Below are 110,288 nucleotides of genomic sequence, written 5' to 3' on the forward strand. Positions count from 1 at the left end.
CGAAATCGTGTTTTCCGCCCCGCATCCTGACTTCGGCGACGCCAGCCTGCGGGCCATGCGCGACTGGCGGTACACCCCGGCCACCATCGACGGCGAGCCGGTCGTGCGTGAGGCCGTCTACACCCAGTTCGAATTCATGATGAGCGACTGATCATGCTGGCCGCCGCCTTCGTCTCGCTTGCGCTTCAGACCGCGCCGGAGCCTGAGGCCGCTTATGCAGCCTGGCGGTCGGGCGATCTGACCGAGGCGGGCCGGGCGGCGCTCGACGCCCTGACGGCGCTCGAGGCCGAGGCCTGTTCCATCGGGCCGGACGGGGCGCGTCTGGCCTATATGGTCGGCACGGCGGCGGCGTTCGGTCTGATCGAGGATGAGCCTTACAGTTACTGGTTCTGGGCGGCGCGGCGCATCGACGCTGCGGCGGGCGGGCTGAACCATGCCCGGCTGGAAGCCGCTGAGCGCATGAGCGGGGAGCCGGGCCGGGACCCGTCGCTCGACAGCCGCTTCGCCCGCTCGCGCTATCTCGCCAGAGGCCTGAAGGCGGATGCGTGCGCGACCTCTTCCGGCGCGCTTGCCGATCCCGCACCCGGCGACGGCCCGGCGGCCTATCTCGCCGTCCTCGTCGAGCCCGGCCGGGCGGGCGAGGTCAGGCGCGCCGAGACGTTGCTCGCCTACCCTGAACGCGAAGGCGAAGCGCTGGCCGGGGCGATAAGGGGGGCGTTCCTTCCACTCACCGGCCATGGCGAGCGCTTCATCACGTTCGACCCGTGCGCGGCGTTCTTCGACGAGGTCATGAACCGCGTCGAGATCTGCCGGGACTGACATCACGCCGCAGGCGCTTGGCGTGGCGGGGGTTTCGGCTTAAGTCCGCCGCCATGACGATCTTCGACCCCTCTCTCATCGCGCGCGCTTACGGGTTTCTGGCCGCCCGGCCCAGGGCGGTGCTCGCCGGCGCCGCGCTCTACGCCGCGCCCTTCACGGTGCAGTCCTGGGCCACGGCCATGGCCGCATCCGGGGCGGGCTGGGCGCCGCCTCTGGTGATCGGCTTCGGCCTGCTCGCGTTCGCCGCGTTCGTCTGCGCGATCGCCGGCTGGGGCGCCGCGCTTCTGGGGGGGGGCGATGCAGGTCCGCGCTTCGGCAAGGACGCGCTGAGGCTTGGCTGGGTCGCGGTGCTGATCCTGATCCTGATCTTCACCGTGCTGGGCACGGCGCTGCTGGCGGTGGTGTTCATGCTCGCCGCGCTGGCGCTGATCAATGTCGACGCCAGCGTCGAGCCGCCGCAGGGCTTCGTCGACATCTTCGCGCTCTACGGTCCGGGAGAGACCGCCGTGGCGGTGGTCATCTCGGCGGTCTACGCCCTGTTCAGCGTCTGGTTCTTCTCCCGGCTCGCCCTGGCCTATCCGGCCACCGTGGCGGCGGGCCGGATCCGGGTGCTAAACGCCTGGCCGCTTTCGGGCCGGGGCCGGGCGGTGGAGATCGTGCTCACCGTTCTGGCTGCGACGCTGCCCGGCGCGGCGGCGCTCTGGGCGCTGAACGCCGGATTTGCGGCGGCCGCCGGCTTCTATCCCGCCGCCGCTCAGAGCGCGGTGACGGAGCAGGGCGTTCTGATGATGAACGCGGCGTTTTTCATGATGTCGGCCTTCGTCTACGGGATGTTCAAGATGGCGCTGGTCGGCGCGCCGCTCGCTGCGGCGCTGGTCGCGCTCTACGTTAAATATTCGAAAGACGACGCGAATTCCGCTTCGGCTCCGCAGACGGGCGGGGATTGATCGGCTAGACTGCAGGTTCCGATAATTCCGGGGGGCGATTACGGGACCGCCATGAGCAAGCCGAACTATCAATTCATCGACGCAACCTTCTGGTTTTTCAAGACCTTCGGTCGCCGGCCGCTGTCGGTATTGTGGATCGCGTTCTGGCAGGTCCTGCTTTATGCGGGCCTGTCGGCACTGGTCCTGTGGCTACTCTGGCCGTTCTTCGAATACCTGGTCGAACTGTCCATAGCCGGCGAAGAGCCGGAGCCTTCTGAAATGCTCGCCCGGATGGGCGGCGTGATGGCTGCTTACCTGTTGGCGATGCTAGGTTTTCTGGTTTCAGCCCTGATGATCCAGGCGGCCTGGCTGAGGCTGATGACGCGCGATGAACTCGCCGCCGTCATCCCCTTCCGCTTCGGTTCGGACGAGCTGCGCCTTCTCGGCGTGAACGTGCTTTTCATCGTGTTTAACGTCCTGGCCTGGACGGCGGTGACCGTGGTGTTCATCGTGCTCAACGGCGCCCTGTTCGCCGCTGCCGGAGAGGACGCCGGAGCAGGCGCAGTGGTGGGCGGTGCGCTGGGCAACACGCTGCTCGTCCTCGTGGTCGTGGTCGCCGCGATCATCCTGATGATCCGCTTCGCCGCCGCGCCTGCGATGAGCATCCGGGACAACCGCTTCCGCCTGTTTGAGAGCTTCACGGCGACCGGCGGAATCACCGGCGGCATGTTCCTGTCCTATCTCCTCCTGATCGTGCTGATCTTCGGCGTGTTCCTCCTCGTCTCGGCGGTTCAGCAGGTGGTCGGCCTCCTCATGGCGGCCGACCTCGTCGGTTCGCTTACGGCGCTGGAGAACGAGGAGGACCCGGCGGTCGTGTTCTCGATCCTCGCCGAGGCGTTCACCCAGCCGGGCGCGCTGATCGGCTTCGGGGTGATCATCCTGATCCAGGTGATCGCCCAGGTGCTGGTCGATGCGAGCTGGCACGGCGTGGGCGCTTACGCCGCGGTGCGTCACGCCGGCGATCTCGACGGGACGCAGGAGGCCGTGAGCGCGCCCGCGGGCTCGGTCGGCGGCGCGCCCTCGGAAGGCTGACCATGACCGATCCGATCCCCGCCCGCGCCCGCTTCAGCGCCGGCGCAGCGCTCGGCTACGCCTGGGTGATTTTTCGCAGCCGGCCAGCGAGCTTCTTCAGGCTCTGGATGCTGCACGCCCTGCTGTTCGCCGCCTACAATCTCGCGGTTTACGCGGTGATGGGCACGGCCGGGCTTCAGACCGGCGGATCTGAGGCCGACCAGTTCGCCGCGCTCATGCGGGCGAACGCCTACATCATGCTCGTCTCCCTGGGGGGCGTGATCGTGACGGTCTGGATCGAGGCCGCCTGGCTCGATCTGTTTCTGAACCGGCCGGTGAAGCTGCTTCCCGGATGGGGCGTGTATTTCAAGCTGCTGGCGGCGTTCCTGATCGTCTTCGCCGTTTTTCTGGGCGGTTATCTCGGGACGGTGTTCCTCGGGGTGATCGTGATCGCCGTCGCGGCCGGGCTGGGCGGCGCCGGACCGGCGATCGCGCTGGGCGCAGCCGTTCTCGCAGGCTTCATCGCCTTCCTCGTGCTCGTCCTGATGCGTTTCACCGCCCTGCCGGCGCTGGCGGCCGGACGCGACGAGGTGGCGCCGGGCCGCGCCTGGTCGCTGACGAGGGGCCGGATGGGAGCGCTTTTCCTGGCCTGGCTCGCCTACGGCGTCATCTACCTGATCGGTTTCGCGGTCATGTCGATCCTGCTGCTCGCGCTGCCGGTCAGCCCGCTCGAGGCGCTGGGCGCCGCCCTGGAGAGCCCTGCGGACCCGATGGCCCAGTACGAGATCTACGCCCGGCTCCTCACCCAGCCCGGCGCCGCCGTGGCGACCTTTTTCGGCCTGCTCGTCATGAATCTGGTCTTCGTGCCGATCATGGCGATCGCGCGGGGGATCGGCGTACGGCTCGCGCTCGAGGATGCGGAGGCGCAGGCGTGAGATCGGTGCTCTACGCGCCCTGGCGGGAGGGCTCGCGCGCCACGCCCGGATGGGCGGCGCTCGGCCTCACGCTTCTCGGGTTCGCGCTGTCGAACATCCCCGTCATCGCCGGTGCGGCGGTCTACGTGGCCGCGCAGATCGCCGGCGGCGCCAGCCCCGACGCGGCGCAGGCCGCGATGACGGAAAACACGCTGACGGTCCTTTTGCCGCTGATCGCGGTCCAGTTCGCGGTCTGGGGCGGGCTGACCCTTCTGTGGGTGAAGCTTTACGAGCGCCGCAGCCTCGCCTCGATCGGGCTTTCCCTGCGCGGCGCGCTGGGCGGTTACGCCTCGGGCCTTGTGTGGGGCGTGGGGCTGGTGATGGTGGTCGGCGCGGCCGCCGCGACGCTGTCCGCGCTCACCGGCGGCGCGTTGCTCGAAGAGGGCGGCGCCGGGACCCTCGCCGCGCCGGCGGGCGCGGCCGTGCTCGCCGTGCTGGCGGGGTGCAGCGTGTTTCTGATCCAGGGCGCGATGGAGGAGGTGATCTTCCGCGGCTGGCTGATGAGCACGCTGGCCGCGCGCTGGGGCCTCAGGGCGGCCGTCGTCGTCTCGAGCGTCTTCTTCATGATCTTCCACGCCCATGTCTTCGTCTCGGGGCTGTGGTTCGGGCTCGCCGCACTGACAGGGCTCGGGCTCACCGGGCTCGTCTTCGCGCTTTTGTGCGTGTTCACCCGCTCGCTGTGGGAGGCGCTCGCCGCCCACGGCGCGTTCAACTTCGCCGCGGTCGCCGCGCCGACGCTGGGCATGCTCGCCTCAGATCCGACTCTCACCGCGAAGGCCGCCTTCGCCGAGGTGTTCGGCCGCGCCACTGGCATGGCCGGCGTTCAGGCGGGAGCCGAAACATGGGGGCAGGCGTTGGCTGCAGGTGCGGTCTGTGCGGTGCTCGCCGCCATGATCGCCCGGCGCGCGAAGCGCGCCTGATCTGAAGCGGCAGGCGAGGTGACGCCATGGGCGCGACCGCGAGCGGTGCGGACGGCCGGGACGAGGGGCGCGAAGACGAACAATCGGTCGGCGACCCCGAGGAGGCCCGGCAGGCCGAACAGGCCGAACGCGAGTCCGAGCATGACGAGAACACGCTCGAAGGCCTGATGCAGTCTCTGTGCGAAGAGGCGGGAGAGGGCGGCGAGATCTGCGTGGACGACATCCTCGACCGGCTGGCGCACCGCTCCTACGGCCCGATCATCCTGATCCCCTCGCTGATCGCTATTTTCCCGGTGATCGGCGCGCTGCCGCTGGTCAGCTACACCATGGCGCTGCTGATCTTCCTGATCGCGATCCAGGCGGCGGTCTCCAAGCAGAAGCTGTGGCTGCCCGGACCGCTCAGGAAAGCGCATTTCAAGCGCGACCAGTTCAGAAAGGGCCTGGACAAGGCCCGCCCGGTCCTGCGTTTCGTGGACGGGTTCATCGCGCGGCGGCTCACCTTCGCCTTCAAGAAACCCTGGCCGATGGTGGTGATCTGGCTGTGCGCGGCGCTGGGCGCGCTGATGCTCGTCTACGCCTCGGTTCCCGGCGGGGTGATGGTGCCCGGCGTGGCGCTGGTGCTTTTGAGCCTGGGGCTCACCACCCATGACGGCCTCGTCGTCGCGCTCGGCGCCGCAGCCGGTCTCGCCGCGATCATCGGCAGCGGCTGGCTCGTAATGATGATGCTTTAGGCGCCTACCCCGCCAGCTTCGCCTGACGCGCCCGGTCGCGCTCCAGAAGCGGTTTGAGGTAGCGGCCGGTCCAGCTGGCCTCCACGTCCGCCACGTCCTCGGGCGTGCCGCAGGCGACGATTTCGCCGCCGCCCGACCCGCCTTCGGGCCCGAGATCGATGAGCCAGTCGGCGGTCTTGATGACGTCGAGATTGTGCTCGATCACCACCACCGTGTTGCCGGCGTCGACGAGCTCGTGGAGCACTTCGAGCAGCTTTCGGACATCCTCGAAATGAAGCCCCGTTGTGGGCTCGTCGAGGATGTAGAGCGTGCGGCCGGTCGAGCGGCGAGCGAGCTCTTTTGAAAGCTTCACGCGCTGGGCCTCGCCGCCGGAGAGCTGGGTGGCGGGCTGGCCGACCTTGACATAGCCCAGGCCCACGCGCTGCAGCGTCTCCATCTTCTCGCGCACGCTGGGCACGGCCTTGAAGAACTCGGCGGCCTCCTCGACGGTCATGTCCAGAACGTCGGCGATGGACTTGCCCTTGAAGGTGACTTCCAGCGTCTCGCGGTTGAAGCGCGCGCCGTGGCAGACGTCGCACTCGACGAACACGTCGGGCAGGAAGTGCATCTCGATCTTCACCACACCGTCGCCCTGGCAAGCCTCGCAGCGCCCGCCCTTCACGTTGAAGGAGAAGCGCCCCGGCTTGTAGCCGCGGGTCTGCGCCTCGGGCAGCTGGGCGAACCATTCGCGGATCGGGGTGAAGGCGCCGGTGTATGTCGCCGGGTTCGAGCGCGGGGTGCGCCCGATCGGGGACTGGTCGATGTCGATGATCTTGTCGAGCTGTTCGAGCCCTTCGACCGTGTCGTGCTCGGCGGGCACCGAGCTCGCGCCCGACAGCCGGCGCGCGGCGGCCTTGTAGAGGGTCTCGATGGTGAGCGTCGACTTGCCGCCGCCCGACACCCCGGTCACGCAGGTCATCACGCCCAGCGGGAAGGCCGCGTCGACGTTCTGCAGATTGTTGCCCTTCGCGCCCTTCACCGTGACCGCGCGCTTGAGATCGACCGCGCGGCGGCGCTCGGGCAGGGGCACCATGCGCTTGCCAGACAGGTACTGGCCGGTCAGCGATTTCGAATTGGCGGCGACTTCTTCAGGCTTGCCCTCGGCGATGATCTCGCCGCCGTGCACGCCGGCCGCCGGGCCGAGATCGACCACGTAGTCGGCGGTCTCGATGGCTTCCTCGTCGTGCTCGACGACGATGACGGTGTTGCCGAGATCGCGCAGGCCGCGCAGGGAATCCAGAAGCCGCGTATTGTCGCGCTGGTGAAGCCCGATGGAGGGCTCGTCGAGCACGTAGAGCACGCCGGTCAGGCCCGACCCGATCTGGCTGGCCAGGCGGATGCGCTGGCTTTCCCCGCCCGACAGCGTGCCCGAGGCGCGGCTGAGCGAGAGATAGTCGAGCCCGACATCGACGAGGAATTTCAGCCGGTCGCGGATCTCCTTGAGGATCCGCCGCGCGATCTCCTGATCCTTGGGCGAGAGGGTGGATTCGACAGTGTCGAACCAGTCGCGCGCCGCCTTGATCGACCGCTCGCCGGCTTCGGAAATGTCGCAGCCTGCGACCTTCACCGCCAGCGCCTCGGGCTTGAGCCGCTTGCCGCCGCAGGTTTCGCAGGGCTGGGAGGACTGGAAGCGCTGCAGATCCTCGCGCACCCAGCTCGAATCCGTCTCCCGCCAGCGCCGTTCGAGATTGGGGATCACCCCCTCGAAGCTCTTGGTGGTGGAGAACTGCCGAAGCCCGTCCTCGTAGGTGAACTTGATCTTGTCCTTCGTGCCTTCGAGCACGGTGCGGCGGAATTTCTCCGGCAGGTCGCGCCAGGGCTCGAACATCGAAGCCTTGTAGTGGTCCGCCAGCGCCTGAAGCGTCTGCTGGTAGAGCTTCGAGGTCGCCCGGCTCCACGGCGCGATCGCTCCGTCATAGAGCGACTTGTCGCGGTCGGGCACGACCAGGTGCTCGTCGAATTTCAGGTTCGCGCCGAGCCCGTCGCAGGACGGGCAGGCGCCGAACGGGTTGTTGAACGAGAACAGGCGCGGCTCGATCTCCTCGATCGTGAACCCGCTGACCGGGCAGGCGAATTTTTCGGAGAAGACGATCCGGTCGCTCTTCTCGTACGAACCGTGATCTGAGGCGAATTCCGCCACTGCAATCCCGTCGGCGAGCCGCAGCGCGGTCTCAAGGGAGTCGGCGAGGCGCTGTTCGAGGCCGTCCTTGACGACCACCCGGTCCACGACGACGTCGATGTCGTGCTTGTATTTCTTGTCGAGCTCGGGGGCGTCCTCGATCTCATAGAAGGCGCCGTTGACCTTCACGCGCTGGAAGCCCTGCTTCTGAAGCTCGGCGAACTCCTTGCGGTACTCGCCCTTGCGGCCGCGGACGATGGGCGCGAGCAGGTAGAGCCGGGCGCCGTCCTCGAGCCCCATCAGCCGGTCGACCATCTGGCTGACCGTCTGCGCGCTGATCGGCTCGCCGGTGGCCGGGGAGTAGGGCACGCCCACCCGCGCCCACAGAAGGCGCATATAGTCGTAGATCTCGGTGACCGTGCCGACGGTGGAGCGCGGGTTCTTCGAGGTGGTCTTCTGCTCGATGGAGATCGCCGGGCTGAGTCCCTCGATGGAATCCACGTCCGGCTTGCTCATCAGCTCCAGGAACTGACGCGCATAGGCCGACAGGCTCTCCACATAGCGGCGCTGGCCCTCGGCGTAGATCGTGTCGAAGGCCAGCGAACTCTTGCCCGAACCCGACAGCCCGGTGAACACGATGAGCTGATCGCGCGGCAGATCCATGCTGACGCCCTTGAGATTATGCTCGCGCGCGCCGCGCACGGAGATCGATTTGAGCGGCTCGGCCATGAAGAAATCCGTATCTGAAGGTATCGGGTCTTAACTAGTCGCGCGCGGGTTCGTTCGCCACCACGAAGCTGTGGAGCACCGCCGCGGCCCCGTTGCCAGCGGGGGCGGGCTGGTGTTCGTTAACGAGCGACTCGCGCGCGTTGACGCGCGGAACAGAATGTGAACAAATATCGCGGACGCGACAAGCGCCGAATGAACGGCGAGGGAGTGACGGACATGGCGGGCAGTCTCAACAAGGTGATGCTGATCGGAAATCTGGGCGCGGACCCCGAAGTGCGCCGGCTCAATTCTGGCGACCCGGTCGTCAATCTGCGCATCGCGACCTCGGAGACCTGGCGCGACAAGTCCACCGGCGAGCGCCGCGAGAAGACCGAGTGGCACAATGTCTCCATCTTCAACGAGAACCTCGCCAAGGTCGCGGAGAACTATCTGAAGAAGGGCTCGAAGGTCTTCATCGAGGGCCAGCTTCAGACCCGCAAATGGCAGGATCGCGACGGCAATGACCGTTACACCACCGAGATCGTCCTGCAGAAATACCGCGGCGAGCTGACCATGCTCGACGGTAAGAACGACGGCGGCGGTGGCGGCCGGTCCTACGACGACGACCGCGGCGGCTCGTCCTATGGCGGCGGAGGCTCCGGCGGCGGCCGCTCGAACGATCGCCCGCGCGAGGACTTTTCGTCCGATACGCTGGACGACGACATCCCGTTCTGAGACCAGGGCGAGAGAACGAAGGACGGCGCCCTCGCGGCGCCGTTCTTCGTTTGGACAAACCGGCGCGAGGACCGAAGGAGCGTTCGTTGATCAGGATCGTCTTCGCCGCGCTCGCCGCGCTTTGTCTCGGAGCGACCGCTTCCGCAGAAGCCGGGCCCGGTTCCGGGGCGCTCGATCCGGTCCTCGCCGCAGAGGGCGCGACCGGCGCGATCCTCGTGCGGCGGCTGTCGGACGGGGCGGAGTGGACCGGAGGCGGCGCGAGGGTGGAGCGGCGCATGCTGCCCGCCTCCACGTTCAAGATCGCGAACTCGCTGATCATTCTCGAAACCGGGGCGATCGCCGATACTGACACCGACCTCCTCGTCTGGGACGGGGTCGAGCGCTCGGCGGGCTGGGACGCAGACCAGACGCTGCGCACCGCGTTCCGCCGCTCGGCCGTGTGGGCCTACCAGCACTGGGCGCGCGAGGTCGGCCATGAACGCATGGGCGAGCTGTTGGCGAGGCTGGACTACGGAAACGCCGAGATTGGCGGGCTGGAACAGGTCGATCTGTTCTGGCTCGAGGGCCCTCTGCAAATATCAGCGCGCGAGCAGGTCGATTTTCTTCAGCGCCTGCACGCCCGCGCCCTGCCGCTGAGCGCGGAGAGCCAGGACGCCGTCATCGACATCATGCGTCATCGCACCGGCGATGGCTGGACGCTCTTCGCCAAGACCGGCTGGGCGATCCGCACCGAGCCCAATCATGGCTGGTATGCCGGCTGGCTCGAGGCCGGTGAAGGCGAGTCCGCCGAAACCTGGTTGTTCGCAGTGAACGTCGATCTCGACTGGAAAACCGGCGAGGGCGCTTTGCGCGAGCGCCTTGCGCACGCTGCGCTGGTCGAGGCCGGTGCGCCCGCGAGCGTGCATCCGGGCACGCCCTGATCGACGTAAAGCGAGCTTGACCCTCGGCCGCCGCGCACGTAAAGTCTGCTTGTCTTTCGATGAGCGACGGGAGGGCGCTTTGAAACGGATCGAGCATTCAGCTGTGCGCGGCGCGACGGCCGCGATCGCCGCCTTCGTGTCGATGATCGCGATCGCAGCCGTTTCAGCCCCGCGCGACAGCGTGATCGAGGCGGCCGGTCCTGCGCTCGGCGGGCTCATCGCGCTCTTCCTGCCCGGCGTGATGGCGGTGATCGCCGTCCTGCTCAGCCGGCTCGCAGAGCGGCGCATGCCTGCGCCCGAACTCAGCGGCTTCCTTGTGATGCTGGTCCTCGCCGCGGTGACGGGCGCGACCCTGACCGCTTTGAACGACCTGTTCGCGCGGGTCGGCGCTTTCGGATTCGCCGTTCCCGAGCGGCTGGGCGCGGCGGAGATCGCGGGCTTCGCGCTCGCCGCGATCGCGCTTCTCATCGGGCTTGTGACCGGCGGGCAGGCGATCCAGCCGAAGTCCGAGCTTTCCGGTCATGACCGGCGGCAATTCGTCTGGGCGGCGCCGGTGTTGATCGCCGAAGGCGCGGCGCTCGCCGCGCTCACGCTCGCCCGGCTGGTCGACTGGACCGCGCCGGGGACTGTTCACGCCGTCCTTGCGGGCGTCTTCATCGCGGGGCTGGTCGCTGCGGCGGTGTTCACGGCGGCGAGCTGGCGCACCTACGACGAGGCCGAGCGTGCGTTCAGCCTCAGGCACGGCACGCTGAGTGCGGTTATCGTGTTTTTCCTGGCGCTGGCCTGGGCGTTCGCGGAGACGGCGATCGGCGCTCCGCAGCTGGACGCCTACACCGCATTGCTGGTCCTGCTTGCGGTCTCGATCCTGGCGCTGTTCGCCTTCCCGGCCGAGCTCGCCGCGCTCTGGGCCGAGCCTGAAGAGGCCGAGCAGGCCTAGGGCCTGAACACCTGCACCGCCGCGCTGGTGCGGTTTCCGCCCGCGGCTTCCGCGCCGGCGATCGTGTAGATCGCATCGTCTCGGGCGACCGCGCCGAGACCATGGCGGGGCGAGGGCATGTCGCCCAGCTCCTCCCACCGGTCGGTCGCGGCGTCGTAGGCGCGGACCTGGCGGTAGACCCCGCCGCCGGAATTGTCGAACCACTCCCCGCCGAACACGTAGAGCCGGTCGCCGAGCACTGCGGCGGCCAGTCCGCCCGCGCCGCGCGGGCCTTCGACCGGGTCGGGCAGGGGCGCGCGCGCCTCCCAGCGGTCTTCCGCCGGATCGTAGACCTCGTGGTTGGCGACATTGCCGCCGGTGACGGTCCGGCCGCCCACAACGTGCAGCCGGCCCCCCAGCACTGCGCCCGCAGCAGAATTGCGCGCGGTCGGCGCCGGGGCGGCGGTGGTCCAGACGCCTGCCGCCGTGTCCAGCACCACGTGGGCGTTGGTGTCGGCATGGTCGGGCCAGTTCCGGTTCGACAGTCCGGCCGGCCGCCGTCCGGTCACGACATGGATGCGCCCGTTTATGCTGGCGGCGACGGTTTCCGCATAGGGGGTGGGCAGGTCCGGCCCGGCGCTCCACCGGTCCCGGCTTTCGTCATAGATGCGCACCGCGTCGGTCATCGACCAGGCGCCCCCGTTCGCCGCGGTGAACCCGCCTATGGCGTAAAGATACCCCTCCGCCGCGGCGAGATTGGGATGATGGGTCGGCACTGGCAGTCGCGCGCGCCGGCGCCATTCGGTAGCCCCAGGGGTCAGCGCGAACACCTGATCGGTGATCCCGATCGATCCCGTGCCCGCGTCGGGCGTCAGCCCGCCTGCGACATAGATCGTCTGCCCCAGCAAGGCGGGATAGATTTCCTGCACCCGGGTCGGCAGATCCGGCGCGCTGGTCCATCCCGGCGCGAGCGCCTGCTCGGCGTAGTCCTGCCCGCGCGCGCAGGCGGCCAGCGCCAGGCTCGCGCCCGCCCCTGTCAGCGCGGCGCGCCTGGTAAAGCCGTTCATCTTCGCCCCGCCGCTCATGGTCAGTCCGCCGCTTCGATCACGCCGCACAGCACGCGCGCGCCCGCGCCGCCGATGGGCTGGCTGATCATGTCGTCGGGATTGGCGTGCATGACGAAGGCGGACCCGTCCGCGTCCAGAAGCGCGGGCGCGCCGGTCTGCCCGCCGATGGAGACGTTTTCGGTATAGGCCTGGGCGCGCAGCGCGCCGTCGGAATGGACCCAGAGATTGGGCAGGTCGGCGTTGTCGGGACCTTCAGGGTTCAGATAGCCGTGCGCGCTGCCGTCGACATTGATGTGCCCGCCCGAGCTGGTGAAGTCCTCGTTCGAACAATCGCCGATCTTGTGAAGATGCGCGCCGTGCCACTGTCCGCTCGACAGGCCGGGCACGTCGGCTTCGATGGTGAGCACCACGCCTTCGGGGCCCTGGACGAAGCGAACCGTGCCGACTTCGTCGCGGTCGCGATTGATCAGCGTGGCGGTGGCCTCGGCCGCGCCGGAGACCGCCTCGCCCGCCTCGCCGGTGTCCGCGCCGTGATCCATGTCCTGCATGGTCTCGGGCTGGGCGTCCGCCTCCTGGGTTGCGCTCTCCGCGCAGGCGGGCAGGGCGATGACTGCGCCGAGAACGGCGGCGGTGGAAAGAAGGGCGAGGCGGTTCATGAGCATGTCTCCCTGCGAGCTTTCGGGGGGAAGGGTATCACGCCGCAACGCGTTGACGAGGGCGAGGTTCGTTCCGCGCGTCTGTCCACACGCCGGCAGCCCCCGCCGTTTGCCGCCCGCCCGCCCGCTTGCTACACCGCTATGACAGACGCGCGCGCCTGATTCCGGGCGCGCCGGGCCTTCCATTCTTCGCGCCGAGACCGGGTCAAAACCCGGCGCGCGCCAGCGACGGACGAGACGGATTTGAGCGATCTTCCCCCCGAAGACCCGATGAACGAAGGCGGCCCGCGCGGCGGCGACACCGGTTCGCTGATCGCCATCGAAGACGAGATGAAGCGCAGCTATCTCGATTACGCGATGAGCGTGATCGTCAGCCGCGCCATCCCCGACGCCCGCGACGGGCTGAAGCCGGTGCACCGCCGCATTCTCTGGGCCATGCACGAGGGCGGATACACCAAGGACAAGCCCTACAAGAAGTCCGCCAACGTGGTCGGCGACGTGATGGGCCGCTACCACCCCCATGGCGACAGCGCGATCTACGACGCGCTCGCGCGCATGGCGCAGCCTTTCTCCATGGGGCTTAAGCTTCTGGACGGTCAGGGCAATTTCGGCTCGATGGACGGCGACCCGCCCGCGGCCATGCGCTACACAGAGATCCGGATGGATCATCCGGCCGAAGCGCTTCTGGCCGACATCGACAAGGAAACGGTCGACTTCGTCGACAACTACGACGGCTCCAAGCGAGAGCCGACCGTGCTGCCGGCGCGCTATCCGAACCTCTTGGTCAACGGCGCGGGCGGCATCGCGGTGGGCATGGCGACCAACATCCCGCCCCATAACCTCAACGAGATCGTCGACGCGACGCTGGCGATCCTGGACAATCCCGACATCACCGACGGCGAGCTTCTGGAGTTCGTGCCCGCGCCGGACTTCCCGACGGGCGGCGAGATCCTGGGCCGGTCGGGCGCGCGCAAGGCGCTGATGGAAGGCCGGGGCTCGGTGATCCTGCGCGGCAAGTGCTCGATCGAGCAGGTGCGCTCGGGCCGTGAGGCGATCATCGTTCACGAGATCCCCTATCAGGTGAACAAGGCCGTCATGGTCGAGAAGATCGCCGAGCTGGTCCGCGACAAGCGCGTCGAGGGCGTGGCCGATCTGCGCGACGAGTCCGACCGCTCCGGCGTGCGGGTGGTGGTCGAGCTCAAGAAGGACGCCAACGCCGACGTCATCCTGAACCAGCTCTACCGCTGGAGCCCGCTTCAGACCTCGTTCGGGGTGAACATGCTCGCCCTGATCGGCGGCCGGCCGCAGCAGGCGGGGCTGAGGACCTTCCTCGAGACCTTCATCGGGTTCCGCAAGCAGGTCGTCGTCCGCCGCACCAAGTTCGACCTCAAGAAAGCGCGCGACCGTGCGCACGTCTTGATCGGCCTCGGGGTCGCAGTCGCCAATATCGACGAGGTCATCCGCCTGATCCGCAGCGCGCCCGATCCGCAGACCGCCCGCGAGCAGTTGCGCGACCGCGCCTGGCCGGCCAAGGACATCACCGCGCTGGTCGAGCTGGTGGCCGATCCGCGTTCGAAGATCGTCGACGGCACCATCAAGCTCACCGAGGAGCAGGCCAAGGCGATCCTTGATCTGCGCCTGCACCGACTGACCGCGCTCGGCCGCGACGAGATCGGCGACGAAGCGAAAAAGCTCGCCGAGCAGATCGCCGACCTTCTGGACATCCTCAAGAGCCCGCACCGCATCCGCGAGATCATTCGCGGCGAGCTCGAGGAATCCAAGGCCAAGTTCGGCGTCGAACGCCGCTCGACCATCATCGAGGGCGATCTGGAGATCGAGGACGAAGACCTCATCCCGCGCGACGACATGGTCGTCACCCTCACCCATGGCGGCTACGTGAAGCGCACCCCGCTATCGACCTACCGGGCGCAGCATCGCGGCGGCCGGGGCCGGGCGGGCATGGCGATGAAGGACGAGGATTTCGTCGCCACCCTGTTCGTGGCCTCCACCCACGCCCCGCTTCTGTTCTTCAGCTCCGACGGCATGGTCTACAAGACCAAGACCTGGCGTCTGCCCGTCGGCGCGCCCAACAGCCGCGGCAAGTTCCTGACCAACCTCCTGCCGAGCCTCAACGAAGGCGCCTGGATCACTTCGGTGATGGCGCTGCCCGAGGACGAGGAGAGCTGGGACCAGTACGACGTGATGTTCGCCACCGCGGCGGGCACGGTGCGGCGAAACTCGCTGTCGGACTTCGTTCAGGTCAACCGCAACGGCAAGATCGCGATGAAGCTCGACGAGGAGACCGGCCGGATCCTCGACGTGCGCCTGTGCCGGCCTGATCAGGACGTGCTGCTGGTCACCGCCAACGGCAAGGCGATCCGCTTCCCCGTCACCGACGTGCGCGTGTTCGCCAGCCGCAACTCCACCGGCGTGCGCGGCATCCGCATGGAGGACGGCGACCGGCTGATCTCGATGGCGATCCTGAACGCGCTGGAGGTCAGCCGCGCGGAGGTGCGCGCCTATCTCAAGCAGCGCCGCGCCGAGCTCAGAAGCGACGCCGAGGACGAGCTCGAAACCGCAGAGGACGAGATCGAGACCGGCGAGGACGGCGAAGAGGAAGTCACCCTCTCCAACGTCCGCTACATGGAGATGAAGGCGAACGAGGAGCTGTTGCTGACCGTCGCCGAATCCGGGCTCGGCAAGCGGGTGATCTCGTATGAGTATTTCCGTCAGGGCCGGGGCGGTCAGGGCGTGTGGACCAAGGACAAGCGCTTCCCCGAACCGCTTTCGGCCTGCTTTGCGGTCGGCGAGGGCGACACGGTCATGGCCGTCACCGACGGCGGCCAGCTCATCCGCTTCCCCGTCGACACGGTGCGTATCGCCGCGCGCGCGACCAAGGGCGTGCGCCTGATCCGCCTGAGCGAGGGCGAGAAGGTCGTCTCCGTCGTCCGCGTCGCTGAAAGCGACGACGGCGAGGGCGGCGATCCTGAGGACGCGCCCGAAGACGCTCCGGCGGCGCCGAAGGGGCCCGAAGGGGAAGGCTGATGAAAAAGCGCGTCGCGCTCTATCCGGGAACGTTCGATCCCATCACCAACGGCCATCTCGACATCATCGGCCGGGCGGTGAAGCTCTATGACAAGCTGGTGATCGGCGTGGCGCTGAACAGCGCCAAGGGGCCGCTCTTCAGCTTCGAGGAGCGGGTGGAGATGGCGCGCGAGCTCGCCGAGTCCGTCGCCGACGGCACCGAGATCGAGGTGCGGCCCTTCGAGGGCCTGCTCATGCACTTCGCCGAGGAGGTGGGCGCGAACTCGATCATCCGGGGCCTGCGCGCGGTCTCCGACTTCGAATACGAGTTCCAGATGGTGGGCATGAACCAGCGCCTCAATCCGGACATCGAAACCGTGTTTCTGATGGCCGATCCCCGCCATCAGGCGATCGCCTCGCGCCTGGTCAAGGAGATCGCCAAGCTCGGCGGGCGGATCGATCCGTTCGTCCCGCCTCTGGTCAAGGACCGTCTTCTGGAGAAGTTCGCATGATCCGTCCTGTCGCGACCGGCCTTCTGGCCTGCACGAGCGCGCTCGCGCTTTCCGTTTCCGCCTGCGCCGAAAGCGAGACCAGCGAGACCGAAGCGATCGACGCCGCTGCAGCGGCCGCTGCGGCTGCTGCTGAAGCTGAAGCCGCCGTCCAGGACGCCGAACCGGCCGTCGAGGAAGGCCCTGCGCCGGGAGCGGACGCGATCGCGGCCGCGCCAGACAGCGCCTGGCGGACGGTCGATCCGGAAAATCTTCTGCGGATCACCACCACCCAAGGCGTGGTCTGGGTGGAGCTCGCCGACGCGTTCGCGCCGACCCACACCGCCCGCATGCGCGAGCTCGCGCGCATGGACTGGTACGACTTCAAGGTCTGGCACCGCGTGCTCGACGATTTCATGGCCCAGGGCGGCGGCGCGCTGGACAATCCGTCCGTGCAGCCCCCGACCCAGCCGATCGCGGCCGAGTTCACGATGCGGCGCAGCCCCGACGCGCTCGCGATCAGCGAACTCCAGGACCGGCCGGTCAATCCGCGCGCCCGCATGGGCATGGCGAAGGCGGGCTTCTGGAACGGCTTTCCGGCGATGACCCAGCCGGCCGCAGCAGCCGGGATCATGGGCGACGGCCGGGTGGAATCCTGGCTCGTGCACTGTGACGGCGCGGCCGCGATGGCCCGCACCGCCGATCCCAATTCCGCGAACGCGCAATTCTACATCGTCCGCGGCGAGGCCGAGCACCTGAACACCCAGTACACCGTCTGGGGCAAGGTCCGCGACGGGCTCGACGTGGTCTATGCGCTGGAAGAAGGCACGCTGGGCGAGGACGGCGGCTTCCGCCCCGACTTCATCGAGGACATCTCGGTGGCCAGCGACCTGCCCGCCGGCGAGCAGGTCACCGTTCAGGTGATGGACACCGACTCCGCCGCCTTCGCCGCCTATCTCGACGCGCTGCGCGGCGAGGACGGCGCGCTGCCCGATCTGTGCGAGATCACCGTGCCCTCGCGCGTCACCGAATAAGCAGAAAATTACTGGAGAGCCCGATGGCCGAGACCCTCATCCTGACCCTCGACGGCGGCGACGTCACGATCAAGCTGCGCCCCGACCTGGCGCCCAAGCACGTCGCGCGCATCGCCGAACTGGCCGGGGAGGGGTTCTATGACGGGCTGACCTTCCACCGCGTGATCGACGGCTTCGTCGCCCAGGGCGGCTGCCCGGAGGGGCGAGGCACCGGCGGCACCGGCAAGAAGATCCCCGCCGAGTTCAACGACGCGCCCCACGAACGCGGCGCCTGCTCGATGGCCCGCACGATGGATCCCGACAGCGCGGACTGCCAGTTCTTCATCTGCCTGGATGCGGTGCCCTATCTCGACGGCCAGTACACCGTCTGGGGCGAGGTGATCGACGGCATCGAACATGTCGACGCCCTGCCCAAGGGCGAGCCCCCGCGCAATCCGGGCAAGATCCACAAGGCGGTGGTGCAGTAGGGCTTACCCCTTCGCCGGCGCCGGTTGCGGGCGGGTGAAGAGGAGCTTTGCTTCGCTCGAGCCTTCGGCGTCGAAGCGATAGCCGGCGCGGTCGAAGTCTTTCAGCCGCGCCGGATCCTCGATGCGTTCGTCGATGATCCAGCGGGCCAGCATCCCGCGCGCTTTCTTGGCGTAGACCATGAGCGCGCGCAGCTGGCCGTCCTTCTCTTCCTTGAAGTCGACCTCGATCACCGGGACGCCGAGCGACTTCAGCCGGGCGGCCTTGGAATATTCGTTCGAGGCGAGGTTCACCACCGTGTCGGAGGCGTGGCCTTCGAGATCGGAGCGGAGCTGGCCGGCGATGTCGTCGCCCCAGAATTCGTAGAGATTGCCACCCTTCTTCGTCGACAGCCGCGTGCCCATTTCGAGCCGGTAGGGCTGGATCGCGTCGAGCGGGCGCAGCACGCCGTAAAGCCCTGAAAGGATGCGCAGGCGCTGCTGGGCCCATTGCAGGTCCTCCGCGCTCATCGAAGGCGCATCCAGGCCGCGATAGACCTCGCCGTCGAAGGCGAGGGCGGCGGGCCGGCCCTCGGTGCTTTCGGGATCGAACGCCTTGAATCGCTCGCGATTGAGCTCGGCGAGGTCGTCAGACAGCTTCATCAGCGATTTGAGCTTGGGCGCGCTCAGTGTCGCCGTAGTCTTCGACAGCTCCTTGGTGCGCGCGATCAGCGCGGGCCGGGTCATGGTCGGCGCGTGTCCGCGCTCAGAAAAATCCAGCTGCTTGGCCGGGGAGAGGAGAATCAGCATGGGTCGCCCTCCGGTTCGTGTCGCATCGAGATAAGCGCGGCGGGGCCGAAGGGCAAACCGTACCGGCGCGTGCGGGCGCGAGCGCGAAAAGATGAAATAAAGATATCCCGCTGAATGCGTGCTTGCATGAAAAGCATTTTCGGGTATTGTAGAGAAGCTATCGCTATTTCTATCGTGCTTCTGTTTTCCGTTATCCGGCTTCCAGTTGTCGATCAGACTGAGACAGCCGGGCCGCCGCATCCTGCGGGCGGCGACATCACAGGAGACACGGATATGGCCACCGGCACCGTGAAATGGTTCAACCCCACCAAAGGCTTCGGTTTCATCGAGCCTGAAGAGGGCGGCAAGGACGTGTTCGTTCACATCAGCGCGGTTCAGGCCGCCGGCCTGCACGGCCTCGATGACGGACAGAAGGTCAATTACGAGGTCGAATCCGGCCGCGACGGGCGTCAGTCCGCGACCAATCTGACCACGGCGTAATTAGCTGGTTGCGGAGGCGGCGTCCGCGCCGCCTCCGCATTCCGCTTCGGGGCGGGCTTTATTCATCCGGCCGCCTCCGGCCGTCAGGAGCCGACGATCTTGCAGACCAAATCATCCGTTTTCAAACCCACGAAACCTGAATCGCGCGCCGCCGAGACCGACCGGACGGCCAAGGCGATCATCGACGCCGAAGACGAGGCCCGCCGCGCCAAGACCGCCCGGCTGAGAGCCGCACGCCTGGCCCAGGAGGCCGAGGAGCGCGCCGCCGCGCCCGCGCCGGCCAAGGCGAAGAAAAAGGCGCCCGCCCGCAAACGCGCGGCGAAGACCTGACCTCACTCGGTCGGGGCGTTTTCCGACAACAGATCCGGCGCAGCCTCCTCGGCGCGCTCTTCCTCCACACGCCGCCTGATGGTTTCGTCAGGCCGGGTGTCGGCCGGCTCGCCTTTGGCGGCGGGCGGTGACGCCTTTTGCGTGGCGGGCCTGGTCGCGGCCTGCGCCGCGCTCGCTGCGCCCTGCGGCGGGGGCTGATCGAAGCGCAGCCGGTAGATCGGCTCGGGCAGGGTGAACCCGCCCGCTTCCAGAGCGGTCTTCACCGCGGCCAGGGCCGCCGACCGGCTTTTGAGAAAATCGGCCTGGTTCTGGTCGATCCAGCCTGAGAAATTCAGATCCAGCGTCGAAGCCCCGGCCTTCTCGATATGGCCCGCCGGGGCGGGATCGTCGCGTACGAAATCCAGCCCGTTCAGCGTTCTGAGTCCGAGCCGCACGGCCGCTTCGGCGTCGTCGGCGGCGTCCACGCCCAGCAGGAAATCGAAGCGCCGCTCGGCGTTGCGGGTGTAGTTCAGGATCACCGCCTTGAAGACCGCCGCGTTGGGGATGCGCAGATGATTGCCGTCGAGCGTCATCAGAACCGTCGCCCGCGAGGTCAGCCGGATCACCCGGCCTTCCTGCCCGTCGATGACCACGTGGTCGTTCGGCCTGAAGGGCTGACGCACGCTCAGCATGATCGAGGCGACATAGTTCTCGATCGTGTCCTTGACCGCAAAACCGAGCGCCAGTCCCGCCACGCCGGCTGCGCCCAGAAGCGCGCCCAGCACCGCGGTCGCGTCCAGAAGCGTCAAGGCGGCGACAAGTCCGAAGACGACCGCGGCGATCTTCACGGATGCGGCGACCAGCTCGGCGACGAATAGGTTCGGCGTGACGCGCCGCCAGAGCCCGCGCCGACCGGCGACGAACCAGCCGAGCCCCGCCACGAGGACGAAGACCAGCACCGCCAGCCCGACGAGCGGCAGGGCGCGGGCGGCCTCCCTGATGCGCTTCACCGTGTCGTCGAGCGCGGGATCGACCCTGCCGGCGACCGACACGTCGCGCTCAATGCTGTTCTCGACCGTCGCCACACCCTCGACCCGGCTCGCGAGGGTCTCGGCGCGCCGGGCGGCGTCTGCGGTGGCCGTCGCGCCGGTCAGGGTGACGACCCCTGCGTCGACTTCGGCGCGCACGCCTGACAGCGCGTCGATCTCGGAAAAGATGTCGGAGATGCGCCGGGCGATCGCCGCGTCCTCGTCCGCCGAACCGGCCGCTGCGATCGGCGGGCCGGGATCGGGTTCGGGCTCTGGCTCCTGGCTGAAGCCGGGCGCGGCGAACAGGAGAAAGGCGGTGAACAGGTGCAGAATGAAGCGCAGCATGAGCCGATAACGGCTCGACCCGGCGAAGGGTTGTCCGCTGAGGGCCGCTCCGGGCTCAGCCGCCGCCGATCAGGACGCGCGGGTTCATGATTCCCTTTGGATCGAGCGCGGCCTTGATCGCGGTCATCAGCTCGACCTCGACTGGCTTGCGGGCGCGCAGTTCGGCCTGCTTCAGGACGCCCACGCCGTGCTCGGCGCTGATCGAGCCGTGATGGCGGTCGACGAGATCGTAGATCCTGCTTGTCAGCGGTTTCACCGCGTCCAGGAAGTCCTCGTCTGCGCCGGGCTCACGGCGGGCGATGTTGAAGTGTACGTTGCCGTCTCCGACATGGCCGAAGGCGATGACCAGCACGTCCTCGCGCGCGCCCTCCGCTAGTGCGATCGCCTCGTCCATGAACGCGCCCATGGCCGAGACCGGGACCGAGACGTCGTGCTTGGCCGCCTTGCCGTGCGCTTTCTCGGCTTCGGGAATGGCTTCGCGCAGCGCCCAGAATTCCTTCGCCTGAGCTTCGGACTGGGCCAGAGCGGCGTCGGTCAGAAGGCCTTTCTCAAACCCGGCTTCGAGGGCTGTCTGCATCATCGCTTCGGCGCGGCCGGCTTCAGGGCTGGTCAGTTCGATCAGCACGGTCCAGCCCGGCGCGCCGTCGAGCGGCGGCCGCGCGCCGGGGACGTGGGCGTAGACGAGATCGAGGCCGGCTTTGGGCATCAGCTCGAAGGCTGCGACCTGTCCGCCGGTGGCGTCCTTCATGTGCCCCAGCAGGTCCACTGCCGCGCTGGGGCTCTCCACGGCGGCGACGGCCACCGCGGTCGAGGCGGGCCGGGGGAAGAGCTTCAGCGTCGCCCCGGTGACCACGCCCAGCGTGCCCTCCGCGCCGATGAACAGCTGTTTGAGGTCGTAGCCGGTGTTGTCCTTCCTCAGCCCCGCGAGATCGTTGATCACGCGCCCGCCCGGCAGCACGGCTTCGAGCCCCAGAACCAGCTCGCGCATCATGCCGTAGCGCAGGACGTGCACCCCGCCGGCGTTCGTGGAGATCAGCCCGCCGATCATCGCCGAGCCCTGAGAGCCCAGCGACAGCGGGAAAAGCTTGCCTGCGTCCGCGGCGGCGTTCTGAACGGTCTCGAGGATCGCGCCGGCTTCGCAGGTCAGGGACTCGTTGGCGGTGTCCACCGACAGAATACGGTTCATCCGCTTCAGGGAGATCAGCACCTCGCCCTGCGGCGTCGATCCGCCGACAAGCCCGGTGTTGCCGCCCTGGGGCAGGACGGAGATCCCGTGCTCCTGACAGACGGTCAGGATTTCGGCGACCTCCTCGGTGCTCGACGGCTTCAGAAGCAGCGGGCTCTCACCGCGATACCGGCCGCGCCAGTCGGCGACCAGCGGCGCGAGTTCCCCCGGATCGGCGGAGATCGCAGCGGCGGGCAGGGCGGCGGAGAACAGCGAGGAAAGGTCGGAAGCCATAGCCGCCATCATGGACGGCGCGACCGGCGCCGAACAAGAGGGCTAGAGCGGCGCCTTTTTCAGGACCGCCTGAAACCTCAGCGACGGCGCCCGGTCGGCGCGGCCTTCGAAGGCGTACTCGTCGCCGGTCTTGCGCCCTGTGAGGGTGAGGGTGAAATCCTCCACCTCGCCGAACACGCTCATCCGGTCCCTGTCGTGCTGACGCACGCGAAGCGAGACGGAGATCTTGCCGTCCTCGCCGGTGATCTTTCCGACGTAATACATGGCGGTGTCCCCGCCATAGACCTGGTCGCCGTCGACATAGATCACCCCCGCCGCGTCATCGAGCGGCGTTCTGAAGCGGGCGATGTACAGGCCGGTGTCCATGAGCATTCCGTATATCTGAGGTGTGCACGCTGATGCTACCAGAGCGCGAGTTAATCTTTCCTCGCCGAAGCGCGGCGAAGCCGGTCGTTGATCGCCTCGCCGAGCCCGTAATCGGGGATCGGCGCGACGGCTATGCAGGGCGCGGCACCGTCAAGGGCGCGCAGACCAGAGAACAGATTCGCAGCCGCTTCGGCCAGATCCCCCCTGGGTGAGAGGTTCATGACCCTGACAGCGTTAACAGAACGTTGTTCCCCGAAGGCCAGGAACGCTTCGTCCGGCTCGGGAGCGGACGCGTTCATCCGGACCGCGGAGCGTGGCGCGTAGTGACTTGTCAGCTGACCGGGCGCTTCGGGGCGATCGGAAGCCCCGGCGGCAAAGGAGAGCGCGTGCCCGCAGACCCGTTCGATCTCGGCGCGGGGCGTGCCGCCGGGGCGGAGCAGGCGGACCGGGTCGCCGGTGACCGCGACGATGGTGCTTTCCACCCCCACCGCGCACGGCCCGCCGTCGAGGATGAGATGGATGCGCCCTGACAGGCTTTCGGCGACGTGTTCGGCGCGGGTCGGGCTCACCGCCCCGGACCGGTTGGCGCTGGGCGCGGCGAGCGGCGCGCCGGCCGCAGCGATCAGGGCGGCCATGGCCGGAGAGGCCGGCGCGCGCACCGCCAGCGTATCGAGACCCGCCGCGGCGAGATCGCTCACCGGCGCATCAGGGCGTTTCGGCGCGACGATCGTGAGCGGGCCGGGCCAGAACGCCTCGGCGAGCCTGCGGCCCGTTTCAGGCAGGTCGACCAATCTCTCGGCGTGCGCGAGATCGCGGACATGGGCGATGAGCGGATTGAAGCGGGGCCGGCCCTTGGCTTCGTAGACCCCGGCGACGGCCTCGGCGTTCGAGGCGTCGCAGGCGAGCCCGTAGACCGTCTCTGTCGGAACCGCGACGCAGCCCCCGGCGCGCAGGATCGCCGCCGCCTCGTCGAGCGCGGCGGGATCGTTCGCGGGCCGGATCGGCGTCGTGTCGGGCAGAGGCGGTCTCATGGCGAGCGCATGTACGCCCCATGGACCGCCGGAGCAACGCCCGCCGCTACCCGGCGCGGTCGGCTTCGATGTGCAGATTGACCGTGACGCGGGGCCCGACATCCGACCAGCTCGACCCGCCGACGCCGAATTTCGCCCGCTCGATCGTGAACGAGCCGTCAGCTACGGCGCGGTCGCCGTCGATCTCGAGGGTGAAGGGCAGGGTCAGCGGCTGAGACTGTCCCTTGATGGTCAGCGTGCCGACCGCCTCGTAGCCGCTGTCGGTCGCGCGGATGTCCTCAGAGACGAAGCGCGCTTCGGGATGGCTCTCTACGTCGAGGCCCGCGCCGCTTTGCATGTTCGAGGCGTATTGCGCGTTCGACAATTCCGCCGACCCGGTGCGGACCGTCGCGTCGATGCGGGCGGCGTCGAGGTTTTCCGGATCCAGGGTGATCTCGGCGGAGAAGTCCTGAAACGCGCCGGTGAAGCCCGACCCGAACGCGGTCACTTCGAACCCGACCGTGCTGGCTTCGGTGTCGACCACCCAGTCGGTGGCGAAGGCCGGCGCGGCGAAAAGCGCGGCGGCGGCGAAGGCGGTGAGCGTGCGGCGCATGAGCGTGTCCTGAGTTCCTTGCGAGTGTTTCGCAACAGATACGCCGCTCGCGCCGCCGCGCAAGGCCGGGCACGGAAACGTGACGCTTCCGGCCCGGAAACAGACCTCAGGCGCGGTCCTGCCTGGGCGCGTTCAGGCCCGGGATCATCCGGGTCAGAACGCCGTCGCGGTCGAGGAAGTGGTGCTTGAGCGCCCCGCCGGCGTGAAGCGCCAGCAACACCAGGATCACCCAGCCCCCTGCGCCGTGCGCCGAGCCTGAAAACGCCTGAAAGTCGCTGGTCTGCGGCACGGGCAGCTTGGGCAGGGCGACCTCGTTGAACAGCAGGATCGGGAACGCATCCCCGAACGCCGACGCGGCGACATAGCCGCCCAGCGGCACGCCGATCATCACCGCGTAGAAGGCGACATGGGCGAAACGGGCGAAATACCGTTCCCAGGTCTTCATATGGCTCGGCAGCGCAGGCGGCTTGTGAGTCAGCCGCCAGGCGAGCCGGCCCAGCGACAGCAGAAGGATCAGGATGCCGACCGTCTTGTGCCAGTTATAGGCGGCGCCGACCTGCTCGAAGGTCGTCTCGCCGGTCGCCAGGCCCTCGCGCAGGCCTTCCATCCACCAGCCGAAGAAGACCATGCCGACCAGCAGGAAGGCGATGGTCCAGTGAAAGGCGATCGCGACCGCCGAGTAGCGGCCCGAGGGCGCGGCGGGAGAGGGGGCGACGGCGTCGGACATGAACGTCTCCTTCAGTCCTTCAGAAACTCGGCTTCGATTAGAACGCGGACTTCGTCGCCGATAAAGTTCCCCGGAAGCCGGCCGACGCCGAATTCGGTGCGGTTGATCGTCGCTTTGGCCTTAAATCCCGCTGCCCGCCGGCCTTCCAGCGGGTTGAAGACTGCGCCGTAAAACTCTGTTTCCAATACGACCGGCCGGGTTTCGCCCTTCAAGGTGAGCGTTCCATGGACGCGGCCGGTGGTCTCCCCGGTCACTTCGATACGGGTCGATTCAAACACGATTTCCGGACGGGCGCCGGCGTCGAACCAGCCCGCACCGCGCAGCGTCTCGTCGAAATCGGGATCGCCGGTGGAGACCGATCCGGCCTCCACGATCGCGGTGAGCTGCGCGGCCTCGGGGTTCGCCGGATCGAAATCGAGGCTCGCCCGCACCGTGTCGAAGCGGGCGGTGTACCAGCTCAGCCCCATGTGCCGGACCTGCCAGAGCACGCTGGTGTGCGCAGGATCGAGCGACCATTCGCCGGCGGGTAGCTCCGCCGGGTCGGTGCTGGGCGTGGAGACGCAGGCCGTCGCGCTGAAAACGGCGAGGCCGCTCAGGATTGCAGCGAGGCTGGATCGCATGTCGGACGTCCTTCGAGGCTTTGCGCAGTAAGCTAGCGCGGCCGCCTGCGGGCGCCACACCATGCTTGCCGACGCTCGGCCGGGGCGTATACACAGCCCGCCCATGGATATTTTCGCGCTCGCCTTCGCCAATCTCACCTCGCCGCCGGTGCTGTTCTTCGCGCTCGGCGTGTTTGCGGGCGTCGCGCGCTCCGATCTCAGCGTGCCCCAGGCGGTCGCCAAGGGGCTCGCGCTCTATCTGATGCTCGCGATCGGCTTCAAGGGCGGGGTGGAGGTCTCCAAGGCCGGGCTCAGCGTCGATCTTCTGCTCGCAGCCCTCGCAGGCGTGGTGCTGAGCTTCGCGATGCCGCTGATCGCGTATTTCCTCCTGCGCAATTTCACAAAGCTCGACCGGACCACCGCGGCCGCCAGCGCGGCGCATTACGGCTCGATCTCGGTGGTGACGTTCGTTGCGGGCTCGGAGTTTCTGACGCTCACCGGGCTCGTCTATTCAGGCCATATGGTCGCCGTGCTCGCGCTGATGGAGACGCCGGCGATTCTCACCGGGCTCCTTCTCGCGGGCCGCAGCACGGCGGGCGAGGACCAGTCCGCCCGCGGCGATCTCATCCGCGAGGTCGCGCTCAACGGCTCGGTCGTCCTTCTGATGGGCGCGTTCTTCATCGGCTGGATCTCCGGCGAGCCGGGCATGGCGCGCCTCGATCCGTTCGTGAACGGCATCTTCCAGGGCGTGCTGGCGCTGTTCCTGCTCGACATGGGCATTGTCGCCGCCAGGCGTTTGTCCGGCGCGAAGAAGCTCGGCGTGGCCGGCGCGATCTTCGGCGCGGTGATGCCGCCCATCGGCGCGACCTGCGCGCTCGGGGTCGCCGCGCTGATCGGCATGAGCCCCGGCGACGCCGCCGCCCTGATGATCCTTGCGGGCAGCGCGAGCTATATCGCGGTGCCGGCGGCCATGCGCATCGCGCTGCCGAAAGCGGACCCGTCTGTGTATCTGACGCTTTCGCTGGCGATCACCTTCCCGTTCAATCTCACCGTGGGCATCCCGCTATATGCGGCCGCGGCCCGGCTCGTGCTCGGAGGCTGAGAATGGCGCGCACCACCGCCAAGAAGATCATCGCCATCGTCGAGTCGCCCCATCTCAAGCGCCTCATCGAGATGCTGCGCAGCTGCGGCGTGGGCGGGTTCACCGTGCTTGAAGGCCGCGAAGGGTCCGGGCTGACCGGCGACTGGCGCAGCGAGGACATCGTCGCCGCCGCCGAGATGAAAATCGTGCTCTCGGTCATGAAGCCCGAGACCGCCGAGAAGGTCTTTGAAAAGGCCGGCCCCTTCTTCGAGCGCTATCCGGGCATCATCTACGCCCACGACGTCGAAGTGGTGCGCGCGCACCGTTTCTAGATCACGCCTGGGCGGACGCGGGGTTTCCCCACGCCTGTCATGGTGAAGAATCCCGGCAGGTCGCAACCGGTTTTGCTGGAAATCCCGGCGAAGCCTGGTCTAGAACCCCGCCAACCACAGCGCCCGCGTCCGCGATGCGCGTCACAAGAAACGGGGAGTGATGGCCTTGGCTCGAAGGCTGATCTACATCGTGCTGCTGACCGTGGTGCTGGCCGCGCTCTGGCTGCTGCTGTCGGGCAAGTGGACGCACATCCTGCTGCTCAGCGTCGGCGCCGCCTCGGTCGTCGCCTCGGTCTGGATGACCGTGCGCATGGGCGTTCTGGACGGCGAGGCCGCGCCCTTCGGCGGACTGCCGCGCTTCCTGAGCTACTGGATCTGGCTGGGCGGCGAGATCTTCAAGGCCAACATCGCAGTGGTGCGCCTGGCGCTGGCGCCGGATCTGAACATCAAGCCGGTGATGACCCGCGTGGCGGCCGGCCGGGGCAGCGATCTGGCCCGGACGACGTTCGCGAACTCGATCACCCTGACGCCGGGCACCGTGACCGTCGAGGTCGAGCAGACCGGGTTCCTGGTCCACGCCCTTGATGAAAACTTCGCCGATCAGGACGCGTTCCGCGACATGGAGCGCCGGTCTATCGGGGCGGCGGACAAGGAGGCGGGCGCATGATCATGTTCGCTGTCGATTTCGCCGTGGCGGCCATGCTGGCTGTCGGAATGGCGTTGATTCTCGCCCGGCTTTTCGTCGGGCCGACGCTGTATGACCGGGTACTGGCGGTGAACGCCTTCGGCACCAAAACGGTGCTGTTCCTAGTCGTGTTCGCGCTGATGGCCGGCGAGACCGCCGCGATCGACATCGCGCTGCTCTATGCGCTGGTGAACTTCATCGCGACGATCGCGATCCTGAAATTCTTCCGCTATCGCTCGCTCGAGGTCGCGCTCTCCCAGATGGCGCTGCGCCGCGCCGTGGACCGGGAGGACGACTGATGGCCGCGCTCATCATCGACGTCGCGTTGGACATCGTTTCGGCCACCCTGATGCTCACCGGAGCGGTCTTCGTCATGGCCGGCGCGCTGGGCATGCTGCGCCTTCCTGATTTCTACACCCGTCTTCACGCCGCCGGGGTCACCGACACGCTGGGCGCGGAGATGATCGTCATTGGCCTGATGCTGCAGACCGGCTGGTCGCTGGACACCGTCAAGCTCGCGCTTCTGGGCCTGTTCGTCTTCCTGACCAGCCCGACCGCGACGCACGCCACGGCCAACGCGGCCTACAAGGCGGGGCTCAAGCCCGTGCTGACCCGATTCCGGCCGCGCGGCGACGACGGAAAGGGAGGCGCGCGGTGACGTTCGACTATACCCAGATCTTCGATTACGCCCTCCTGCTGATGATGCTGGCGGTCGGTGTGGCCGTGATCCGGCTGAAGAACCTGTTCGCCATCGTCATGCTGACCGGCGTGTATTCGCTTCTCTCGGCGGCCTGGTTCGTGTCGCTGGACGCGCTGGACGTGGGCTTCACCGAAGCGGCGGTCGGTGCGGGCATCTCCACGGTGCTGCTGCTGGCGGCGATGCTTCTGACCGCGCGCGAGTGCGAACCGGTGAGCGCGATCCGGCACTGGGCGGCGCTGGCGGTGACGGGGGCTGCGGGCTTCGCGCTGTTCTACGCCCTGCCTGACATGCCCGAGTACGGCGCGCTCTCCAGCCCGGTCAATTCCGGCGTGGGCATGGAGTACATGATGCGCACCGCCGAGGACATTCACATCCCCAACGTCGTCACCGCGGTTCTGGGCTCCTACCGGGGCTTCGACACCATGGGCGAGGTGTTCGTGGTGTTCGCAGCCGGCGTGGGCGTGGCGCTGCTGATGGGCCTTTCGGGACGCCGCAAGGAAGGGGTCGACGAATAATGGCGCCGCACCTCATCCTGCGGGTCGTGGCCAAGCTGCTGATCCCGCTCATTCTCGTTTTTGGCTTCTACGTCCACTTCCACGCCAAGTACGCGCCCGGCGGCGCGTTCCAGGCCGGCGTGATCCTGGCCGCGGCGCTGATCCTTTATGCGCTGATCTACGGCATGGAGGCCGCCCGCAAGGCCGTGCCGCCCTGGGCGGCGCGCGTGACCATGGCGCTGGGCGCGTTCATCTTCGCGGCGGTGGGGTTCGTCTCGCTGGTCTTCGGGGAGAACTTCCTCGATTACGATCCCCTGCACCCCAATCTCGAACTCGCCCGCGGCCAGTATATCGGCATCGTGCTGGTGGAGATCGGCGTGCTGATGACCGTCACCGCGGTGATCATCGCGATCTTCTACGCCTTCGCCGGACGCAGCCCGGAAATCACCGAGGAGGATTGGTGAGATGATCGAGCTCGTCGCAGAGCGGCTGCCCTTCGTGGCGGCGATCATTCTGATGATGGTCGGCCTGTACGCGCTGATGGCCACGGGCAATCTGGTCAAGCGCATGGTGGGCCTGACCCTGTTTCAGACCTCGGTGTTCCTGTTGTTCATCGCCATGGGCAAGGTGTTCGGCGGCGGCGCGCCGATCCTCGACTACAAGAAGCTCAAGGCCGACTCGCTCGACCCCTCCACGCTTTACGCCAACCCGCTGCCGCAAGTGCTGATCCTCACCGCGATCGTGGTGGGCGTGGCGACGCTGGCCATGGGGCTGGCGCTGGTGGTGCGCATCCGGGAAGCCTACGGCTCGATCGAGGACGACGCGATCGCCGAGGCCGATTACGCCATCGAGCTCGAGAAGGGCGTGTAGGCCGTGTTCGATCCTGTGTTTCTTCCCGCCGCCATCGCGGCGCACGCGCCTGCGATCCTGGTCGCGGTGCCGTTGCTTCTCTCCACCGTCGCCGCCGCCCAGCCTTCGGGCAAGGTCGGCTGGGCGCTGGCGCTGACCGGCGTGTTCGTCGCGCTTCTGTGCGCGATCGAGCTCGTCTTCGCCACGCGCGCCGAGTTCGCCGTCGTCTCCTACGCCATGGGCGGCTGGCAGCCGCCCTTCGGCATCGAGTTCCGCATCGACGGGCTCAATGCCGCGATCCTGCTTCTGCTGTCCGTGATCGGCCTCCTGGCGCTGATCTTCGGCGCGGCCAGCGTCGAGGACGAGATCGGCAAGTCCAAGCGTTCGCTGTTCTACGCCGCCTTCCTGTTGTGCTTCTCCGGCCTGTCGGGGGTGGCGATCACCGGCGACGCCTTCAACCTTTTCGTCTTCCTCGAGATCAGCTCGATCGGCACCTATGCGATCATCGCCATGGGCTGGCGGTCCGACCGCCGGGCGCTGACGGCGTCGTTCGATTATCTCGTCATGGGCACGATCGGGGCGACCTTCTTCGTGATCGGGGTGGGCTTCCTGTACATGGCCACCGGCACGCTCAACATGGCCGACATGGCCGTGCGTATCGGCGAGCTCTCAGGCAATCGCGTCGTCGAGGTGGGCTTCGCCTTCATCCTGGTGGGCATCGGGCTCAAGGCCGCGCTTTTCCCGCTGCATCTGTGGCTGCCGAACGCCTACGCCTTCGCGCCGAACTTCGTGACGACCTTCCTTGCCGCGACGGCCACCAAGGTCGCCTTCTACGTCATCATCCGGTTCAGCTACGACGTCTTCACGATCGACTCCGGTTTCGTGGCGAACGCCATGACCTTCGTGATCACGCCGCTGGCCATCGCGGGCATGCTGATCGCCTCGGCCCAGGCGCTGTTTCAGGCCGATACGCGGCGGCTGCTCGCCTATTCCTCCGTGGCGCAGGTCGGCTACATGCTGCTGGGTCTGGGGATCGCGACCGGGGCCGGCGTCACCGCGGGCGTGCTGCACCTTCTCAACCACGCCCTGATGAAGGGCGCGCTGTTCATGGCGCTGGGCGCGTTCGCGATCAGCTACGGCGTGCGCCGGATCGACGACCTCAAAGGGCTCGGCCAGGCGATGCCGGCGACCAGCGCGGCCTTCACCATCGGCGCTCTCAGCCTGATCGGCGTGCCGTTCACGGTGGGCTTCATCTCGAAATTCTACCTCGTTCAGGCCGCGCTGGGCGCAGGCTGGTGGTGGGCGGTCGCGGCGATCCTCGCAAGCTCGGTGCTGGCGGTGTTCTATTGCTACCGGATGCTGGTCGCGCTCTGGGTCAGCCCGCCGCTCAGCCCTGAGCACCGGCCCAACGGGCATGTGCGCAAGGCCCCGATGACGATCCTCGTGCCGATGTGGATCCTCGCGCTCGCCAATCTGTGGTTCGGGATCGACGCCGGACCGATGGTCGATCTGGCCCGCACCGCGGCCGAAGCGGCGATCAACGGAGGGCTGGCGCGATGAGCTGGACGCCTGAACTCGCCCTCGCTCTGGCGCTGATCATCCCGCTTCTGGGCGGGGTGGGCGTGGTCGCGCTGGGCCGCTGGCCGAACCTGCGCGAGGCCTCGACGCTGATCAGCGCGATCGCGCTGGCGGTGGTGGTCGCCTATCTCGTCGAAGCCGCCTCCGAACGGCCCGAGATCACGCTGGTGGAGTTCGCGCCGGGCCTGACGCTGACCTTCGCGCTGGAGCCGCTGGGCGCCGTGTTCGCGATGATCGCGAGCGCGCTGTGGATCGTGAACTCGCTCTATTCGATCGCCTATATGCGCGGCAACAAGGAGCACGATCAGACCCGCTTCTATCTGTGCTTCACCATCTCCATCGCCTCGGCCATGGGGATCGCGCTCGCGGGCAATCTGCTCACCCTGTTCTTCTTCTACGAAGCGCTGACGCTGTCGACCTATCCGCTAGTCGCCCATAAGGGCGACGCCAAGGCCAAGAAGGGCGCCTCGATCTATCTGGGCATCCTGCTGGCGACCTCGATCGGCCTGCTGCTGCCGGCGATCTTCGCGACCTATTTCATCGCCGGCACGACCGATTTCGCCGCCGGCGGCATCCTCAGCCAGGCTGCGGGCCCGGTGGCCGGCTCGGTGCTGCTGGTGCTGTTCGCCTTCGGCATCGGCAAGGCCGCGCTCATGCCGATCCATCCCTGGCTGCCCAACGCCATGGTCGCGCCAACACCGGTCAGCGCGCTGCTGCACGCCGTCGCGGTCGTGAAGGCGGGCGTGTTCACCATGCTGAAGGTCTCGATCTACGTGTTCGGGCCTGAATACATGCAGACCTTGCCCGCCGCCGACGTTCTGGCCTGGATCGCGGGCGCGTCGATCGTGATCGCCTCGGTGATCGCGATGACCAAGGACAATCTCAAGAGCCGGCTCGCCTTCTCCACCGTCAGCCAGCTCAGCTACATCACGCTGGGCGCGATGCTGGCGAGCCCGGCCGCGCTTCTGGGCGGGGCGCTTCAGATCGTCATGCACGCCTGGGGCAAGATCACCCTCTTCATGACCGCCGGCGGGATCTACACCGGCACGAAGAAGACCGACATCAGCCAGCTCGACGGGCTGGGCTGGTACATGCCGGTCACCTTCGCCGCGTTCGGGATCGGCGCGCTGTCGATCATCGGGGTTCCGCCCTTCGGCGGGGTCTGGCCCAAAGTGTTCCTCATGGAAGGCTCCGCGCAGGGCGGTCAGCCCTGGCTGATCGCGGTGCTGATCGGCTCGACGCTCCTGAACATCGGCTATCTGCTGCCGGTGGTCATTCGCGGCTTCCTCAAGCCCAAGCCTGAACAAAGCCCGATGAAGCCCGGCCTGCCGCCGCCGCTCATCTGGATCGCGCCGCTGATCACCGCGGTCGGCACGATCGTGCTGTTCTTCTTCGTCGGTCCGATCATCGACTATCTCACGCCCGTCTTCACCACGGAGATGACGCCATGAGCGCGAAGCGTCCGACCGCGCCGGGTACGGTCCATCCCGTCGCGAAACCGTTCCAGCGCCTGTCCGGCGCGCGCACCGGACTGTTCGTCCTGGCCGCGCTCGTGCTCGTGCTTCTGATCAGCTTCGCGGTCGAGCTCGTGATGACCGGCGGCGAGGGCTGGTCGAAATACCCTGAGGTGCTCGGCGGCTACGAAGTCCTGCCCGGTCTCGCGCTGGCTGCGGCGATCCTGATCGGTTGGGCCGTGCGCGCGCTGATCTCCGCCTCGCCGGGCTTTTACGAGCGCGGCGACACCAAGACCCGCGACGGACTCACCGGCGGCACGGTGGGCCGTGCGGGCGAGGAAAGGAGCGCGCCGCGTGACTGACCTGTTCGGTTTCCTGCACGGCGTTTCGCCGGCCTGGCCGCTGATCCTGGGCGGAGTGATCGCGCTCGCGATTCCGTCTGCGCCGTTCCGCAAGCTCGTGATGATCGCAGCGCCCCTGGTAGCGATCGCGGCCTGGTTCGCCACGCGCGAGCCGGGCGTTTACGGGCTGATCGACATCGGCCCGCTGACGCTCGAGACCTTCCGCTATGACGCGCTGAGCCGGGTCTGGGCGCTGGTCTTCGTGCTGATCGCCTTCATCAACGGGATCTACGCCTTCCATGAGCGCGGCCGGTTCTCCGACGCCGCCTCGATGATCTATGCGGGCTCTGCGGTCGGCGCGGTGTTCGCGGGCGACCTTCTGACCCTGTTCTTCTTCTGGGAGATCACGGCCATTGCGTCCGCGCCGCTGATCTTCGCCGCCGGCGGTCCGGCCGCGCGGCGCGCGGGCCTGCGCTATCTCGCCATCCAGGTGCTCTCCGGCGTGCTGGTTCTGGGCGGGGCGACGATGTGGGCGGCCGAAACGGGAAGCTGGAGCTTCGAGGCGCTGAGCCTCGACAGCGCGGCGGGCTGGGCGTTGCTCGCCGGGTTCGGCATCAAGGCCTGCTTCCCGCTGATGCACATGTGGATGACCGACGCCTATCCCAAGGCGACCGCCTTCGGCGCGGTGGTGCTCAGCGCCTTCACCACCAAGATGGCGATCTACGCGCTCGCGCGCGGCTTCCCCGGCCTGGACCTCCTGATCTATGTCGGCGCCGTCATGGCGGCCTTCCCGATCGTGTTCGCGATCCTCGAAAACGATCTGCGGCGCACGCTCGCCTACGCCCTGATCAACCAGCTCGGCTTCATGATCGTCGGGGTGGGCATCGGATCGGAACTCGCGCTCAACGGCGCGGCGGCGAACGCCTTCGTCGGCGTGATCTACATGGCGCTGATGTTCATGGTCATGGGCGCGGTCCTCAAGCGCACCGGCACGGTCAAGGCGACCGAGCTGGGCGGGCTGTTCAGCGCGATGCCGCTGACGGGGATGTTCTCGGTGATCGGCGCGCTCGCCATTGTCGGGGCGCCGCTGTTCTCCGGCTTCGTGGCCAAGACGCTGATCCTGTCGAGCGTGCACTATGAGCACATCACCTGGCTCTACGTGCTTTTGATCTTCGCCTCGGCCGGCGTGATGGAGCAGAGCGCCTTCAAGGTCCCGTACTTCGCCTTCTTCGGGAGGAAGCGTGACTGGCGCGTGGCCGAGGCGCCGACCGGCATGCTGACCGCAATGGGGCTGTGCGCCTTCCTTAGCGTCTATCTCGGCGTCCATTACGAGGCGCTCTACGGCCTTCTGCCGTTCGAGATCGACTACAAGCCGTACAAGCTCGATTCCGTGGTGGGGCAGATCCAGATCCTGCTGTCTGGTCTCATCGCCTTCGCCGCGCTGATCTGGCTGAAGCTCTATCCGCTGAAGGACGACCGGACGATCCTCGATGCGGACTGGCTGTACCGCTATGTCGGCGACGGCGCGGCGCGCTGGGGCGCGGCGATGGGCCGGATCGTGGTGCAGTTCTTCGAAGCGCTGATCGGGGCGGGGATCAAGACGTTCAGCCGCAAGCTGTTCGCGGTGTTCAGCCCGGCCGGCGCGCTGTCGAAGGACTTCCCCGCCGGCCTGATGGCGCTGTGGACCGCAATCCTCCTGTTCGGGGTGCTACTGGTCGCCTACTTCTCCCCGTTGTAGATCGCTCGCGTGTGGGGCTAAACCTGAGGCCGAACTTAGGTGTCGCACACGGACAATAGGAAAGTTATCCTCACGTTCTTGTCCTGTTCCTAAGATGCCCCTCCATACGGGTATCTGACGGACGAGACATTCGGAGAGGATGACATGAACACCCGACGCGACGCCGAGGACCGGGCCAGGGCCCGCCTCGCGATACAGACGGTGGCCTATGCGCTGGGCGTGCCGGCCGAGGAGATCGCCGCGCCCACGCGGGGCTCCGCCCAGGCCGCCCTGGCCCGGCAGGTGGCGATGTATCTCGCTCACGTGGCCTTCGAGATGAGCCTGCAGCGCGCCGCCCAGGCCTTCGGCCGCGACCGCTCCACCGCCGCGCACGCCTGCCACCGCATCGAGGACCGGCGCGACGACGCCGCGTTCGACGCCTTCCTGGACGAGCTGGAAGCCTGCCTCAGGGCGGCGCCGGCGCCGGCTCTGAAGACGCTGGAGGCGGCGTGAGCGGCTGGCTGAAGCGTCTCGACGGGCCGGGCCGTGTGCTCGCCCCGCTCCCCGGCGGACGCAAGGGCTGGGGCGTGTTCGCCGGCGCGGACCGGCGCCGACGCCCGCTCGCCGTGGTCAAGGACGCCGAGGCGCGCGCCGCGATCAGCGACGGCGCGCTCGAAAAGACCGAAGCGGGCTATGCGCTCACCGGCGCGGGCCGGTCGAAAGCGGCGCGGGAGGGGGCGGGCGAAGGCCTCGCCTTTCTCGCCCAGCACGGCGGGCTGAAGCCCCGCGCGGTGATGGAGCCGTCAGGAGAGCGCACCGCGATCGCGCGGCCGGATTCGCCCTTGAAGCGCTATCTCGAACCGCGCGGCGGCAAGCCCGCGCTGCTCGACGCCGTGCATGCGGCGGCCGCCGACATCTTCGTGCGCGACTACGAACGCTCGGCGCTGCAAAGCCGGGTGACGCAGGACTGGTCGGGCACGCCGGGCGGCGAGACGCGCAGCGCGCCGAAGGATCGCGCCGAAGCGCCGGTCACCCGGCTGGACGCCCAGGCCCGCGTCATGGACGCGCTCGACGCGGCCGGGCCGGGCTTCGACCGGCTGATCCTGAACGTGCTGATCCGGGAGACCGGCATGCTCGCCGCAGAGCGCGATCTGGGCTGGCCCGAACGCACCGGCGCGGCGGCGCTGAAAATGGCGCTCGACAGGCTGGCGATCCACTACCGGCTGAAGCGGCCCGAGCGCGCCGCGCTCTGAGCCTCACCCTGCGGGCGGCAATCGCTCGAAGCTCTGCACCAGCGAGCCCGCCACCAGCCGCCAGCCGTCCACCAGGACGAAGAAGATCAGCTTGAACGGCAGCGAGATCACGATCGGGGGCAGCATCATCATGCCCATGCTCATCAGGATCGAGGCGACGACCAGATCGATGATGAGGAAGGGGATGAACAGCAGGAACCCGATCTCGAACGCGCGCCGAAGCTCGGAGATCATGAAGGCCGGCGCCACGACATGGACCGGCGTCGCCTCGGGGCTTTCGGGCTCCACGCCGGCGATGTCGAGAAACAGGGCGAGATCGTCCTCGCGGGTGTGGGCGAGCATGAAGCGCTTGACCGGCTGGGTGGTCGCGCCGAAGGCCTCCTCTGTGGTGATCCGCCCCTCGACCAGCGGCTCGATCCCCTCCTGATAGGCCTGGGTGAAGACCGGGGCCATAATGAAGGCGGTCAGAAACAGCGCGAGCGAGATCAGCACCGAGTTCGGCGGGGACTGCTGAAGGCCGATCGCGGTCCTCAGCAGAGACAGCACCACGATGATCCTGACGAAGCTGGTCGTCATGATGAGGATGGACGGCGCGAGGCTCAGCACCGTCAGCAGCGCGATCAGCTGCAGCACGCGCTCGGTCAGCGCCGTGCCTTCACCGAGATTGACGCTGATCCCCGGGGTCTGGGCGAGCGCAGGCGCGCTGAAAAGCAGTGCGAGGCCGAAACCGAAGCCGGCGAGGGCGAGCAGGCGCCGGGTCATTCCGCCGCCTCGCGAGGCGTTTCGGTCTCCGGGGCGTCGTCTTCGGCCTCGTCCGGCATGGCGGGCTCGAAGACGGGCTCGCGCCTGGCGGGCCGGGTCTCCAGCACCGTTTCACGCTCTGGGCCGAGCAGCAGGACGTGCTCGGTGTCGTCGGACCTGACGATCACCACCCGCCGGCGCGGATCGAGCACCAGGCTCTCGCGCACGGCGAGGCGGCGCTCGGCGCGCTCGCCGGGCACGAACCCGGGAAGGCCCATGGGCAGCCAGCCCTTCCGCAGGACGAGCGCGAACCCGCCCAGAAGGCCCAGCACCACGAGCAGCGCGGCGAAATAGCGTGAGAAATCGATCAGGTCCAAAGCGCCCGCCCTCTCGCTCGGCGCCCCGACACGATGCGCCAGCTTCGATCGGTACCGGGAGTCGGGCGGGGCTGTTAAGTCCGGTTAAGCGGCTCTTAACCGGCGAGGCGCAGGGTGAATCGCGAGTAACTCTTTGCGGGATTCGCCATGGCTTTCGACGACGTGTCCGTTCTGAACACCTTGCGCGGCGCGCTGGGCTTTCACAACGCCCGTCAGCGCGTGATCGCGGAGAATGTCGCGAACGCCAACACGCCGGGCTTCGTGCCTTCGGACATCTCCAAAAGCCAGTTCGAACGGGTGCTCGAATCGGGCGGCTCGCAAGCCGGCCGGATGAAGACCACCGATCCGCGTCATTATGGCGGCGGCACGTCGGGCGCTGCGGCGGCCTACTCGCCCGAGCGCCGGCCCGACAGCGAGACGACAGTGAACGGCAACGCGGTCGTCGTCGAAGAGCAGATGGTGCGCGCCAACGAGAACCGGATGCGCTTCGAGACCGCGCTGAGCCTTTACCAGAAGAGCCTGAACATGATCCGGCTGGCCGCACGGCCGCCGGGGCAGTAGGCGGGAGCTGAGCCATGGATAAAGCGTCCGAAACGCTGCAGATCGCCGCGGCCGGCCTCAGGGCCCAGGCCTCGCGCATGCGCGTCATCGCCGAGAACGTTGCGAACGCGGACTCCACCGCGCGCACGCCGGACGGCGATCCCTATCGCCGTCAGATCCCGGTCTTCGACGCGGTCATGGATCGCGAGCTCGGCGCCCGGGTCGTGCGCATGGACGACGTGCGCGCCGACCAGAGCGATTTCCGCCTCGTCTACGAACCCGGCCATCCGGCCGCGGACGGGGAGGGGTATGTGAAATACCCCAACGTCTCCAGCCTGATCGAGCTGATGGACATGCGCGACGCGCAGCGGTCCTACGAGGCGAATCTGACCATGGTTGAAGGCACGCGCCGGATGCTCGAGCGCACGCTCGACCTGCTGCGCCGCTAGGGAGCTAGACCATGGATCTCGCCGCGCTTCGCGCTTACGCCGCCGTCGCCCAGCAGGCCGGCCGCATCGGCGCGCCCAACCCGGCCGAAGAGGCCGCCCAGTCCGCCGTCGCGCCCGGAGCGCCGAATTTCGGCGAGATGGTCAAATCCGCCGTCGGCTCGGTGGAAGACAGCGTGCGCACCGCCGAGACGATGACCGCCCAGGCCGCGACCGGCCAGGCCGAGCTGGTGGACGTGGTCACCGCCGTGGCCGCCGCCGAGGTCCAGCTCGAAACCGTCGTGGCCGTTCGCGACCAGGTGATCCGCGCCTATCAGGAAATCATGCGCATGCCGATCTGATCGGTCATGTGACTGACGCAAAGGAAAAACCCCGCAGGCGCCGCCTGCGGGGTCTCATTAGGCCGATAGGCATGCGCTATCGCGCCGCCTTCACCTCCTCGATCCAGGCTTCGACGCGCTGTTCGAGCAGCGGCAGGGGCAGAGGCCCCGCGGTCAGAACGGCGTCGTGGAAGCCGCCCCAGCGGAAATCCTCGCCGAGCTCGGACTGGGCGCGCGCGAGCAGGTCCTGGATGGTGATCATGCCGATCTTGTAGCTCACCGCCTGGCCCGGCCAGACGATGTAGCGCTCGACCTCCGGAGTGATGTCGCCCTCGGTCATCGGCGTGTTCTCGAGCATGTACGCAATGGCCTCTTCGCGGGTCCAGCGATGGTGGTGGATGCCGGTGTCGACCACCAGGCGCACCGCCCTGAACACCTCGTAGGACAGCCGGCCGAAGTCCGAATACGGGTCCTCATAGAACCCCATCTCCTTGCCGAGCCACTCGGTGTAGAGCGCCCAGCCCTCGCCGTAGGCCGAGTTCCAGGCGAGCTTCTGGAACATGGGAAGGTCCTGCAGCTCCATCGCCAGCGCGATCTGGAAATGGTGGCCCGGCGCACCTTCATGCAGCGACAGGCTTTCAAGCAGGTAGGTGGGATTGTCCGCCATGTCGGCGAGGTTCACGTAGTAGTATCCCGGCCGCGAGCCATCGAGGGCCGGCTGGTTGTAGAACGCGCCGGTGGCGGTCGCTTCGCGCCAGGCTTCGACGCGGCGCACCTCGAGGCCGGCCTGGGGCAGGGTGTCGAAGTATTGCGGCGCGGCGGCCATGACCTCGTCGATCACCGCGGTGGCGCGGTCGAGATACTCCTGCCGGCCCTCGTCGGTGTTGGGCAGCTGGAAGCGCTCGGCGGTGCGCATGTACTCGAAGAACTCCTGTAGCGAGCCCTCAAAGCCCACCTCGGCCATGATCCCGCGCATCTCCTCGTGGATGCGATCGACTTCGGCGAGGCCCGTCTGGTGGATCTCTTCGGCGGTCATGTCCGGGAAGGTGGTGAACTGGGCGAGCGAGGCGGCGTAGGCTTCCTCACCGTTCGGCAGCTTCCAGACGCCGGCGCGCGTGTCGGCTTCGGCCTCCATCTCCGCAAGCGCGGCGATGTAGCGCTCGATCGCCGGGCGGAAGTTCTCCGTCAGCGCTTCACGCGCGGCGGCGAGCAGTTCGGCCTCGCGCTCCTCGGAGAGGTCCAGCGCGCCGACCTTTTCGGCGAAGTCCGCGTAGATCGCGTTGGGCTCCGCGCCGTCTTCATAGGGCGCGCCGGAGATCAGCGCGGTCGCGCTGGCGGTCAGGCGGGGATAGGCGAAAAGCGGCAGCCGCACGCCGTTCTCGGCGCGTTCGAGCGCGCGTGCGGTCAGAACATCGACCTGTCCGCCCATGCCCTCCAGCCGTGACACATAGGCCTCGGCGTGGGCCTCTTCGGCGACGCGGTGATTGTTGATCATGAAGGTGGCCAGCCCCGAGACCGCGTCCCCCATCGGCGAGAACGCGTAGCGGCTGTCGCGGACGGCGTGCTGGCGCGCCTCGTTCTCGGCCTGCAAAAGGAAGAAGTCGTAGGAGATCTTCGCCTGGTCGTTCAGCGAATCCCGGTCGAACCTCTCCTGCATGGTGCGGGCGTAGCCCTGCGTCCGCGCGAAATTTTCCTCGATCGCGGCGTCCGAGCTGTCGTCCCACTCGCCATAGTCCGGCCCGCCGATCATCCCCAGATACGTGCGCGCCTGCGGCGACCGGGCGATCTCTGCTTCGAAGATCTCCTGGAAGAAGGCGTAAAGGCGTTCGCTCTCGGTTTGCTCGGCGTTCTGTTCGGCGGCTGCGGCCGGGGCCTGAAGCGCAGCGGCGGCGGCGCCCGCCGTGTGTCCGTGGCTGTCGTCGGAGAAACCGGCGGCGGAGAGCAGCGCGGCTGCGGCCGCGCCGGTGAGAAGCGTCTTTAACATGAGTGTCTCCCCTTCGGGCGCTGAGCCCCGAATTCCATAATTTGTGTAGGGAGCTAAGCACGCGCCTCAGCGCAAAGGGAAGCGCCGGAGGCCGTTCCTGTCCGCATCTTAATGCATGCGCGATTAACCCGCCTTCAATCTTCGTTAACCGCGATGGTTAACCTTTGGTGCGGGCGCAGAATCCGCCCAAAGGTACCTGCGCGCCGGAGGTTCGGCGCGGCGAGCGGCGAGAAACGCCATGACGGCAGGCGAAGTCCTCGACATCGGCGCTGAAGCGATCTGGGTGATGCTGGCCATGGCCGCGCCGGTCATGCTGATCGGGCTCGCCGTCGGCGTGGTGATCGCGCTGTTGCAAGCGCTGACCCAGGTGCAGGAAATGACGCTGGTCTTCGTGCCGAAGATCATCGCGATCTTCCTGGCGCTTTTGATCTTCCTGCCGCTGATGGGCGCGCTTCTCGCCGGCTTCATGCAGACGATCGCCGACCGCATCGTGGCGGGCTAGGCCGATGGGCGGAACCGCCGTCTTCGGGTTCGACCTGCCCTACACGGTCTTCGCCGCCGCGATGGTGTTCGCCAGGCTCGGCGCGATCCTGATGCTGCTGCCGGGGATCGGGGAGACCTCGATCCCGCCACGCATCCGGCTGAGCTTCGCGCTGGCCTTCTCTCTCGTCATCGGCCCGGTGATCGCGCCGCAATTGCCTCCCGCGCCGGAAAGCCTCGTGGCGATGTCGGGTCTGATCGCGATGGAGGCGGTGATCGGCCTCATGGTCGGCGCCGCGGCGCGCTTTCTTCTGATGGCGGGCGCGGTGGCCGGTCAGGTGATCGGCTATCAGACCGGCTTGGCGATGGCGCAGAGCTTCGATCCCACGCAGGGCCAGTCCGGCGCCTTGCCCGCCCAGTTCCTGAACCTTCTTTTCATGGTGCTGATCTTTGCGACCAACCTGCATCATCTGCTGCTGCAGGCCGCCGCCGGGTCCTACACGCTGATGCCTGCGGGCGAAGCGCCGATGTGGGCGGACGCGGCGCAATGGGCGCTGGGGCTGTTCGCGGACGCCTTCCTTCTGGGCATGCAGATCGCCGCGCCGCTGATCGCCTTCGGGCTGATCTTCTATCTGGGCCTGGGCGTGCTCTCCCGGCTGATGCCGCAGGCGCAGATCTTCTTCATCGCCATGCCGCTGAACATCCTGGTGGGCTTTTCGATCCTGGCGATCACGCTGGGCGCGGTCGCTCTGGCGTTCCTCGACCGGTTCGAGCGCTTCGCCGTGACGCTGAGCTGACGCCATGGCTGAAGGCGAAGACAAGTCAGCCAAGACAGAACAGCCCACCGAGCGGCGCCTGAAAAAGGCCCGCGAGGAGGGCGACGTCCCCAAAAGCCAGGAGATTTCGGGCTGGTTCACGCTGGCCGCCGGGCTCGCCGTGTTCGCTTTCATGGCGCCGGCCGTCAGCTCCGACCTCGCGGGCGCGCTTCAGATCTTTCTCGCCCGGCCCCATGAGATGAGCCTTCAGTCCGGCGCCGCGCTGGAGCTCGCGGCCGCGACCGGCTTCCGGCTGCTGGTGATCATGGGCTTCGTGTTTCTCGTGCTCATGATCGCCGCAGCGGCGGGCAATCTCGTCCAGCACGGGCTGATGTTCACGCCCAAGAAGATCGCGCCCAAGCTCGACAAGCTGAACCCCGTCAACGGGTTCAAGCGCATGTTCGGGCCCGAGGGCTGGGTCAATTTCTTCAAGGGCGTGGGAAAGATGGTGCTGGTCGGCGCAGCGGTGGCCGTCGTGATGTGGCCGCGCCGCGACGAGCTTTCGGTCCTGCCTGCGCTGGCCCCGATCGGGCTTCTGCAGGAGATCTATTCGGCGTCGATCCAGCTGCTGATCGCCGCCCTGATCGTCTACGCGCTGATCGCGGCGGCCGATTTCGCCTTTCAGCGCCATCAGTTCATCGACCGCAACAAGATGAGCCTGAAAGAGATCAAGGACGAGTACAAGGAGACCGAGGGCGATCCCATGGTGCGCGCCAAGCTGCGCCAGATCCGTCAGGAGCGCGCGCAGCGCCGGATGATGGCCAAGGTGCCGAACGCGGCCGTGGTGATCACCAACCCGACGCACTACGCCGTCGCGCTGGAGTACGAGCAGGGCCGGACCCCCGCCCCGATCTGCGTGGCCAAGGGCCTGGACGCGGTCGCGCTGCGCATCCGCGAACTAGCCGAGGAAAACGATGTGCCGATCGTCGAGGACCCGCCGCTCGCCCGCGCGCTTCACGCCACAGTCGATTTCGACGAGCCGATCCCGCCCGAGCAGTACGCCGCCGTCGCCAAAGTGATCGGCTACGTCCTCAGCCTGAAAGGCGAGAATCGGAGCTAGGGCGGAGCGCGCGAAACTATGGTTAACTTCCGTCTATGATGCTTGAGGGCCGAATCGCAGTGTCTGGCCCGACCGGAGCCCGCCCATGACCGACGTCTCCGCCCGCCCCGAAACCGACGACGCGCAGGACGCGCCCGCTGAAACGCGCGCCGAGGCGCCCGCTCAGCCCGCCAGACCGCGCGAGGGGATGATGGCCCGGCCTCTGGTCCGGGTGCTGTTCTGGGCGGCGAGCCTGATGGCGCTGGCCGCAGCAGCGGTGGCGATCATCGCCGGCGCGGGTGCAGGCTGGCACGGCGTGGTGCTTCTGTCGGGCATCGCCTGCGTGGCGCTGCTTTTAATGTATGCGCTCGCCGCCGGTGAGGCCGCTGGACGCGCGCTCAACGCGCCCGCAGCGCCCGCCGCCGGCGCGCCCACGCTGGCGTCCGCCGCGCTCGACGCGATCTCCGATCCTGTGCTGGTCACCGCGCCCGACGGCCGACCGGTGCAGGCCAACGCCGCCTACCGCGCGCTGTGCGAAGCCGGTGATCCGGGCGCGGGCCTGGGCGTACTGAGCCCGCCCGAGCGGCTGTTCTCCGGTGCGGGCGCAGGCGCGATCTACCGGCTTGCGCGCGCTGCAGCGAACGGCGAGCGGGCGAGCGAACAGGTCGGCCGGCTGGAATTCGGTCCCGAAGGCGCGGCGGTCTATGTCGCCGAAGCCTCGCCGATGACGCGCGGCGGCGCCGTCTGGCGCTTCCAGGTCGCTCGTGACGAGGCCGGGTCTGCGGTCGATCACGCGCCGGACTGGGCCGAGCGCGCCCCGGTGGGCCTGTTTCTGGCCGACGCCGAAGGCCGGGTTCTGGGCGCGAACACGACGCTTCGCGGCTGGATCGGGGCGGGCGAGACCCAGCCGCTCAAGCTCAAGGATTTCCTGGCCGGCGACGGCGCGGCCGCCTTCGCCCGCTCGCGCGGGTCGGACGGCCCGGTGCGCCTGGACGCCCGGCTGGTCGCGCGCGAAGGGGTGGAGAGCCCGATCGTGCTCGGCATCGAATGGGGCGACGAGCGGCCTGCGCTCGCGCGCTGCGTGGTCTACGGGCTCAGCGCGACAGGCGCGCCTCCGGGGCTGGCTCAGATCGCCAGGACCTCCGGCGCGAAGCCCGGGCGCACTTTCGACGACATGTTCGCCTCCGCGCCCTTCGGCGTGGCGCGCCTGGACGCCGCCGATCCGATGAACGCGATGATCGAGGACGCCAACCCCGCGCTGCTTCAGCTTTCGGGCGGGGCGGCCGTTCCGGGAGCGAAATTCGCCGAGCTGTTCGAGGCCGGCGATGCGCTCGAAGCCGCCTTCGAACGGGCGCTGTCGGGCAGTGGCGAGCCTGGAGAGGCGCGCATGGGCCATGAAGACAAGCCCGTCCACGTCTTCCTCGCGCCCGCCCGCGGCGGCAAGCGCGCGGCTTATGTGGTCGACGTCTCGGCCTGGAAGGCGCTGGAATCCCAGGTCGCGCACGCCGGCAAGATGCAGGCGGTCGGCCAGCTCGCCAGCGGCGTGGCGCACGATTTCAACAACATGCTCACCGCGATCCGGCTCAATGTCGGCGAGCTGCTCAATCGCCATCCGGTCGGCGATCCGAGCTATCAGGACCTGCAGCAGATCAACTCCACCGCCGTGCGCCAGGCCGCCCTGGTGAAGAAGTTGCTCGCCTTCTCCTCCAAGCAGACCTTCCGCATGACCGTGTTCGACGTCGCCGACGTGCTGTCGGACTGCTCGGTCATGCTCGACCAGATCCTCGAAGAGACGGTGAAGCTAGAGGTTCGCCACGGCCGCGACCTGCCCATGGTCCGCGCCGACCGCAACCAGATCGACAACATTCTGGTCAATCTCGCCACGAACGCTCGGGACGCCATGAGGTCCAAGGGCGGCGGCACGCTGACCATCACCACCGAAGCGGTCGACGCAGAAGCCGTGCGCGCGGCCGGCGCGGCCGAGCCGCGCGAGGGCGCCTGGGCGGCGATCCATGTCGCCGACACCGGCTGCGGCATGGACGACGCCACGCGGAAGAAGATCTTCGAGCCCTTCTTCACCACCAAGGCGACCGGGGAGGGGACCGGCCTGGGTCTCGCCACCGTGTACGGCATCGTCCAGCAGTCCGGCGGCCATCTCGCCGTGCAGTCCGAGCCGGGCGTGGGCACCACCTTCTCGATCTATCTGCCCGGTCACGCGCCGACCGTGGAGGAAACCGCCGAGATCGAAGCGGAGACCGAGAAGAAGACCGCCGAACCCAAACCCGCCGACCTCGCGGGCCACGGCCGGATCCTGCTGGTCGAGGACGAGGACGCGGTGCGCGCGATCGCAGCCAAGACGCTGGCCCGGCGCGGCTATGAAGTGGTCGAAGCCTGTGACGGCGAGGAGGCGCTGGAGATCCTTGAGGAGAACCCCGGCACGTTCGATCTTCTGATCTCCGACGTGGTGATGCCCGGCATGGACGGGCCGACCCTGCTCGACGAAGCGCGGCCGCATCTGGGCGCCGCGCGCGTGGTGTTCATCTCCGGCTACGCCGAGGAGGAGTTCTCCGACCGGCTGTCGTCCGATCTCGATATCTCCTTCCTGCCCAAGCCCTTCGACATCCAGCAGCTCGCCGAGCGGGTGAAGACCGAGCTCGACGCGGCGCGCGCCTGAGCCGGGTGTTCGCCGGCCCTTTTAATGTTCCTGTTGCGTTCGCGGAACGAAACCGGTACGGATAGCTGCGTTGCCCGACTCGGGCGGAGCGTGGAATAAGGGTGAGGACGATGGCTCAGGCGAAGCTTCAAGTGGTGAAAGACGGCGACATGGACAAGCAGAAAGCGCTCGACGCGGCCCTCTCCCAGATCGATCGGGCCTTCGGCAAGGGCTCGGTGATGAAGCTGGGCGCCCGTCCGAACCAGAATATCGAGGCGATCTCGACCGGCTCGCTGGGTCTGGACATCGCGCTGGGCGTCGGCGGCCTGCCCAAGGGCCGGATCATCGAGATCTACGGGCCTGAAAGCTCGGGCAAGACCACGCTCGCGCTCCACACCGTCGCCGAATGCCAGAAGGCCGGCGGCACCGCCGCCTTCGTGGACGCCGAACATGCGCTCGACCCGATCTACGCCCGCAAGCTCGGCGTGGACGTGAACGAGCTCCTGGTCTCCCAGCCCGACGCTGGCGAACAGGCGCTCGAGATCGCGGATACGCTGGTGCGGTCCGGCGCGATCGACGTGCTGGTCATCGACTCCGTCGCCGCCCTGACCCCGCGCGCCGAGCTTGAAGGCGAGATGGGCGATTCGCTGCCCGGTCTTCAGGCCCGCCTGATGAGCCAGGCGCTGAGGAAGCTCACCGGCTCGATCTCGAAGTCGAACTGTCTGGTGATCTTCATCAACCAGATCCGCATGAAGATCGGCGTGATGTTCGGAAGCCCCGAAACCACGACCGGCGGCAACGCGCTGAAATTCTACTCCTCGGTCCGTCTCGACATCCGCCGCATCGGCGCGATCAAGGACCGTGACGAGGTCATCGGCAACCAGACCAAGGTCAAGGTGGTCAAGAACAAGGTCGCTCCGCCCTTCCGCGAGGTCGAGTTCGACATCCTTTACGGCGAAGGCATCTCCAAGACCGGCGAACTGCTCGATCTGGGCGTGAAGGGCAATATCATCGAGAAGTCCGGCTCATGGTATTCCTACGACAGCCAGCGCATCGGCCAGGGCCGCGAGAACGCGCGCAAATTCCTGATCGAGAACACCGAGATCGCCGACGCCATCGAGCGCAAGGTGCGCTCGAACGCCGGGCTCATCGCCGAGGAGATGCTCGGCGGGCCGGAACCTGACGCCGACGAAGGCCCGGACGAAGCGGTCGGCTAGGCTGTTATTTCAGCCACGGCGTGAAAATCTGGAACGCGCGCTTGGCGAAGCCGGGCGCGCGTTCGTATATGTGCGCCAGCAAATCGATGCGGGCGAGGCCCGCGACCCGACGTGAGCGCCGCGACGGCGCACGGAGAGCCTGATGACCGCCTTGCGCGACATTCGCCGCCAATTCCTCGACTTCTTCGCCGGGCAAGGCCATGACGTCGTTCAGTCCGCGCCGCTGGTGCCCCAGGACGATCCGACGCTTCTGTTCGTCAACGCCGGCATGGTGCCGTTCAAGAACGTGTTCACCGGCGTGGAGCGGCGTGACAATCCGCGCGCGGCGAGCTCGCAGAAATGCGTGCGCGCGGGCGGCAAGCACAACGATCTCGACAATGTCGGCTACACCGCCCGGCACCACACCTTCTTCGAGATGCTCGGAAATTTCTCGTTCGGCGATTACTTCAAGGCCGAGGCGATCGAGTATTCCTGGCGGCTGGTCACGCGCGAGTTCGGTTTGAACCCCGAGAAGCTTCTCGTCACCGTCTACGCCGACGACGACGAGGCGGCGGCGATCTGGAAGAAGGTCTCGGGCTTCTCCGACGACAAGATCATCCGCATCGCGACCAGCGATAACTTCTGGTCGATGGGCGACACCGGTCCGTGCGGGCCGTGCTCGGAGATCTTCTACGATCACGGCGACCACATCCCCGGCGGCCCTCCGGGAAGCCCCGACGAGGACGGCGACCGGTTCATCGAGATCTGGAACCTGGTCTTCATGCAGTTCGACCAGCAGGCGGACGGCTCGCGCAAGGACCTGCCCAAACCCTCGATCGACACCGGCATGGGCCTCGAGCGTATCGCCGCGGTGCTTCAGGGTGTGCACGACAATTACGACGTGGACCTGTTCAAGACGCTGATCGGCGCCTCCCAGGAGGCGCTGAAGTCGAAGGCCGAAGGCCCTCAGGCGGCGAGCCACCGGGTGATCGCCGACCATCTGCGCTCCTCGTGCTTCCTGATGGCCGACGGGGTCAGCCCGTCGAACGAAGGCCGCGGCTACGTGCTGCGCCGGATCATGCGCCGGGCCATGCGCCATGCGCACCTTCTGGGCGCGAGCGAACCGGTCATGCACACGCTCGCGCCGACGCTGGCGGCGGAAATGGGCGACGCCTTCCCCGAGCTCGAACGCGCGCTTCCGGTGATCACCGAGACGCTGCGTGCCGAGGAGGAGCGCTTCCAGCGCACGCTCGGCCGCGGGCTGAGCCTGCTTGAAGAGGCCGCCGAAGGGCTCTCCGAAGGCGAGGCGCTGCCTGGCGAGACGGCGTTCAAGCTCTACGACACGTACGGCTTTCCGCTCGATCTGACCCAGGACGCGCTGCGCGCCAAGGGCCTGACGGTGGACACCGCCGGGTTTGAAAAAGCGATGGCCAAGCAGAAGGCCGACGCCCGCGCGAGCTGGTCGGGCTCGGGCGATGCAGCGACCGAGTCGCTCTGGTTCGATCTCAAGGCCAGGCTGGCCGAAACCGGCTTTGTCGGCTACGCCGCCGAGGAAGCGAACGGCGCCTTGCGCGCGATCGTCGCCGGCGGCGCGGAAGCCGATCACCTGACCGAAGGCGAAGACGCCGCGCTCGTGTTCGACCGCACCCCGTTCTACGCCGAAGGCGGCGGTCAGATCGGCGATAGCGGCGTGATCGAGTTCGAGAACGGCGCGATCTTCCGCGTCTCCGACACGCAGAAGCGCGCCGGCGCGCTCTACGCCCATCTGGGCAGGCTGGAGGCGGGACGGATCGAGCCCGGTCTCGGCGCGGTGCTGAAGATCGACGGCGAGCGGCGGGCGAAGACCAAGTCCAACCACTCCGCGACCCACCTTCTGCACGCCGCGCTGCGTGACGTGCTCGGCCCGCACGTGACCCAGAAGGGCTCCTATGTGGGGCCCGACCGGCTGCGCTTCGACTTCTCGCACGGCAAGGCGCTGACCGCCGAGGAGACCGCTGCGATCGAAGCCCAGGTCAACGCGGTCATTCGCCAGAACGCGGCGGGCGATATTCGCGAGATGAGCCCTGACGCGGCGATCGAGGCCGGCGCGCTGGCCCTGTTCGGCGAAAAATACGGCGACAGCGTGCGCGTGCTGACCCTGGGCCGCGCGCTCGAAGACGGCGGCAAGGCCTATTCGGTCGAGCTGTGCGGCGGCACGCATGTCGCCCGCACCGGCGACATCGCGCTGTTCAAGATCGTGTCCGACAGCGCGGTCAGCGCCGGCGTGCGCCGCGTGGAAGCGCTGACCGGCGAAGCCGCCCGCCAGTGGCTGGAGACCGAAGCGGCCCGCGCGCGGGAGGCGGCGAACCGCCTGAAAGTGCCGACCGCCGAACTCGCCGAGCGCATCGCCGCGCTTCAGGACGAGCGCAAGAAACTCGATCGCGAGCTGGCCGAAGCGAAGAAGAAGCTCGCCATGGGCGGCGGTTCGGCTGCGGCCGCGCCGGGCCCTGAAGAGATCGCCGGGCTTAAATTCACCGGCCGCGTCGTCGAGGGCGTCGGCGGCAGGGATCTGCGCGGCCTCGTCGACGAAGCGCGCCAGGCCATGGGCTCGGGCGTTGCTGCGTTCGTGGGCGTGGTGGACGGCAAGGCGGCGCTGGCCGTGGGAGTCACCGACGATCTCGCCGGCCGGGTCGACGCGGTCGAGCTGGTCCGCGCCGGCTCTGCGGCCGTGGGCGGCAAGGGCGGGGGCGGCCGGCCCGACTTCGCGCAGGCCGGCGGCCCCGACGGCTCCAGGGCCGACGACGCGCTCGCGGCGATCCGTGAAGCGCTCGCCTCGGTCCCCGCGGCCTGAGCATGCGCAAGGCAAAGAGCGGCGGCGACGTTCAGATGACCGGCGACCGGACGGCCGCCCGGGAGATCGCCGCAGCACGCGCCGCCTTCAATCAGGCGCTCGCCGATCGCGATTACGGCGCCGTCGAAGCGGTGTTGTGCGCAGATTGCACGCTGACGCCCGGCGACGACGCCGCGCTCATCGACGGGCGCGAGGCCCAGATCGAGGCCTGGCGGTCGCTGGTTTCCCAGGCGCCGGACGTGGCCTATGTGCGCGCGCCCCGACGCATCGACGTCGCCGAGGACGGCCGTCTCGCCGCAGAGACCGGGCGCTGGCGCGGCGCCTGGTCGTCCGACGGCGTCGGGATGCGCTATTCGGGCGCCTATTTCGCCAAATGGCGCTTCGAGGCGGACGGCTGGAAGATCGCGTCCGAGGTCTTCGTCACCCTGTCGCGCGCCGCAGGCGCCGATTAGCCGCACGCCTCCGGCCGCACCGCTGATGCTCCGGGGCGGCGGACGCGCTAGGCTCCTAGCTGAGCGAATCCCGGGGGAGGGCCGCATGGCGGTCGAAGGTCATGACGTCTGGCTGAAGGACGCGGCGGTGTTTCTCGTCGCCGCGGGCGTCGTCGTGCCCGCCTTCAAGCGGCTGAAGATCTCCGCCGTGCTCGGGTTTCTCATCGCGGGCGTGGCGCTCGGGCCCTACGCGCTCGGCGGGCTCTCGGAGCGATGGCCGGTGCTGGACTGGGTGACCATCTCCAACCCCGAGGCCGCCGCACCCTTCGCCGAACTCGGCGTATTGTTCCTGCTCTTTCTTCTGGGTCTCGAGCTGAGCTTTCAGCGGCTCTGGGCGCTCCGGCGCGCGGTGTTCGGCGCTGGCGGTCTGCAGTCGGGGCTGAGCGCGCTGGCGATCGGGGCGGCCTGCGTCTGGATCGGGCTCGCCGCGCCGGCCGCCGTCGTGGTCGGCCTCGCTCTGGCGCTCAGCTCCACCGCGATCGTCATGCAGATCCTGGCCGAAGAGCGCCGGGCCGCCACGCCGGTGGGCCGGGCCTCGCTCGCCGTTCTTCTGATGCAGGACATTCTGGTCGCCCCGATCCTCATCCTCACAGGCTTTCTGGCGCGCGACACGCTGGGCTCCGGCGGGGTGGGCGTGGTCCTGCTCGAAGCGCTCGTGCAGGGCGCCATCGCGATCGGCGTGATCATCTTCGCGGGGCGGTACCTGCTCAAACCGGTCTTCCGCCTCGCGGCGAAAGCCGGCGGGCGCGACCTGATGATGGCGATCGTGTTCGCCACGGTGGTGGGCGCCTCGCTGCTCACCGCCGAAGCGGGGCTGAGTCTGGCGCTCGGCGCCTTCCTCGCCGGGCTCCTGCTGGGCGAGACCGAGTTCAAGCACCAGGCCGAGGTCGACCTCGAACCGTTCAAGGGCCTGCTGCTCGGGGTGTTCTTCACCACGGTCGGCCTGTCGCTCGATCTCGGCGCGGTCTGGGCGAATTTCGCCGTGGTGATCGGCGGGCTTTTCGCCATGCTGGCGGTGAAGCTCATCATCGCCTACGCCGCGCTGCGCCTGTTCGCGGGCGGGCGGGGCCTGTCGATCGAAGCGGCGTTCCTGCTGGCCCCGGCCGGCGAGTTCGTCTTCGTGATCCTCGCCGCGGCGGGCGCCGGGGGCGTGGTCGATCGCGAGACGGCGACCATCGTGTCCGCCATCGCGGGCCTCTCCATGCTGCTCACCCCGGCCATGGGCAAGCTCGGAAAGCTCGCCGCCGCACGCTTCGCGCCTGAACCCACGCCGGACGCGCCAGGGATCGAGGATTTTTCCGAGCTCGAAGGCCATGTCGTCATCGCCGGCATGGGCCGGGTGGGCCGGGCGATCGCGCGCGTGCTGGAGACTGAACAGGTGGAGATCATCGGTCTCGACCGTAACGCCGCCCGCGTCGCGCACGCCCGCAGGGACGGCTGGCGGGCCTATTACGGCGACGCGTCCCACCCTGAGATCCTCGCCAAGGCCGGCGCCCGCGGCGCCGAACTCTTCGCCGTCACGGTCGACGACCCGGACAAGGCCTGCGCCATGGTCGGCGCGATCCGCGAACTCAGATCGGACGCGCCGATCCTCGCCCGCGCCCGCGACGGCGAGCACGCCGTGCGCCTGATGAAGGCCGGCGCCACCCACGTCACTCCCGAAGCGATCGAAGCCGCGCTTCAGCTCGCCGGCCGCGCGCTGGAAGCCTTCGGCCTGCCGCCCGAAACCGTCCGCGACCGCCTCGCCCAGGAACGCGAGGACGAATACGCCCGCGGAGCATCGGAGGGCTGAAACGAAAACGGCCGGGCGTCTCCGCCCGGCCGTGTTCGTTTCGGATAGAGCCGGCCCTAGACCAGATCGCTCATCGCTTCGGCGAAGCGGTCCGCGACGGTGTCCAGGAAGCCCTCGGTGGAGAGCCAGCCTTGCTGGTCGCCGACCAGAAGGGCGAGATCCTTGGTCATGTAGCCCTGCTCGACGGTGCGCACGACCGTCTGCTCGAGCCGCTGGGCGAAGGCCATGACGTCCTCGTTGCCGTCCATGCGGCCACGATGATGCAGGGCCTGGGTCCAGGCGAAGATCGAGGCGATGGAGTTCGTCGAGGTCTTCTCGCCGCGCTGATGCTGGCGGTAGTGACGAGTGACCGTGCCGTGCGCGGCCTCGGCCTCGACGGTCTTGCCGTCCGGGGTCATCAGCACCGAGGTCATCAGGCCCAGAGAGCCGAAGCCTTGCGCCACAGTGTCGGACTGCACGTCGCCGTCATAGTTCTTGCACGCCCAGACGAAGCCGCCGTTCCACTTCATCGCCGCAGCGACCATGTCGTCGATCAGGCGGTGCTCGTAGGTGATCTTCTTTTTCTCGAACTCGGCCTTGAACTCGGCCTCATACACGTCCTGGAAGATGTCTTTGAAGCGGCCGTCATACGCCTTCATGATCGTGTTCTTGGTCGACAGATAGACCGGCCAGCCGCGATCCAGGCCATAGCGCAGCGAGGCGCGGGCGAAGTCGCGAATGCTTTCGTCGACATTGTACATGCCCATGGCGACGCCGGGGCTTTCGAACTCGAACACCTCGTGGGTGATCGGCTCGCCGCCGTCTTCAGGCGTGAAGGTCAGCGTCAGCTTGCCCGGGCCGGGCACGCGCATGTCGGTGGCCTTGTACTGATCGCCGAAGGCGTGACGGCCGATCACGATGGGCTTGGTCCAGCCGGGAACCAGGCGCGGCACGTTCTTGATCACGATCGGCTCGCGGAAGACCACCCCGCCCAGAATGTTCCGGATGGTGCCGTTCGGCGACTTCCACATCTTCTTCAGGCCGAATTCCTCGACGCGGGCTTCGTCAGGCGTGATCGTGGCGCATTTCACGCCTACGCCGTGCTCCTTGATCGCCTCGGCGGCGTCGCGGGTGATCTGGTCGTCGGTCTCGTCGCGTTTCTGGATCGACAGGTCGTAATACTTCAGATCAATGTCGAGATAGGGAAGGATCAGCTTGTCCTTGATCAGCTTCCAGATGATCCGGGTCATCTCGTCGCCGTCGAGTTCGACGACCGGGTTGTCGACTTTGATCTTCGCCATGCCTTGGTCTTTCATCTTGCGGGCCGTGCGCGCGGGGTCGGGCCTGCGGCGCGCCGCGCGCGGGGGTGGACGGATGTCGCGGCGGTGTCTAGCACCGCGTACCCTTCAGAAAAAGGGCGGGGGCGCAGGCTTCCCGTCCGTCTTTCGTCGAAACGCCTGAACCGGCGTGTCGGCTCAGCTCCGGTCGAAGATCATGGACGACAGCCCCGTCTTCATCCTTTGCCGCCCCCAGCTGGGCGAGAACATCGGCGCGGTCGCCCGCGTGATGGGCAATTTCGCGATCGCGCGGCTGAGGATCGTCGCGCCGCGCGACGGCTGGCCCAACCCGGCCGCAGAGACGATGGCGGCGGGCTCGAAAGTGCTCGAGACCGCCGAAGTCTTCGACACGCTCGAAGCCGCCACCGCAGACTGCCATGTCCTCTACGCCACCACCGGAACGCCGCGCCAGATGGTCAAGCCGGTGATGACCGGCCGGCAGGCGATGGCCGAGATCCGCGGGACGATCGCGGCCGGTCAGCGCGCCGGGGTGATGTTCGGCGCGGAGAAGTCGGGCCATTCCAACACCGAGATCCAGATCGCGCGGGCGGTGATCAGCCTGCCGGTGGACCCCGACTTCACCTCGCTCAACCTCGCCATGGCCTGCGGCGTGCTGGCCCACGAATGGCGCGCCGGCGATCCCGTCCCAGACGCCTGGGCGCCGCTGGAGGACCGGGCGAGCCAGGCCGAGCTCGACGGGCTCTACGCCCATCTCCATGACGAACTCGACCGGGCGGGCTTCTTCTACCCGCCCGAGAAGACGCCCCTGATGATGCAGAACCTCATAAACGCCTTCGCCCGCGGCGGCCTGACCAGCCAGGAAGTGCGTACCTTTCGCGGCGCGATCAAGGCGCTGGCGATCGGCAGAGGAAAAGCGCGGGTCGTGCGGGAGGATTAGGCTCGCCCCTGTTCCGCGCCGGTGCGATCTCGGCTAGGGATGGCGCTCAAGGAGTGCGTGCATGGCTGATCAGGCGACATCGATGCGGAAGCGGGGCGGCGGGCTCGGGCGGTTCTCTCTGCCCGACTGGGCGTTTCTGCCCGTTGCGGCGGCGGTGTTCGCCGGGCTGATCATGCTCGCCATGACCTATCGCCCGACCGGTCAGGACCCGATCGTCACCGACACGCAGTATCTGATGACCGGTCCGGCGCTGGGCCAGCTGGTGCCGGGGCCGGGAACATCGGTCCAGCTCGTCACCGGCGCGATGGAGCCGCTGGCGCGGATGCGCGCGAGCGCGAGCCTTGAAGCCGCCGGCCGGCTGTCCGCCGGCGTCGCCGCGATCATCCCGCCCGAGTTCGAGGCGGCGGTCATCGGCCGGCTTCTGAAGGTGGAGGCCGAGCTTCGCGCCGAGCCCGGCTCGGAGCTGACCGAGGCGCGGCTGGGCTATTTCACGACCGGGGGCGGAGATTCAGGCTGGCGCCCTGTGCCGGTGAGCGAGGAGTTTCGTACCGTAGGTTTCTGCTGGCGGGTGCGGCCCGACGCGCCGACCAACGGGGTCGAATCCGTCGGCGTCTGGCCGGACGTGGAAGGCGCGGACCGGGTGCTTCTGGTGCGCGAGCTGCGCGTGACGATCCAGCCTGAAGCGATCGATCAGGCGACATGCGAGGCGAGCCTCGCCGCCCGCTGAGCGCGGCGGCGTTGACTTAACAGGTCCGCCCCGTCATAACCCGCGCTTCCCTCGGGGCCAGCTTGAAGCTGACCGCTCGTTCAACACTCACGGACGACGCGTGGACCGCCGTTTTCATCGCGTTGCGAAGAGGGCGCAACGCCGGGCCGCGTCGAAGAAGGACTGACATGTCGAAGCGTCATTCGCAGAAATACAAGCTCGACCGCCGCATGGGCGAGAACATCTGGGGCCGCGCCAAGTCCCCGGTGAACAACCGTCCCTACGGCCCGGGCCAGCACGGCCAGCGCCGCGCCGGCAAGATGAGCGATTTCGGCCTCCAGCTGCGCGCCAAGCAGAAGCTGAAAGGCTATTACGGCAACATCACCGAGAAGCAGTTCAAGCGCACCTACACCGAGGCGCAGCGCCGCAAGGGCAACACCGCCGAGAACCTGATCGGTCTGCTTGAAAGCCGCCTGGACGCGATCGTCTATCGCGCCAAGTTCGTGCCGACGGTGTTCTCCGCGCGCCAGTTCGTCAATCACGGCCACGTGAAGGTGAACGGCAAGCGCGTGAACATCGCCTCCTACATGGTCAAGCCGGGCGACGTGGTCGAAGTGCGCGAGAAGTCGCGCAACATGGCCCTGGTGCTCGAAGCCCTCGGAAGCCCCGAGCGCGACGTGCCGGACTATATCGACCTCGATCCCAAGGCGATGAAGGCCACCTTCACGCGCGTTCCCGAATTCGCCGAGGTCCCGTACCCGGTGAAGATGGAACCCAACCTCGTGGTCGAATTCTACTCCTCGTAAAACCGGGGGCGACCCAAACGAACAAGACCCGCCGGAGCGATCCGGCGGGTCTTTTTGTTTGACGCTCCGGCAGGCTCACGGCAGCCGGTCGAGCACCCAGTCGCGCGCATCGCGCTTGACGCGCCGATCAAGCCCGAAGTCGGTGACGGCGCCCGGGGCGCCGGTTCCGTCGGGCTGGGGCGTGAAGAAGTGGTTCACGCTTTGATAGCGCCGCCAGGTCACGTCCGGGTTTCCCGCCGCGTCCAGCATCGCGGCCAGCTCCTCGCCCTGGGGCGGGGCGATCACGGCGTCCGCGCCGCCTTCCACGACGAAGACCGGCGCATCGACGCCGCGCGCGAGCCGGGCGATGTCGACGTCGAGATGATCGCGCCTGGCCGGGTCGCCTTCCATGTAGGCGATCGTGGCGGCGTACCAGTCGGCCTTGGCGCGCTCATAGTCCGCCTCGCTCATCTCTGCGGTGCGTTCGACCTTCGCCGCGGCCTGGTCGCGCAGGAATTCCCGCGGGCTTTTGGACGGCGCGCCCAGAAGGACGAGGCCGGAAATGTCCTGGCTGCGCGCTCGATGAGGTGCGAGCGCGTCTCCTCGACGATCTCCCGGCGTTCGGGATCGGGCAGGGCGGCGAGGGCGCGTTCGAGGCGTTTGAGATAGGCCTCGATCGCGTCAGAGCGGACCGGCTCAGCCATCACGGGTCTCCACGATGCGGTCGAGCGCGGTGCGGAAACCCGCCCAGGCCTCGACCATGGTCTGCAACACGGCCTCCCCGTCCTGGGTGAGGCGATAGTATTTGCGCGGCACGCCGCCGTCGGGGTTCTCCACCCAGCGCGCCTTGATGCGCCCTTCGCGCTGCAGCCGATTCAGCAGCGGATAGATCGTGCCCTCGGATATGCCGAGCCCCTCCACCCCGCTGATCCGGTCCAGGATCTCGATGCCGTATTTCTCACCGCCGCCGATCACGGCCAGCACGGCGAGCTCGGCCGAGCCCTTGCGCAATTGCGCCTTCCAACTGTCGATATTCTTGTCCATGCGCGATCATGTATAGCAGCTATACATGTTATGCAAGTATATTTGGCGCAGGGGTTTCGGCGCTGATCGCCCCTGGTCCCGGAACCGGGTATCCTGTGCGGAATTGATGTCTCTGCGGCCTCGGCGCAGGGGCCTGAAGCGAGGATGTTCAAGATGAATCGATCGACCGCCGCCGCGGCGCTGGCCGCCCTTGCGATCGCCGCCTGCGCGCAGACGCCCGCCGCGTCGCCGCGATCCTCGCTCGCATCCGAGCCGGCGCTGACCGAGGTCTACGCCTGGCGGGACGCAGGCGCCGAGGTGGTTGTGCGCACCCCGTCGAACGGCTGCACGAGCAAAGACAGCTTCGAGACCCTGGTTACGGGCTCGGGTGCGGGCGGCTGGACGTTCGACCTCGCGCTCACGCGTGTCGAAGAAGATCTGTGCCGGGCCTATCTGCCCGAAGGCGTCGAGCTGGTCTGGACGAAGGACGAACTCGGACTGCCCGACGGCGCGGAGGTGCAGATGGTCAATCCGGTGCGCCCGGCCCGCTGAGCTGAGGTCAGGCCGTGGCCAGACCCTTTTCCTTGAACAGCGCCTGCAGCTCGCCGGCCTCGAACATCTCCTTGACGATGTCGCAGCCGCCGACGAACTCGCCCTTCACGTAAAGCTGGGGGATGGTCGGCCACTCCGAATAGGTCTTGATCCCTTCGCGCACGGCGGGGTCTTCCAGCACGTTCACGGCGGCGTATTCGACCTGCATGTGGTCGAGCACGCGGGCGACGACCGAGGAGAAGCCGCATTGCGGGAAGGTCGGCGTGCCCTTCATGAACAGGACGACGTCGTTTTCGGTGACGGCTTTCCTGATCGCCTCGAGCGTGGCGTCTTCGGTCATGGGGCTCTCCTCGTCCGGTTCGGAAGCCCCTTAAGTGGAATGCTCGCCGCGCTTGGTCAAGGCGGCCGGGTGGGCGATCACGTTGTCTGCGAACGCCGCGGCGAGTTCGTCCACGCTCATCGGGCGCGGCGCGGTCTCCGGCGCCGCCACCGCGCCGTGATCTTCGAGGGCGGGCACTTCGCAGATCACCGCCAGGCACAGCTCCACGCGCTGGCCGGTGTCCGCGGCGATCGGCGTGAAGGCGCAATGCCATTCCGACGCTGCGCCCTCGACGCCGCGCAGCCTGACGGGCTCGGGCGCCATCTTGGTCTGGAAAACCGTGTCGATATAGGCCCGCGCCGTTTCGGCGACATGCGGCGCGATCTGCGCGGTCGTTTCGCCGGGCTCGGCCTTTCGGCCGTAGAACCGGTCCATCGCCGCATTGGTCCTCAGGACGCGATGATTGCGGTCGATGATTGCCATCCCGAACGGAGACGCTTCGAACACCTGCTTATACAGGTCGTCGATAAGCATTAGGGTCCCTTCCGCTGCGACCGGCTTTCGGCCGATCCACAATTATCCTCAAGGGTCAACGCGCCGGCTGACAATGTGTTCAAAGTTTCAGCTTCAGGGTGTGCGTGTTTCTAGTGCGAGCGCGTGAAGCTCCCCGCCCATCCGGCCCTTTAGGGCGGCGTAGACCATCTGGTGCTGCTTGACCCGGGGCATGCCGGCGAAGGTTTCCGACACGACGACCGCCTTGTAATGGTCGCCGTCGCCGGCGAGATCGGTGATCTCCACTTCGGCGCCGGGCACGCCTTCCTTGATCATGGCGGCGATGTCTTCGGCTTTCATCGGCATTGGCGCGGGCTCCCGCTAACGGCTACGACTCACCGAAAGCATACGTCAGGCGCCCGGTCCGGCGCCAATACAAGGAACGCGACATGATCTCGAGACTCTTTCTCGCCGCAGCGAGCCTCGGCGTGCTGACCGCCTGCGCCGGCGAACCGCCCGCGGGACAGGCCGCGGCGCCTGCGGGAACCGAGGCGTGCCTTGATCAGCCGAGCCGGCCGCTCACCGATCTGTGCGTGCTGAGCCATGACGTCATGGAGGGCCGGCTGGTCGGTACGCAAGGCAATGCGCTCGCGCGCGCCTACCTGCTGGAGCGTTTCGAAGAGATCGGTCTTCAGCCGGTCGCGGACGGCTATGTCCACGAGTTCGACTTCGAGCGGCCGATCGATTTCCGCGACCCCGAGGCAGGGCGGCGGCAGCTGACCGGATATAACCTCGCCGGCCTGATCGAGGGGCGCGGCGAGGGACCTGCGCTCGCCGTCACGGCCCATTACGACCATATCGGGCCCGGCGAGACCGGCGAGATCTTCAACGGGGCGGACGACAATGCGTCCGGTGTCGCGGCGATTCTCGCTGTCGCCGAAGCCTTCAGAGCGAACCCGCCGGCGACCGACGTGCTGATCATCGCGTTCGACGCCGAGGAGGGCGGGCTGAACGGCGCGCGCGCCTGGGTCGACAGCCCGCCCGAGGGCGCGCCGGAGATCGGCCTGGTGCTCAATCTCGACATGCTCGGCTACAGCCCGGACGGCGATATCTGGGCGGCGGGGACCTATCACACGCCGGAGCTTCTGCCAGTGGTGCAGGCCGCCGCCGCAGAAGCCTCGGTGCGGCTCGAAGCGGGCTATGACCGGCCCACCGGCGACCCGCGCGAGGACTGGACGCTGCTCTCCGATCACGGGCCGTTCCACGCCGCAGGCACGCCATTCCTCTATCTCGGGGTGGAGGATCACGAGCATTATCACCAGCCCAGCGACGAGTTCTCCATCATCGACCCGGACTTCTATTCCGGCGTCGTCGATCTCGCGGTCGATCTCGCGCAGCGCGCTGACGACTGGCTCGCCGAGCGCAGCGGAACGCAAACGTCGGAATAGGCGCTGAAATCGGGTTTCTGCTGCTTTGCAGCAACCGGGTTTCTGTGTGAATTTTCGGAAAAATAAACGCCGTTCACTTTTCAAACTGAAGTGAGCGGTTTATCTCTGCGTCAGTTTTCCGGCGGAGCGCCGCCGGGTCGTCGGCAAAGGGAGTTTCGCCATGACCGCCATCGTCCGTGTTGTTTTCGCAGGTGCAGCGCTGAGCCTGGCCGGTGCGGCCGCGCAAGCTCAGGAGTGCCCGTCCGAGCCGGTGTTCGTCGGCGTGTCCTCGGCGAACTCCGACGTGCGCGCCTCGGCCAGCCGCGTCGAGCGCGGCGACTGGGCCGTCGCCGAGCACTTCGCCACTGAAGCGCTGGAATCGGGCACCTCGAGCCGCAACAAGGCCGCCGCCCAGATCAATCTGTGCGCCGCGCTGGCCAACCAGCGCTCGGCCGGCACCGCGGACGCGTGTGCTGCGGCCATCGCGATGAACGACGATCGCTGGGAAGCCTACACCAATCGCGGCGCGGCCTTCTGGCTGGCCGGCGATCTGGACGCCGCGCGCGAAGACTTCGCGCGCGCCGCCGAACTCGGCGCCGGTGAAGAGGCCGTCGCGTCCAACACCGCGCTGGCCTCCTGCGCGGGCTAGACCCTTCCTCTCCCTGAAACGGGCCGCGGGGGCTTCCCTCGCGGCCTTTTTTATCGGGCGTTCTGCACGCGCTGCAGCGCCCAGACCCGGACCGCGCTCGACAGGGGCTGTTCGGGATCGTGCGCCACGCGCGCCGCATCGATCCGCGCGACGAGCCCGGCCAGCGACACGCCGTCCTCCGCCCGCGCCGCATCGATCACCGCCCAGAACTCGGGCTCCAGCGCTAAAGACGTCGCGTGCCCGGCCAGGGTGATGGAGCGCTTTTCAAGCATCGCCCTCTTCGCCCCGCTTGTGACCGTCCACGAGCTTCGTGAGCCTGTCCCGCCGCGCGGCTTCCAGATCGCGCACTGGCTTGGGCGTGCCGTGCGCGATCCGGTTGGCCTGGGCGGTTTTCGCCTTGTCTTCGCGCGCTTTGCGCTTGCGTGCCTGGCGCAGATTGATCGGCTTGGTCATCGCCCGTCCTAGTTCGGCCCGATCATGTTTTCCGGGCGGACGACCTTGTCGAACTCGTCTTCGGTGACGAAGCCCAACCGCACCGCCTCCTCGCGCAGGGTGGTGCCGTTCTCATGGGCGGTCTTGGCGACCTTGGTGGCGTTGTCGTAGCCGATGGTCGGCGCGAGCGCGGTCACCAGCATGAGCGAGCGCTCCATGATGTCCGCGATGCGCTTTTCGTTCGCCTCGATCCCGACCACGCAGTTCTCGGTGAAGCTGCGCGAGGCGTCGGCGAGCAGTTTTGCGCTCGTCAGCACGTTCCAGGCGATCATCGGCTTGAAGACGTTGAGCTGGAACTGGCCTTGGCTGCCCGCGAAGCTGACCGCGGAGTTGTTGCCCATCACCTGGGCGCAGACCATTGTCATGGCTTCGCACTGGGTGGGGTTCACCTTGCCCGGCATGATCGAGCTGCCCGGCTCGTTCGCCGGCAGGGAGATCTCGCCGATGCCGCAACGCGGACCCGAGCCCAGGAGCCGGATGTCGTTGGCGATCTTGAACAGCGACACCGCCGCGGAATTCAGCGCGCCATGCGCTTCGACCATGGCGTCCTTGGTGGACAGCGCCTCGAACTTGTTGGGCGCCGTGGTGAAGGGCAGCTTGGTCAGGCTCGCCACCTCGTCGGCGAAGCGCTCGGCGAAGCCTTTCTTGGTGTTCAGCCCCGTGCCGACCGCTGTGCCGCCCTGGGCGAGCTCATAGAGCGAGGGCAGGGTCTGCTCGACGCGGCGGATGGCGTTGTCGACCATTCCGGCATAGGCGGAGAACTCCTGACCCAGCGTCAGGGGCGTCGCGTCCATCAGATGGGTGCGGCCGATCTTGATGATGCTCTTGAACGCTTCGACCCTGTCGTTGAGCGCGTTCCTGAGCGTCTGAAGCGCAGGCAGCAGGTCGTGCACGAAGGTCTCCGCCGCCGCGATATGCATGGCGGTGGGGAAGGTGTCGTTCGAACTTTGCGCCCGATTGACGTGGTCGTTGGGGTGGACCGGATCCTTCGAGCCGACCTCGCCGCCGAGGATCTGGATGGCGCGGTTCGCGATCACCTCGTTGGCGTTCATGTTCGACTGGGTGCCCGAGCCGGTCTGCCAGACGACCAACGGGAAGTGATCGTCGAGCTTGCCCTCGGCGACTTCCAGCGCGGCCGAAGCGATCGCGTCGCCCAGCCGGGCTTCGAGATTGTCGAGCGCCATGTTGGTGTTCGCCGCGCAGTGCTTGACCACCCCGAGCGCGCGGATCAGCGGCAGCGGCTGGGTCTGTCCGCCGATCCTGAAATTCTGGATCGAGCGCGCGGTCTGGGCGCCCCAGAGCTTGTCGGCGGGCACTTCCAGGGGGCCGAAGGAATCGGTTTCGACGCGCATCTCGGTCATGGGGGGATCGCTCCTCAGGGCGTGGCGGGGACCCGTGCGCTTGAACCTTCCCGGCGGCGCACGGATGATGGTGACGGTGCGAATCGGGTGTGTAGCACCGGGGCGGACGGGATCAAGACGCCGTCCCGGCCCGTTTACCTCCCGCCGCTGTGAAGGGTCGGCCATGGACGTCGATTGGGACGGGCTCGACTGGATCGGGAGAGGAAAAGTGCAGGCCGTGGACCAGCAAGGATCGCTGCATGTGCGCGTGGACGCGCTCACCAGCCAGACGCGCCGATTCAAATCCCTGATCGGCGATTTCTTCCGCACCGAATTCAAGCGCGTGCGCCCGAAATACGGCGCGTTCGAAGTGATCATCGAGATCGAACGCACCGAGCACAGCCCGATCCACGATGTCGACAACGTCGCCAAGGCCGTGCTCGACGCGCTGACCGGCGTGGTCTTCCACGACGACAGCCAGGTCGAACGCCTGCACGTGGAGAAGGTCGCCGGCGAGCGCGCGCGGGTGAAGGTGCGCGCCCGGCCGATCGTTAAGCCCGAGCCCGCGTGAGCGCGCCGGATCTCAACCCGGTCGAGGCCTATCGGCTCGACGGCCGCGGTGGCGGGCAGGAGACCAATTTCGAGGATCTGCGCGAGGCGCTGAAACCGCCCGTCGATCTCGGCGGCAAGGATACGCCGGGCGAGCCCTTCGCCTGGATCCATGTGCGCCGGGAAGACCCCGACTGTCTGAAGATCCTCGGCGAGACGGGGCTCGATGGTTTCGTCAAGGACGCGCTTCTCGCCCAGGAGACCCGGCCGCGCTGCACCGTGCACAAGGACGGCGTGGTGCTCAATCTGCGCGGGGTGAACCTGCTCGAAGGCGCCGAGGTCGAGGACATGATCTCGGTGCGCTTCTGGGTGGATCGCCGCCGCGTGGTCGGGGTCTGGCTGCGTCCGCTCTATGCGGTCGCCGACGTGATGGCCGCGATCGACCGCGGCGCGGCGCCGACCTCCACCGGCGATCTCGTGGCGCGCCTGGCGCTGCGTCTCGCTGACCGGATGGAGCCGGTGATCGCCGGCGAGCACGAGCGCATCGACACGCTGGAAGAATTCCTCGACACCGAGAACATCGAGGAGGCGCGCACCGAACTCGCCGACATCCGTCACGAGGCGATCATCCTCAGGCGCTTCATCGCGCCCCAGCGCGACGCGCTGACCACCCTCGCCATCGAGGATCTGAGCTGGCTGGACGATCACGACCGCGCCCGCATCCGCGAGGCCGCCGACCGCACCACGCGCATCCTCGAAGAGCTCGAAGCGGTGCGCGAGCGCGCGGCTTTGGTCCACGACCAGCTGATGGAAAAGCGCGCCGAGCAGATGAACCGCTACACGCTCGTGCTCTCGGTGGTCGCCGCGATCTTCCTGCCGCTGGGCCTGCTGACCGGGCTTCTGGGCATCAATGTCGGCGGCATTCCCGGTGCGAACGAGGAAAACGCCTTCTGGATCGTGTGCGGGCTTCTGGTCGGAGTGGGCGTGATCCAGCTGGCCATCTTCAAGTGGATCAAAATGATCTAGGCGCGGGCCAGCCGCCACATCGCCCAGACGCCCACCAGCGGCCCCACAGCCAGCGGAAGGAAAGCAAATCGCCAGCCGATCGCCTCCGCCCAGACCGGGAGCAGCTGGACGCTGATCACCGTCAGGCCGAAGCCCAGCGCGGTCTGCAAGGTGAGCAGCGATCCGGCGAGCCCGTCCGGCGCGCGCTCGGCGATCGCGGCGGAGAACTGGGCGCTGTCGGCGATGACGCTGACGCCGTAAACCGCCAGCAGCACGGCGAGCACCCAGACCGGCGCGGTGAAGGCGAGGGGGCTTGCAAGCGCGCAGAGCCCTGAAACCGCAAGCGCGGCGCCGGCGATCTGCGCCCGGCCGTACCGGTCCGCGAGCCGTCCCGCCGCGATCGCGCCGACCGCGCCGATCGCGACGACCCCGAACGTGGCGAGGCCGATCTCCGCGCCGGCTTGGGTCCCGCGCGCCGCCGCGCTGGCGGCGAGCCAGGCGCCGGTCCAGGCCCACACGGCGTAGAGCTCCCACATATGGCCGAGATAACCCAGGTTGATCGCCCGCAGGTCGGGCCGGCTGAAGGCGATGGCGAGCGCGCCCGGCCTGAACGGCGCCGAGCGGGCGAAGGCGGGGCCGGGCTTCGCAGCGAAAACCAGCGCGGCGGCCGCGAACGCGAGCAGAGCAGAACCGGCGAACGGCGCGCGCCAGTCGATCGTGCCCAGCAGCGGGGCTGCGAGATGGGGCAGGGCGCTGCCCAGCGTCAAAGCGCCGACGAGCAGGCCGACCAGCAGCCCCGCATCGCCCTTCGCCCAGCTCGCCGCGAGCTTCATGCCGACCGGATAGACCAGCGCCAGCGCCGCGCCTGACGCGCATCGAAGGGCGATCATGGCCGCGCTCGCGGGTTCGGCGATGAGGCACAGAGCGCTCGTCAGCCCTGCCGCGGCGGCGCCGGAGGCGAACACGGCGCGCGCGTCGAACCGGTCCGCGAGGCCAAGGATGGCGCTTGCAAGCGCGCCGGCGACGAAGCCGAGCTGGACCGCGCTCGACAGCGCGGCGGACTGAAACGGGGTGAGCGGGCGGGCGGCTTCCAGCCCGGGCAGGGCGGCCGCGCCTGCGAACCAGACCGACAACGCCAGAACCTGGCAAAGCGCGATGATTGCGAGGCTTTTCGCCTTACCCGGCATCACCGCCGCCGGGCGGGGCCTGGTTTTCCTCGAACGGGCGGATCGCCGCGGTCGCCGTCGCGGTGGCGCAAAGCCGGCCCTCGGCGTCGAAAAGCTCGCCGCGGGTGAAGCCGACCGTACGGCCCAGGCGCACGACCTCGGCGACGCAGCGGCAGCTGTCGGTCATGAGCGGGCGCAGGAAGCTGGTCTTCATCTCCAGCGTCGGGACGGCGGATTTCAGATGCGTGGCGACGAAGAGAGACAGGCTCATCGCCTCGTCGAGAAAGGCGCTGACGATGCCGCCCTGGACCGAACCGTTCGGGTTCCGGAATTCGGCGCGCGCGGCGAAGCCGCACTCCGAACGTCCGGTCTCGGGATCGAGATCGATGAGCTCATAGCCCAGATGGCGCGTGGCGGCGGGAAGGTTCTCCGGCGCGGACAGAATCGCCATGAGCTTGTCGCGCGCGCTCGGCTCGGCCACGCCTCAGTCCTTTTTGCGGAAGGATTCGAGGCTGACGACCGTGCCTTCGGCCTCGGCGGTCTCCGGCGTCTTGCCCGACTTGATCTCGCCGGGCTTGGGCGGGACGTAGTCGAAATGCAGCCGGAAGCCGACGCTGGGGTCGTGAAAGCGCGTGATCGCGCGCCAGGGCACGCCGAGATATTTCGGCACGCCGTTGAATTTCAGGGTGACTTCGAACCCGTCCTCGTCGACGCCGAGATCCCAGAACTGGTGTTCGAGCACGATCGTCATCTCTTCGGGATAGGCCTTCAGAAGGCCCGGATCGAGATCGCAATCGGGATCGTCGGTCTTGAACGAGATGTAGAAATGATGCGCGCCGGGAAGCCCGCCCGCGCTCGCGGCGCGTTCGATCGCCTGACGCACCACGCCCCGAAGAGCGTCCTGCGCCAGCGCCTCGTATCCCATCAGGTCCTTGCCCACGATGTAACGCCCCGCCTCGTTCTGCAGCCCGTCGAAGGGTATCGCAGCCGTTCGGTGCGTCAATCGGGCGCGATGAGTCCGGCGTGGCGGAACACAGCTGGCGAGGCGGGATGGTAAGTGGGGGCTTCTGTTGCCAGGCGCCCCCGAACCCCGCCTGACCTTGCTAGAAGTCAGGACTTAAGAGCGAGATGCTCGCGCTGACTACGCAGCGAGAGCGACCTCTTCAGCATAGTTGTCGTTGGCAACTACTTTGAGCGGGCTGGTAACGAAGCCCATTCGGGCGAAAGCTACGTCTTTAGCCATCCGTCGATCCTATTCGGCCCCTCGAACGTCCGCCCAACGAGCGGGAAAGAGTTGGTGGAGCCGCCGGGATTCGCACCCGGGTCCGGTCTGGTTATTACACGCGCGTTTATCGCCATAGTCCGCCGAAGCGGACAGCGACTAATATAAGGGATCGAACCGGCCGGCGGAAGGGCGAGGGTCCGATGACCATGCAGTTGCGCGCAAAATCGAAAGCGGCGAGGGCTGTGGCGATGCTCGCCCTCACCGGGTTTCTCGCCGCTTGCGCAGCACGAACGGAGCCTGCGGCGCCGACCGCTGAGAACTGCGTCGAGATCGGGTTGAGCTCGAACGGATGGCACGCGGGGCTGTACCTTCCGGCTTCGGCCTTCAGCCCCGGCGGGCCGGTGCGCATAGCCTTCCCCGAGGCGGACTGGTTCGCCGTCGGCTGGGGCGATGCGCGGGCCTATCCCGGCCCGCTGGGACCGGTGAATGCGGTCTCCGCCGTGCTCTGGCCGACCCGGTCTGCAGTGCACGTCGCCGCGCCGGGCAGGGACCCGCGAACCGCCTACCGGCAGGACCATGTCGATCTGGCGCTGAGCAACGCGCAGCTCGACACGCTCGCAGCCGCCATCGAAGCGGAGTTCGTCCGCGGCCCTGACGGCGGCCCGGTCCGGCTGGGCGAGGGGCTGGACAGCCGCGGCTCGGCCTTCTTCGCGGGCCGGTCGCGCTATCACGCCTTCCGGACGTGCAACGTCTTCATCGCCAGAACCCTGGAGGGCGCGGGCGTTGAGACCGGCCGGACCTGGGGCCATCTGCTGCCGGGCAGTCTTTTACGCGCCGCCGCCCGCCGTAATCCGCAAACCTGTCCGGGCTAGCTCGCGCCCATCACGAAGGCGTTGAGCTTGTTGCCGTCGGGATCACGGAAATAAGCGGCGTAGAACCCGCCGCCGCGCAGGCCGGGCGCGCCTTCATCGGTCCCGCCGTTCGCGAGCGCCGTCTCGTAGATTTGCTTCACGTGCGCCTCGTCCCGAGCCAGCAGGGCGACCATGACGCCGTTGCCCACGCTGGCGGGCTTGCCGTCGAAGGGCTTCATCACGCCGATCCCGGCGCCACCGTCCATCGTGCCCCAGGCGACGTAGGTCTCGCCTTCCATCATGCGCGGGGTGTCGAGAAGCGCGGCGATCTTGTCATAGAAGGCGACCGCCTTTTCGAGATCGTTGGTCCCGAGCGTCACATATCCGATCATCGTCCTGTCCTTTGGTTTGTTCGTGTAATGTTCTACGCAAATGTGGCCACAGGCGAACCGCGCGTGCAAGCGTTTTCTCGCGTCGACGCCCGGTTATCCACGCCGCCGGGCCGCCGTGCGGGTTTCCCGAATCGTCCGGCGCGCTACCCTGTCCGGCCCGCCCATGATGGAGGCCGCCATGGCGATCGCCGACCGACACGACGCCGCGCCCGCCGGATCGCCGATCGAGCGCGCCTATCTCGACCTGCTGCGCGACGTGCTGGAGACCGGCGAGGACCAGACCGACCGCACGGGCATCGGCACGCGCGGGGTGTTCGGCCGTCAGATCCGCTGCGATCTCGCCGACGGCTTTCCGCTGCTGACGACCAAGAAGGTGTTCTTCAAGGGCGTGGCCGTTGAGCTGCTCTGGTTCATCAAGGGGATGACCAACGTGCGCTGGCTTCAGGAGCGCGGCGTGACGATCTGGGACGAGTGGGCCGATGAAAACGGCGAACTCGGCCCGGTCTACGGCAAGCAGTGGCGGCGCTGGGAAGGCCCGGACGGGCGCGAGATCGACCAGCTCGCCGGTTTGATCGAGCAGATCAGAACCAGCCCCGACAGCCGCCGCCACGTCATAAGCGCCTGGAACCCGGCCGACGTGCCGTCCATGGCGCTGCCGCCGTGCCATACGCTGTTCCAGTTCAAGGTGCTCGGCGGCCGGCTGCACCTGCAGCTCTACCAGCGCAGCGCGGACCTGTTCCTCGGCGTGCCGTTCAACATCGCAAGCTATGCGCTGCTTCTGGCGATGGTGGCGAAAGTCACCGGCTACGAGCCTGGCGAATACGTGCACACCTTCGGGGACGCGCACATCTATTCCAACCACATGGATCAGGTGAAAGAGCAGCTCTCGCGCGCACCGCGCGCCCTGCCGAAGCTTCACCTCAACCCTGACGTCGAAGACCTTTTCGCGTTCGAGTACGAGGACATCTGCTTAGACGGGTATGATCCCCATCCCGCGATCAAGGCGCCGGTGGCGGTGTGACCCGCCCCCGCCTCGTCATCGTCGTCGCCGTCGCGAAGAACGGCGTGATCGGCGCCGGGGGCGATCTGCCCTGGCGCATTCCGTCCGATCTCAAGCGATTCAAGGCGGCCACTCTGGGCAAGCCGGTGATCATGGGCCGCAAGACCTGGGAGAGCCTGCCGCGCAAGCCGCTGCCGGGGCGGGCGAACATCGTGGTCAGCCGGTCGATGGACGCAGCAGCGGGCGCGCAGATCGTCTCCACGCCCGAAGCCGCGCTCGATGCGGCGGCGTCGGCGGCCGCGCACGCCGGGGCGGGGGAGGTCTGCCTGATCGGGGGTGCGCAGCTCTATGAGGCGTTTTTGCCGCAGACCGACATGGTGATCCTGACCGAGGTCGATCTCGCGCCTGAGGGCGACGCGGTCTTCCCGCGCCTCGATCCTGCGGACTGGCGCGAGGTCTCGGCGGAGACCGTCGCGCCCGAGCCGGGCGACGATGCGGGCTACACCGTGCGCCTTCTCGAGCGGCGCTGAGCGGAACCGTCCCGGTTTTACTTGAACCGGCGTTGCGAACCCGCCACATACGCATCAAAGCGCATTCGCGTGATCGTCACATCCATGGAGCGGGGAGATACATGCCCTGGAATGATAATTCGGGCGGCGGAGGTCCTTGGGGCTCCGGCGGCGGAAACAACAACAACCCCTGGGGCCAGGGGCCGAACCGTCCCGGCGGCGGCCGGGGTCCGGGCGGGGGCGGGCAGGAGCCCGACCTCGAAGAGCTGATCCGCCGGTTCCAGAACTGGCTCGGCGGCCTGTTCGGCGGCGGCAAGTCCGGCGGCGGTAAAGGCGGCAAGGGCGGCGGAGGCGGCGGCGCCGGTCTCGGCGCGATCCTGGCCGGTCTTCTCTTCGTCTGGCTCGCCTGGCCCGGTTCGGGCTGGTACCAGGTCGGCCCGGGCGAAGCCGGCGTGGTCCTGCGCTTCGGCGAGTACACCCGCACCACCGGCGCGGGTCTGCGCTTCAAGCTGCCCTATCCGTTCGAACGGGTGATGATCGAGGACGTGACCAATATCCGCTCGGTCACCATCGGCTCGACCCCGCAGGAATCGCTGATGGTCACGCGCGACGAGAACATCGTCGACGTGAGCTTCACCGTTCAGTGGCAGGTCGATCCCGCGAACGTGCGCAATTACCTGTTCAACGTTCGCGATCAGCAGGCCATGGTCCGCGCCGTCGCCGAGAGCGCCATGCGCGAAGTGGTCGGCACCTCGGACCTTCAGCCGATCATCGGCGAGGGCCGGGGCGAGGTCGCCCAGCGTGCCGAGCAGATCGTGCAGGAGACGCTGAACCGCTACGACGCGGGCATCCGGATCGTCGGCGTGCAGCTTCAGGAAGCCGCGCCGCCGCCTGACGTCATCGCGGCCTTCCAGGACGTCATCGCGGCCGGTCAGGACGCCGAGCGCGTCCAGCTTCAGGCCACCGCCTACGCCAACCGCGTGGTGCCCGAAGCGCGAGGTGACGCGGTGCGTCTGCTCGAAGAAGCGCGCGGTTACCGCGATCAGGTCGTCGCCGAAGCCGAAGGTCAGGCCGACCGCTTCAACGCGATCTACACCGAGTACGCCCAGGCGCCGGAGGTCACGCGCCGCCGGATGTTCCTGGAGACCATGGAGCGCGTCCTGGGCCGCTCCGAACTCATCATCCTCGACCAGAACGGCCAGGGCGCCGTGCCGTATCTGCCGCTCGATCGTCTTGGGCAGAACCGCGGCGCGCGTTCCGAAGCGGCCGGCTCGGGCCAGGGAGGCTAGACCATGAGATTCCTCACCATCATCGGCGGCGTCATCGTCGCCGCAGCCGTGATCGTCTTCCTGACCGCGACCTATACGGTCAGCGAGACCCAGTCCGCCCTGGTGCTGCGTTTCGGCGATCCGGTCCGTGTGACCAACGAGGTCGGCGACGAGGATCCGGGCCTGCACTTCAAGCTGCCCTGGGAAGAGGTGCTGCATTTCGACAAGCGCAATGTCGAGTTCGACATGCGGCCCCGTCAGATCCAGGCCGGCGACCAGGAGCGGCTCGAAGTGGACGCCTTCCTGCGCTACCGCGTGATCGATCCGCTGCGCTTCTTCCAGACCGTCCGCACCGAGGCCGGCGCGGAGCTGCGCCTGGCGACGATCATGGAAGACGCGCTGCGCGCCGTTGTCGGCTCGATCCCGTCCCAGGACGTGATCTCCGGCCAGCGCGCCGAGCTGATGGATCGGGTGGAGGCCAGCGTCGCCGCGGCGACCCGCCGCGCCGATCTGGGGCTCGAGATCATCGACGTGCGTATCCTGCGCGCCGATCTGCCCGACGACGTCGAGGAGCGGGTCTTCCAGCGCATGCGGTCCGAGCGTGAGCAGCAGGCCTCGCTGATCCGCGCCGAGGGCGAGGAGCGGGCCCGCGAGATCCGCGCCTCCGCCGACCGGGAAGCGACGGTGATCCTGGCCAATGCGCGCGCCGAAGCCGACCGCATCCGCGGTGAAGGCGACGCCCAGCGCAACCGGATCTACGCCGCCGCCTACGGCCAGGACCGGGAGTTCTTCCAGTTCTACCGCTCGATGCTGGCCTACGAGAACGCGCTGCGCGACGGCACGCCCATCGTGATCCCGCCCGACAGCGAGTTCTTCGAGTACTTCCGTTCGGAGGCCGGCAGGAACTAGGGCCGTGGCCGAACTTCTGCTGCTCGGGATCGGCGTGGCGCTCGCCCTCGAAGGCGCGCTCTACGCCGCCATCCCTGAGACCATGAAGCGTATCGCAGCGGCGGCCGGGCTCTCTGAGCCCGGCCGTCTGCGTATTGCAGGGCTGATCGCGATGACGATCGGGGTTGGAATCGTCTGGCTGGTGCGCGGCTGAGCTGCACCTGCGGGCGTGGCGCGCCGCATCGCGGCCGTGTTAGAGATTCGTTCATAAGTTTCCATAGCGTCCGGAGCCGCTCATGCGCCTTTTCGCCGCCGCGCTCGTTCTCGCCGCGATCAGCTGGCTCGCCCCGGCTTCCGCGTTCGCCCAGCCCAATGAAGGCTTCGCCGATCTCAACGACCGGCTGAGCCCGGCGGTGGTCAATATCGCCACCGCCCAGCGCATCGGCGAAGAGGACGGCATGCCGGTCTTCCCGCCCGGCTCGCCGCTGGAGCGTTTCAACGACCTTCTGGGCGAGGGGCCGCGCATGGCGCGCTCGCTGGGCTCGGGCTTCGTGATCGATCCCGACGGGCTGGTGGTGACCAACAATCACGTCATCGACGAAGCCGACGAGGTCGAGGTGGTGCTGCAGGACGGCCGCGTCCTGCCTGCGGAAGTCATCGGACGAGACCCGGCGACCGATCTGGCCGTGCTGCGCGTGGACGCGGGCGAGGGCCTGCCCTTCGTGGAGTGGGGCGACAGCGACGCGTCGCGGGTCGGCGACTGGGTCGTGGCGATCGGCAACCCGTTCGGCCTGGGCGGCTCTCTATCGGCCGGCGTCATCTCCGCCCGAGGCCGGGAGATCGGCGGGCGCTATGACGACTATCTTCAGAGCGACGTCGCCATCAACCGGGGCAATTCCGGCGGCCCGCTGTTCAACATGGACGGCGAGGTGGTCGGCGTGAACACGGCGATCTTCTCGCCCACCGGCGCCAGCGTCGGGATCTCCTTTTCCGTACCCAGCGCCGTCGCGCAGCCGGTCGTCGCCCAGCTCATCGAGTTCGGCGAGACCCGCCGCGGCTGGCTGGGCGTGAACGTGCAGCCGGTCACCCCGGACATGGCGACCGCGATGGGCCTGTCGGCGGCCCGCGGTGCAGTGATTACGCGGATCGACCCCGAGGGCCCGGCGGCGGACTCCGGTCTGCAAACCGGCGACGTCGTTCTGGCGTTCGGCGGCCGGGCGGTGGCCGACGACCGCGCCCTGCCGCGCATCGTGGCCGAGACCGAGCCGGGAACGCGCGTGGACATCGAAGTCTTCCGCCGCGGCGAACCGGTTACGGTCGCGGTGACTATCGAACGGCTCGACGAGGGCGAAGCCCGGCCGCGCGCCCCGGCGGGCGCCGAGGCGCAGGAAGGCGCGGCCTCGCCCGCCGCCTCACGCTCTCTGTTCGGCCTCACGGTGGAGCCGCTGACGGAGTCGCTGCGCCGCCGCTTCCGGGTGCATCCCGGCGCCGAAGGCCTGGTGGTCACCGAAGTCGATCCCGACAGCGACGCGGCGGGCAAGGTCCGCCCCGGTGACGTGATCGAGGAGATCGCCTGGACCCCGGTCGCAACGGTGCAGGAGGCGCGCGACATCGTCGAGGCGGCCGGCGGCGGTCCGGTGCTGTTCAGCCTCAATCGTCAGGGTCAGTACGTGCTGCATACGCTGCGGGGATAGGCGGGCCGGTGGCTGAGCACGCGGCGCGGCCCGACATCCTCCTGCTCGGCGGGCCGACGGCGAGCGGCAAGACCGCGCTGTCGCTGCACGCCGCGCAGCGTCTCGGCGGGGAGATCGTCAACGCGGACTCCATGCAGGTCTATGAGGGCCTGCCGATCCTGTCCGCCCAGCCCTCGGCCGAAGAACGCGCGGCCGCGCCCCATCACCTGTTCGGCGTGATCGATCCGGCCGAGCGCTGCTCGGTCGGGCGCTGGGCGTCGCTGGCGCTCAATGCGATCGAAGCGATCACGGGCCGCGGGAGGATCGCGATCCTCACTGGCGGGACGGGGCTCTATTTCAAGGCGCTGCTCGACGGGCTCGCCCCTGCGCCGGACATCCCCGATGCGGTGAACGCCGGGGTCGCCGCCCTTTTCCGGAAAGGCGGGCTCGAAGCCTTGCGCGCGGAAGCCGAAAGGCTTGATCCGGTTTCAGCCGCGCGCATTGCGGCGGGCGACAGGCAAAGGCTCATGCGGGTGATCGCGGTGGCGCGCGCGGCGGGGCGGCCTCTGTCCGAGCTTCACACAGACACCACGCCGCTCTTCGATCCTGCGAGAGTCGCCGGGGTCGTCGTCCAGCCGCCGCGGGAAGGGCTCTACGCCCGGATCGAGGCGCGCTTCGAACACATGATCGAGGCGGGCGCGCTCGACGAGGCCCGTGCGATCGCCGCGCGCGAGCTCGATCCTGACCTGCCCGCGATGAAGGCGGTCGGACTGCCGCCGCTGCTGGCGCACTTGCGGGGCGAGACCGACCTTCAGACCGCGATCGAGACCGCCAAGCGGGACTCCCGGCGCTACGCCAAGCGTCAGTTCACCTGGTTCTCCAATCAGCATCCGGACTGGGACCGGGTGGAAAGCCTTGACCCCCAGGCCCAGCGCGCCGAGCTTGGCCGCCTTCTGTCCCGCCGCTTCGGAGCGCTTTGATGGCCGCGCCGCTTTACGACGCCGATCTTGATCTCAAGCCGATCGCTGACCGGTCGGTCGCGATCATCGGCTACGGCAATCACGGCCGCTCGCACGCCCTGTGCCTCAAGGACAGCGGCGCGGGCGAGGTCATGGTCGCGCTGAGGACGGGCTCCGCCTCGGCCGACCGCGCGCAGGCCGACGGGTTCGAGCCGGTCGCCATCGAAGACGCCGCGCAGCGCGCCGACGTGCTCTCCATCCTCGCCGCCGACGAAGCGCACAAGGAGATATGGGAGACCAAGATCCGCCCCAACCGCAAACCGGGCCAGGCGCTGATCTTCTGCCACGGCTTCTCCATCGATTACGGGCTGATCGAACCGGAGCCGGACGTGGACATCATCCTCGCCGCCGCCAAGGGGCCGGGCGGCGCGGTGCGGTCGAGCTTTGAGAAGGGCGGCGGCCTCGTCGGGTTCTGGGGCGTGCATCAGGATGCGAGCGGTGAGGCCGAGAAGATCGCCAAGGCGTATCTCAAGGCGCTGGGCTGCGGCCGGGCCGGAGTGTTCGAAACGAGCTTCCGAGAAGAGGCGCTCAGCGACATTCTCGGCGAGCAGGCGGTGCTGGTCGGCGGCATGTGTGCGCTCGCCCGCGAAGGGTTCGAGCAGCTGACCAAAGCCGGCATAAATCCCGAGATGGCCTATCTCGATACGGTTCACGAGCTCAAATACATAGCCGACCTCATCCATGAGCGCGGCGTGCACGGCATGTACGCGGCGATCTCCGACACCGCCGAGTTCGGCGCGCACGAGGTCGAGGGTCCGATCCGCGAAGCGGTCCGCCCGGTCTTCGAGGCGATCGTGAAGGACGTGACGGCGGGAGATTTCGCACGGCGTTGGGTGGCGGATTACGAGAACGGCCGGGCGGGTCTTCACAAGGCGCGGGAAAAGGCGAGGACGCATCCGCTGGAGGCGGCGGGCGAAAAGGTGCGCGGCGCGGGGGCGCCGCCCGCCCTTCAAACGCCGCAATCGGCGCGCTAAAGCGCGCGCTTCGGCGGCCCGGTTCTTGCGAGGCTGCGGCGGGGATTTATTCGGTTAAAGTTCGCTCATGGACGCGCTTCTTCGTTTCATCAACCGGCTGGACAGCCGCGCGGCCCGCGCGGTGTGGATCACGCTGGCGCTTTTCGGCCTAGTCGCGGCGCTGTTCGTCGTCGGTCGCTTCGTGCTCGATATCGAGCCGAGCTCGGTTCAGGCCTGGTTCGAAAGCGCGGCCGGCGCCTGGTACGCGCTGCCCGCCACGATCCTGCTCTTCACCGTGCTCGCGTTCGTGGGCGCGCCTCAGTTCGCCCTGATCGGCGCGGCGGTGTTCGCGTTCGGACCGGTGCAGGGGTTCATCTATTCCTGGATCGCCACGGTGGTCTCGGCGACGGTCGATTTCTGGCTCGGCCGGTTCCTCGGCGCGGAGACCGTGCGCAAGTACGGCGGCAAGACGGTGAATCGCATCTCCCATTTCGTCGGCCGGAACGGGTTCTGGGCGAGCCTCATCGTACGGATCGTCCCCAGCGCGCCCTTCATCGTGGTCAACATGGCCGCCGGCGTCTCGAGAATGGGATATTTGCCGTTCGTCGCCGGGCTCGGCGTCGGGGTGATTCCCAAATCCGCCGTCATCGCCTTTTTCGGCGGCTCGCTGATGGCGCTGTTCGCCGGAGGCGGCTGGCAGGCAGGTCTGGCGCTCGCCGCGGCGGCCGCCGCCTGGGTGGGCTTCATGCTCTTCGCCAGAAGGCTTCTGCGCAGCGACGAGGGCCCCGTGGGCGCCGAGGTCGCTGCGGCCGAGGCGGAACACGCCGAGGAGGCTGAGCGTGAGGAAGCAGGGCGGCTTGCAATCGATGACGCGCCGTCGCACAAGGGACACACTTGAAAATTAAATCCTGTCGGCACGAGAGTCGCCGGCGGGCGGCCGCATGAAACGGGATAGCGCATGTTCTCAAGCGTGTTCGGGCTCCTCTCCGCTGACATCGCCATCGACCTGGGGACCGCGAACACGCTCGTGTACGTGAAGGGCCGCGGCGTGGTGCTGAACGAGCCGTCGGTGGTGGCCTTCAAGATCGAGAAGGGCCGCAAGCAGGTCCAGGCGGTCGGCGCGGAAGCCAAGCTGATGCTCGGCAAGACCCCCGGAAACGTCGAGGCGATCCGTCCCATGCGCGACGGCGTCATCGCCGACTTCGACGTCGCCGAGGAGATGATCAAGCACTTCATCCGCAAGGTGCATAACCGGCAGACCTTCGTCAGCCCGCAGGTCGTGATCTGCGTGCCCTCGGGCGCCACGGCGGTGGAGCGCCGCGCGATCCACGAAAGCGCCGCTCACGCCGGTGCGCGAAAGGTCTATCTGATCGACGAGCCCATGGCCGCCGCGGTCGGCGCCGGGCTGCCCATCGACGAGCCGACCGGCTCGATGATCGTCGATATCGGCGGCGGCACCACCGAAGTCGCGGTCATGTCCCTGTCGGGCATCGTCTATTCGCGCTCGGTCCGGGTCGGCGGCGACAAGATGGACGAAGCGATCATCAACTATATCCGCCGCTCGGCGAACCTTCTGATCGGCGAGACCAGCGCCGAGCGCATCAAGAAGGAGATCGGCTCGGCCACCCCGCCGCCCAAGGGCGAGGGGCTGACGCTGGAGATCAAGGGGCGCGACCTGATGAACGGCGTGCCGCGCGAGATCGTCGTCACCGAGGCGATGATCGCCGACGCGCTGTCAGAGCCGGTCGAGCAGATCGTCGAGGCGGTCAAGCAGGCCCTCGAAGCCACCCCGCCCGAACTTGCCGCGGACATCGTCGACAAGGGCATCGTGCTGACCGGCGGCGGGGCGCTTCTGCGCAATCTCGACACCGAGCTGCGCGACCGCACCGGCCTTCCGGTGAGCCTCGCTGACGAGCCGCTGTCCTGCGTCGTGCTTGGCTGCGGCAAGGCGGTCGAGAACCTCCGCCTGTGGCGGCCCATCCTCGCCGAGGCGGTCTAGCCGCGGCCTCCTAGGGAGACCATGCGACCTTGGCGCTGAGACCGGGCCGGCGACATCAGGACGAGGGCGTCAGATTTCCCCTGCCGCTGTTCGGCTTCTGCGTGCTGTTCGCAGCGGCGCTGCTCTGGCTCGACCGCCCCTCCGACCGCGTCGAGCCGCTGAGCGCGGCGCGCGCAGCCTTCAACGACGCCGCTTTGCCGCTGCTCGAACTCGCCGGCCGTCCGGTGACCGGGTTCACGAACATGGGGCCCTGGTGGCGCCGCCAGCTGGCGCTGGCGGAGGAAAACCGGGCGCTGCAGCTGCAGCTCGCCGAGCTGCGCTCCTGGCGCGACGTCGCGCTGTCGCTGCAGGAACGTAACGCCCGCTACGCCGAGCTTCTGAACCTGCAGGGCCCCGAGATGGGCGAGCGGATCACCGCCTGGACGGTGGCCGACCAGTCCACAGACTTCGTGCGCTCGCGGCTGATCGGCGCAGGCCGCCGGGCCGGGGTCGCGCCGGGCTATCCGGCGGTCAATCTCTACGGCCTGATCGGACGGACGGTCGATGTCGGCGAGGACAGCGCGCGGATCCTGCTGCTCACCGACTTCAACAGCCGCGTCGCGGTGATGGCGGACCGGTCCAACGCGCGGGCTCTGCTGATCGGAGACAACACCGACTTTCCGCGCCTGGAATATCTCGGGCGCGAGCCGGACCTGCGCGAGGGCGACCGGATCGTCACCTCGGGCGACGACAACGTGATGCCGCGCGGCCTGCCGGTCGGCGAGGCGGTGCTCGACCGCGACGGCCGCTGGCGGGTGGCGCTGTTCAATCGGGCCGCGCCGATCGATCTGGTCTGGATCTGGCCGTTCGAGCCTGTGACCGCGCCCGGCTCCATGCTGGACGACGGCGCGACGGTCGTCGCTCCGCCCATGGCGCCTGAAACCGCCGGGGCCGAAACGAGCGCGACCGCCGCGCCCGAGGGAGAGGGCTGATGCGCGCACCGCTGGACACCGGACCGGGCTGGCCGGGCATCGTGGGTTTCGTGCTGACCACGCTCGCCGCACTGATCATTCAGGGCGCTGCGGGCCGGATCGGGGTGAACGGCGCGCTGTTCGTCAATCTGCCGCTGATCGTGCTTTTCCTGTGGTCGTTCAAGCGGCCGGGGCTCGTCTCGCCGATCGCGCTTCTGATCGCGGGCCTTCTTCAGGACCTCGTCACCGGCGGTCCGCTGGGCGTGTGGGCGCTCGCCTATCTGGTCGCTTTCGCCGCTGCGCGCGACCGCGAGGCGGACGGCGCAGGGGTCGAGGTCGGCCCCGCCGCCCTGCGGTTCGCCGCGCTGTCTGCAGCCGCCTATGTCACCGCCTGGGCGGCGGGCAGCGCCGCGGTCGGCGCCCCGGCGGGCTTTCAGGCGTTGATCGCGGAGGCGCTGCTCACCATTCTCTTGTTTCCCGCCTTCGCCTGGGTGTTCGTCCGCCGCAAGGAGCGGTCGGCGTTTTTTTAACCCCGGTCGGCGAAGGCTGAGCGGCGACGGCACGGAACGGACGCGATGCGGCGCGACAAGCAGGAAGCCCAGGCCCAGTTCAACCGGCGCGCCCTTCTCATGGGCGCGGCGGGCCTCGGCGTGTTCGCAGGGCTCGGCGCGCGGCTCTACTCGCTGCAGATTCTCGAGCAGGAGCGCTACCGCACGCTTTCTGACGACAACCAGTTCAATTTCCGGCTTCAGCCGCCGGTGCGCGGCCGGCTTCTGGACCGGTTCGATCAGCCCATTGCGGAGAACCGCGACAGCTATCGGCTGATGATCATTCCCGAGCAGGCTGGCGATCCGCGCGCTGCGCTCGAACGCCTGTCGCGCTTCATGCCGCTCTCCGAGGAGCGCATCGACCGGCTGGTGCGCGAGATCCGCCGCTCGCCGCGCTTCCAGCCGGTGACGATCGCGGAGGATCTCGATTGGCAGACCTTCACCCGGATCAACCTGCATCTGCCTGAACTTTCAGGGATCACGCCCGATGTCGGCGAGGTGCGGACCTATCCCCACCCGCAGACCTTCGCCCATGTCACCGGCTACGTGCAGTCCGCCCCGCCCGAAAGCGCGAACGGCGATCCGCTGCTGCTGCATCCGGGCTTCAGGATCGGCCGGGCCGGCGTGGAAGCCGCCGCAGAGGACACGCTGCGCGGCGAGGCCGGCCAGCTGAAGGTCGAGGTGAACGCCTACGGCCGGGTCATCCGCGAATTGCCCGACCAGTCCGTGCCCGCCACGCCGGGGCGCGACGTGCGTCTGGCGGTCGATCTTCGGGCCCAGCGCGCCGCCATGGCGGCGCTCGACGGGCAGGCCGCCGCCGCGGTCGCGCTCGACATCCAGACCGGCGAGATCCTGGCTCTGGCCAGCTCGCCCAGCTTCGATCCGAACTCTTTCGTGCTCGGCATTGGCCAGGAGGAGTTCGACGGGCTGAACACCAACCCCTACCGGCCGCTGTTCAACAAGGCGACCACGGGGCTTTACGCGCCGGCCTCCACGGTGAAGGGCATGGCTGCGCTCGCCGCGCTGCAGGAAGGCGAGTTCGACCCGTCCGAAGAGGTGTTCTGCAACGGCTCGACCCGGCTCGGGAACCGCACCTTCCACTGCTGGCGCCGCGAGGGCCACGGCCGGGTGAACTATCACGAGGCCGTAAAGACCAGCTGCGACATATACTTTTACGAGGCCGCCCGGCGCCTCGGCATCGAGCGCTGGCGGCAGATGGCGCTGACCTGCGGGCTGGGCGAGCTGTTCGACATCGGCATGTCGATCCCCCAGCGCGCCGAAGGCCTGGTGCCCAGCCCGGCCTGGAAACGCGCCCGCCGCGGGCAGCCCTGGACCACCGGGGACATGTACAACACCGGCATCGGGCAGGGCGACCTGCTCGCCTCGCCGCTGCAGCTGGCCGTCATGACCGCGCGCGTCGCCTCGGGCCGCAAGGTCACCCCGACCCTGTTCCCGCGCGAGCCAGGTCACCAGTTCGAAAGCCTGGGCTTTGACGAGCGCTATCGCGAGATGGTCCATCAGGCGATGCGCGCCGTCGTGCACGAACCCGGCGGCACGTCCTACTGGACGCTCGATGCGGGCCGGGGGCTGGGGATCGAGGGCGTGGAGATGTGCGGCAAGACCGGCACCGCCCAGGTCTACTCGATCTCGGCAGAGGAACGCGCAGCGGGCGTGCGCGACCAGGAAGACCTGCCCTGGCGGCTGAGAAACCACGGTCTTTTCATCGGTTACGCGCCAGCCGCCGCGCCGCGTTATGCGGTCGCGGTCGTGGTCGAGCACGGCGGGGGCGGGTCGACCGCAGCCGCCAGACCTGCGCGCGACATCCTGCGCGATCTTGTTCAGCGCGACCCGTCAGCCCGGCCTGTCGGGCCGATCGCGACAGGTCCCACGCCGAGCACGGAGGGCTGAGGGATGGGCGTGTTCACCCAGTCCGTCCCGCGCGGCTTTCGTGAGAAGCTTTACGAGGTCAACTGGGCCTTCGTACTGCTGATCGTGCTGATCGGCTGCATCGGCGTGGGCATGCTCTACTCGGTGGAGGCGGGATCGTGGGATCCCTACGCCTCGCGCCATGCGCTGAGATTTTCCGTCGGCGTCCTGCTGATGATCGTGGTGGCGCTCTTCCCGCCGCGCTTCTGGATGGGGATCGCCTATCCAGCCTATCTCGGCGCGCTCATCCTGCTGGTCGGGGTGGAGCTGATCGGCGTCACCGCAATGGGCGCGCAGCGCTGGCTGGATATCGGTCCGATCAGGATGCAGCCCTCCGAGTTGATGAAGATCGCGCTCGTGCTGGCTCTGGCGCGCTATTACCACGACCTCCCAGAGGAGAAGGTGTCGAGCTTGGGCGGGCTGATCGTGCCGGGGATCATGATCGCCGCGCCGATGGCGCTGATCATCATGCAGCCCGACCTTGGCACCTCGCTGCTTCTGGGCGCGACCGGGGCGGCCATCGTGTTCATGGCGGGGCTGAGCTGGAAGGTGATCGCGGGCGGCGGCCTGCTCGGCGCGATCGGCGGCAACATCTTCTTGCAATACGGGCTTCAGGACTATCAGCGCGCCCGGATCATGACCTTCCTCGATCCCGAGAGCGATCCGATGGGGGCGGGTTATCACATCCTGCAGTCCAAGATCGCGCTGGGCTCGGGCGGCGCGACGGGCAAGGGCTATATGCAGGGCAGCCAGGCGCACCTGAACTTCCTGCCCGAGAAACAGACCGACTTCATCTTCACCATGCTGGGCGAGGAGTTCGGCTTTGTCGGCGGGATTTTCGTGCTGGGGCTTTACGCGCTGGTGCTGGCCAACTGCGTGATGATCGCCGCTTCCTGCCGGTCGACTTTCCTCAGGCTCGTGGTGATGGGCGTGGCGACGACCTTCGCGCTCTACGTCTTCATCAATGTCGGCATGGTGATGGGGCTGCTGCCCGTGGTCGGCGTGCCACTGCCGATGATCTCCTATGGCGGCACGGTGATGATGACGGTGCTGTTCGGCCTGGGGCTGATCCTGGGTGCGCACGTGCATCGCGGCGCCGAGCCGCCCAAGGGGGCGGGTCTGTTCGGCTAGCGCCCTGTGGCGTGAACTCTTGATCTTCGCCGGTCTTTGACACACCCTCCGCGCCAAACCGCCGCACCTTTTTCGATGCGGCGGACGAGGCGCGCGCAACGGGCGCAGCGCCGGGGGAGGGAGAGACACAAATGGCCGGTCCTGCGGCGCACAGCACCTGGAATTCGCGATTCGGCTTCCTGATGGCCGCCATCGGCTCGTCGGTCGGCCTGGGAAATTTCTGGCGGTTTCCCTACACCGCCGGTGAGAACGGCGGGGCGGCCTTCGTCATCGTCTACCTGCTCTGCGTGGTCCTGATCGCGTTTCCGATCCTCATCGCCGAACTCAGCGTCGGCCGGCACGCGCGCAAGTCCGCGGTCGGGTCGACCCGGCAGATGGCGTTCGACGCGGGCGCCAGCGAGTTCTGGTCGATCGCAGGCTGGGTCGGCATGGCGGGCGGCGTGCTGATCCTGTGCTTCTACTCGGTCGTGGCCGGCTGGGTCGCCGCCTATGTCTGGCAGATGTCCCAGGGCGTGTTCACCGGCATGGAGGCCGAGCTCGTCGCCCAGCAATTCGGCGCGCTGGTCGGCGACACCAACACCGTGATCGGCTGGCACAGCCTGTTCATGGTGATCACGATCGGCATCGTCTGCTTCGGCGTGACCGACGGGATCGAGCGGGCGGTGACGATCCTCATGCCGCTCTTCTTCATCATGCTGGTCGGCATGGTCGTCTACGCCGGCGTCGCCGGGGACATGGGCGCGGCGATCAGCTACCTCTTCACGCCGGACTTCAGCGAGTTCTCCGCCTCCACCGTGCTCGAAGCGCTGGGCCAGGCCTTCTTCTCGATCGGCGTGGGCTCGGCGATCATGATCACCTACGGCTCGTATCTGCGCCGCAAGGACGAGCTTCCGCAGTCCGCGACCATCATCGCGGGAGCGGACACGATGGTGGCGATCATCGCCGGCCTTGCGATCTTCCCGTTCGTGTTCGCCTTCGGCTTCGATGCGAGCGCCGGTCCGGGCCTGTTCTTCCAGACCCTGCCCGCCGCCTTCGCCCAGATGCCGGGCGGCCAGTGGGTCGGCACCGCCTTCTTCGCGCTGGCCTTCATCGCCGCGCTGACGAGCTCGATCTCGCTTCTGCAGGTGATCGTGGCCTTCGGCGAGGAGCACACCGATTTCGGCCGTGTCGGCTCGGCGCTGTTCTTCGGCGGCATCATTTTCATGGTGGGCATCGCCGCGGCCTATTCGGGCGACTTCTTCGACCTGCTGGATGTGATCAGCGGCAAGTTCCTGCTGCCGATGGGCGGTCTTCTGATCGCGCTCTTCACCGGCTGGGTGGTCTCCAAGGCCCTGATGCAGAAGGAGCTCGACGACGCCAATCCGCGCTTCTTCGCCTACTGGCGCTTCACCATCCGCTATCTCGCGCCGATCGCGGTGGGCCTGATCATCATCGCAGGCCTCGCCGACACGTTCGGCATCCCGCTGCCCCTGATCGGCGGCGCCGATCTGGGCGGCTAGGCGCTCGCCAGCCTTCAAACGCGAACGGCTCCGCTCACAAGGCGGGGCCGTTTTCGTTTCGGACGTTGCTTGGCTCGGCGGCTCCAGGTCAAGGCGCTTGAGCCGCCTTCACCCGCATCTCCAGACGCTGGCGCTCCCCCACCCGACCCGAGGCTCCGCCTCGGCCCACCCTTCCCACAGAGGGGGAGGGAGTGAAGCGTTGCGATTGCTGGAACGTCAGACCGTAAAGCCGAACCGTCACTCCCTCCCCTTGATGGGGAGGGTCCGCCCGAAGGGCGGGGGTGGGGTGAAGATCGTAGAGCGCCTGATTCCGCAGACGCTGGCGCTCCACCCTCCCCGCAAGGGGGGAGGGAACAGGTCACCGCTGGCGATGATCAGTAACGTGAAAGACGCTTCCGCCTACGAAAACCGGCGCGCGAAAAAGTCCGTCACGCGCACCAGCCCGTCCACCGTGCCCGGCTCTCCGGCGGCGTGGCCGGCGTCGTGGACGAAGTCGAGCTGGCTGCCCGGCCAGGCCTTGTGCAGTTCCCAGGCGGTCTTGGGCGGGGTGACCATGTCGTAGCGGCCCTGCACGATCGCGCCGGGGATCTCGGCGAGATGGGCGGTGTCTTCCAACAGCACCCCGTCGCGCTCGAGAAAGCCGGCGTTGACGAAGTAGTGCGTCTCCATCCGCGCCAGGGCGTCCGAGCGGCGCGGTTCGGGGTTCGCGGTGTCCGGATCGGCGTGAAGACTGATCAGCGCGCTTTCCCAGCGCGCCCACTCCACCGTGTCCGCGCGGCGTTCGGCGGGATCGTCGACCATCACCCGGCGGTGATAGGCGCTCAGCACGTCCTCCTGCTCCTCGCTGGTGAGCCGGCCGGCGAAGCGCGACCAGGCGTCGGGGAAGAGCCGGTTCGCGCCGTCGCGGTAGAACCAGTCGATCTCGGTCCGGGTGCAGGCGAAGACCCCGCGCAGCACCAGCGCCATGACATGGTCGGGACAGGCGCGCGCGTAAGCGAGCGCCAGCGTCGCGCCCCAGCTGCCGCCGAACACCACCCATTTGTCGACGCCGAAAAAGGCGCGCAGCGCTTCGATGTCCTCGATCAGCCGGCCGGTGGTGTTGTCCTCGATCGAGGCGAAGGGCCGGGATCGGCCGCAGCCGCGCTGATCGAACAGGATGATGCGGTATTTGCGCGGATCGAAGAAGCGCCGCATGGCCGGCGCGGCCCCGCCGCCGGGCCCGCCGTGCAGACCCAGAACCGGAACGCCGTCCGGCCTGCCGCATTCCTCATAGTACAGGCTGTGGCCCTGGCCGACAGGCAGGTGGCCGCTCCGCGCCGGTTCGATGGGCGGGTAAAGTCCGAGGCGGCGTGCGTGCCTGTGAGAATCCATGAGCAACCGACCGCGCATTCGCGGCCCTTCATGTTCAGTAAATTTGATTGCCTTAAGAGTATGCTTTTTTATGATGCCGTAAAGCGGTGCTGCGAGGGGCGCGCCGTGCGCGGTTTCGCGCGAAGGGAACTCGATTTGACGGGACGAGCGGCTGAAACGCTGAAACTCTCCGTGCTCGCGTGCGCCGGTGTGTTTGCGCTCGCCGTGAGCGGCTGCGCCAGCGCGCCGATCGATCTGCGCGGCGAAGACCCCGCCCTGGCCGGCGCCCTCGATATCCAGACAAGCCTGCGCGAAGAAGCCGACGCCGTCGTCACGCGTGTCGACGCCGAAGGCTGGACGCTGCGTCCTCCGGCCGGAGAGGCGGCGCGGTCTTTCCTGGGCAGGCTCCTGGGCGGCGCTGGCGCAGAGGAGGGCGGCGAGGACGCCGGCGACCCCGTCGCGACCTATATCGCCAGCACCGGCGACGCGGCGGCGCTTCAGGATCTCGCCGAGCTGTCTGACGCGGTCGAGGCGCTCAGCGCCTCTGCGTTCGCCGTGGCCGGCTTCGACCGGGGACTGAACCCGGACGCGATCGACCGCGACATCGCGGCCGCCGAGCGCGCGCTCGGCGCCACGCGGCGCGCCTCGGCCTTCTTCGCAGAGGTCGGCATGGTCGCCGAGATCGACGGGCTCGACGCCCGGCTCGAAACCCTCATCGACGCGCAGAAGAACCTCGCCGCGGCCGCCGACGCGCTCGCGGAGCGCCGCTGGGCCGCCCGCCACGATCTGACGGGCTGACCGTGCCGCTGGACATTCCGGGCGACCGGCTCGACCCCCAGACCGTCACAGGATTTCTCGCCGAAGACGAAGGCGAAGCGCTGCACGCGTGGGCGCTGAGAGCCGCCGAGGCCGCACCGGGCCCGTTCGTCGAGATCGGTAGCTGGTGCGGGCGCTCCACGGTCTATCTCGGCCGCGCCGCGAAGGCCGCCGGCCGCCTTCTGTTCGCCATCGACCATCATCGCGGCAGCGAGGAGCACCAGCCTGGCGAGGGCTATCACGATCCCGGACTGTTCGACGCCGAGCTCGGCCGGGTGGAGACGCTGCCCGCGCTCAGGCGCACGCTGGCGCTCGCCGATCTCGAAGCCCATGCGGTTCCTGTGGTGGGCCCCAGCGCGGCGATCGGGGCGGCCTGGGGCGGTTCTTTGAGCTTCGTCTTCATCGACGGCGGGCATGCGATGGAGACCGCCCTGGCGGACTATCGCGCCTGGGCCGGTCATGTCGCGCGCGGCGGTATCCTGGCCATTCACGACGTCTTTCCCGATCCGAAAGACGGCGGACGTCCGCCCTACGAGATCTGGAAGCTCGCGGTCGCCTCGGGGCTGTTCGAGCCGGTCGAGCGGATCAATACGCTCGAGGTGCTTCGCCGGGTCTGAGCCAGGCCTCTGGCCGGGCGTGGCGGATCAGAAAGTCTGCGCCGGGGCTGAGATTGAACAGCGCGTCGGCGGCGAGCACGACCGCGCCGGCGGTCCAGCCCGGACGCTCCTTGGGCCAGATCATCCCCAGCTCGAACTGCCAGCCCATCCAGTAGCCTTCGCCGCCGCGCGCCAGCGGGGCGAGGTCTGAGATGAGCGTCCTGGCCTGCTCGCGCCGGCCCGCAGCCAGGCACGCCATGGCCAGCTCTGCGGTTTCCGCGGCGGTCACCCACGGCTCGTCGGCCACGCAGCGGCAGCCCAGATCGGCGACGACGAAGCGGTTCCAGTCCGCATCCAGCCGTGCGATCGCCGCAGGGCCGCTGATCGCGCCTGTCAGGACCGGGTAGTACCAGTCCATCGCATAGGTCGTGCGGTCCACGCCCTTGCGGTCGAAGCGCTCGGGGGATTTCGCAAACGCGCGGGCGATGCCGGCGCGGGCGCGGGCCCAGCCGGGCTTCTTCTTGCCCAGCGCATCGGCCATCCGAAGACCGGCTTCGAAGCTTTTGTAGAGCGAGGCGTTTCCGGCGCGCAGCGAGTCCACGTCCTCGAGCGGCTGGTCGGGATCGGGATCGCGCCAGACGATGTCGCCGGCCGGGCACTGGCGCGCGGCCACCCAGTCGAGCGCGCGCTCGACCATTTCATAGTGGCGCGCGATGAGCCGCGGGGCGTCGAGCGCCAGGGCCGTTTTCAGAACCGTGACGGCGACATAGCCGGTGAAGTTCGTGTCGCGCGCGGTGACGGGCACGTCAGGCGGGGCGATGTACTCGCCGGTCTCGTCCATCGGCACCCCGGCGCCGAGCTCGCCGGTCCAGCCGCCGTCGTCCTCCTGAAGATCGGCGAGAGCGTCGAGCGCGGCCTCTGCGGCGGCGCTGCGGCCGGCGACGGCCAGCGCCATCGCGCTCTCGCCGTGGTTCCAGGGATCCCAGACGCCCGCCTCGATCCAGGGAATCGTCCCGTCACGGCGCTGCAGCGCCTCGATCCGGTCCGCGCAGGCGGCGAGGTCGACCCCGAGGGCGCGCGGGCTCATGCCGCGCTCCGCTTGTCGAAATAGAGCGCGACGGACTTGCCCATGACAGGGTTCAGCGCCGCCTCGGTCCAGCGGGTGAGGCGCGGCTTTTCAAGCAGGTCCCACTCCAGAAGCTTGCGGTAGGCCGCCACGGTCCGGCTTTCCTCCTGGCGCTCCCATTTCGCGCATCTCAGCCACCAGTAGGGGCTGTGAAGCGCGTGCGCCCAGTGACGCTTGAAGGCGGAGAAGCCGAAGCGTTCGACCTGGGCGCGCAGCTCGGCGTCCCTGAAGATGCGCACATGGCCGCCGGGCGTGTTCTGATAGCCTTCCGACAGCGTCCAGCAGATCTTCTCCGGCCAGAAGCGCGGCACCGAGCAGGCGAACTTGCCGCCGGGCCGGGTCACCCGCGTGATCTCCGCGAGCGCGGCGTCCACGTCGGGCAGGTGTTCGAGCACTTCGGAGCAGATCACCACGTCGAAGCTGGCGTCCTCGAACGGCAGGCGCTCGGCGTCGCCCACCGTCCAGACCGCGCTGCGCGGCGGTTCTGCGGGCGGCGGGGGCAGCTCGAAAAACCCGTCGATCGCGCCCTTGAGGTCTTCAAGGCTGAGGTCGAGCATGACCACGTCGAGCGCACGCTCGTGCCAGTAGAGCGCATGGCTGTGCCGGCCCCGGCCGCACCCGAGGTCGAGCACGCGCTGGCCGTCCTTCAGGTCCAGCGCGTCGAGATCGAGCGTGACCATCATGTCCGCTCGCGCTCCGCCAGAGCCTGACGGTAGAGCCTGATCGAGGCCGCCGCGTGTTTGTCCCAGCGGAAGGCGCTCGCGGCGCGCGCGGCGCTTCTCGCGCTCATCTCCGCGCGCATCCTGGGGTCTGCGAGCACGGCTTGAAGCGCGTCGGCGAGAGCGACGGAATCTTCGACCGGCGTGACGATCCCGGCGTCGCCGGCCACTTCGGGCAGGGCGCCGCCGGAGGACACGATCACCGGCGCGCCGCAGGCCATCGCCTCGGCGGCGGGCAGGCCGAAGCCTTCAAAGCGCGAGGGCGAGACGAAGACCGAGGCGCTACGGAAAAGATCGGCGAGGTTCTCGTTGGAAAGCCCTGACACGAAACGGACCTTGTCGATCAGCCCGCCGCGTTCGAGCGCGCGCTTGGCCGGCCCCTCGCGCAGCTTGCCCACGACCGTCAGACGCGGCGCGCCGCCGCGCCTGTTCAGGATCGACAGCGCGTCGATGAGGATGTCGAGGCCCTTCACCGGCACGTCCGCGCTGGCCAGCGTGACGACATGGTTCTCGTCGCGCTGCACGTTCGGGTCGGGCAGGAAGACGGCGTGGTCGACGCCGTTCAGCGCCACGGTGACGGTGGACGGATCGACGCCGCAATGCGCCGCATAGCCTGCGCGCGCGGCCTCGCTGACGGCGATATGGCGCGGCAGCCGCCGGGCGGTCTTGGCCTGCATGCCGGTGAAGGAATGCCAGCGCGCGGCCAGCGCCTTGCGCCACCAGACACCGGCGTTGGCCACCGCGAAGGTCCGGTCGAGCACGATCGGGTGGTGCAGCGTGGTGATCACCGGCACGCGGCGGTCGATGCGCACCATGGCCGGGGCGAGGGTCTGGTTGTCGTGAATGACGTCGAACCGGTCTTTCTCGCGTTTGATGAAGCGTTCGAGCCTGAGCGCGAAGCTCTTCATCTCGGCGAAGGCGCCGGTGTTGTGCGCCAGCCATTCGGCCCGGTCTGCGCGAGAAAACAGATAGGACGGCCTGAAAGCCAGAAGCGCGTTCTTCTCCTCGAACAGATCGAGCGAGGGCAGGCGCTGAAGCGCGATGTCCGTGTCGAGCTCGGGATAGGGCGGGCCGGAGGCCACCGTCACCTCGCAGCCGGCTTCGGCCAGCGCGCGGGTCAGCGCACGCACATAGATGCCTTGCCCGCCCACGAAGGGATGGCTGCGATAGCTCGTGACCAGCACCCTGAGGGGCCGGCCCGTCTGGTCGGTGTGAATCCGCCCGTCGGTCATCGGCGCGCGAAGCTACTGGCTCGCCTTTTGAAAACCAAGCGCAAACACCGTTCACTCTGCTTTAAGTCCGCCCGGTTCGGCGCTACACCGCGCACGCCATGATCGGTCGCCTCCGCTCCCTTCCGCGCCCGGCGCGCTTCGCCCTGTTCTACGGGGCGTTCTATTTCGGATTCGGCGCGTATCTGCCCTACATGCCGGTCTGGTTCGAGGCGCGCGAGCTGACCCCTGAGATGATCGGCCTCGCCGCGGGCGCAGGCATGGCGGGCCGGGTCTTCGCCGCGCCGCTGGGCGCCGCGCTGGCCGACACCGTCACGAAACGCCGTCACGCCGTGCTGGCGTTTTCGCTGGCGGCGTTCTTCATCTTTCTGGCGCACGTGCCCGCGAGCGAGCCCTGGCTCATCGTCGCACTCGCAGCCCTCGCGGGCGGCGCATACACCGGCATCGTGCCGATCATCGACGCCTTCGCGATCCGGCAGGCCAAGGTCCGCCGCTTCGCCTTCGGCCCGCCGCGCGCGTTCGGCAGCGCCGCCTTCATCGCGGGCAATCTGGGGTGCGGCGCGCTGATCGGCTGGCTCGGCGGCGAGGCGGCGCTTTACTGGACGATCATCGGCGCAGGGCTGGCCGTGCTCGCCGCGCTTTTGCTGCCCGAAGGCCGCAGGCCGCCCGACGCGCGCGCGTCCCGCTCGGCCGCGCCGATCCGCGACCTTGTGACGACGCTGAAAAGCGCCGGCCTGCCCTTCGCCTTCGCCGCCTCGGGCCTGGTTCAGGGCGCGCACGGCTTTTACTACGGCTTCTCCGCGATCGCCTGGCAGGCCCAGGGCGTGCCGTCGAGCGCGGTGGGCGCGCTCTGGGCGACCGGTGTGGCCGCAGAGATCGTCTTCTTCTCGGTGATCGCGCGCTGGTCGGGGCGAATCGGACCGGCGGGGCTTCTGGCGCTGGGCGCGGGCGCGTCGATCGTGAGGTGGCTGGCGCTGGCGGCCGGCCCGCCTCTGCCGCTATTGTTCGTCCTGCAGGGGCTGCACGCCTTCAGCTTTGGCGCGACGTATCTGGGCTTTCTGCGCTACGCGGCCGACAACGCGCCAGAGCGCTACGGCGCCACCGCGCAGGCGCTTAACTCCGCGCTGTCGGGCGGGATCATCCTGGCCGCGGCGACCTGGGCGTCAGGGCACGCCTATGCGGCCCTGGGCGTTTCAGGGTTCGCGCTGATGGCGCTGCCGGCGGCGGCGGGCCTGGCGTTCGCGCTGATCCTCGTCTGGCGTCATAATACCGCCGCGAAGGGCGCTGAAGCTCCATAGCCGAGCCCGGGGGACGGATTTGACCGCTGAAACAGCGACATCGAGGGGCGAGGCCGAGCTGGGCCGCCGCGAGGCGGACGGCATGGTGATTCTCGAGCCGCGCGGGGACTGGACGGTGGAGACCGTCGGCCGGTTCGACCGGACCCTGAAGCGCGTCGAGGAGCAGACCGATCCCGGCGCGCTGGTGATCGACCTCACGCATCTCAAGCGCATCGACACCGCCGGCGCCTACATGCTCGGCCGGACGCTGCAGCGCTGCGAAGACCCGGACGCGGACTGGCGCTTCACCGGCGAGCACCCGACGGCGCGCCGCCTCATCGCGGAAACCCGCCGCTATCTCGCCGATTGCGCGACCGCGCCTGACGAGAGCGGCGGGGTGATGGCGCTGATGGCCCGGATCGGGCAGGGCGTCGAGGACGCCTGGAAAGAGACCGTCGACACCTTCGCCTTCTTCGGCCGCACCATGACCACGGCGGCCGCCCTGTTCACCGGCCGCAACAAGTTCCGCTGGACCGCGACCGTGCACATCATGGAGAGCGCGGGCGTCAACGCGCTGCCCATCATCGCGGTGCTGAGCTTCTTCATCGGCGCGGTCGTCGCCTTCATGGGCGCGAACCTGCTTGAGACCTTCGGCGCTTCGGTCTTCACCGTCGAGCTCGTCGGCATCTCGGTGCTGCGCGAGTTCGGCGTTCTGATCACCGCCATCCTGCTCGCGGGACGATCGGACAGCGCGTTCACCGCCGCGATCGGCTCGATGAAGATGCAGCAGGAGATCGACGCCATGAAGGTGATCGGTCTCGACCCCTATGAAGCGCTGGTTCTGCCGCGCGTGGTCGCGTGCGTGATCATGGCGCCGCTTCTGACCTTCGGGGCGATGGTGGCGGGCCTGTTCGGCGGCGCGCTCGTCAGCTGGGCGACGCTGGACATTTCGCCGACCTTCTTCATCGCGCGGATGGAGAGCACGATGGACTGGACCCATTTCATGGTGGGCCTGTCCAAGGCGCCGGTCTTCGGCCTGGTCATCGCGATCATCGGCTGCCGGCACGGGCTGAAGGTCGGCGGCGACGTGGAAAGCCTCGGCCAGCGTGTGACCACCTCGGTCGTCCAGTCGATCTTCGCGGTCATCGTCATCGATGCGATGTTCGCCATGATGTACCTGGAGCTCGACATATGAGCGGCCGGGACGTCGTCATCGAAGTGCGCGGCCTTAAGAGCCAGTTCGGGACCCATGTGGTCCATGACGGGCTCGATCTGGAGGTCCGGCGCGGCGAGATCCTGGGCATCGTCGGCGGGTCGGGCACCGGCAAGTCGGTGCTTCTGAACACCATTCTGGGGCTCAAGCAGCTCGACGGCGGCGAAGTGTTCTTCGACGGCAAGCCGCGCTCGAAGATGACCCGCCGCGACCGCGAGGCGCTGGAACGGCGCTGGGGCGTGTTGTTTCAGGCCGGCGCGCTGTTTTCTTCGCTCACGGTCGCGGAAAACGTCATGGCGCCGCTGAAAGAGCACGTCTCCATGTCGGCCTCGCTCATGGAGGAGATCGCGGCGCTGAAGATCAGCCTGGCCGGACTGCCCGACGAGGCGGCGACGAAATTTCCTTCCGAGCTTTCGGGCGGCATGAAGAAGCGCGCAGGTCTCGCCCGCGCGCTGGCGCTCGATCCCGATCTTCTGTTTCTCGACGAGCCCACCGCCGGCCTCGACCCGATCGGGGCGAGCCAGTTCGACGCCCTGCTGCTCGAACTCAGCCGGACGCTGGGTCTGACCGTGGTGATGATCACCCACGATCTCGACACGCTTCACGCGGTGTGCGACCGCGTCGCGGTGATCGCGGAGAAGCGCATCATCGCGAACGCGCCGCTCGACACGCTGACGCGAAACCCCCATCCCTGGATCCAGGAGTATTTCGGCGGCCCGCGCGGGCGCGCCGTGCTAAGAACCGGATCCGAACGCGGCGAGGTGACCTGACATGGAGACCAAAGCCCATCACGCGCTGGTCGGATTTTTCGTCGTCTTCCTGACGGCGGCCGGCCTGTTCTTCTTCCTGTGGCTGAGCCAGACCACGTTCGACCGCGAGTTCCGCGAATACGACGTGGTGTTCGAAGGCCCGGTGCGGGGGCTGAGGACCGCCTCGGAAGTGCGCTTCAACGGCATCCAGGTCGGGGAGGTCACAGATCTCGGGCTCAACCCCGACGATCCGGGCGAGGTCATCGCGCGCATCCGGGTCGACGCCGCAACACCCATCAAGGTGGATTCCACCGCCCAGCTCGAACCTCAGGGCCTGACAGGGCTGAGCTATATCCAGGTCAGCTCGGGCTCGGCGGACGCCGCCCGGCTCGAAGGCCGGCCCGGCGACCGCGCGCCGCGCATCTATGCGCGCGCAGCCCAGATCGAAACGCTGGTGGAGGGCGGCGAGACGCTGCTCGAAAGCGCGCAGCTCACCTTCGCCCGCGTCGGCCGGCTCCTGAACGACGAGAACCAGGAGAGCGTCACCAACACGCTCAACAATATCGAGACCATCACCGGCCGGCTCGCCGAGGACGAAGGGCTGATCACCGATCTTCGCGCCGCCATCGCCAATATCGACCGGGCCGCGACCGATATTTCAGAGGCCGCGCAGGGCGTCGAACGCCTGACCGCCACCGCCGAGGTCTTCTTCGTCGAACAGGCCGGCCCTGCCGCGGAAGACGTCAGCCGGGCGTCCATCGAGGTCGATCGCACCTCGCGGGAGACCTATGACGCGCTGGTCGAGATTCGCCCTGCGCTGGAGGAGTTCTCCGAAGACGGGCTGGGGTCGCTCACCGGTGCGGCGCGCGATCTGCGCGCGCTTGTGGCCGCGCTCGAACGCATCGTGCTCGAACTCGAGCAGGACCCCGCCGGTTTCGTAAGCCAGCCTTCGGGCGAAGAGATCGAGGTGCCGCAATGAGCCGTCTCATCCCAGCACTCGCCGCCCTTGCGGCGCTGGTCGCCGCGCCGGGCTGCGTGTCGCTTCTGCCTGAAGCCGAGCCGACCACGCTCTACCGGCTCGACACCGCCGTCACCGACGCCGCGCCCGCCAGAGCGGGCGAGGACATCCCGGTTCTGATCGACCGGATCGCCGCGCCGCGCGGGCTCGCCGGCGACCGCATCGCCATCCAGCGCGGCGACGCGATCGCCTACATGGCCGGGGCGCGCTGGATCGGTCCCGCGCCGCAGCTCGTCGAAAGTGCGGTGCTGGACGGGTTTCACGCCACAGCCCCGCTGATCGGCCCGGCCAAGGCCGAGGACGGGGTGGACGCCCGCTACGAACTGGCCCTCGAACTGCGCCGGTTCGAGGCGGTCTATGATCAGGGCGAGGGCGCCGCGCCGACGGTCCGCGCCGCCCTCCGCGCCCGGCTGATCGACCGCGACACGCGTGCGCTGGTCGCCGCCGGTACGATCGAGGAAAGCCTGCGCGCCGCGGAAAACCGCCAGGGCGCGATCGTCGCTGCGTTCAGCCAGGTCACCGACAGTGTGGCCCGCGAACTCGCCGACTGGACCCAGACCGAGATTTGCGCCAGCGACGGCGCGCCGGAGGCCTGCGGCGGCTGAGCAGGCGTGGTTTGCGCAGGCGGCGCGGACGGGTAACCTCGGCTCGAGGTTCGCTTTTTCCTGACGGAGTTCCGCCCATGCGCCTTGCGCCCTTCGCCGCCGCTGCGGCTCTCGCCGCCTGTACGCCCGCCGCCGACGAGGTGGTGAGCGAGATCGCCAGCGGCACCGACATGACCGACGCCGTTCCCGCAGACGCCGCGCCGCCCGCCGACGGCCCGCTCAGCTATCCGCTGACCCGCCGGACCGATCAGGCCGACGTCTACGCCTCGGCGCGCGAGGGCGAGGTGACGGTGTTCGATCCCTATCGCTGGCTCGAGACCGATGTGCGCGAAAGCGAGGAGGTCGCCGGCTGGGTCGCCGATCAGAACGCGCTGACGAACGCCTATCTCGACGCGCTTCCCGGACGTCAGGCGATCGCGGACCGGCTCGCCGAGCTGTGGAACTACGAGCGCTACGGCCTGCCCGATCACGCCGGCGGGCGGTATTTCTACACCCGCAACGACGGGCTTCAGGACCAGAGCGTGCTGATGGTCGCCGACGGGCTCGACGCCGCGCCGCGCGTGCTGATCGATCCCAACGCCTGGTCGGGCGAGGGCACGACGGCGCTGGCGAGCTGGGAGCCCAGCCCCGACGGGTCGATGCTGGCCTATTCGGTCCAGGAGGGCGGATCGGACTGGCGCACGGTGAAGATCATCGACGTGGCCAGCGGCGAGATCCTGTCTGACGAGATCGAGTGGGTGAAGTTCTCCCCGCTGAGCTGGGCGAAGGACGGCTCGGGCCTGTTCTACTCGCGCTATCCCGCGCCGCCCGAGGGTGAGGAGTTCACCGCGCCGAATCTGAACCAGGCGATCTGGTTTCACCCGGTCGGCGAGGCGCAGAGCGAGGACCGGCTGATCCTGTCCGATCCCGACCGGCCCGAGGTGAGCTGGCGCGGCTCTGTGAGCGACGACGGGCGGTATCTCATCGCCTATTCCTCCGTCGGCACGGACGGCAATGCGATTCACGTCATCGATCTCGACGCGCCGGACTCCGCGCCGGTCGCGGTGTTCGAGGGCTTTGCAAACAACCACCTCTATGTCGGCAACACGGGCGCGCGGTTCTTCTTCCACACCGATCTCGACGCCCCGAACGGGCGGATCGTGGCGCTCGACCTCTCGGACCCGTCCGCGCTGACTGAAGTGATCGCGGAGACCGCAGACGTGATCACCGGCGCCGATCATGTCGGCGGGCATATCGTGGTGGAGCGGATGAAGGACGTGGCGAGCCATGTCGACGTCTACACCACCGACGGGAATCTCGTGCGTTCGGTCGCGCTTCCCGGGCTGGGCGTGGCCTCAGGTTTTTCCGGATCGCCGGACCGGAGCGAGACCTTCTACAGCTATGAGAGCCTCAACCAGGCGCCGGCGCTTTACCGCTATGACGTGGAGACCGGCGAGAGCACGGTCTTCCGCGCGCCGGAGCTGACCTACGATCCGGCGGACTACGTGGTCACCCAGACCTTCTACGAAAGTACGGGCGGGGCGCGCATTCCGCTCTTCATCGCCCATCATCGCGACGTCACCCCGAACGGGGCGCGGCCGACGCTGATCTACGGCTATGGCGGGTTCGCCATCACGCGGCGGCCCGATTTCGACGTGCGCCGGCTGCAATGGATGGAGATGGGCGGGGTCTACGCCATCGCCAACATTCGCGGCGGCTCGGCCTATGGCCGGGACTGGCACGACGCGGGCCGGCTGGCGAACAAGCAGAACGTCTTCGACGACTTCATCAATGCGGGCCGGGCGATGATCGATCTTGGCTGGACCAGCCCGGACAATCTCGCGATCGACGGCCGATCGAACGGCGGGCTTCTGGTCGGCGCGGTCGCCAATCAGGCGCCGGGCCTGTTCGCCGCGGCCCTGCCGGCGGTGGGCGTGATGGACATGCTCAGGTTCAACCAGTTCACCGCCGGGCGGTTCTGGGTGTCGGACTACGGCAGCCCCCAGGACCCCGCGATGTTCGACGTGCTCTACGACTACTCGCCGTATCACAACATTCCCGAGACGGGCGAGTATCCCGCCACGCTCGTCACGACGGGCGACACCGACGACCGCGTGGTGCCCGGCCATTCGTTCAAATACGCCGCCGCGCTGCAGGCGGCGGACACCGGCGACGCGCCCACCCTGATCCGGATCGAGACCAGCGCCGGGCACGGCGCGGGCACCCCGGTCTCCAAGCTGATCGACGAGGCGGCCGATCGTTGGGCCTTTATCGCCTACCACACCGGACTTGATGTGGAGTCCGCGTTGCAAAGCGAGTAGCATGACAGGAGAGAACAAGGTTCTAGACATGCCCTTTCGCCACCGCCTTGAGCGCCTGGAAGCGCTGCAGTCGGGCTTGCGCAGCGCAAAGCCGCGGCCTGACACCGTGGCGTCCTGGTTCGCCGCCGGCGCCTTGCTGGCGTCCGAACAGGACGAGGCGGCGCTGATCGAGGCGGTGCGTGCGCGGCGCGAGGAGATCGGCGACGCGGTCGGCCGCCACACCGCGCCGTCGGGCGGGCTGCGCTGGGTCTATGCGGCGATCCTCGCCGCGCATGAGACGAGCGTCGAGCGGTTCGCGGCGATGCGGGACGTTCTGCGCGACCGGCGCAAGGCGTCCGAAACCGGCGGACTGCATGCGGGCGGGGCGCGCGCGGCTCTGGTGCTCGCATTGTCGGACCTGTCGCCGGCGGAGGCCGCGCAGCGCTTTTTCGCGCTCAAGGCCGAGCTGAACCCGCCCTGGTGGCGGCGCGATCCGTCGGTCACCGACACCTTCGCCGCCGCCCACGCCGTCCGCGGCGACGCGCCCGCCAGCGTGTCCCAGGCGAGAAGGCGCGCTGAAGAGGTGTTCAAGTCCGATAGCCGGACGCGCCATCGGCGTCGCGACGGCGCGAAGTTCGCCGCCATCAATGAGGCCGAACCCCGCAGTGTTCTGCAGCGCTTCGACCGGCTCGACGCCTTGCGCAAATCCCAGCGTACGCTGAAGCACCGGGTCGATCGAACGATCCTGCTCGACTGGGCGTCCCAGGGGGTGGAGGCCGAAGACCTCGACCAGATCGCCCAGATCATCGACGAGTTGCCGCGTCATAGCGGCGGCGACGGCGCAGGCCTCGCCCGGCTCGCGCATCTGACCCACACCGGCGGCAAGGGCGGCGGCGCGGCGGCTGCTGCGAACGCGCTGTCCGCCGTGGTCGCGGCCCAGGCCGCCGCTGCTGCGGCCTCGGCGGCCGCCGTCACCGTCGCGGTCAGCGCCAGCACCTGAAACCGCTGCGCCCCGCCTTGCGTTCATCCCTCTCACCGAGGGAAGACCAAGGAGCGAGCCCATGCGTTTCATGCTGTTCACCGCCGCCAGCGTTCTCGCGCTCAGCGCCTGCGGGCCTGACGAGGCCGAGATCGAGGCCGAGGACGAGACGATGGAGGGCGTCGAGGTCGCAAACGGGGGCGGCGTCGACGACCGCAATATGGGCGACGACCCCGCCGACGAATTCTCTGCGGATGCCGAAACTGCCGACGCGGGCTATGGCGAACAGGACATGGCCGGAGGCGAGACCGGGGACGTGACCGGCGACGCCACGCGCTCGGGCGACGACCAGGTCGGCGCCGAGCCTGCGTCCTGGAGCTATGAAGGCGAAGCCGGGCCTGCGAACTGGGCCGACCTCGACGAGCGGTATCAGGTCTGCGAGACGGGGAACCGCCAGTCGCCGATCGATCTGGGCGAAACGCCGATCGAAACAGAAGAGACCGCCGCGATCCGCTGGAACGAGGCGGTGAACGCCTCGATCGACGGGCGCGGGATCGCCTTCAAGGTGACGTTCGAAGAGGCTGGCGGGCTGATGCTGGGCGATGAAGCCTACGAGCTCATCCAGATGCACTTCCACGCCGGCTCCGAGCACACCGCCGAAGGCGAACGCTATCCGCTGGAAGCGCATTTCGTGCACCAGTCCGAAGGCGGCGATCTGGCGGTCGTGGGCGTCTTCTTCGAGCGCGGCGATCCCAGCCCGGTGCTCAATGCGATCATCGCCAGCCTGCCGGACGGGCCGCGCGTGACCGACATGGACGCCGCGCTGTCGCTGGACATGCTGCTTCCCGAGGACCGGCGCGCCTGGCGCTATGAAGGCTCCCTGACCACGCCGCCCTGCACCGAGGGCGTGCAGTGGATCGTGTTCGAGACCCCGGCGACCGCCGCAGGCGAGCAGATCGAGGAGATCGCCGCCTATCACCCGGGCAATTACAGGCCGATCCAGTCCACCGGCGACCGCGAGGTGCGCACCGGCGAGGCCGGCTAGCTTGGCGCAGGGCCGGGGGCGGCTTACCTCTGACCCATGATCCGCCCCCAGGACCTGCTGCGCGAGACCGAGCGCGGGCTCTATTGCGAGCCCGGCGGGTTCTATATCGACCCGATGCGGCCCGCAGAGCGCGCCGTGGTCACCCACGGCCACGCCGATCACGCCCGCGCCGGTCATGACGCCGTCGCCGCGACGCCGGAGACGCTGGCGATCATGGCGGCTCGTTACGGTGCGGAATTCTGCACGCGCGCCCAGTCGCTTCCCTATGGCGAGACGGTGAAGATCGGCGAGGTGTCGGTCAGCCTGCATCCGGCCGGCCACGTGCTGGGCTCGGCGCAGGCGCGGCTGGAATGGAAGGGTCTCGTGATCGTCGTCTCCGGCGATTACAAGCGCCGCCGCGATCCCACCTGTGCGCCCTTCGAGGTGCTGCCCGCCCATGTCTTCGTCTCAGAAGCCACCTTCGGCCTGCCGGTCTTCCGCCATCCCGACGACACAGGCGAGATCGCCAAGCTTCTGGCCAGCGTCGAGCGGTTCCCCGCTCGCGCCCATCTCGTCGGCGCCTATGCGCTGGGCAAGGCGCAGCGGGTGATCATGCTCCTGCGCGAGGCGGGCTATCACGAGCCGATCTACATCCACGGCGCGCTGAAACAGCTCTGCGATCTCTACCGCGAGCACGGCGTGGAGCTCGGCGAGCTCAGAAACGCCACCTTGAAGGACGCCGACGGAAAGAAGGCCGACTTCGCCGGGAAGATCGTCATCGGCCCGCCCTCGAGCTTCCAGACCAGCTGGGCGCGGCGCTTTCCCGATCCGGTGACCTGTTTCGCCAGCGGCTGGATGCGCATTCGCGCCCGCGCCCGCCAGCGCGGCGTGGAGCTGCCGATCATCCTGTCCGATCACGCCGACTGGGACGAGCTGACCCGGACCGTGCGCGACGTCGATCCCGAGGAGCTGTGGATCACCCATGGCCGAGACGACGCTCTGGCGCGCTGGGCGGAGCTCGAAGGCTACCGCGCCCGTCCGCTGAGCCTGGTGGGCTATGAGGACGAAGATGTGGACTGACGGCGCTGCGCGCTTGCGTGTTCACGCTTCGTGCCTGTAACTGGAGGGATGCTTCAGACCCTCACCCCGGCGGGCCGGCAGGCCGTTATGACTGTGAACGGCGCGCGCATCGCCGCCGACCCGTCCGGCGCGGCACTGGAGCTGTCCACCGGAACCCTGCTGGTCGCCGACCTGCACTTCGAGAAGGGCAGCGCCTTCGCCGCGCGGGGGGCCATGCTGCCGCCCTACGACACGCGAGCGACCCTTCATCGGCTCGCCGAGGTGATAGCCCGGCTGCGCCCGGCGCGCGTGGTCGCCCTAGGCGACAGTTTTCACGATCTCGGCGCGCACGGACGCATTCACGAGGCCGACGCGCGCATGCTCGCCGATCTCGTCGCCTCGGTGTCCGACTGGCTCTGGATCGAGGGCAATCACGATCCCGAACCGCCCGCCCGCTTCGGCGGACGACGCGCGTACGAGACCCGGCTGGGTCCGCTTCATCTGATCCACGAGCCCGGCGCCGGCGCCCGGCCCGGCGAGGTCGCCGGACACCTGCATCCGTGCGCGAAGATCGCCGTGCGCGGCCGGGGCCTGCGCAAGCGCTGCTTCGCAACGGACGGCGCGCGCCTGGTCCTGCCTGCGTTCGGGGCCTTCACCGGCGGGCTCAATCTGCGCGACGCGGCCTGGGCGCCGATTTTTCCCGCCGCGCCGACCGCCTGGATGTGCGGCGACCGGCGGGTTTTCCCCGTCTGCGGCTCCAAACTCAGGCCCGATTGAAGCGCGGGGCCTTGTCAGGCCGCGCCGAAGCGCCGAGTTTCCCGCCCGACGTCAATTCACAGCGAAGGGATTTGATCATGAGCAGACGCGAGTTCGACATCGTCGTTTTCGGAGCCACGGGGTTCACCGGCCGGCTCGTCGCCGAGTTTCTCGCCGCTCACCATCCCGAGATCCGGTTCGCCATGGCGGGCCGCAATCCTGAAAAGCTGAAATCCGTGCGCGACGAGATCGGCGCGCCGGCCGACACCCCGCTGATCGAGGCGGGCGCGGACGATCATCAGGCGCTGCTCTCGCTCACCGGGCGGGCCGAATGCGTGATCACCACGGTCGGGCCCTACCAGCTGTACGGCGAGCCGCTGCTGCGCGCCTGTGCGCTGAACGGCACCGACTATGTCGATCTGTGCGGCGAGCCGGCCTGGATGGCCGACATGATCAAGGCCTACGAGGCCCAGGCCAGGGAGAGCGGGGCCCGGATCGTCCTGTCCTGCGGCTTTGATTCCATTCCCTTCGATCTCGGCGTGATGTTCCTTCAGGAAGAAGCAATCCGCCGCTCCGGCGCCCCGATCGAGCGCGTGAAGGGCCGCGTGCGCTCGATGAAGGGCACGTTCTCCGGCGGCACGGCGGCGAGCTTCGCCGAGACGATGAAGCGCGCCCAGTCCGAGCCCGAAGTGATCGAGGTTCTCAAGAACCCGTTCGCGCTGACCCCCGGCTTCACCGGGCCCCAGCAGCCCCACGGCGCCAAGCCGGTTTATGAAGACGATCTCGGCAGCTGGTCGGCGCCCTTCATCATGGCCGCGATCAACACCAAGAACGTGCACCGCACGAATTTCCTGCTCGGCCATCGCTACGGCGAAGCGATGGTCTATGACGAGATGCTGCTGACCGGCCCGGGCGAAAAGGGCGAGCAGATCGCCAATCATGTCGCCAAAGACCGGTCGATGGCCGAGAACAAGCTCAAGCCGGGCGAGGGGCCCTCGAAGGAAGAGCGCGAGAAAGGCTCCTACGAGCTGATGTTCACCGGCGAGACCAAGGACGGCGAACGGATCACCGCCATTGTCTCCGGCGACCGTGATCCGGGCTATGGCTCGACCTCGAAGATGATCGCGGAAACCGCGATCGGGCTGGCCAAGGATATCGGCCGCGAGCACACGCCCGGCGGGATCTGGACGCCCGGCTCTGCGCTCGGAAAGGCGCTGATCGACCGGCTGAGCGTGCACGCCGGCCTGTCCTTCCGCTATGAGTGATCGGGGGAAAATAAGGCGATCTGGGTTAAGGTAAGGCGTTTCAGGGAGACTTCTTGCCATGACCGCGCAGAAAGCGATCGACTCCACAGTCACCGAAAAAGGCCAGACCACGCTGCCCAAAGCCGTGCGCGAAGCGCTGAGGCTGAGCGCTGGCGACAAGGTTCGGTACTTCATCTACGGCGACGAGGTCCGGATCGCCAAGGTCCGCTCGGCCATGGATCTCGCAGGGATGCTTTACGAACCCGGCCGCAAGCCCGTCACGATCGAAGAGATGAACGAAGCGATCGCGCGCGGTGCGGCTTTCGGTGAGGCCGACGAGTGATCGCAATCGACGCCAATGTCCTCGTGCGATTCAGCGAGCGCGACGGCGGCGATTTCGCCCGATCTCATGATCGCCGCTGCGGGGAAGCGCGCCGGAGCCTTGCCGCTATACACCTTCGACAAGAGGTCTGCGCGGCGATCAGGCGTAAGCCTTCTCGACGCCTAAAGGCTGAACGTCGGCGACCAGCGCACGAACGCCGCGAAGCTGAGACTGATGACCGCGCCGACGGTGAGCAGCAGGCGCAGCGGCAGGTACCAGCCGGGGAAGGTGGCGTCGCGGATCGCGGCGCGGTCCCACAGATACTGGATCACGAAGCCGGCGATCAGTATCCCCCAGCCGACCAGTTCGAGATTGATCGGGATGCCAGGCCGGCTCCAGACCTGGAGCGGCACGGCGATCCAGCCCGCCAGCGCGATGACGATCGCCAGCACCAGAACGCCGGTGCGCGGCTTGTCGCCGTGAATGACCAGCTCGCCCGCCCAGCGCCCGCCGGCGAGAAAGCTCAGGATCACCGCGGCGTAGGGCGGAAGCGCGTTCGCCGCCTGAAGCTCGGCCTGCCCGCCCAGCGCCAGGCCCAGAGCGCCGGCCACGAACGGGATCAGCCCGCCGAAGCCCAGAAAGATCGCGGCGAGGGGCGCGTCGGACAGGCGGTTCATGCGTGCGTCTCCATCATTCAGCGTCGGCGTCCGGCGGCGGCGGCGGCCCATCCGGCGAGGCCCGCCATGATCACTGCGAGCAGGCCGTAGACAAGGGGGTGGTCGTGGGCGAGCTCATATATGGCGCGCTCGGCGCCGGCCTTGACGACCTCGAGGCTCGTGGTGCGGGTCGCGATCGGTTCTCCGCCGCGGAAGAGATAGACGTCCGCTTCGTAAACGCCCGTGGGCGTGGCGGCCGGCAGCAGGATGCGGGCGGAAAACAGTCCGTTTTCAAACGTTTCAACGCCCCCTGGCCGTTCGGCGAACAGTTCCGCGCGCGCCTTGTTGCGCACGATCGCCGAGCGGTAATCGACGATCTCCGCGCCGAGTTCCGAGACGCGCATGTCGGGCACGCCGAACCGGGTCTCGAGCCGCTCGGTCTCCGGAGCGGACAGCCTGAGATGCGCCATGCCGATCCCGTTGCGGCGCAGGGCGGAGAAGGTGGCGAACTCCTCAAGCGGCCGGGTCGAGGCGACGGCGTAGAAGCTCGCCACCTGCTCGAACCGGATGGGTGCGGCGTTCACCCATATGCCCGCCACCCGGCGCTTGCGCATGACGCGCAGGTCGCGCATCGGCCCGCGCACGGCCACCACGATGTCGTCGCCGTCTTCCATGCCGACCGCGGCGCCGAAAAGCGTAAGTTCCGCGCCGGCGAAATTGGACCTGATTTCAACGACGTCCTCGGTCAGCGCCGCAGCGATCTGCGCGCGCGGGGCATCGGCGTCCTGCGCGAATACCGGCGCGGCGAGCAAGGCGGCGAGGAGGGCGGCGAGGCGGATCATGAGCCGCCTCCCGCTTCCATCAGCACGTAGAGATCGGTCGGGGTGCTGGCGAGGTCCCAGGCGAGTTTCAGGCAGACGGAAAGGACGATCAGCGCGAGGGCGGCGCGCAGCTCCTCGCCCTTGATCTTCGCGCCTGCACGCGCGCCGATCTGGGCGCCGGCGACGCCGCCGACGATCAGCAAAGCGGCCAGAACGACGTCGACGGTCTGGTTCTGGACGGCCTGAAGAACGGTGGTCAGGGCGGTCACGAAGAGGATCTGGAACAGCGAGGTGCCGATCACGACGTTGGTGGGCATCCGCAGGAGATAGATCATGGCCGGAACAGCCACGAAACCGCCGCCCACGCCCATCAGCGCGGCCAGGGCGCCGACCAGAAACCCGATGAGAATCGGGGGGATGACGCTCATATACAGCCCCGAGACGGGAAACCGGGTCTTGAAGGGCAGAGCGTCGATAAGGTTGCGCTTGCGGCGTTTGCGCTTGGGGGCGGAAGACCCGAGGGTTCGGCGGCGGATCGCGTTGAGACTCTCGATGAGCATCAATCCGCCGATTATCCCGAGGAAACCGACATAGCAAAGCGAGATCGCCAGATCGATCTGGCCCATCGCCTGCAGGATCGAGAACAGCTGCACGCCGGTGACCGAGCCGAACACCCCGCCCACCAGCAGAACCAGCCCCATCTTCACGTCCAGAGATCGCCGCCGCCAGTGCGCCAGCGCGCCGGAGACCGAGCTCGCCATGATCTGATTGGCCTGGGTGGACACCGCCACCGCGGGCGGCACGCCCAGGAAGATCAGGATCGGGGTCATCAGAAACCCGCCGCCCACGCCGAACAGGCCGGAGAGGAATCCCACGCCCAGCCCCAGGCCCAGCAGGACGAAGAGGTTGATCGAGATTTCCGCGATCGGAAGGTAGATCTGCACGACGCTCCCGCCTCAGCCGGCGGCGGCGCGCTCGAGCCTGGCGACGAAGTCCGCGTCCACCGGCGACCCGGGCGTAAGCCCCGCTTCGCTCTGGTAACGGACGATCGCGATCCGGGTTCTCTCTCCCATCACGCCGTCCGCAGGACCGGGATCATAGCCGAGTTCGGCGAGCAGGGCTTGAGCGCGGGCGGTGAGCGCGCCGGCGTCCGCGTTTTCCCAGGGCTGGGGCGGATATTCGCCCTGCGCAGCCGGGTCGCCCCGGCGCGGGGTGAAGCCGCGCGCGACCTCGTCTGCGGCGCTGCGCTGTTCGGGGCTCAGTTCGCGGCGCAGCTCGCTGGCGCGGCGCGCCGCGTCCTGATCGCCCGAGGCCGCCGCGATGGAGAACCAGGCGTAGGCGTCAGCCAGGCTCTGCGGCACGCCGAAGCCCTCCTGGTACAAAAGGCCCATGTTGAACTGGCTGTCGCGCACGCCGTGAAGCGCGCCGAGCTCGAAGAAGCGGGCGGCCTGGGCCTGGACTTCAGGGGCGTCGCCGGCGGCGATGAACATCCCGCCCGCGTCGTGCATCGCCATGACGTTGCCCGCCTCGGCGGCGCGGACCATCCAGTCGCGCGCGGCCGCCGCGTCGGTGGGCACGCCCTGACCGGTCTGCAGCATCAGGGCGAAGCGGCGCATGGCGGCGGGCTCGCCCTGCTCGGCGGCGCGGCGCATCAGGGCGGCCGCATCCGCGCTGCGGCCCGCTTCCAGCCGGTCCAGCGCCAGCTGATACCGCGCGACCGCGTTTCCTGCAGCCGCAGCCTCTTCAAGCGTCGGCACGGACACGGGAATGCTCGCCGGGACGCTCAGCGCGGCGGGCTGAAGCACGGGCTCGGACAGGGCCGCCTGCGGTTCAGGCGCAGCTTCGGTTTCGGTCGACGTTTCTGGCGCAAGTTCGGACGCCGGGGCCGGATCGGCGGCCGCCGGAGCGGCCTCGTCAGCGCCAGCAGGCGCCGCGGGCGTGTCGGCGAACAGGGTGGAGAGCGCTTCAGCCGAGTTTGCAGGGCGGGCGGCGGCGGTGGCGGGCGCCTGCCGGTTCATCGCTTCGAGCGCCAGCATGCCCGCGGCGGCCGCCACGGCGACGAAGCCCAGAACGCTCGCCCCGATCAGCAGCGCCTTGCCGCCCTTGCGCGGCGCGGCTTCTGCAGGCGCGTCCCAGCTCGTCTCGCCGCGATTGGACCTGACGGTCTTGCGCGCTGCGGCCAGGAAATCAGGATCGGCGGTCGCGCCGGGGCGGGCCGGGCGGCGCGGCGCTTTCGGCTCGGCTTCGGCGCTCAGCGAGGCGGTGTCCGCGCGGCGGCGCTCGGCGGCGGCGGGGCGGGGCGCTTCGGCGTCGAGCACGAAGCTGTCGCGCGCCGCGCCGGGGTCCTCGCCGGTCTCGAAGCTGTCGCCGGCGAAACCCGGCGGCGGGGGGAGAGGCGTGTCGAAATCCGCCGCCTTATCCACGCCGTCTCCCGGTCCTTTCCCGTCGGATCCGTCACCGCCGCCGCGCTTTCCGTCACGGCGAGACGGCTTCACACCCTCAAAACCGGCCTTTCCATCATCAGCGCGTTCGCCGCGCTTGCCTTCGATCTGTTCGAGCCGGTCGGCCAGCGCCGTCATCGCGCGCTGGACGGGCGACAGCGCGTCGGAGGTTTCCTGCCGCGCCTGGTCGAGCCGGGCGTGAACGCCCTTCATCGCCTCTTCGATGCGCTGGGCGGTCCGCTCTTCGGAGGCGCGGATGCGCGCGTCGAGATCGGTCTCGTTGGCGCCGCGGCGGGTTTCGAGCTTCTCGACGACCTCGGCCATCTTCTCGCCGGCGGCCTCGACCGCGCGGGCGGAGCGCTGCTCGGCCTGCTGGACCCGGTCGGCCAGGCTCTCGCCCAGGCGGGCGACCTGTTCGCCGATGCGGCGGACCGCGGCGGTGTTCTCCGCCCGCACCCGATCGAGCCGGGCCTCGATGTCGCTGCGCACTTCGCGCTGATCGCGGCGGGTCTCGCTGTCTGAGAATTTCTGCTCGAGCCGGCGTTCAGCCTCGGCGATGCGGCCGTCCACGGCGCGCGACAGCCGGCCGACTTCCTCGGCGATGCGGGTGAGGGCGCCGGTCTGGCGTTCCTCGGCGCGGGCGAGCCGGGTCTCGGCGGCTTCGAGCGCCTTTTCAAACCGCGCTTCGTCGGGTCGGCCCTGAGCGACCTGGGCCACCTGGCGGGCGCAGTCGGCGCGGGTCTCGCGCACGATCTCGGCCAGCTCGCGCGCCAGCGCGTCGAAGCGGCGCTGGATGTCTTCCGCGCCTAGCGTGTCGCCGGTCTTCGCCTCGATCTCGCGAAGGCGGCGATCGAGGCTTTCCTGGCTGCGGGTCAGGGCTTCGGCGGCGCGATGGGTCGCGCTTTCAGCGGCGATCAGGCGGCTTTGAAGGCTGCGCGCGGTCTCCTGAAGGGAAGACAGGGCCTCGCCGGCGCGGGTCTCGCGCGCCTCGCCGGCTTCGCGCAGGGCGGCGGCTTCGTCGCGGAAGCGCTTCTCCGCTTCCTCGACACGCTCGGCCAGGGTCTTCACCGCGCGCTCGGCGTGATCGCGGCGGCGCTCTTCCTTGTGGGCGAGATTGTCGAGTTCGGCGCGCACGTCGCGCTCGGTCTCGTACAGGCGGGCGGCGATCTTGCCGACGGTCGTCTCGACCGCCTTCACCGCGTCGGCGTTTCCGCCGCCGGGCCCGGCGCGTTCGAGCTTGCGGATGCGCTCCAGCAACTCGTCAGTCTGACCGCGCAGGCGGCGGACCTGCTCGCCGGCCTCCCCGCCGTCCTCGTCCTGGGCGTCTTCCAGCGCCTCGAGCCGGCGCGCGAGCGCGAGCACGGACTGATCCACGCTGGTCATGGCGAGGGTGGAGCGCTGCTCTGCGGCTTCCAGCCGTTCGGTCAGGCGCTGGACGACCCGGCGCAGGGCGTCGTCGTCATCGTCGTTCCCGCCGCCGCCCCCGAAGCCGGGATAGTCCGACAGGCTGCGTTCCCATTCATCGGAGTGCGGGGAGTCGCCGTCGTCCAGGATGACCCGGTTGAGCCATTCGCCCAGGGTCATGCCTTCCTTGCGCGCGGCCGTCTTGGCGATCGCGCGGGCGCGGGGATCGATCCCCTTCACACTCCAAGGCGCCCCGGACGGCATGCCGACTCACTCCATGATGGACATCGCCGACCGTACCGGAATCGTTAATCTTGTGTAAACCAGAGGTGCGGCCACCAAATCTGGTGTTTCCACAAGCAATCGCACGCCCGAACCGGCCGGATCTTGTCCGTACAGGGTCCACAAGCGGCTGATGCGGTTAACGCCTCGTAAAACTCTCTAAACGAAGCGCTTTTCACTCGGGGGTCTGGTTCGGGGCCGCGCCGACCCATTCCGGCGCCAGGGCGGCGAGCCGGGCTTCCAGCGCGTCGGCCTGGGCCAGAAGTTCAGTGGGTTGCCGGCCGGGAAGGGCGCGGCCGAGATCGAACAGAACGAAGGCGGCGTGCGGCGCGCCCGCGGCGAGATAGCGCCGCCCCAGATGCCAGTAGGCGTCAGGCGCGAACGGGTCCATCTGCAGCGACTCGGACAGAAGCTCCGCCGGGTCGAGATCGGGCCGGCTCTGAAGCCCGTCGCGGCCCCAGGCGATCAGCTCGTTCGCCACCAGGATGCGCGCCGCAGCGCCCGCCCAGCCTTCGCGGTCGAGCTCGGCGGAGAGCAGCTCCACCGCACGCGCATGATCTCCGCTGCGCAGCGCGGCGGAGCCTTCCAGCACGCGCTCGAAATCGGGATCGCCGACGCCTTCGGCGGTCAGGGCGCGCACCTCGTTGCAGGCCGGCCGGCCCGAGCCGACGGTCTGGGTGGGGCAGGGGCCGAAATGATGGGTTTCCTGCATGGTGACGAGGAACGCGCCGGCGAGATCGCCGTCCGCGCGCAGGGCGGCGGCGGCTTCGAAGAAGTCCGCGGCGGCGGGCGCTTCGCCCGCTTCGCCGGCGGCGGCCAGCATGCCGGTCTGCCCCGCCGCGCCCAGCAGTTCGGCCTCGGGCAGCAGCGCGTCGAGATCAGGCAGAGGCGGCAGGCCGGGGCCGTCACCGCTTTCGGTCAGCACCCAGCGTTCGGTCCGCCCCTCAGGGCTGTCGGGGCTGTAGATCCGATATTCGATCAGGCAGGGAAACCCGTCACGGGCTTCCAGCTCGGCGAGGATTTGCGGATGGATCGGCGCGTTCTGGCGGGTGAGCGCAAGCGCGCCGCGCTGATGGGTCGGGGGCAGGGGCGCGGCCTGGCAGTCGCTGTCCGCGCCCGCGCTGTAGGACGCGCTGAAGACCGTCTCGCCGTCGAAGCTGGCGGAGAAGCCGGTGGCCGTATCCTCGGACGTGATGCCCGCCTCGGGGCCGGCCACGCCCATGGCCGATTCAAGCCAGATACGGTGAAACGCGCCCGCGGGGCCGAACTCGATCTCCTCAAGTGATCCGCCGCGCGACAGGCCGGCGTAGACGTCGAGCCTGCGGCGCACCTCGGCGAAGAGGCTCGTGCTCACAACCGCGTCCTCGGTCACCGTCAGCATGCGGTCCGCGGCCAGATCGACCAGGCGCGTCTCGCCCTCGGGCGTCGTCCAGGCCGTCCACTGCCCGCCCAGCCGGGCGCTGAGATCGCCGACCGGAGTGAGCGAGCCCGCGTCCGGCCCGCGGAAGAAATCGAACGTCACCGTGCGCGAAGCGCCGAAGGGCGCGCCGCGGGCGCTTTCATACTCCGAAGGCGGGGTGTGCGGCCCGGGCTGGGAGACAGCGGCGGCGGGCAGGGCGGCGGCGATCAGGACGGCGGCGAGGGCGCGCATCGGGGACTCCCAAAGCTTCTGGCCGCCTTGAACAGGGACAATCTGGCAGGGTCAAGGCAGGATGATCATCAAGGGTCGCGACCCGTATTCAAATCGCCCGGCGCGGGTGCGGCGAGATTGACGTTGACGTTCACGTCAACTCCGCTAACGTCGCGCGCATGTCCGGGACCGTCTCCGACACGCTCTACACGATCCGCGAGATCGCCGAACGTTTCGGCGTCACCGCGCGGACGCTGCGTTTCTATGAGCAGAAAGGGCTTCTGAGCCCGGAGCGGCGCGGCGCCACGCGGCTTTACTCGCGCGCCGACCGGGCCCGTCTCGCCCTGATCCTGCGCGGCAAGCGCGTCGGCTTCTCGCTCGAGGACATCAAGGAGATGCTCGAGATCGAGACGCTGGATTCCCGCTCGCGCGACCAGATGGAGCGCGCGCTCGACCGGTTCCGCGAACGCATCGAGACGCTGGAGCTTCAGCGCAAGGACATCGACGAGGCGCTGGCCGAACTGACCGCGGGCTGCCGCTGGCTCGAAGAGCGCCTGGCCGATCGCGACCCGCCCGACGAGGTCAAGCGCCGCGCCCGCGCCTTCGAGGCGCTGGCCGCCGCCAGGCTCGAAGACTGGACCCACGGGAGCGCCGAATGACCCGGCCGCTCCATGATCGTTTCGCGACAGCTTTCCGGTTCGGCTTTACGCCGGGCCGCCCGCCCGTTTCCATGCCGGACACCACCCCCTCCAGGGAGATCTGACCCATGCCCGCCTACAAAGCCCCGCTTCGTGACCAGCAGTTCGTCCTCAACGACGTTCTGGACGTGCAGCAGTATTCCGACCTGCCGAGCTTTTCCGAGGCCAGCGCCGACATCGTCGCCGCCGTGCTCGAAGAGGGCGCGAAATTCTGCGAAAACGTGCTTGCTCCGCTCAATCATGTCGGCGACCAGGAAGGCTGCCGGCTGTCGAACGGGGAGGTGACCACCCCGACCGGGTTCAAGGACGCCTACAAGCAGATGACCGAGGGCGGCTGGACCGCGCTGTCGGCCGACCCCGAATACGGCGGCCAGGGCCTGCCGCACTATCTCAACCTCGCCTTCAACGAGATGGTGACGAGCTCGAACATGGCGTTCGGCATGTATCCGGGCCTGACGGGCGGTGCGGCGCACGCGCTGACCATCGGCGGGTCGGACGAGCAGAAGCGCCTGTACCTGCCCAAGATGATCTCGGGCGAATGGTCGGGCACGATGAACCTGACCGAGCCGCATTGCGGCACGGACCTGGGGATGCTGCGCACCAAGGCGGTCCCGAACGGCGACGGCTCCTACGCGATCACCGGCCAGAAGATCTGGATCTCCGCCGGCGAGCACGACATGAGCGGCAACATCATCCACCTGGTGCTCGCGCGCATCGAGGGCGCGCCGGCCGGGGTGAAGGGCATCTCGCTGTTCGTCGTGCCGAAATTCATTCCCGACGAGAACGGCGAGCCGGGCGAGCGCAACCAGCTGGTCTGCGGCGGTCTTGAAGAGAAGATGGGCATTCACGGCAACGCGACCTGCGTCATGAACTATGACGGCGCGAAGGGCTGGCTGGTCGGCGAGGAGAACAAGGGCCTCAAGACCATGTTCATCATGATGAACGAGGCGCGCCTCGGCGTCGGCCTGCAGGGCCTGGGCCTGGCCGAAACGGCCTATCAGTGGTCGCTGGCGTTCGCGAAGGACCGCATCCAGGGCCGCTCGCTGACCGGGCCGAAGAACCCTGACGGCCCCGCCGATCCGATCATCGTGCACCCCGACGTGCGCCGGATGCTGATGAACCAGAAAGTGTTCGTCGAAGGCGCCCGCGCGCTCGCCCTCTGGACCGCGCTTCAGGGCGATCTCGAACTGCGCGCCACCGACGAGCACGTCAAGGAGAAGGCCGGAGACTACATGGCGCTGCTGACCCCGGTCATCAAAGCCTACCTCACCGACAAGGGCTATGAGTGCGTCTCCGAGGGCTTGCAGGTGCACGGCGGTTCGGGCTTCACCCGCGAGTGGGGCATCGAGCAGCTGCTGCGCGATGCGCGGATCACGCTGATCTATGAAGGCACCAACGGCATCCAGGCGCTGGACCTCGTGGGCCGCAAGCTCGCCATGGCCGGCATGCGTCCGATCAACACCTTCTTCGCCGAGATCGAAGCCTTCGTCGCCGAGAACGAGGGCCAGGCCGACATCGCGACGTCGGTGCAGGGCCTGAAGGACACCAAGGCCAAGCTTCAGAAGGCCACCAACTGGCTGGTCGAGAAGGGCCTCGAGAATTTCGACAACGCCGGCGCGGCGAGCCACGACTATCTGCACCTGTTCGGCCTGACCTGCTTTGCGTACATGTGGGCGAAGATGGCCAAGGTCGCCGACGCCAAGGTCAAGGCCGGCGAGACCGACCCGATCTACGCCTCCAAGCTGGTCAGCGCGAAATACTTCGTCGAGCGCTGGCTGCCGGCGGCGGACGCCCATCTCGCCCGCGTCGAGGCCGGCGCGGACACGCTGATGGCGCTGGACGCCGAGGCGCTCTAGGCGACGGCGCAGCCCCCCTCGGCCCTTCGGGCCACTCCCCCCGTGAACGGGGGGAGACACCGGTG

Annotated in this window: 118 protein-coding genes and 1 other RNA gene (1 of these 119 cut by a window edge); 81 read left to right on the plus strand and 38 right to left on the minus strand. The window is 68.3% G+C overall.

The annotated features are described in order from the left end of the window. The 7 genes in view from ABL308_09965 to ABL308_09995 are tightly spaced (at most 53 nt apart) and all read left to right on the plus strand, a layout consistent with a single transcriptional unit that may run on beyond the window. Positions 1–151, plus strand: partial view of an energy transducer TonB gene (locus ABL308_09965; protein ID XBQ15283.1) — the final stretch only. The gene continues 992 nt to the left of window position 1, outside the view; the window shows 151 of its 1,143 coding nt (coding positions 993–1,143); its start codon lies off the left edge, out of view; the stop codon is at positions 149–151. 2 nt (positions 152–153) lie between these two features. Then, positions 154–819, plus strand: coding sequence for a hypothetical protein (locus ABL308_09970; protein ID XBQ15284.1), 666 nt, complete (start codon positions 154–156; stop codon positions 817–819). A 53-nt stretch (positions 820–872) separates the two neighbouring features. Next, positions 873–1,766 carry a hypothetical protein gene (locus ABL308_09975; GenBank protein XBQ15285.1) on the plus strand — a complete coding sequence of 298 codons (894 nt, stop codon included), beginning with the start codon at positions 873–875 and terminating at the stop codon, positions 1,764–1,766. 51 nt (positions 1,767–1,817) lie between these two features. Continuing rightward, positions 1,818–2,837, plus strand: coding sequence for a hypothetical protein (locus ABL308_09980; protein ID XBQ15286.1), 1,020 nt, complete (start codon positions 1,818–1,820; stop codon positions 2,835–2,837). Positions 2,838–2,839: 2 nt separating this feature from the next. Beyond that, complete coding sequence (locus ABL308_09985; GenBank protein XBQ15287.1) at positions 2,840–3,751, plus strand: hypothetical protein; 912 nt, start codon at positions 2,840–2,842, stop codon at positions 3,749–3,751. Next, positions 3,748–4,710 (plus strand): CPBP family intramembrane glutamic endopeptidase, encoded by a 963-nt coding sequence (locus tag ABL308_09990; GenBank protein ID XBQ15288.1) that lies wholly within the window; start codon positions 3,748–3,750, stop codon positions 4,708–4,710. Before ABL308_09985 ends, ABL308_09990 begins: the two co-directional genes overlap by 4 nt. Before the next feature lie 26 nt (positions 4,711–4,736). After that, positions 4,737–5,441 (plus strand): exopolysaccharide biosynthesis protein, encoded by a 705-nt coding sequence (locus tag ABL308_09995; GenBank protein ID XBQ15289.1) that lies wholly within the window; start codon positions 4,737–4,739, stop codon positions 5,439–5,441. Between the two features lie 4 nt (positions 5,442–5,445). On the opposite strand, the gene uvrA is transcribed toward ABL308_09995, so the two are convergent. Next, positions 5,446–8,328 (minus strand): excinuclease ABC subunit UvrA, encoded by a 2,883-nt coding sequence (uvrA, locus tag ABL308_10000; GenBank protein XBQ15290.1) that lies wholly within the window; start codon positions 8,326–8,328, stop codon positions 5,446–5,448. Positions 8,329–8,544: 216 nt separating this feature from the next. Between uvrA and ssb the strand changes: the two genes are divergently transcribed. From ssb to ABL308_10015, 3 genes are all read left to right on the plus strand, one after another. Further along, positions 8,545–9,042 (plus strand): single-stranded DNA-binding protein, encoded by a 498-nt coding sequence (ssb, locus tag ABL308_10005; protein XBQ15291.1) that lies wholly within the window; start codon positions 8,545–8,547, stop codon positions 9,040–9,042. 86 nt (positions 9,043–9,128) lie between these two features. Next, a complete protein-coding gene (locus ABL308_10010; GenBank protein XBQ15292.1) occupies positions 9,129–9,962 on the plus strand; it encodes a penicillin-binding transpeptidase domain-containing protein in 834 nt (277 codons plus the stop codon). 79 nt (positions 9,963–10,041) lie between these two features. Continuing rightward, the gene (locus ABL308_10015; protein ID XBQ15293.1) at positions 10,042–10,899 is read left to right on the plus strand and encodes a hypothetical protein; all 858 of its coding nucleotides are present in this window, start codon (positions 10,042–10,044) and stop codon (positions 10,897–10,899) included. Here ABL308_10015 and ABL308_10020 read toward each other — a convergent pair. Next, the gene (locus ABL308_10020; GenBank protein ID XBQ15294.1) at positions 10,896–11,945 is read right to left on the minus strand and encodes a kelch repeat-containing protein; all 1,050 of its coding nucleotides are present in this window, start codon (positions 11,943–11,945) and stop codon (positions 10,896–10,898) included. The genes ABL308_10015 and ABL308_10020 overlap by 4 nt on opposite strands. Before the next feature lie 20 nt (positions 11,946–11,965). Continuing rightward, positions 11,966–12,601, minus strand: coding sequence for a superoxide dismutase family protein (locus tag ABL308_10025; protein XBQ15295.1), 636 nt, complete (start codon positions 12,599–12,601; stop codon positions 11,966–11,968). Positions 12,602–12,871: 270 nt separating this feature from the next. Here ABL308_10025 and gyrA point away from each other — a divergent pair, with 270 nt between their 5' ends. From gyrA to ABL308_10045, 4 genes are read left to right on the plus strand one after another with little or no spacing between them, the layout of a single operon-like run. Further along, positions 12,872–15,646 carry a DNA gyrase subunit A gene (gene gyrA, locus ABL308_10030; protein XBQ17731.1) on the plus strand — a complete coding sequence of 925 codons (2,775 nt, stop codon included), beginning with the start codon at positions 12,872–12,874 and terminating at the stop codon, positions 15,644–15,646. Continuing rightward, a complete protein-coding gene (coaD, locus tag ABL308_10035) occupies positions 15,646–16,137 on the plus strand; it encodes a pantetheine-phosphate adenylyltransferase (GenBank protein XBQ15296.1) in 492 nt (163 codons plus the stop codon). Before gyrA ends, coaD begins: the two co-directional genes overlap by 1 nt. Further along, a complete protein-coding gene (locus ABL308_10040; GenBank protein XBQ15297.1) occupies positions 16,134–17,147 on the plus strand; it encodes a peptidylprolyl isomerase in 1,014 nt (337 codons plus the stop codon). Before coaD ends, ABL308_10040 begins: the two co-directional genes overlap by 4 nt. Positions 17,148–17,170: 23 nt before the next feature. Further along, a complete protein-coding gene (locus ABL308_10045; protein ID XBQ15298.1) occupies positions 17,171–17,614 on the plus strand; it encodes a peptidylprolyl isomerase in 444 nt (147 codons plus the stop codon). Positions 17,615–17,617: 3 nt separating this feature from the next. On the opposite strand, the gene yaaA is transcribed toward ABL308_10045, so the two are convergent. Then, the gene (yaaA, locus tag ABL308_10050; GenBank protein ID XBQ15299.1) at positions 17,618–18,400 is read right to left on the minus strand and encodes a peroxide stress protein YaaA; all 783 of its coding nucleotides are present in this window, start codon (positions 18,398–18,400) and stop codon (positions 17,618–17,620) included. A 273-nt stretch (positions 18,401–18,673) separates the two neighbouring features. On the opposite strand from yaaA, the gene ABL308_10055 reads away from it, so the two are divergent. Both ABL308_10055 and ABL308_10060 read left to right on the plus strand, forming a co-directional pair. Continuing rightward, positions 18,674–18,880 (plus strand): cold-shock protein, encoded by a 207-nt coding sequence (locus tag ABL308_10055; GenBank protein ID XBQ15300.1) that lies wholly within the window; start codon positions 18,674–18,676, stop codon positions 18,878–18,880. 99 nt (positions 18,881–18,979) lie between these two features. Beyond that, on the plus strand, positions 18,980–19,210 hold the full coding sequence (locus ABL308_10060) for a hypothetical protein (GenBank protein XBQ15301.1): 231 nt from the start codon (positions 18,980–18,982) through the stop codon (positions 19,208–19,210). 2 nt (positions 19,211–19,212) lie between these two features. On the opposite strand, the gene ABL308_10065 is transcribed toward ABL308_10060, so the two are convergent. From ABL308_10065 to ABL308_10095, 7 genes are all read right to left on the minus strand, one after another. Next, entirely contained in the window at positions 19,213–20,562 is a 1,350-nt protein-coding gene (locus tag ABL308_10065) for a mechanosensitive ion channel domain-containing protein (protein ID XBQ15302.1), read from the minus strand. Positions 20,563–20,617: 55 nt separating this feature from the next. Then, a complete protein-coding gene (locus tag ABL308_10070) occupies positions 20,618–22,021 on the minus strand; it encodes an FAD-binding oxidoreductase (GenBank protein ID XBQ15303.1) in 1,404 nt (467 codons plus the stop codon). Positions 22,022–22,063: 42 nt separating this feature from the next. Continuing rightward, the gene (locus ABL308_10075) at positions 22,064–22,387 is read right to left on the minus strand and encodes a GrlR family regulatory protein (protein ID XBQ15304.1); all 324 of its coding nucleotides are present in this window, start codon (positions 22,385–22,387) and stop codon (positions 22,064–22,066) included. A gap of 50 nt (positions 22,388–22,437) precedes the next feature. Continuing rightward, the gene (locus tag ABL308_10080; GenBank protein ID XBQ15305.1) at positions 22,438–23,418 is read right to left on the minus strand and encodes an L-threonylcarbamoyladenylate synthase; all 981 of its coding nucleotides are present in this window, start codon (positions 23,416–23,418) and stop codon (positions 22,438–22,440) included. Positions 23,419–23,464: 46 nt separating this feature from the next. Continuing rightward, positions 23,465–24,010, minus strand: a complete 546-nt coding sequence (locus tag ABL308_10085; GenBank protein ID XBQ15306.1) for a YceI family protein — start codon at positions 24,008–24,010, stop codon at positions 23,465–23,467. 106 nt (positions 24,011–24,116) lie between these two features. Beyond that, positions 24,117–24,737 (minus strand): cytochrome b, encoded by a 621-nt coding sequence (locus ABL308_10090; protein ID XBQ15307.1) that lies wholly within the window; start codon positions 24,735–24,737, stop codon positions 24,117–24,119. An 11-nt stretch (positions 24,738–24,748) separates the two neighbouring features. After that, positions 24,749–25,357, minus strand: a complete 609-nt coding sequence (locus tag ABL308_10095) for a YceI family protein (protein ID XBQ15308.1) — start codon at positions 25,355–25,357, stop codon at positions 24,749–24,751. A 103-nt stretch (positions 25,358–25,460) separates the two neighbouring features. Between ABL308_10095 and ABL308_10100 the strand changes: the two genes are divergently transcribed. The 14 genes from ABL308_10100 to ABL308_10165 all read left to right on the plus strand — a co-directional run bounded on the left by ABL308_10100 (position 25,461) and on the right by ABL308_10165 (position 35,820). After that, a complete protein-coding gene (locus ABL308_10100; GenBank protein ID XBQ15309.1) occupies positions 25,461–26,438 on the plus strand; it encodes a sodium-dependent bicarbonate transport family permease in 978 nt (325 codons plus the stop codon). A gap of 2 nt (positions 26,439–26,440) precedes the next feature. After that, positions 26,441–26,749, plus strand: coding sequence for a DUF190 domain-containing protein (locus ABL308_10105; GenBank protein XBQ15310.1), 309 nt, complete (start codon positions 26,441–26,443; stop codon positions 26,747–26,749). Between the two features lie 166 nt (positions 26,750–26,915). After that, a complete protein-coding gene (locus tag ABL308_10110) occupies positions 26,916–27,416 on the plus strand; it encodes a Na+/H+ antiporter subunit E (GenBank protein ID XBQ15311.1) in 501 nt (166 codons plus the stop codon). Next, entirely contained in the window at positions 27,413–27,733 is a 321-nt protein-coding gene (locus ABL308_10115) for a monovalent cation/H+ antiporter complex subunit F (GenBank protein XBQ15312.1), read from the plus strand. The genes ABL308_10110 and ABL308_10115 overlap by 4 nt, the downstream gene beginning before the upstream one ends. Beyond that, on the plus strand, positions 27,733–28,092 hold the full coding sequence (gene mnhG, locus ABL308_10120) for a monovalent cation/H(+) antiporter subunit G (GenBank protein XBQ15313.1): 360 nt from the start codon (positions 27,733–27,735) through the stop codon (positions 28,090–28,092). The genes ABL308_10115 and mnhG overlap by 1 nt, the downstream gene beginning before the upstream one ends. Continuing rightward, positions 28,089–28,649 carry a DUF4040 domain-containing protein gene (locus ABL308_10125; GenBank protein ID XBQ15314.1) on the plus strand — a complete coding sequence of 187 codons (561 nt, stop codon included), beginning with the start codon at positions 28,089–28,091 and terminating at the stop codon, positions 28,647–28,649. Before mnhG ends, ABL308_10125 begins: the two co-directional genes overlap by 4 nt. Further along, entirely contained in the window at positions 28,649–29,092 is a 444-nt protein-coding gene (locus ABL308_10130) for a Na(+)/H(+) antiporter subunit B (GenBank protein ID XBQ15315.1), read from the plus strand. Before ABL308_10125 ends, ABL308_10130 begins: the two co-directional genes overlap by 1 nt. Position 29,093: 1 nt before the next feature. Further along, the gene (locus ABL308_10135; GenBank protein ID XBQ15316.1) at positions 29,094–29,498 is read left to right on the plus strand and encodes a cation:proton antiporter subunit C; all 405 of its coding nucleotides are present in this window, start codon (positions 29,094–29,096) and stop codon (positions 29,496–29,498) included. A gap of 3 nt (positions 29,499–29,501) precedes the next feature. Further along, positions 29,502–31,037: a monovalent cation/H+ antiporter subunit D family protein gene (locus ABL308_10140; protein ID XBQ15317.1), complete on the plus strand. Its 1,536-nt coding sequence runs from the start codon at positions 29,502–29,504 to the stop codon at positions 31,035–31,037. Then, on the plus strand, positions 31,034–32,506 hold the full coding sequence (locus ABL308_10145) for a proton-conducting transporter membrane subunit (protein XBQ15318.1): 1,473 nt from the start codon (positions 31,034–31,036) through the stop codon (positions 32,504–32,506). Before ABL308_10140 ends, ABL308_10145 begins: the two co-directional genes overlap by 4 nt. Further along, the gene (locus tag ABL308_10150; protein ID XBQ15319.1) at positions 32,503–32,871 is read left to right on the plus strand and encodes a hypothetical protein; all 369 of its coding nucleotides are present in this window, start codon (positions 32,503–32,505) and stop codon (positions 32,869–32,871) included. The genes ABL308_10145 and ABL308_10150 overlap by 4 nt, the downstream gene beginning before the upstream one ends. Continuing rightward, positions 32,864–34,588 carry a Na(+)/H(+) antiporter subunit D gene (locus tag ABL308_10155; GenBank protein XBQ15320.1) on the plus strand — a complete coding sequence of 575 codons (1,725 nt, stop codon included), beginning with the start codon at positions 32,864–32,866 and terminating at the stop codon, positions 34,586–34,588. Before ABL308_10150 ends, ABL308_10155 begins: the two co-directional genes overlap by 8 nt. Before the next feature lie 144 nt (positions 34,589–34,732). After that, complete coding sequence (locus ABL308_10160) at positions 34,733–35,080, plus strand: helix-turn-helix domain-containing protein (GenBank protein ID XBQ15321.1); 348 nt, start codon at positions 34,733–34,735, stop codon at positions 35,078–35,080. Further along, positions 35,077–35,820: a DUF6456 domain-containing protein gene (locus ABL308_10165; protein XBQ15322.1), complete on the plus strand. Its 744-nt coding sequence runs from the start codon at positions 35,077–35,079 to the stop codon at positions 35,818–35,820. Before ABL308_10160 ends, ABL308_10165 begins: the two co-directional genes overlap by 4 nt. Positions 35,821–35,823: 3 nt before the next feature. Here the strand turns inward: ABL308_10165 and fliP are convergent, their stop codons facing one another. Together fliP and ABL308_10175 are read right to left on the minus strand one after the other, a co-directional pair. After that, a complete protein-coding gene (gene fliP, locus ABL308_10170) occupies positions 35,824–36,582 on the minus strand; it encodes a flagellar type III secretion system pore protein FliP (GenBank protein ID XBQ15323.1) in 759 nt (252 codons plus the stop codon). Then, positions 36,579–36,938 (minus strand): flagellar biosynthetic protein FliO, encoded by a 360-nt coding sequence (locus tag ABL308_10175; GenBank protein XBQ15324.1) that lies wholly within the window; start codon positions 36,936–36,938, stop codon positions 36,579–36,581. Before ABL308_10175 ends, fliP begins: the two co-directional genes overlap by 4 nt. 147 nt (positions 36,939–37,085) lie before the next feature. On the opposite strand from ABL308_10175, the gene ABL308_10180 reads away from it, so the two are divergent. Genes ABL308_10180 through fliE form a run of 3 tightly spaced genes read left to right on the plus strand, consistent with a single transcriptional unit; the run spans position 37,086 to position 38,265 of the window. Further along, positions 37,086–37,499: a flagellar basal body protein gene (locus ABL308_10180; protein XBQ15325.1), complete on the plus strand. Its 414-nt coding sequence runs from the start codon at positions 37,086–37,088 to the stop codon at positions 37,497–37,499. A gap of 14 nt (positions 37,500–37,513) precedes the next feature. Next, complete coding sequence (gene flgC, locus ABL308_10185) at positions 37,514–37,927, plus strand: flagellar basal body rod protein FlgC (protein ID XBQ15326.1); 414 nt, start codon at positions 37,514–37,516, stop codon at positions 37,925–37,927. 11 nt (positions 37,928–37,938) lie between these two features. After that, positions 37,939–38,265, plus strand: coding sequence for a flagellar hook-basal body complex protein FliE (gene fliE, locus ABL308_10190; protein XBQ15327.1), 327 nt, complete (start codon positions 37,939–37,941; stop codon positions 38,263–38,265). A 76-nt stretch (positions 38,266–38,341) separates the two neighbouring features. Here fliE and ABL308_10195 read toward each other — a convergent pair whose 3' ends face one another. Further along, positions 38,342–40,228, minus strand: a complete 1,887-nt coding sequence (locus ABL308_10195) for a DUF885 domain-containing protein (GenBank protein ID XBQ15328.1) — start codon at positions 40,226–40,228, stop codon at positions 38,342–38,344. 238 nt (positions 40,229–40,466) lie between these two features. Between ABL308_10195 and fliQ the strand changes: the two genes are divergently transcribed. The 8 genes from fliQ (at position 40,467) to ABL308_10235 (ending at position 51,524) form a co-directional block, all read left to right on the plus strand. Then, positions 40,467–40,730: a flagellar biosynthesis protein FliQ gene (fliQ, locus tag ABL308_10200; GenBank protein XBQ15329.1), complete on the plus strand. Its 264-nt coding sequence runs from the start codon at positions 40,467–40,469 to the stop codon at positions 40,728–40,730. Between the two features lie 4 nt (positions 40,731–40,734). After that, positions 40,735–41,505 (plus strand): flagellar biosynthetic protein FliR, encoded by a 771-nt coding sequence (gene fliR / locus ABL308_10205; protein XBQ15330.1) that lies wholly within the window; start codon positions 40,735–40,737, stop codon positions 41,503–41,505. A 4-nt stretch (positions 41,506–41,509) separates the two neighbouring features. Beyond that, positions 41,510–42,583 carry a flagellar biosynthesis protein FlhB gene (gene flhB / locus ABL308_10210; GenBank protein ID XBQ15331.1) on the plus strand — a complete coding sequence of 358 codons (1,074 nt, stop codon included), beginning with the start codon at positions 41,510–41,512 and terminating at the stop codon, positions 42,581–42,583. Positions 42,584–42,668: 85 nt separating this feature from the next. Continuing rightward, positions 42,669–45,236, plus strand: a complete 2,568-nt coding sequence (locus tag ABL308_10215) for an ATP-binding protein (protein XBQ15332.1) — start codon at positions 42,669–42,671, stop codon at positions 45,234–45,236. Between the two features lie 110 nt (positions 45,237–45,346). Beyond that, positions 45,347–46,432: a recombinase RecA gene (recA, locus tag ABL308_10220; GenBank protein XBQ15333.1), complete on the plus strand. Its 1,086-nt coding sequence runs from the start codon at positions 45,347–45,349 to the stop codon at positions 46,430–46,432. A 142-nt stretch (positions 46,433–46,574) separates the two neighbouring features. Then, positions 46,575–49,241, plus strand: coding sequence for an alanine--tRNA ligase (gene alaS / locus ABL308_10225; protein ID XBQ15334.1), 2,667 nt, complete (start codon positions 46,575–46,577; stop codon positions 49,239–49,241). 2 nt (positions 49,242–49,243) lie between these two features. Further along, the gene (locus tag ABL308_10230; GenBank protein XBQ15335.1) at positions 49,244–49,693 is read left to right on the plus strand and encodes a nuclear transport factor 2 family protein; all 450 of its coding nucleotides are present in this window, start codon (positions 49,244–49,246) and stop codon (positions 49,691–49,693) included. A gap of 85 nt (positions 49,694–49,778) precedes the next feature. Next, the gene (locus ABL308_10235; protein XBQ15336.1) at positions 49,779–51,524 is read left to right on the plus strand and encodes a cation:proton antiporter; all 1,746 of its coding nucleotides are present in this window, start codon (positions 49,779–49,781) and stop codon (positions 51,522–51,524) included. Between the two features lie 56 nt (positions 51,525–51,580). Here the strand turns inward: ABL308_10235 and ABL308_10240 are convergent, their stop codons facing one another. Further along, on the minus strand, positions 51,581–52,804 hold the full coding sequence (locus ABL308_10240) for an NADP-dependent isocitrate dehydrogenase (protein XBQ15337.1): 1,224 nt from the start codon (positions 52,802–52,804) through the stop codon (positions 51,581–51,583). 166 nt (positions 52,805–52,970) lie between these two features. On the opposite strand from ABL308_10240, the gene ABL308_10245 reads away from it, so the two are divergent. The 3 genes from ABL308_10245 (at position 52,971) to rpsD (ending at position 55,250) form a co-directional block, all read left to right on the plus strand. Further along, the gene (locus ABL308_10245) at positions 52,971–53,738 is read left to right on the plus strand and encodes an RNA methyltransferase (protein ID XBQ15338.1); all 768 of its coding nucleotides are present in this window, start codon (positions 52,971–52,973) and stop codon (positions 53,736–53,738) included. A 61-nt stretch (positions 53,739–53,799) separates the two neighbouring features. Next, the gene (locus ABL308_10250; GenBank protein ID XBQ15339.1) at positions 53,800–54,465 is read left to right on the plus strand and encodes a hypothetical protein; all 666 of its coding nucleotides are present in this window, start codon (positions 53,800–53,802) and stop codon (positions 54,463–54,465) included. A gap of 167 nt (positions 54,466–54,632) precedes the next feature. After that, the gene (rpsD, locus tag ABL308_10255; GenBank protein XBQ15340.1) at positions 54,633–55,250 is read left to right on the plus strand and encodes a 30S ribosomal protein S4; all 618 of its coding nucleotides are present in this window, start codon (positions 54,633–54,635) and stop codon (positions 55,248–55,250) included. A gap of 75 nt (positions 55,251–55,325) precedes the next feature. Here rpsD and ABL308_10260 read toward each other — a convergent pair whose 3' ends face one another. The 3 genes from ABL308_10260 to ABL308_10270 are packed head-to-tail and all read right to left on the minus strand — an operon-like array spanning position 55,326 to position 56,273. Continuing rightward, positions 55,326–55,700, minus strand: coding sequence for a hypothetical protein (locus ABL308_10260; protein XBQ15341.1), 375 nt, complete (start codon positions 55,698–55,700; stop codon positions 55,326–55,328). After that, entirely contained in the window at positions 55,697–55,933 is a 237-nt protein-coding gene (locus tag ABL308_10265) for a hypothetical protein (GenBank protein ID XBQ15342.1), read from the minus strand. The genes ABL308_10260 and ABL308_10265 overlap by 4 nt, the downstream gene beginning before the upstream one ends. Continuing rightward, positions 55,926–56,273, minus strand: a complete 348-nt coding sequence (locus ABL308_10270) for a PadR family transcriptional regulator (protein XBQ15343.1) — start codon at positions 56,271–56,273, stop codon at positions 55,926–55,928. Before ABL308_10270 ends, ABL308_10265 begins: the two co-directional genes overlap by 8 nt. 153 nt (positions 56,274–56,426) lie before the next feature. Here ABL308_10270 and ABL308_10275 point away from each other — a divergent pair, with 153 nt between their 5' ends. Beyond that, positions 56,427–56,804, plus strand: a complete 378-nt coding sequence (locus tag ABL308_10275; GenBank protein XBQ15344.1) for a hypothetical protein — start codon at positions 56,427–56,429, stop codon at positions 56,802–56,804. A gap of 7 nt (positions 56,805–56,811) precedes the next feature. Here ABL308_10275 and grxD read toward each other — a convergent pair whose 3' ends face one another. The 3 genes from grxD to ABL308_10290 form a co-directional block, all read right to left on the minus strand. Beyond that, positions 56,812–57,144, minus strand: coding sequence for a Grx4 family monothiol glutaredoxin (gene grxD, locus ABL308_10280; protein ID XBQ15345.1), 333 nt, complete (start codon positions 57,142–57,144; stop codon positions 56,812–56,814). 30 nt (positions 57,145–57,174) lie between these two features. Beyond that, positions 57,175–57,657 (minus strand): PAS domain-containing protein, encoded by a 483-nt coding sequence (locus ABL308_10285; protein ID XBQ15346.1) that lies wholly within the window; start codon positions 57,655–57,657, stop codon positions 57,175–57,177. Positions 57,658–57,750: 93 nt separating this feature from the next. Next, entirely contained in the window at positions 57,751–57,981 is a 231-nt protein-coding gene (locus ABL308_10290) for a BolA family transcriptional regulator (GenBank protein ID XBQ15347.1), read from the minus strand. 83 nt (positions 57,982–58,064) lie between these two features. Between ABL308_10290 and ABL308_10295 the strand changes: the two genes are divergently transcribed. Further along, complete coding sequence (locus tag ABL308_10295) at positions 58,065–59,063, plus strand: M20/M25/M40 family metallo-hydrolase (protein ID XBQ15348.1); 999 nt, start codon at positions 58,065–58,067, stop codon at positions 59,061–59,063. A 160-nt stretch (positions 59,064–59,223) separates the two neighbouring features. Beyond that, positions 59,224–59,691 carry a tetratricopeptide repeat protein gene (locus ABL308_10300; protein ID XBQ15349.1) on the plus strand — a complete coding sequence of 156 codons (468 nt, stop codon included), beginning with the start codon at positions 59,224–59,226 and terminating at the stop codon, positions 59,689–59,691. A 50-nt stretch (positions 59,692–59,741) separates the two neighbouring features. Here the strand turns inward: ABL308_10300 and ABL308_10305 are convergent, their stop codons facing one another. Genes ABL308_10305 through fumC form a run of 3 tightly spaced genes read right to left on the minus strand, consistent with a single transcriptional unit; the run spans position 59,742 to position 61,544 of the window. Next, positions 59,742–59,963, minus strand: coding sequence for a ribbon-helix-helix domain-containing protein (locus ABL308_10305; protein XBQ15350.1), 222 nt, complete (start codon positions 59,961–59,963; stop codon positions 59,742–59,744). Continuing rightward, entirely contained in the window at positions 59,956–60,144 is a 189-nt protein-coding gene (locus ABL308_10310; protein ID XBQ15351.1) for a DUF4169 family protein, read from the minus strand. Before ABL308_10310 ends, ABL308_10305 begins: the two co-directional genes overlap by 8 nt. Before the next feature lie 8 nt (positions 60,145–60,152). Next, positions 60,153–61,544: a class II fumarate hydratase gene (gene fumC, locus ABL308_10315; protein XBQ15352.1), complete on the minus strand. Its 1,392-nt coding sequence runs from the start codon at positions 61,542–61,544 to the stop codon at positions 60,153–60,155. A 163-nt stretch (positions 61,545–61,707) separates the two neighbouring features. On the opposite strand from fumC, the gene ABL308_10320 reads away from it, so the two are divergent. Together ABL308_10320 and ABL308_10325 are read left to right on the plus strand one after the other, a co-directional pair. Continuing rightward, positions 61,708–62,094 (plus strand): RusA family crossover junction endodeoxyribonuclease, encoded by a 387-nt coding sequence (locus ABL308_10320; protein ID XBQ15353.1) that lies wholly within the window; start codon positions 61,708–61,710, stop codon positions 62,092–62,094. After that, positions 62,091–63,098 carry a zinc transporter ZntB gene (locus tag ABL308_10325; protein ID XBQ15354.1) on the plus strand — a complete coding sequence of 336 codons (1,008 nt, stop codon included), beginning with the start codon at positions 62,091–62,093 and terminating at the stop codon, positions 63,096–63,098. Before ABL308_10320 ends, ABL308_10325 begins: the two co-directional genes overlap by 4 nt. Here ABL308_10325 and ABL308_10330 read toward each other — a convergent pair. The 4 genes from ABL308_10330 to ssrA form a co-directional block, all read right to left on the minus strand. Then, on the minus strand, positions 63,095–64,264 hold the full coding sequence (locus ABL308_10330; protein ID XBQ15355.1) for an MFS transporter: 1,170 nt from the start codon (positions 64,262–64,264) through the stop codon (positions 63,095–63,097). The two genes, ABL308_10325 and ABL308_10330, sit on opposite strands and share 4 nt — an antisense overlap. Continuing rightward, a complete protein-coding gene (locus ABL308_10335) occupies positions 64,254–64,724 on the minus strand; it encodes a PaaI family thioesterase (protein XBQ15356.1) in 471 nt (156 codons plus the stop codon). The genes ABL308_10330 and ABL308_10335 overlap by 11 nt, the downstream gene beginning before the upstream one ends. Positions 64,725–64,727: 3 nt before the next feature. Beyond that, positions 64,728–65,246, minus strand: coding sequence for a ClpXP protease specificity-enhancing factor SspB (locus ABL308_10340; protein ID XBQ15357.1), 519 nt, complete (start codon positions 65,244–65,246; stop codon positions 64,728–64,730). A 53-nt stretch (positions 65,247–65,299) separates the two neighbouring features. Then, positions 65,300–65,659, minus strand: a transfer-messenger RNA (tmRNA) gene (ssrA, locus tag ABL308_10345). A gap of 9 nt (positions 65,660–65,668) precedes the next feature. Here ssrA and ABL308_10350 point away from each other — a divergent pair. Continuing rightward, a complete protein-coding gene (locus tag ABL308_10350; GenBank protein XBQ15358.1) occupies positions 65,669–66,340 on the plus strand; it encodes a DUF2459 domain-containing protein in 672 nt (223 codons plus the stop codon). Here ABL308_10350 and ABL308_10355 read toward each other — a convergent pair. Beyond that, on the minus strand, positions 66,337–66,711 hold the full coding sequence (locus ABL308_10355) for a VOC family protein (GenBank protein XBQ15359.1): 375 nt from the start codon (positions 66,709–66,711) through the stop codon (positions 66,337–66,339). The genes ABL308_10350 and ABL308_10355 overlap by 4 nt on opposite strands. A 178-nt stretch (positions 66,712–66,889) precedes the next feature. Here ABL308_10355 and ABL308_10360 point away from each other — a divergent pair, with 178 nt between their 5' ends. The 15 genes from ABL308_10360 to ABL308_10430 all read left to right on the plus strand — a co-directional run bounded on the left by ABL308_10360 (position 66,890) and on the right by ABL308_10430 (position 82,074). Then, complete coding sequence (locus ABL308_10360; protein XBQ15360.1) at positions 66,890–67,732, plus strand: thymidylate synthase; 843 nt, start codon at positions 66,890–66,892, stop codon at positions 67,730–67,732. Beyond that, on the plus strand, positions 67,729–68,241 hold the full coding sequence (locus tag ABL308_10365) for a dihydrofolate reductase (GenBank protein XBQ15361.1): 513 nt from the start codon (positions 67,729–67,731) through the stop codon (positions 68,239–68,241). Before ABL308_10360 ends, ABL308_10365 begins: the two co-directional genes overlap by 4 nt. 101 nt (positions 68,242–68,342) lie before the next feature. Continuing rightward, positions 68,343–69,509, plus strand: a complete 1,167-nt coding sequence (hflK, locus tag ABL308_10370) for an FtsH protease activity modulator HflK (protein XBQ15362.1) — start codon at positions 68,343–68,345, stop codon at positions 69,507–69,509. 3 nt (positions 69,510–69,512) lie between these two features. After that, positions 69,513–70,397: a protease modulator HflC gene (gene hflC / locus ABL308_10375; protein ID XBQ15363.1), complete on the plus strand. Its 885-nt coding sequence runs from the start codon at positions 69,513–69,515 to the stop codon at positions 70,395–70,397. A gap of 28 nt (positions 70,398–70,425) precedes the next feature. Beyond that, positions 70,426–70,590, plus strand: coding sequence for a DUF2065 domain-containing protein (locus ABL308_10380; GenBank protein ID XBQ17732.1), 165 nt, complete (start codon positions 70,426–70,428; stop codon positions 70,588–70,590). Between the two features lie 82 nt (positions 70,591–70,672). Next, positions 70,673–72,070, plus strand: a complete 1,398-nt coding sequence (locus ABL308_10385) for a Do family serine endopeptidase (GenBank protein XBQ15364.1) — start codon at positions 70,673–70,675, stop codon at positions 72,068–72,070. Positions 72,071–72,078: 8 nt separating this feature from the next. Beyond that, complete coding sequence (miaA, locus tag ABL308_10390; protein XBQ15365.1) at positions 72,079–73,029, plus strand: tRNA (adenosine(37)-N6)-dimethylallyltransferase MiaA; 951 nt, start codon at positions 72,079–72,081, stop codon at positions 73,027–73,029. Further along, positions 73,029–74,042 carry a ketol-acid reductoisomerase gene (gene ilvC / locus ABL308_10395; protein XBQ15366.1) on the plus strand — a complete coding sequence of 338 codons (1,014 nt, stop codon included), beginning with the start codon at positions 73,029–73,031 and terminating at the stop codon, positions 74,040–74,042. The genes miaA and ilvC overlap by 1 nt, the downstream gene beginning before the upstream one ends. 67 nt (positions 74,043–74,109) lie before the next feature. After that, positions 74,110–74,919, plus strand: coding sequence for a TVP38/TMEM64 family protein (locus ABL308_10400; GenBank protein ID XBQ15367.1), 810 nt, complete (start codon positions 74,110–74,112; stop codon positions 74,917–74,919). 60 nt (positions 74,920–74,979) lie between these two features. Then, positions 74,980–76,020: a rod shape-determining protein gene (locus ABL308_10405; GenBank protein XBQ15368.1), complete on the plus strand. Its 1,041-nt coding sequence runs from the start codon at positions 74,980–74,982 to the stop codon at positions 76,018–76,020. Positions 76,021–76,049: 29 nt separating this feature from the next. Continuing rightward, the gene (gene mreC / locus ABL308_10410; protein XBQ15369.1) at positions 76,050–76,991 is read left to right on the plus strand and encodes a rod shape-determining protein MreC; all 942 of its coding nucleotides are present in this window, start codon (positions 76,050–76,052) and stop codon (positions 76,989–76,991) included. Then, positions 76,991–77,500 (plus strand): rod shape-determining protein MreD, encoded by a 510-nt coding sequence (locus ABL308_10415; protein XBQ15370.1) that lies wholly within the window; start codon positions 76,991–76,993, stop codon positions 77,498–77,500. The genes mreC and ABL308_10415 overlap by 1 nt, the downstream gene beginning before the upstream one ends. 45 nt (positions 77,501–77,545) lie before the next feature. Beyond that, positions 77,546–79,426 (plus strand): penicillin-binding protein 2, encoded by a 1,881-nt coding sequence (mrdA, locus tag ABL308_10420; GenBank protein ID XBQ15371.1) that lies wholly within the window; start codon positions 77,546–77,548, stop codon positions 79,424–79,426. Positions 79,427–79,429: 3 nt separating this feature from the next. Continuing rightward, entirely contained in the window at positions 79,430–80,575 is a 1,146-nt protein-coding gene (gene rodA, locus ABL308_10425; GenBank protein XBQ15372.1) for a rod shape-determining protein RodA, read from the plus strand. Between the two features lie 131 nt (positions 80,576–80,706). After that, a complete protein-coding gene (locus tag ABL308_10430; GenBank protein ID XBQ15373.1) occupies positions 80,707–82,074 on the plus strand; it encodes a sodium-dependent transporter in 1,368 nt (455 codons plus the stop codon). Positions 82,075–82,473: 399 nt separating this feature from the next. Here the strand turns inward: ABL308_10430 and pip are convergent, their stop codons facing one another. Then, positions 82,474–83,445, minus strand: coding sequence for a prolyl aminopeptidase (gene pip, locus ABL308_10435; GenBank protein XBQ15374.1), 972 nt, complete (start codon positions 83,443–83,445; stop codon positions 82,474–82,476). A 135-nt stretch (positions 83,446–83,580) separates the two neighbouring features. On the opposite strand from pip, the gene ABL308_10440 reads away from it, so the two are divergent. Beyond that, the gene (locus tag ABL308_10440; GenBank protein ID XBQ15375.1) at positions 83,581–84,222 is read left to right on the plus strand and encodes a hypothetical protein; all 642 of its coding nucleotides are present in this window, start codon (positions 83,581–83,583) and stop codon (positions 84,220–84,222) included. A 2-nt stretch (positions 84,223–84,224) separates the two neighbouring features. Then, complete coding sequence (locus ABL308_10445) at positions 84,225–84,857, plus strand: class I SAM-dependent methyltransferase (GenBank protein ID XBQ15376.1); 633 nt, start codon at positions 84,225–84,227, stop codon at positions 84,855–84,857. Here ABL308_10445 and ABL308_10450 read toward each other — a convergent pair. The 3 genes from ABL308_10450 to ABL308_10460 are packed head-to-tail and all read right to left on the minus strand — an operon-like array spanning position 84,826 to position 87,913. Continuing rightward, complete coding sequence (locus ABL308_10450; protein XBQ15377.1) at positions 84,826–85,923, minus strand: hypothetical protein; 1,098 nt, start codon at positions 85,921–85,923, stop codon at positions 84,826–84,828. The two genes, ABL308_10445 and ABL308_10450, sit on opposite strands and share 32 nt — an antisense overlap. After that, entirely contained in the window at positions 85,920–86,645 is a 726-nt protein-coding gene (locus ABL308_10455; GenBank protein ID XBQ15378.1) for a methyltransferase domain-containing protein, read from the minus strand. Before ABL308_10455 ends, ABL308_10450 begins: the two co-directional genes overlap by 4 nt. After that, complete coding sequence (locus tag ABL308_10460; GenBank protein XBQ15379.1) at positions 86,642–87,913, minus strand: glycosyltransferase family 4 protein; 1,272 nt, start codon at positions 87,911–87,913, stop codon at positions 86,642–86,644. The genes ABL308_10455 and ABL308_10460 overlap by 4 nt, the downstream gene beginning before the upstream one ends. 98 nt (positions 87,914–88,011) lie before the next feature. On the opposite strand from ABL308_10460, the gene ABL308_10465 reads away from it, so the two are divergent. The 12 genes from ABL308_10465 to ABL308_10520 all read left to right on the plus strand — a co-directional run bounded on the left by ABL308_10465 (position 88,012) and on the right by ABL308_10520 (position 100,456). Next, positions 88,012–89,208: an MFS transporter gene (locus tag ABL308_10465; GenBank protein ID XBQ15380.1), complete on the plus strand. Its 1,197-nt coding sequence runs from the start codon at positions 88,012–88,014 to the stop codon at positions 89,206–89,208. A gap of 19 nt (positions 89,209–89,227) precedes the next feature. Next, complete coding sequence (locus ABL308_10470) at positions 89,228–90,382, plus strand: ABC transporter permease (protein XBQ15381.1); 1,155 nt, start codon at positions 89,228–89,230, stop codon at positions 90,380–90,382. Next, positions 90,379–91,170 carry an ABC transporter ATP-binding protein gene (locus ABL308_10475; GenBank protein ID XBQ15382.1) on the plus strand — a complete coding sequence of 264 codons (792 nt, stop codon included), beginning with the start codon at positions 90,379–90,381 and terminating at the stop codon, positions 91,168–91,170. The genes ABL308_10470 and ABL308_10475 overlap by 4 nt, the downstream gene beginning before the upstream one ends. 1 nt (position 91,171) lies before the next feature. Beyond that, entirely contained in the window at positions 91,172–92,128 is a 957-nt protein-coding gene (locus ABL308_10480) for an MlaD family protein (GenBank protein ID XBQ15383.1), read from the plus strand. Beyond that, on the plus strand, positions 92,125–92,772 hold the full coding sequence (locus ABL308_10485; GenBank protein ID XBQ15384.1) for an ABC-type transport auxiliary lipoprotein family protein: 648 nt from the start codon (positions 92,125–92,127) through the stop codon (positions 92,770–92,772). Before ABL308_10480 ends, ABL308_10485 begins: the two co-directional genes overlap by 4 nt. Before the next feature lie 77 nt (positions 92,773–92,849). Next, the gene (locus tag ABL308_10490; GenBank protein XBQ15385.1) at positions 92,850–95,072 is read left to right on the plus strand and encodes a prolyl oligopeptidase family serine peptidase; all 2,223 of its coding nucleotides are present in this window, start codon (positions 92,850–92,852) and stop codon (positions 95,070–95,072) included. Positions 95,073–95,100: 28 nt separating this feature from the next. Beyond that, positions 95,101–96,051 (plus strand): hypothetical protein, encoded by a 951-nt coding sequence (locus ABL308_10495; GenBank protein ID XBQ15386.1) that lies wholly within the window; start codon positions 95,101–95,103, stop codon positions 96,049–96,051. A 61-nt stretch (positions 96,052–96,112) separates the two neighbouring features. Further along, positions 96,113–97,075: a carbonic anhydrase family protein gene (locus ABL308_10500; GenBank protein XBQ15387.1), complete on the plus strand. Its 963-nt coding sequence runs from the start codon at positions 96,113–96,115 to the stop codon at positions 97,073–97,075. 36 nt (positions 97,076–97,111) lie between these two features. Then, on the plus strand, positions 97,112–98,134 hold the full coding sequence (locus ABL308_10505; protein ID XBQ15388.1) for a ligase-associated DNA damage response exonuclease: 1,023 nt from the start codon (positions 97,112–97,114) through the stop codon (positions 98,132–98,134). Between the two features lie 48 nt (positions 98,135–98,182). Beyond that, positions 98,183–98,890, plus strand: a complete 708-nt coding sequence (gene pdeM, locus ABL308_10510) for a ligase-associated DNA damage response endonuclease PdeM (GenBank protein ID XBQ15389.1) — start codon at positions 98,183–98,185, stop codon at positions 98,888–98,890. Between the two features lie 77 nt (positions 98,891–98,967). Further along, positions 98,968–100,134 (plus strand): saccharopine dehydrogenase NADP-binding domain-containing protein, encoded by a 1,167-nt coding sequence (locus ABL308_10515; protein ID XBQ15390.1) that lies wholly within the window; start codon positions 98,968–98,970, stop codon positions 100,132–100,134. 58 nt (positions 100,135–100,192) lie between these two features. Then, positions 100,193–100,456, plus strand: coding sequence for a type II toxin-antitoxin system PrlF family antitoxin (locus ABL308_10520; protein ID XBQ15391.1), 264 nt, complete (start codon positions 100,193–100,195; stop codon positions 100,454–100,456). 161 nt (positions 100,457–100,617) lie between these two features. Here ABL308_10520 and ABL308_10525 read toward each other — a convergent pair whose 3' ends face one another. The 5 genes from ABL308_10525 to ABL308_10545 form a co-directional block, all read right to left on the minus strand. Beyond that, entirely contained in the window at positions 100,618–101,112 is a 495-nt protein-coding gene (locus ABL308_10525) for a DUF3429 domain-containing protein (GenBank protein XBQ15392.1), read from the minus strand. Positions 101,113–101,129: 17 nt separating this feature from the next. Beyond that, positions 101,130–101,933, minus strand: coding sequence for a TIGR02186 family protein (locus ABL308_10530; protein XBQ15393.1), 804 nt, complete (start codon positions 101,931–101,933; stop codon positions 101,130–101,132). Continuing rightward, positions 101,930–102,856 carry a sulfite exporter TauE/SafE family protein gene (locus ABL308_10535; protein ID XBQ15394.1) on the minus strand — a complete coding sequence of 309 codons (927 nt, stop codon included), beginning with the start codon at positions 102,854–102,856 and terminating at the stop codon, positions 101,930–101,932. Before ABL308_10535 ends, ABL308_10530 begins: the two co-directional genes overlap by 4 nt. A 12-nt stretch (positions 102,857–102,868) precedes the next feature. After that, the gene (locus ABL308_10540) at positions 102,869–105,997 is read right to left on the minus strand and encodes a peptidoglycan-binding protein (GenBank protein XBQ15395.1); all 3,129 of its coding nucleotides are present in this window, start codon (positions 105,995–105,997) and stop codon (positions 102,869–102,871) included. Positions 105,998–106,214: 217 nt separating this feature from the next. After that, a complete protein-coding gene (locus tag ABL308_10545; protein ID XBQ15396.1) occupies positions 106,215–107,690 on the minus strand; it encodes a hypothetical protein in 1,476 nt (491 codons plus the stop codon). 158 nt (positions 107,691–107,848) lie between these two features. Between ABL308_10545 and ABL308_10550 the strand changes: the two genes are divergently transcribed. Together ABL308_10550 and ABL308_10555 are read left to right on the plus strand one after the other, a co-directional pair. Then, positions 107,849–108,328, plus strand: a complete 480-nt coding sequence (locus tag ABL308_10550) for a MerR family DNA-binding transcriptional regulator (GenBank protein XBQ15397.1) — start codon at positions 107,849–107,851, stop codon at positions 108,326–108,328. A gap of 107 nt (positions 108,329–108,435) precedes the next feature. Next, positions 108,436–110,223: an acyl-CoA dehydrogenase C-terminal domain-containing protein gene (locus ABL308_10555; GenBank protein XBQ15398.1), complete on the plus strand. Its 1,788-nt coding sequence runs from the start codon at positions 108,436–108,438 to the stop codon at positions 110,221–110,223. Positions 110,224–110,288 lie beyond the last annotated feature (65 nt).

It is taken from the genome of Oceanicaulis sp. (assembly GCA_040112665.1).
Taxonomy (GTDB): Bacteria; Pseudomonadota; Alphaproteobacteria; order Caulobacterales; family Maricaulaceae; genus Oceanicaulis.

Excerpts from the sequence above, each read along its gene's own strand:
- ABL308_10160 (XBQ15321.1), top strand. The coding sequence starts at position 34,733 with ATGAACACCCGACGCGACGCCGAGGACCGGGCCAGGGCCCGCCTCGCG.
- ABL308_10080 (XBQ15305.1), bottom strand. The coding sequence starts at position 23,418 with ATGAGACCGCCTCTGCCCGACACGACGCCGATCCGGCCCGCGAACGAT.
- ABL308_10500 (XBQ15387.1), top strand. The coding sequence starts at position 96,113 with ATGCGTTTCATGCTGTTCACCGCCGCCAGCGTTCTCGCGCTCAGCGCC.
- yaaA (XBQ15299.1), bottom strand. The coding sequence starts at position 18,400 with ATGCTGATTCTCCTCTCCCCGGCCAAGCAGCTGGATTTTTCTGAGCGC.
- ABL308_10430 (XBQ15373.1), top strand. The coding sequence starts at position 80,707 with ATGGCCGGTCCTGCGGCGCACAGCACCTGGAATTCGCGATTCGGCTTC.
- mrdA (XBQ15371.1), top strand. The coding sequence starts at position 77,546 with ATGCGGCGCGACAAGCAGGAAGCCCAGGCCCAGTTCAACCGGCGCGCC.
- ABL308_10550 (XBQ15397.1), top strand. The coding sequence starts at position 107,849 with ATGTCCGGGACCGTCTCCGACACGCTCTACACGATCCGCGAGATCGCC.
- ABL308_10055 (XBQ15300.1), top strand. The coding sequence starts at position 18,674 with ATGGCCACCGGCACCGTGAAATGGTTCAACCCCACCAAAGGCTTCGGT.
- ABL308_10065 (XBQ15302.1), bottom strand. The coding sequence starts at position 20,562 with ATGCTGCGCTTCATTCTGCACCTGTTCACCGCCTTTCTCCTGTTCGCC.
- ssb (XBQ15291.1), top strand. The coding sequence starts at position 8,545 with ATGGCGGGCAGTCTCAACAAGGTGATGCTGATCGGAAATCTGGGCGCG.
- ABL308_10260 (XBQ15341.1), bottom strand. The coding sequence starts at position 55,700 with ATGAGCGAGGCGGACTATGAGCGCGCCAAGGCCGACTGGTACGCCGCC.
- ilvC (XBQ15366.1), top strand. The coding sequence starts at position 73,029 with ATGGCCGCGCCGCTTTACGACGCCGATCTTGATCTCAAGCCGATCGCT.
- ABL308_10530 (XBQ15393.1), bottom strand. The coding sequence starts at position 101,933 with ATGATCCGCCTCGCCGCCCTCCTCGCCGCCTTGCTCGCCGCGCCGGTA.
- ABL308_10040 (XBQ15297.1), top strand. The coding sequence starts at position 16,134 with ATGATCCGTCCTGTCGCGACCGGCCTTCTGGCCTGCACGAGCGCGCTC.
- ABL308_10095 (XBQ15308.1), bottom strand. The coding sequence starts at position 25,357 with ATGCGATCCAGCCTCGCTGCAATCCTGAGCGGCCTCGCCGTTTTCAGC.
- ABL308_10290 (XBQ15347.1), bottom strand. The coding sequence starts at position 57,981 with ATGCCGATGAAAGCCGAAGACATCGCCGCCATGATCAAGGAAGGCGTG.
- ABL308_10090 (XBQ15307.1), bottom strand. The coding sequence starts at position 24,737 with ATGTCCGACGCCGTCGCCCCCTCTCCCGCCGCGCCCTCGGGCCGCTAC.
- ABL308_10285 (XBQ15346.1), bottom strand. The coding sequence starts at position 57,657 with ATGCTTATCGACGACCTGTATAAGCAGGTGTTCGAAGCGTCTCCGTTC.
- rodA (XBQ15372.1), top strand. The coding sequence starts at position 79,430 with ATGGGCGTGTTCACCCAGTCCGTCCCGCGCGGCTTTCGTGAGAAGCTT.
- ABL308_10460 (XBQ15379.1), bottom strand. The coding sequence starts at position 87,913 with ATGACCGACGGGCGGATTCACACCGACCAGACGGGCCGGCCCCTCAGG.
- ABL308_10025 (XBQ15295.1), bottom strand. The coding sequence starts at position 12,601 with ATGAACCGCCTCGCCCTTCTTTCCACCGCCGCCGTTCTCGGCGCAGTC.
- ABL308_10135 (XBQ15316.1), top strand. The coding sequence starts at position 29,094 with ATGATCGAGCTCGTCGCAGAGCGGCTGCCCTTCGTGGCGGCGATCATT.
- ABL308_10275 (XBQ15344.1), top strand. The coding sequence starts at position 56,427 with ATGAATCGATCGACCGCCGCCGCGGCGCTGGCCGCCCTTGCGATCGCC.
- ABL308_10305 (XBQ15350.1), bottom strand. The coding sequence starts at position 59,963 with ATGCTTGAAAAGCGCTCCATCACCCTGGCCGGGCACGCGACGTCTTTA.
- ABL308_10295 (XBQ15348.1), top strand. The coding sequence starts at position 58,065 with ATGATCTCGAGACTCTTTCTCGCCGCAGCGAGCCTCGGCGTGCTGACC.
- ABL308_10105 (XBQ15310.1), top strand. The coding sequence starts at position 26,441 with ATGGCGCGCACCACCGCCAAGAAGATCATCGCCATCGTCGAGTCGCCC.
- uvrA (XBQ15290.1), bottom strand. The coding sequence starts at position 8,328 with ATGGCCGAGCCGCTCAAATCGATCTCCGTGCGCGGCGCGCGCGAGCAT.
- recA (XBQ15333.1), top strand. The coding sequence starts at position 45,347 with ATGGCTCAGGCGAAGCTTCAAGTGGTGAAAGACGGCGACATGGACAAG.
- flgC (XBQ15326.1), top strand. The coding sequence starts at position 37,514 with ATGGATAAAGCGTCCGAAACGCTGCAGATCGCCGCGGCCGGCCTCAGG.
- grxD (XBQ15345.1), bottom strand. The coding sequence starts at position 57,144 with ATGACCGAAGACGCCACGCTCGAGGCGATCAGGAAAGCCGTCACCGAA.
- gyrA (XBQ17731.1), top strand. The coding sequence starts at position 12,872 with ATGAACGAAGGCGGCCCGCGCGGCGGCGACACCGGTTCGCTGATCGCC.
- ABL308_10070 (XBQ15303.1), bottom strand. The coding sequence starts at position 22,021 with ATGGCTTCCGACCTTTCCTCGCTGTTCTCCGCCGCCCTGCCCGCCGCT.
- hflC (XBQ15363.1), top strand. The coding sequence starts at position 69,513 with ATGAGATTCCTCACCATCATCGGCGGCGTCATCGTCGCCGCAGCCGTG.
- ABL308_10405 (XBQ15368.1), top strand. The coding sequence starts at position 74,980 with ATGTTCTCAAGCGTGTTCGGGCTCCTCTCCGCTGACATCGCCATCGAC.
- ABL308_10115 (XBQ15312.1), top strand. The coding sequence starts at position 27,413 with ATGATCATGTTCGCTGTCGATTTCGCCGTGGCGGCCATGCTGGCTGTC.
- ABL308_09980 (XBQ15286.1), top strand. The coding sequence starts at position 1,818 with ATGAGCAAGCCGAACTATCAATTCATCGACGCAACCTTCTGGTTTTTC.
- ABL308_10240 (XBQ15337.1), bottom strand. The coding sequence starts at position 52,804 with ATGGCGAAGATCAAAGTCGACAACCCGGTCGTCGAACTCGACGGCGAC.
- fliQ (XBQ15329.1), top strand. The coding sequence starts at position 40,467 with ATGACGGCAGGCGAAGTCCTCGACATCGGCGCTGAAGCGATCTGGGTG.
- ABL308_09985 (XBQ15287.1), top strand. The coding sequence starts at position 2,840 with ATGACCGATCCGATCCCCGCCCGCGCCCGCTTCAGCGCCGGCGCAGCG.
- ABL308_10230 (XBQ15335.1), top strand. The coding sequence starts at position 49,244 with ATGCGCAAGGCAAAGAGCGGCGGCGACGTTCAGATGACCGGCGACCGG.
- ABL308_10075 (XBQ15304.1), bottom strand. The coding sequence starts at position 22,387 with ATGGACACCGGCCTGTACATCGCCCGCTTCAGAACGCCGCTCGATGAC.
- ABL308_10330 (XBQ15355.1), bottom strand. The coding sequence starts at position 64,264 with ATGCCGGGTAAGGCGAAAAGCCTCGCAATCATCGCGCTTTGCCAGGTT.
- ABL308_10100 (XBQ15309.1), top strand. The coding sequence starts at position 25,461 with ATGGATATTTTCGCGCTCGCCTTCGCCAATCTCACCTCGCCGCCGGTG.
- pip (XBQ15374.1), bottom strand. The coding sequence starts at position 83,445 with ATGGATTCTCACAGGCACGCACGCCGCCTCGGACTTTACCCGCCCATC.
- fumC (XBQ15352.1), bottom strand. The coding sequence starts at position 61,544 with ATGACCGAGATGCGCGTCGAAACCGATTCCTTCGGCCCCCTGGAAGTG.
- hflK (XBQ15362.1), top strand. The coding sequence starts at position 68,343 with ATGCCCTGGAATGATAATTCGGGCGGCGGAGGTCCTTGGGGCTCCGGC.
- ABL308_10300 (XBQ15349.1), top strand. The coding sequence starts at position 59,224 with ATGACCGCCATCGTCCGTGTTGTTTTCGCAGGTGCAGCGCTGAGCCTG.
- ABL308_10150 (XBQ15319.1), top strand. The coding sequence starts at position 32,503 with ATGAGCGCGAAGCGTCCGACCGCGCCGGGTACGGTCCATCCCGTCGCG.
- ABL308_10310 (XBQ15351.1), bottom strand. The coding sequence starts at position 60,144 with ATGACCAAGCCGATCAATCTGCGCCAGGCACGCAAGCGCAAAGCGCGC.
- alaS (XBQ15334.1), top strand. The coding sequence starts at position 46,575 with ATGACCGCCTTGCGCGACATTCGCCGCCAATTCCTCGACTTCTTCGCC.
- ABL308_10360 (XBQ15360.1), top strand. The coding sequence starts at position 66,890 with ATGGCGATCGCCGACCGACACGACGCCGCGCCCGCCGGATCGCCGATC.
- ABL308_10045 (XBQ15298.1), top strand. The coding sequence starts at position 17,171 with ATGGCCGAGACCCTCATCCTGACCCTCGACGGCGGCGACGTCACGATC.
- ABL308_10270 (XBQ15343.1), bottom strand. The coding sequence starts at position 56,273 with ATGGACAAGAATATCGACAGTTGGAAGGCGCAATTGCGCAAGGGCTCG.
- ABL308_10400 (XBQ15367.1), top strand. The coding sequence starts at position 74,110 with ATGGACGCGCTTCTTCGTTTCATCAACCGGCTGGACAGCCGCGCGGCC.
- ABL308_10465 (XBQ15380.1), top strand. The coding sequence starts at position 88,012 with ATGATCGGTCGCCTCCGCTCCCTTCCGCGCCCGGCGCGCTTCGCCCTG.
- ABL308_09995 (XBQ15289.1), top strand. The coding sequence starts at position 4,737 with ATGGGCGCGACCGCGAGCGGTGCGGACGGCCGGGACGAGGGGCGCGAA.
- rpsD (XBQ15340.1), top strand. The coding sequence starts at position 54,633 with ATGTCGAAGCGTCATTCGCAGAAATACAAGCTCGACCGCCGCATGGGC.
- coaD (XBQ15296.1), top strand. The coding sequence starts at position 15,646 with ATGAAAAAGCGCGTCGCGCTCTATCCGGGAACGTTCGATCCCATCACC.
- ABL308_10455 (XBQ15378.1), bottom strand. The coding sequence starts at position 86,645 with ATGATGGTCACGCTCGATCTCGACGCGCTGGACCTGAAGGACGGCCAG.
- ABL308_10485 (XBQ15384.1), top strand. The coding sequence starts at position 92,125 with ATGAGCCGTCTCATCCCAGCACTCGCCGCCCTTGCGGCGCTGGTCGCC.
- ABL308_10085 (XBQ15306.1), bottom strand. The coding sequence starts at position 24,010 with ATGCGCCGCACGCTCACCGCCTTCGCCGCCGCCGCGCTTTTCGCCGCG.
- ABL308_10450 (XBQ15377.1), bottom strand. The coding sequence starts at position 85,923 with ATGAGCCCGCGCGCCCTCGGGGTCGACCTCGCCGCCTGCGCGGACCGG.
- ABL308_10195 (XBQ15328.1), bottom strand. The coding sequence starts at position 40,228 with ATGTTAAAGACGCTTCTCACCGGCGCGGCCGCAGCCGCGCTGCTCTCC.
- fliE (XBQ15327.1), top strand. The coding sequence starts at position 37,939 with ATGGATCTCGCCGCGCTTCGCGCTTACGCCGCCGTCGCCCAGCAGGCC.
- fliP (XBQ15323.1), bottom strand. The coding sequence starts at position 36,582 with ATGACCCGGCGCCTGCTCGCCCTCGCCGGCTTCGGTTTCGGCCTCGCA.
- mnhG (XBQ15313.1), top strand. The coding sequence starts at position 27,733 with ATGGCCGCGCTCATCATCGACGTCGCGTTGGACATCGTTTCGGCCACC.
- ABL308_10215 (XBQ15332.1), top strand. The coding sequence starts at position 42,669 with ATGACCGACGTCTCCGCCCGCCCCGAAACCGACGACGCGCAGGACGCG.
- ABL308_10545 (XBQ15396.1), bottom strand. The coding sequence starts at position 107,690 with ATGCGCGCCCTCGCCGCCGTCCTGATCGCCGCCGCCCTGCCCGCCGCC.
- fliR (XBQ15330.1), top strand. The coding sequence starts at position 40,735 with ATGGGCGGAACCGCCGTCTTCGGGTTCGACCTGCCCTACACGGTCTTC.
- ABL308_10490 (XBQ15385.1), top strand. The coding sequence starts at position 92,850 with ATGCGCCTTGCGCCCTTCGCCGCCGCTGCGGCTCTCGCCGCCTGTACG.
- ABL308_10020 (XBQ15294.1), bottom strand. The coding sequence starts at position 11,945 with ATGAACGGCTTTACCAGGCGCGCCGCGCTGACAGGGGCGGGCGCGAGC.
- ABL308_09975 (XBQ15285.1), top strand. The coding sequence starts at position 873 with ATGACGATCTTCGACCCCTCTCTCATCGCGCGCGCTTACGGGTTTCTG.
- ABL308_10265 (XBQ15342.1), bottom strand. The coding sequence starts at position 55,933 with ATGGCTGAGCCGGTCCGCTCTGACGCGATCGAGGCCTATCTCAAACGC.
- pdeM (XBQ15389.1), top strand. The coding sequence starts at position 98,183 with ATGCTTCAGACCCTCACCCCGGCGGGCCGGCAGGCCGTTATGACTGTG.
- ABL308_10385 (XBQ15364.1), top strand. The coding sequence starts at position 70,673 with ATGCGCCTTTTCGCCGCCGCGCTCGTTCTCGCCGCGATCAGCTGGCTC.
- ABL308_10515 (XBQ15390.1), top strand. The coding sequence starts at position 98,968 with ATGAGCAGACGCGAGTTCGACATCGTCGTTTTCGGAGCCACGGGGTTC.
- ABL308_10520 (XBQ15391.1), top strand. The coding sequence starts at position 100,193 with ATGACCGCGCAGAAAGCGATCGACTCCACAGTCACCGAAAAAGGCCAG.
- ABL308_10130 (XBQ15315.1), top strand. The coding sequence starts at position 28,649 with ATGGCGCCGCACCTCATCCTGCGGGTCGTGGCCAAGCTGCTGATCCCG.
- ABL308_10555 (XBQ15398.1), top strand. The coding sequence starts at position 108,436 with ATGCCCGCCTACAAAGCCCCGCTTCGTGACCAGCAGTTCGTCCTCAAC.
- ABL308_10480 (XBQ15383.1), top strand. The coding sequence starts at position 91,172 with ATGGAGACCAAAGCCCATCACGCGCTGGTCGGATTTTTCGTCGTCTTC.
- ABL308_10525 (XBQ15392.1), bottom strand. The coding sequence starts at position 101,112 with ATGAACCGCCTGTCCGACGCGCCCCTCGCCGCGATCTTTCTGGGCTTC.
- flhB (XBQ15331.1), top strand. The coding sequence starts at position 41,510 with ATGGCTGAAGGCGAAGACAAGTCAGCCAAGACAGAACAGCCCACCGAG.
- ABL308_10350 (XBQ15358.1), top strand. The coding sequence starts at position 65,669 with ATGACCATGCAGTTGCGCGCAAAATCGAAAGCGGCGAGGGCTGTGGCG.
- ABL308_10415 (XBQ15370.1), top strand. The coding sequence starts at position 76,991 with ATGCGCGCACCGCTGGACACCGGACCGGGCTGGCCGGGCATCGTGGGT.
- ABL308_10505 (XBQ15388.1), top strand. The coding sequence starts at position 97,112 with ATGATCCGCCCCCAGGACCTGCTGCGCGAGACCGAGCGCGGGCTCTAT.
- ABL308_10250 (XBQ15339.1), top strand. The coding sequence starts at position 53,800 with ATGGCTGATCAGGCGACATCGATGCGGAAGCGGGGCGGCGGGCTCGGG.
- ABL308_10145 (XBQ15318.1), top strand. The coding sequence starts at position 31,034 with ATGAGCTGGACGCCTGAACTCGCCCTCGCTCTGGCGCTGATCATCCCG.
- ABL308_10320 (XBQ15353.1), top strand. The coding sequence starts at position 61,708 with ATGGACGTCGATTGGGACGGGCTCGACTGGATCGGGAGAGGAAAAGTG.
- ABL308_10180 (XBQ15325.1), top strand. The coding sequence starts at position 37,086 with ATGGCTTTCGACGACGTGTCCGTTCTGAACACCTTGCGCGGCGCGCTG.
- ABL308_10475 (XBQ15382.1), top strand. The coding sequence starts at position 90,379 with ATGAGCGGCCGGGACGTCGTCATCGAAGTGCGCGGCCTTAAGAGCCAG.
- ABL308_09970 (XBQ15284.1), top strand. The coding sequence starts at position 154 with ATGCTGGCCGCCGCCTTCGTCTCGCTTGCGCTTCAGACCGCGCCGGAG.
- ABL308_10355 (XBQ15359.1), bottom strand. The coding sequence starts at position 66,711 with ATGATCGGATATGTGACGCTCGGGACCAACGATCTCGAAAAGGCGGTC.
- ABL308_10495 (XBQ15386.1), top strand. The coding sequence starts at position 95,101 with ATGCCCTTTCGCCACCGCCTTGAGCGCCTGGAAGCGCTGCAGTCGGGC.
- ABL308_10235 (XBQ15336.1), top strand. The coding sequence starts at position 49,779 with ATGGCGGTCGAAGGTCATGACGTCTGGCTGAAGGACGCGGCGGTGTTT.